The organism is Alteromonas sp. AWJ4_199 (genome assembly GCF_056159165.1).
Genome location: NZ_JBSWUR010000004.1, coordinates 115,343 through 212,022 on the forward strand (window position 1 = coordinate 115,343; position 96,680 = coordinate 212,022).

At 43.6% G+C, this 96,680-nt stretch carries 78 protein-coding genes, 3 tRNA genes and 1 pseudogene (1 of these 82 cut by a window edge); 32 read left to right on the forward strand and 50 right to left on the reverse strand.

Annotation, left to right across the window (positions count from 1 at the left end; translation table 11 throughout):
• The 5 genes from ACXAER_RS18880 to ACXAER_RS18900 all read right to left on the reverse strand — a co-directional run.
• Nucleotides 1–172 carry the 5' end (the start) of a hypothetical protein gene (locus ACXAER_RS18880; RefSeq protein ID WP_474831914.1) on the reverse strand. It extends 482 nt beyond the left edge of the window, so the window shows 172 of its 654 coding nt (coding positions 1–172); the start codon lies at nucleotides 170–172; its stop codon lies off the left edge, out of view.
• A gap of 24 nt (nucleotides 173–196) precedes the next feature.
• Complete coding sequence (locus tag ACXAER_RS18885; protein ID WP_474831917.1) at nucleotides 197–811, reverse strand: hypothetical protein; 615 nt, start codon at nucleotides 809–811, stop codon at nucleotides 197–199.
• Nucleotides 812–1,078: 267 nt separating this feature from the next.
• Nucleotides 1,079–1,399, reverse strand: a complete 321-nt coding sequence (locus tag ACXAER_RS18890) for a hypothetical protein (protein ID WP_474831919.1) — start codon at nucleotides 1,397–1,399, stop codon at nucleotides 1,079–1,081.
• Nucleotides 1,400–1,668: 269 nt separating this feature from the next.
• Nucleotides 1,669–2,994: a protein NO VEIN domain-containing protein gene (locus tag ACXAER_RS18895; RefSeq protein WP_474831921.1), complete on the reverse strand. Its 1,326-nt coding sequence runs from the start codon at nucleotides 2,992–2,994 to the stop codon at nucleotides 1,669–1,671.
• 340 nt (nucleotides 2,995–3,334) lie between these two features.
• Nucleotides 3,335–3,490: a hypothetical protein gene (locus tag ACXAER_RS18900; RefSeq protein ID WP_168463182.1), complete on the reverse strand. Its 156-nt coding sequence runs from the start codon at nucleotides 3,488–3,490 to the stop codon at nucleotides 3,335–3,337.
• A 1,205-nt stretch (nucleotides 3,491–4,695) separates the two neighbouring features.
• Here ACXAER_RS18900 and ACXAER_RS18905 point away from each other — a divergent pair.
• Nucleotides 4,696–5,670 (forward strand): hypothetical protein, encoded by a 975-nt coding sequence (locus tag ACXAER_RS18905; RefSeq protein WP_474831925.1) that lies wholly within the window; start codon nucleotides 4,696–4,698, stop codon nucleotides 5,668–5,670.
• 1,321 nt (nucleotides 5,671–6,991) lie between these two features.
• Here ACXAER_RS18905 and ACXAER_RS18910 read toward each other — a convergent pair.
• The 3 genes from ACXAER_RS18910 to ACXAER_RS18920 all read right to left on the reverse strand — a co-directional run bounded on the left by ACXAER_RS18910 (nucleotide 6,992) and on the right by ACXAER_RS18920 (nucleotide 8,812).
• The gene (locus ACXAER_RS18910; RefSeq protein WP_474831928.1) at nucleotides 6,992–7,840 is read right to left on the reverse strand and encodes a reverse transcriptase family protein; all 849 of its coding nucleotides are present in this window, start codon (nucleotides 7,838–7,840) and stop codon (nucleotides 6,992–6,994) included.
• Between the two features lie 6 nt (nucleotides 7,841–7,846).
• The gene (locus tag ACXAER_RS18915; protein ID WP_474831931.1) at nucleotides 7,847–8,308 is read right to left on the reverse strand and encodes a hypothetical protein; all 462 of its coding nucleotides are present in this window, start codon (nucleotides 8,306–8,308) and stop codon (nucleotides 7,847–7,849) included.
• A 102-nt stretch (nucleotides 8,309–8,410) separates the two neighbouring features.
• Nucleotides 8,411–8,812: a hypothetical protein gene (locus ACXAER_RS18920; RefSeq protein WP_474831933.1), complete on the reverse strand. Its 402-nt coding sequence runs from the start codon at nucleotides 8,810–8,812 to the stop codon at nucleotides 8,411–8,413.
• Nucleotides 8,813–8,906: 94 nt separating this feature from the next.
• Here ACXAER_RS18920 and ACXAER_RS18925 point away from each other — a divergent pair, with 94 nt between their 5' ends.
• Complete coding sequence (locus ACXAER_RS18925; protein ID WP_474831936.1) at nucleotides 8,907–9,062, forward strand: hypothetical protein; 156 nt, start codon at nucleotides 8,907–8,909, stop codon at nucleotides 9,060–9,062.
• Between the two features lie 345 nt (nucleotides 9,063–9,407).
• On the opposite strand, the gene ACXAER_RS18930 is transcribed toward ACXAER_RS18925, so the two are convergent.
• The gene (locus tag ACXAER_RS18930) at nucleotides 9,408–10,010 is read right to left on the reverse strand and encodes a thiamine biosynthesis protein ThiC (RefSeq protein WP_474831939.1); all 603 of its coding nucleotides are present in this window, start codon (nucleotides 10,008–10,010) and stop codon (nucleotides 9,408–9,410) included.
• A 316-nt stretch (nucleotides 10,011–10,326) separates the two neighbouring features.
• Here ACXAER_RS18930 and ACXAER_RS18935 point away from each other — a divergent pair, with 316 nt between their 5' ends.
• The 7 genes from ACXAER_RS18935 (at nucleotide 10,327) to ACXAER_RS18965 (ending at nucleotide 19,790) form a co-directional block, all read left to right on the forward strand.
• Complete coding sequence (locus ACXAER_RS18935) at nucleotides 10,327–11,049, forward strand: ABC transporter ATP-binding protein (protein WP_474831942.1); 723 nt, start codon at nucleotides 10,327–10,329, stop codon at nucleotides 11,047–11,049.
• A complete protein-coding gene (locus tag ACXAER_RS18940) occupies nucleotides 11,046–12,488 on the forward strand; it encodes an ABC transporter permease (RefSeq protein ID WP_474831945.1) in 1,443 nt (480 codons plus the stop codon). The genes ACXAER_RS18935 and ACXAER_RS18940 overlap by 4 nt, the downstream gene beginning before the upstream one ends.
• Complete coding sequence (locus ACXAER_RS18945; RefSeq protein ID WP_474831948.1) at nucleotides 12,485–13,801, forward strand: DUF3526 domain-containing protein; 1,317 nt, start codon at nucleotides 12,485–12,487, stop codon at nucleotides 13,799–13,801. Before ACXAER_RS18940 ends, ACXAER_RS18945 begins: the two co-directional genes overlap by 4 nt.
• Nucleotides 13,798–15,993, forward strand: a complete 2,196-nt coding sequence (locus tag ACXAER_RS18950) for a TonB-dependent siderophore receptor (protein WP_474831951.1) — start codon at nucleotides 13,798–13,800, stop codon at nucleotides 15,991–15,993. Before ACXAER_RS18945 ends, ACXAER_RS18950 begins: the two co-directional genes overlap by 4 nt.
• A 189-nt stretch (nucleotides 15,994–16,182) precedes the next feature.
• A complete protein-coding gene (locus ACXAER_RS18955; protein ID WP_474831953.1) occupies nucleotides 16,183–17,235 on the forward strand; it encodes a hypothetical protein in 1,053 nt (350 codons plus the stop codon).
• Between the two features lie 9 nt (nucleotides 17,236–17,244).
• Entirely contained in the window at nucleotides 17,245–17,751 is a 507-nt protein-coding gene (locus ACXAER_RS18960; protein ID WP_474831955.1) for a YfiR family protein, read from the forward strand.
• Nucleotides 17,751–19,790 (forward strand): bifunctional diguanylate cyclase/phosphodiesterase, encoded by a 2,040-nt coding sequence (locus ACXAER_RS18965; protein WP_474831958.1) that lies wholly within the window; start codon nucleotides 17,751–17,753, stop codon nucleotides 19,788–19,790. The genes ACXAER_RS18960 and ACXAER_RS18965 overlap by 1 nt, the downstream gene beginning before the upstream one ends.
• Before the next feature lie 40 nt (nucleotides 19,791–19,830).
• Here ACXAER_RS18965 and ACXAER_RS18970 read toward each other — a convergent pair whose 3' ends face one another.
• Nucleotides 19,831–20,781, reverse strand: coding sequence for a LysR family transcriptional regulator (locus ACXAER_RS18970; protein ID WP_474831961.1), 951 nt, complete (start codon nucleotides 20,779–20,781; stop codon nucleotides 19,831–19,833).
• 190 nt (nucleotides 20,782–20,971) lie between these two features.
• Between ACXAER_RS18970 and ACXAER_RS18975 the strand changes: the two genes are divergently transcribed.
• The gene (locus tag ACXAER_RS18975; RefSeq protein ID WP_474831964.1) at nucleotides 20,972–21,802 is read left to right on the forward strand and encodes a DUF4437 domain-containing protein; all 831 of its coding nucleotides are present in this window, start codon (nucleotides 20,972–20,974) and stop codon (nucleotides 21,800–21,802) included.
• A 115-nt stretch (nucleotides 21,803–21,917) separates the two neighbouring features.
• Here the strand turns inward: ACXAER_RS18975 and ACXAER_RS18980 are convergent, their stop codons facing one another.
• The gene (locus ACXAER_RS18980; protein WP_474831966.1) at nucleotides 21,918–22,724 is read right to left on the reverse strand and encodes a DUF3307 domain-containing protein; all 807 of its coding nucleotides are present in this window, start codon (nucleotides 22,722–22,724) and stop codon (nucleotides 21,918–21,920) included.
• 50 nt (nucleotides 22,725–22,774) lie between these two features.
• Nucleotides 22,775–23,521, reverse strand: a complete 747-nt coding sequence (locus ACXAER_RS18985) for a nucleotidyl cyclase domain-containing protein (protein ID WP_474831968.1) — start codon at nucleotides 23,519–23,521, stop codon at nucleotides 22,775–22,777.
• Nucleotides 23,522–23,687: 166 nt separating this feature from the next.
• Between ACXAER_RS18985 and ACXAER_RS18990 the strand changes: the two are divergent.
• Nucleotides 23,688–23,954, forward strand: a pseudogene (locus ACXAER_RS18990) (zinc-binding dehydrogenase); the annotation flags it as partial.
• A 141-nt stretch (nucleotides 23,955–24,095) separates the two neighbouring features.
• On the opposite strand, the gene ACXAER_RS18995 reads toward ACXAER_RS18990, so the two are convergent.
• The gene (locus ACXAER_RS18995; protein ID WP_474831971.1) at nucleotides 24,096–25,415 is read right to left on the reverse strand and encodes a sensor domain-containing diguanylate cyclase; all 1,320 of its coding nucleotides are present in this window, start codon (nucleotides 25,413–25,415) and stop codon (nucleotides 24,096–24,098) included.
• Nucleotides 25,416–25,754: 339 nt separating this feature from the next.
• Here ACXAER_RS18995 and ACXAER_RS19000 point away from each other — a divergent pair, with 339 nt between their 5' ends.
• Nucleotides 25,755–26,330: an exopolysaccharide biosynthesis protein gene (locus ACXAER_RS19000; RefSeq protein ID WP_474831974.1), complete on the forward strand. Its 576-nt coding sequence runs from the start codon at nucleotides 25,755–25,757 to the stop codon at nucleotides 26,328–26,330.
• A gap of 138 nt (nucleotides 26,331–26,468) precedes the next feature.
• The gene (locus ACXAER_RS19005; RefSeq protein ID WP_474831976.1) at nucleotides 26,469–27,242 is read left to right on the forward strand and encodes a DNA/RNA non-specific endonuclease; all 774 of its coding nucleotides are present in this window, start codon (nucleotides 26,469–26,471) and stop codon (nucleotides 27,240–27,242) included.
• A gap of 59 nt (nucleotides 27,243–27,301) precedes the next feature.
• On the opposite strand, the gene ACXAER_RS19010 is transcribed toward ACXAER_RS19005, so the two are convergent.
• The 8 genes from ACXAER_RS19010 to ACXAER_RS19045 form a co-directional block, all read right to left on the reverse strand.
• Entirely contained in the window at nucleotides 27,302–28,153 is an 852-nt protein-coding gene (locus ACXAER_RS19010; RefSeq protein ID WP_474831979.1) for a sterol desaturase family protein, read from the reverse strand.
• A gap of 114 nt (nucleotides 28,154–28,267) precedes the next feature.
• On the reverse strand, nucleotides 28,268–28,909 hold the full coding sequence (locus ACXAER_RS19015) for a CDP-alcohol phosphatidyltransferase family protein (protein ID WP_474831981.1): 642 nt from the start codon (nucleotides 28,907–28,909) through the stop codon (nucleotides 28,268–28,270).
• The gene (locus tag ACXAER_RS19020) at nucleotides 28,903–29,541 is read right to left on the reverse strand and encodes an ATP-binding cassette domain-containing protein (protein ID WP_474831985.1); all 639 of its coding nucleotides are present in this window, start codon (nucleotides 29,539–29,541) and stop codon (nucleotides 28,903–28,905) included. The genes ACXAER_RS19015 and ACXAER_RS19020 overlap by 7 nt, the downstream gene beginning before the upstream one ends.
• Nucleotides 29,531–31,276 (reverse strand): ABC transporter permease, encoded by a 1,746-nt coding sequence (locus ACXAER_RS19025; RefSeq protein ID WP_474831988.1) that lies wholly within the window; start codon nucleotides 31,274–31,276, stop codon nucleotides 29,531–29,533. The genes ACXAER_RS19020 and ACXAER_RS19025 overlap by 11 nt, the downstream gene beginning before the upstream one ends.
• Nucleotides 31,276–32,469: an ABC transporter substrate-binding protein gene (locus tag ACXAER_RS19030; protein WP_474832106.1), complete on the reverse strand. Its 1,194-nt coding sequence runs from the start codon at nucleotides 32,467–32,469 to the stop codon at nucleotides 31,276–31,278. Before ACXAER_RS19030 ends, ACXAER_RS19025 begins: the two co-directional genes overlap by 1 nt.
• A 121-nt stretch (nucleotides 32,470–32,590) precedes the next feature.
• Nucleotides 32,591–33,454, reverse strand: a complete 864-nt coding sequence (locus ACXAER_RS19035; protein WP_474832108.1) for a DUF547 domain-containing protein — start codon at nucleotides 33,452–33,454, stop codon at nucleotides 32,591–32,593.
• A 29-nt stretch (nucleotides 33,455–33,483) separates the two neighbouring features.
• Nucleotides 33,484–35,637, reverse strand: coding sequence for an FAD-dependent oxidoreductase (locus ACXAER_RS19040; protein ID WP_474831991.1), 2,154 nt, complete (start codon nucleotides 35,635–35,637; stop codon nucleotides 33,484–33,486).
• Nucleotides 35,638–35,652: 15 nt separating this feature from the next.
• Nucleotides 35,653–37,992 carry a TonB-dependent receptor gene (locus tag ACXAER_RS19045; protein ID WP_474831993.1) on the reverse strand — a complete coding sequence of 780 codons (2,340 nt, stop codon included), beginning with the start codon at nucleotides 37,990–37,992 and terminating at the stop codon, nucleotides 35,653–35,655.
• 156 nt (nucleotides 37,993–38,148) lie between these two features.
• On the opposite strand from ACXAER_RS19045, the gene ACXAER_RS19050 reads away from it, so the two are divergent.
• Nucleotides 38,149–38,559, forward strand: coding sequence for a hypothetical protein (locus tag ACXAER_RS19050; RefSeq protein ID WP_474831996.1), 411 nt, complete (start codon nucleotides 38,149–38,151; stop codon nucleotides 38,557–38,559).
• Nucleotides 38,560–38,713: 154 nt separating this feature from the next.
• On the opposite strand, the gene ACXAER_RS19055 is transcribed toward ACXAER_RS19050, so the two are convergent.
• On the reverse strand, nucleotides 38,714–39,178 hold the full coding sequence (locus tag ACXAER_RS19055) for an EVE domain-containing protein (protein ID WP_474832110.1): 465 nt from the start codon (nucleotides 39,176–39,178) through the stop codon (nucleotides 38,714–38,716).
• Between the two features lie 252 nt (nucleotides 39,179–39,430).
• On the opposite strand from ACXAER_RS19055, the gene ACXAER_RS19060 reads away from it, so the two are divergent.
• Nucleotides 39,431–41,785: a YgiQ family radical SAM protein gene (locus ACXAER_RS19060; protein WP_474831999.1), complete on the forward strand. Its 2,355-nt coding sequence runs from the start codon at nucleotides 39,431–39,433 to the stop codon at nucleotides 41,783–41,785.
• A 132-nt stretch (nucleotides 41,786–41,917) separates the two neighbouring features.
• Here ACXAER_RS19060 and ACXAER_RS19065 read toward each other — a convergent pair whose 3' ends face one another.
• The 3 genes from ACXAER_RS19065 to ACXAER_RS19075 all read right to left on the reverse strand — a co-directional run bounded on the left by ACXAER_RS19065 (nucleotide 41,918) and on the right by ACXAER_RS19075 (nucleotide 45,353).
• Entirely contained in the window at nucleotides 41,918–42,334 is a 417-nt protein-coding gene (locus ACXAER_RS19065; RefSeq protein ID WP_474832001.1) for a hypothetical protein, read from the reverse strand.
• Entirely contained in the window at nucleotides 42,331–43,995 is a 1,665-nt protein-coding gene (locus ACXAER_RS19070) for a S41 family peptidase (protein WP_474832003.1), read from the reverse strand. Before ACXAER_RS19070 ends, ACXAER_RS19065 begins: the two co-directional genes overlap by 4 nt.
• 215 nt (nucleotides 43,996–44,210) lie before the next feature.
• Nucleotides 44,211–45,353: a strictosidine synthase family protein gene (locus ACXAER_RS19075; protein ID WP_474832006.1), complete on the reverse strand. Its 1,143-nt coding sequence runs from the start codon at nucleotides 45,351–45,353 to the stop codon at nucleotides 44,211–44,213.
• Nucleotides 45,354–45,564: 211 nt separating this feature from the next.
• Between ACXAER_RS19075 and ACXAER_RS19080 the strand changes: the two genes are divergently transcribed.
• Both ACXAER_RS19080 and ACXAER_RS19085 read left to right on the forward strand, forming a co-directional pair.
• Nucleotides 45,565–46,143: a demethoxyubiquinone hydroxylase family protein gene (locus ACXAER_RS19080; RefSeq protein WP_474832009.1), complete on the forward strand. Its 579-nt coding sequence runs from the start codon at nucleotides 45,565–45,567 to the stop codon at nucleotides 46,141–46,143.
• Between the two features lie 82 nt (nucleotides 46,144–46,225).
• Complete coding sequence (locus ACXAER_RS19085; protein WP_474832012.1) at nucleotides 46,226–46,417, forward strand: hypothetical protein; 192 nt, start codon at nucleotides 46,226–46,228, stop codon at nucleotides 46,415–46,417.
• Between the two features lie 60 nt (nucleotides 46,418–46,477).
• Here ACXAER_RS19085 and ACXAER_RS19090 read toward each other — a convergent pair whose 3' ends face one another.
• The 4 genes from ACXAER_RS19090 to ahpC form a co-directional block, all read right to left on the reverse strand.
• A complete protein-coding gene (locus tag ACXAER_RS19090) occupies nucleotides 46,478–47,992 on the reverse strand; it encodes a PepSY-associated TM helix domain-containing protein (protein ID WP_474832015.1) in 1,515 nt (504 codons plus the stop codon).
• A gap of 10 nt (nucleotides 47,993–48,002) precedes the next feature.
• Nucleotides 48,003–48,539, reverse strand: a complete 537-nt coding sequence (locus tag ACXAER_RS19095; RefSeq protein WP_474832018.1) for a hypothetical protein — start codon at nucleotides 48,537–48,539, stop codon at nucleotides 48,003–48,005.
• A 319-nt stretch (nucleotides 48,540–48,858) separates the two neighbouring features.
• The gene (gene ahpF, locus ACXAER_RS19100) at nucleotides 48,859–50,448 is read right to left on the reverse strand and encodes an alkyl hydroperoxide reductase subunit F (RefSeq protein WP_474832021.1); all 1,590 of its coding nucleotides are present in this window, start codon (nucleotides 50,446–50,448) and stop codon (nucleotides 48,859–48,861) included.
• Between the two features lie 175 nt (nucleotides 50,449–50,623).
• Complete coding sequence (ahpC, locus tag ACXAER_RS19105; protein WP_425291745.1) at nucleotides 50,624–51,181, reverse strand: alkyl hydroperoxide reductase subunit C; 558 nt, start codon at nucleotides 51,179–51,181, stop codon at nucleotides 50,624–50,626.
• A 300-nt stretch (nucleotides 51,182–51,481) separates the two neighbouring features.
• On the opposite strand from ahpC, the gene ACXAER_RS19110 reads away from it, so the two are divergent.
• Together ACXAER_RS19110 and ACXAER_RS19115 are read left to right on the forward strand one after the other, a co-directional pair.
• Nucleotides 51,482–52,810: a DUF2252 family protein gene (locus ACXAER_RS19110; RefSeq protein WP_474832024.1), complete on the forward strand. Its 1,329-nt coding sequence runs from the start codon at nucleotides 51,482–51,484 to the stop codon at nucleotides 52,808–52,810.
• A 318-nt stretch (nucleotides 52,811–53,128) separates the two neighbouring features.
• A complete protein-coding gene (locus ACXAER_RS19115) occupies nucleotides 53,129–55,711 on the forward strand; it encodes an ExeM/NucH family extracellular endonuclease (protein WP_474832027.1) in 2,583 nt (860 codons plus the stop codon).
• A 171-nt stretch (nucleotides 55,712–55,882) separates the two neighbouring features.
• Here ACXAER_RS19115 and ACXAER_RS19120 read toward each other — a convergent pair whose 3' ends face one another.
• On the reverse strand, nucleotides 55,883–57,568 hold the full coding sequence (locus ACXAER_RS19120; RefSeq protein ID WP_474832029.1) for a response regulator: 1,686 nt from the start codon (nucleotides 57,566–57,568) through the stop codon (nucleotides 55,883–55,885).
• A 216-nt stretch (nucleotides 57,569–57,784) separates the two neighbouring features.
• Nucleotides 57,785–58,456 carry a 2OG-Fe(II) oxygenase gene (locus tag ACXAER_RS19125; RefSeq protein WP_474832031.1) on the reverse strand — a complete coding sequence of 224 codons (672 nt, stop codon included), beginning with the start codon at nucleotides 58,454–58,456 and terminating at the stop codon, nucleotides 57,785–57,787.
• Between the two features lie 506 nt (nucleotides 58,457–58,962).
• Here ACXAER_RS19125 and ACXAER_RS19130 point away from each other — a divergent pair.
• The 3 genes from ACXAER_RS19130 (at nucleotide 58,963) to rluF (ending at nucleotide 62,440) form a co-directional block, all read left to right on the forward strand.
• Entirely contained in the window at nucleotides 58,963–60,519 is a 1,557-nt protein-coding gene (locus tag ACXAER_RS19130) for a carbon-nitrogen hydrolase family protein (protein WP_118495164.1), read from the forward strand.
• A 207-nt stretch (nucleotides 60,520–60,726) separates the two neighbouring features.
• Complete coding sequence (locus tag ACXAER_RS19135) at nucleotides 60,727–61,533, forward strand: hypothetical protein (RefSeq protein WP_474832037.1); 807 nt, start codon at nucleotides 60,727–60,729, stop codon at nucleotides 61,531–61,533.
• A gap of 157 nt (nucleotides 61,534–61,690) precedes the next feature.
• The gene (gene rluF, locus ACXAER_RS19140; RefSeq protein ID WP_474832040.1) at nucleotides 61,691–62,440 is read left to right on the forward strand and encodes a 23S rRNA pseudouridine(2604) synthase RluF; all 750 of its coding nucleotides are present in this window, start codon (nucleotides 61,691–61,693) and stop codon (nucleotides 62,438–62,440) included.
• An 89-nt stretch (nucleotides 62,441–62,529) separates the two neighbouring features.
• Here the strand turns inward: rluF and rpsO are convergent, their stop codons facing one another.
• The 13 genes from rpsO to ACXAER_RS19205 form a co-directional block, all read right to left on the reverse strand.
• Entirely contained in the window at nucleotides 62,530–62,799 is a 270-nt protein-coding gene (rpsO, locus tag ACXAER_RS19145) for a 30S ribosomal protein S15 (protein ID WP_012518257.1), read from the reverse strand.
• A gap of 123 nt (nucleotides 62,800–62,922) precedes the next feature.
• A complete protein-coding gene (truB, locus tag ACXAER_RS19150; protein ID WP_474832043.1) occupies nucleotides 62,923–63,894 on the reverse strand; it encodes a tRNA pseudouridine(55) synthase TruB in 972 nt (323 codons plus the stop codon).
• Nucleotides 63,895–64,296, reverse strand: coding sequence for a 30S ribosome-binding factor RbfA (rbfA, locus tag ACXAER_RS19155; protein ID WP_118495169.1), 402 nt, complete (start codon nucleotides 64,294–64,296; stop codon nucleotides 63,895–63,897).
• Between the two features lie 113 nt (nucleotides 64,297–64,409).
• Nucleotides 64,410–67,016 carry a translation initiation factor IF-2 gene (gene infB / locus ACXAER_RS19160; RefSeq protein WP_474832047.1) on the reverse strand — a complete coding sequence of 869 codons (2,607 nt, stop codon included), beginning with the start codon at nucleotides 67,014–67,016 and terminating at the stop codon, nucleotides 64,410–64,412.
• Nucleotides 67,017–67,040: 24 nt separating this feature from the next.
• Nucleotides 67,041–68,537: a transcription termination factor NusA gene (nusA, locus tag ACXAER_RS19165; RefSeq protein WP_474807202.1), complete on the reverse strand. Its 1,497-nt coding sequence runs from the start codon at nucleotides 68,535–68,537 to the stop codon at nucleotides 67,041–67,043.
• Between the two features lie 45 nt (nucleotides 68,538–68,582).
• Nucleotides 68,583–69,041: a ribosome maturation factor RimP gene (rimP, locus tag ACXAER_RS19170; RefSeq protein WP_118495172.1), complete on the reverse strand. Its 459-nt coding sequence runs from the start codon at nucleotides 69,039–69,041 to the stop codon at nucleotides 68,583–68,585.
• 301 nt (nucleotides 69,042–69,342) lie between these two features.
• Nucleotides 69,343–70,344 (reverse strand): response regulator, encoded by a 1,002-nt coding sequence (locus ACXAER_RS19175; protein WP_474832052.1) that lies wholly within the window; start codon nucleotides 70,342–70,344, stop codon nucleotides 69,343–69,345.
• Between the two features lie 14 nt (nucleotides 70,345–70,358).
• Nucleotides 70,359–73,685 (reverse strand): MHYT domain-containing protein, encoded by a 3,327-nt coding sequence (locus tag ACXAER_RS19180; RefSeq protein ID WP_474832056.1) that lies wholly within the window; start codon nucleotides 73,683–73,685, stop codon nucleotides 70,359–70,361.
• A 189-nt stretch (nucleotides 73,686–73,874) separates the two neighbouring features.
• Nucleotides 73,875–73,951 (reverse strand) — tRNA-Met (locus ACXAER_RS19185).
• A gap of 53 nt (nucleotides 73,952–74,004) precedes the next feature.
• A tRNA-Met gene (locus ACXAER_RS19190) sits at nucleotides 74,005–74,081 on the reverse strand.
• Nucleotides 74,082–74,134: 53 nt separating this feature from the next.
• Nucleotides 74,135–74,211, reverse strand: a tRNA-Met gene (locus ACXAER_RS19195).
• A gap of 203 nt (nucleotides 74,212–74,414) precedes the next feature.
• Complete coding sequence (locus ACXAER_RS19200) at nucleotides 74,415–74,717, reverse strand: 4a-hydroxytetrahydrobiopterin dehydratase (protein ID WP_474832060.1); 303 nt, start codon at nucleotides 74,715–74,717, stop codon at nucleotides 74,415–74,417.
• A gap of 166 nt (nucleotides 74,718–74,883) precedes the next feature.
• Nucleotides 74,884–77,577 (reverse strand): TonB-dependent receptor plug domain-containing protein, encoded by a 2,694-nt coding sequence (locus ACXAER_RS19205; protein ID WP_474832063.1) that lies wholly within the window; start codon nucleotides 77,575–77,577, stop codon nucleotides 74,884–74,886.
• A 419-nt stretch (nucleotides 77,578–77,996) separates the two neighbouring features.
• On the opposite strand from ACXAER_RS19205, the gene ACXAER_RS19210 reads away from it, so the two are divergent.
• Nucleotides 77,997–78,980 (forward strand): mechanosensitive ion channel family protein, encoded by a 984-nt coding sequence (locus ACXAER_RS19210; RefSeq protein WP_474832065.1) that lies wholly within the window; start codon nucleotides 77,997–77,999, stop codon nucleotides 78,978–78,980.
• 18 nt (nucleotides 78,981–78,998) lie between these two features.
• A complete protein-coding gene (locus ACXAER_RS19215; protein WP_081765829.1) occupies nucleotides 78,999–79,163 on the forward strand; it encodes an entericidin A/B family lipoprotein in 165 nt (54 codons plus the stop codon).
• Nucleotides 79,164–79,321: 158 nt separating this feature from the next.
• Here the strand turns inward: ACXAER_RS19215 and ACXAER_RS19220 are convergent, their stop codons facing one another.
• Nucleotides 79,322–79,774 (reverse strand): MaoC family dehydratase, encoded by a 453-nt coding sequence (locus ACXAER_RS19220; RefSeq protein WP_474832069.1) that lies wholly within the window; start codon nucleotides 79,772–79,774, stop codon nucleotides 79,322–79,324.
• Between the two features lie 233 nt (nucleotides 79,775–80,007).
• Here ACXAER_RS19220 and ACXAER_RS19225 point away from each other — a divergent pair, with 233 nt between their 5' ends.
• Nucleotides 80,008–80,910, forward strand: coding sequence for a LysR family transcriptional regulator (locus ACXAER_RS19225; protein ID WP_474832071.1), 903 nt, complete (start codon nucleotides 80,008–80,010; stop codon nucleotides 80,908–80,910).
• A gap of 224 nt (nucleotides 80,911–81,134) precedes the next feature.
• Nucleotides 81,135–81,527 (forward strand): DUF3718 domain-containing protein, encoded by a 393-nt coding sequence (locus ACXAER_RS19230; protein ID WP_474832073.1) that lies wholly within the window; start codon nucleotides 81,135–81,137, stop codon nucleotides 81,525–81,527.
• Between the two features lie 149 nt (nucleotides 81,528–81,676).
• Here ACXAER_RS19230 and ACXAER_RS19235 read toward each other — a convergent pair whose 3' ends face one another.
• On the reverse strand, nucleotides 81,677–83,194 hold the full coding sequence (locus ACXAER_RS19235; RefSeq protein ID WP_474832075.1) for a mannitol dehydrogenase family protein: 1,518 nt from the start codon (nucleotides 83,192–83,194) through the stop codon (nucleotides 81,677–81,679).
• 10 nt (nucleotides 83,195–83,204) lie between these two features.
• On the reverse strand, nucleotides 83,205–84,920 hold the full coding sequence (locus ACXAER_RS19240) for a purine-cytosine permease family protein (RefSeq protein WP_474832078.1): 1,716 nt from the start codon (nucleotides 84,918–84,920) through the stop codon (nucleotides 83,205–83,207).
• A 458-nt stretch (nucleotides 84,921–85,378) separates the two neighbouring features.
• Between ACXAER_RS19240 and ACXAER_RS19245 the strand changes: the two genes are divergently transcribed.
• From ACXAER_RS19245 to ACXAER_RS19260, 4 genes are all read left to right on the forward strand, one after another.
• On the forward strand, nucleotides 85,379–86,074 hold the full coding sequence (locus ACXAER_RS19245; RefSeq protein ID WP_474832080.1) for an HAD family hydrolase: 696 nt from the start codon (nucleotides 85,379–85,381) through the stop codon (nucleotides 86,072–86,074).
• Nucleotides 86,067–87,023, forward strand: coding sequence for a sugar-binding transcriptional regulator (locus ACXAER_RS19250; RefSeq protein ID WP_474832082.1), 957 nt, complete (start codon nucleotides 86,067–86,069; stop codon nucleotides 87,021–87,023). Before ACXAER_RS19245 ends, ACXAER_RS19250 begins: the two co-directional genes overlap by 8 nt.
• A gap of 361 nt (nucleotides 87,024–87,384) precedes the next feature.
• Complete coding sequence (locus ACXAER_RS19255) at nucleotides 87,385–87,783, forward strand: DUF3718 domain-containing protein (RefSeq protein ID WP_334047976.1); 399 nt, start codon at nucleotides 87,385–87,387, stop codon at nucleotides 87,781–87,783.
• Nucleotides 87,784–88,025: 242 nt separating this feature from the next.
• Nucleotides 88,026–88,424, forward strand: coding sequence for a DUF3718 domain-containing protein (locus tag ACXAER_RS19260; protein ID WP_076012512.1), 399 nt, complete (start codon nucleotides 88,026–88,028; stop codon nucleotides 88,422–88,424).
• A 682-nt stretch (nucleotides 88,425–89,106) separates the two neighbouring features.
• On the opposite strand, the gene ACXAER_RS19265 is transcribed toward ACXAER_RS19260, so the two are convergent.
• The 3 genes from ACXAER_RS19265 to ACXAER_RS19275 all read right to left on the reverse strand — a co-directional run bounded on the left by ACXAER_RS19265 (nucleotide 89,107) and on the right by ACXAER_RS19275 (nucleotide 94,380).
• On the reverse strand, nucleotides 89,107–90,906 hold the full coding sequence (locus tag ACXAER_RS19265; RefSeq protein WP_474832087.1) for an acyl-CoA dehydrogenase C-terminal domain-containing protein: 1,800 nt from the start codon (nucleotides 90,904–90,906) through the stop codon (nucleotides 89,107–89,109).
• A 9-nt stretch (nucleotides 90,907–90,915) separates the two neighbouring features.
• A complete protein-coding gene (locus tag ACXAER_RS19270; protein ID WP_474832090.1) occupies nucleotides 90,916–92,097 on the reverse strand; it encodes an acetyl-CoA C-acyltransferase in 1,182 nt (393 codons plus the stop codon).
• Nucleotides 92,098–92,256: 159 nt separating this feature from the next.
• The gene (locus tag ACXAER_RS19275) at nucleotides 92,257–94,380 is read right to left on the reverse strand and encodes a 3-hydroxyacyl-CoA dehydrogenase NAD-binding domain-containing protein (protein ID WP_474832093.1); all 2,124 of its coding nucleotides are present in this window, start codon (nucleotides 94,378–94,380) and stop codon (nucleotides 92,257–92,259) included.
• A 245-nt stretch (nucleotides 94,381–94,625) separates the two neighbouring features.
• On the opposite strand from ACXAER_RS19275, the gene ACXAER_RS19280 reads away from it, so the two are divergent.
• Both ACXAER_RS19280 and ACXAER_RS19285 read left to right on the forward strand, forming a co-directional pair.
• Complete coding sequence (locus ACXAER_RS19280) at nucleotides 94,626–95,540, forward strand: haloalkane dehalogenase (RefSeq protein WP_474832097.1); 915 nt, start codon at nucleotides 94,626–94,628, stop codon at nucleotides 95,538–95,540.
• 46 nt (nucleotides 95,541–95,586) lie between these two features.
• Complete coding sequence (locus ACXAER_RS19285) at nucleotides 95,587–96,351, forward strand: SDR family NAD(P)-dependent oxidoreductase (protein ID WP_474832100.1); 765 nt, start codon at nucleotides 95,587–95,589, stop codon at nucleotides 96,349–96,351.
• The last annotated feature ends 329 nt before the right edge of the window (nucleotides 96,352–96,680 follow it).

Sequence of the window (96,680 nt, forward strand, 5' to 3'; positions counted from 1 at the left end):
AAATAGCGTTGAAAGCAATCCATAGAAATATAAATTTTGCATCTGGGTCATCGACGCACATCTCAGCGCGTTGTAACCAGCTTAAACCTCTGTGACTTCGAAGGGTTAAGTTATCGCAAAACGTGGCACGATGTTCACGTTGATATGTTTTTAATAGTTCGTAGCGTTCCATCGCATTACCTCTATAATTTTGGCGTTAGGCGGTTTTTAAAACTAAGCACGTCTTTGATAATACAGATAAGTCTTTGAACCAGCCAGATTTGAGTCCCGCTGCTCCAATTAAAGAAAGGGCATCATCTTCAGAGATTGAGTTCACGGATTCAAGTTGATGAATATTGTTTTTGAAATGGTTTGCCGCAATTAACGCGTCGTCGATATGCGTTTTCCCTTTTGCATCTCCGCTTACAAATGCCTCCCAGAGAAATACATTACATTCTTTGCGTTGAAATGTTTCCCAACAAAATGTTGCCGAAGGCGTTACTTTCGTAAGCTCATTAACTTTTCGCATTATCCAAAGTGCTTCGACTAATCCCGTTCCCATAGCGCTGATACCAGCACCAGAACTCCACGATCTATTACCCTCGCCTTTCCGTGCACTATTTACTTTTACAGGTTCGTCTCTTACGGGAACAAATAAGGGACACTCAAAGCCGATCGAAACTTGTGCGCTAGAGTCTAATGAATTCGAAATGCTTTCTGCTAACTCACCAATATCCGAGCCACTCTCAACCTTTTCGTTCTCTAGAGTAAGCTTAGCCCAACCGAAGTTGTTATTTTTTATTGAACCCACATCAACACAAAAAATATCCATATTTAATAACCTCCTAAAACGTAACAACAACTTTGCATCGTCACACTCTACGCTAGAGTTCAATCTAACATCAGCACCAACTATACTAAAGTAGTATAATTAGGAATAGCATTGGTATTTGTAGGATCTTAAATGCGTTTAAACAGTGGATTGTTAAAAACCTTACTATTCACTCAACCATCAGCGCGATATCGAAGATATAAAAAATACAAACTCTACATTAAATGCTTGTCACTCATTAGTATTTTATGTGGGTACTGGCGACTCCTACCAATTATTGGTGTCATTCCAGTAGTTTTGCTTTTCATCCCTAGAGTACGATAGATCCAGCCTGTGCCTATACGAAGCTGCTTCAGTCGTATCCCCTGCTCCTTCTGCAATTAGCGCAAAAGCGTGAACAAGGTGAAAATAAGCTCTTTGTGAGATATCAGCACCTAAACTAGTTTCTACATAATTGTAGTACGAAGACGATTTAGGATATTCATAAACACGCTTATGAAACTCTATTGAGAAACAATCAATTACTTTGTTTACATCTTCAATGTCCATATGTGTTTTGTCTGCAATTGAATGGATTATAGATTTCACATTTCCGCCTAAAAAATACAATTGAATATAAGGGAGCTTAACGATTTTGAAGCTTTATCGGTTTAATAGTCAACAACATAGTTCTTGAATACTCCTCGCCCAGAGAGTATTGGAGTTAAAAAACTCCCCGCATCAGAACACTATTAATGCTAAAAATACCAATTCTGGTTATCAAATTCTTATCTTAAGATCGCCACTAGCAAGCCGGAAGCTAGATAAGAGGTTATTAGTCTGAGAGCACCGAGAGATGCTCTCTTTATAATAAAGAGCTACTTAATCTCAATAATGGCGGCAGTTTTGGGCGTCTCTTTTAACACAGCATTCTTATCACCCACCACATACCAATCACCGTTCTTTTTAGAGTATTGGCACAGTGTGAGTCGGGGGTTGCTGGATAATGCTTCTGATACTATCGCAAGAACATAGCTTGGCTTACGTTGACTAAAGAAATCGTATTCATTAGGTGAGATACCTACACGCCTAGATTTTCCACTTAGGCCTTTAACTTCAATATAAAGCTTTTCCGCTTTGGAAACCGCCAAAAGATCATAACCCACGTTATCTGCTTCAACGCTTGTTATTTCAAACCCTTTCGACACATAATAGTCGGACACAAAGTCTATCGCAGCTTGCTCTACCACTTTGTTTTTTTCAGGATCACACTTTCCTTTCACGAAGCCTTTCTTGTTTTCAAAAGTATCATCGTTAGACTCAAATTCTGAAATGTAGTCTATTACTTTACTCTTAAACTGTGATCCTATAGTAGAATCCGCATACCAAATGAAGTTTTGTCCCTTTCCACCTTTACCTTTCGGTACTTCCAAAATTCTGTTTTTACTATTAATTAAGGTTGCCTGGTTTTGCTCAGTTGCGAAGTGATACTTATTTAGGGAGTTATTAACATGAGCTTTGGAAGGGTTATCTAATTTTTGGGGCATCCTATAAATTTCAGCGTTTTTATACCACCCCACAACTACCGTTTTTTTTGTCTCTTCATTTTTCGCAATCCATACAACCGTTCCGGTAACACTTTCCTGAGATTTGCTTCCTCCTAGTTTTTCAAACCCTTTAGCACTCATTCCATTACTACTGCCAAAGTTGCCATACACCTTACCTTTGTGCGATTTAAAGTTGCAGACTTCGACGCCATGCTGTCGCTCTTCCGCTATTCGCCCACCATTGATAAGCCTATCGCCCTTGTTACCTCGATATTTTTCCATCCAGCCAACAAATACAAAAATCATTGGTAAATCTTTTAATGGTTGCGCGACTTCCTCACTCCAGTACGAAAAACTTTTTTCGTTACCCCAATTTTTGTGAGTCTCGATTCCTTCAAATTTGGAATCAGCGACAAAGGTAAATAGCGCTCTATCTCCTACCATTCTGTAGCTTTTTATCACACCGCCTTTGTGACTTGGTTTTTTTTGCCCCTTGTGGATGTACAACTCACCACCAACAAGTTCTTTTGCTCGCTCTTCTGTAATTTTCCAGAAACCAGACTCCCAAGTATTTGTAGCTTTGTTTACCTCTTTTAAGTTGCTACTTTCGTCATCCTTTTTCTCGATTACATGAAGAGCTTTAAGTTTTCTTTTCATCGTTTTCCCTGTTTGGTTTCTATTTTCAATTCTTAAATTTAGCGCTAAAACAAAATATTAACAGTCGATTTTATAATTTCTGTTTGTTGTGAGCACTTTATCCGAAGAGAGCAGATATTGAGGTATAGAAGATAATACGAAAGTAAAAAACAGAAAACTCGGTACGAGTTTTAATAAAAACTTGAGCGCAGATTAACCACTTTTATCATTTGCTTGAGCAAATTTGCTGAGTATTGCAAAGCGATAATCTGCAACCTTCACAACACTGTTGTGAACACTGCGAGCGGAATATCCCACTCGACGCTTTCCCCGAGAGGAGGATGGAAAAAATAGTGGTTAATCAGCGATAGGTGACTCCGAGTGAGACTTTTGTCGCAGTCAAAAATGACATGTGGCAGAGCGGCAACAAGTCGCGAGCATTCTGCTTTATTGCAGGCATGGTGTGCATAGATATGATATCGTTTTCTGATAGCGCTTTTTTGTTCACTGAACTCATACGTACTCCGTATACAGTTCACGTGAAGGGCCAAAGACAGTTCTCCGATTGTGAATTTAGTTGATTCTCTTCAACGTGAAGAGATAGTCCTTTTGTGCGATGCTCGCGTATTCACCTTTCATTAAACGCTAGTATCAGAACACCGTCTTAATGTCACTTATACGTCCTGCAAGAGTGATTTACGAGGACATCTAACCGTAAAATCAGCTCATGATTAAAGGGTAATAATCACGCGATTTTAAACTACTATCAAAAGCAGAATCACTCTCAAAGTCAGCGATTAAAGATAAAGCTTTGCTGCAATCTCAAAAATTCTCCTAGTGTGGCCCTTTTTAAGGCCGAAGACATAAAAGGAGAAATATATGAAATGTAAGCGGCAATTTTTTATTGCATTGTTAGACGTACTAAGCGCACAACTAATGACCATAGGAGACATTCTGTTTGTGATTTTTGTTGTGCAACTAATAACTCGATTCGAAGTTGCAGAGAGCTATCCGTTTACCGGAACAAGAGGCTATATGCTAATTTTACTTATCTATTTATTTTCACTCGCTTGTCACATACAAAGTGCAAGGCTGCGAAAAAAATAGAATGTTCTTGGAGCACCCGCGGGTGCTCTTTTTATTCTAATTATTCGCCTATTACCTGCAACCACTTGCTTTTCGCTCTTATCGAAGATGCAAACAACGTAATCGATACGATTATGTAAAAATACTTGAGCAAAGCTCAACAACTGCTGCGTAGTAGATTGCTTTGTGAAACAAAGTAATCGACGGAGCCGGAGTCAGCATCGCAGATTAAGGCCAATTTTAGTTTGCCCCAGCAAACCTGGGTGAAGTTGCGTAGCAACTTATCCCTGCCTGAGCACTGCGGTGCGAATGTAGCGAGGTGTATCCGAGTAACACTTTTTCCCGACGCTACACTAGGGTAAAAATGGCCTTAATCAGCGGTAGCTGACTCCGAGTAAAACTTCTGTCGCAGCCACAACGTGGCAAGTAGCAGAGCAGCGACGAGTCGCGTCAGCTCTGCTTTGCAGAAGATTTACTTCTACGAAGTAGACAACATTTTAAGAATAAAAAATGTTGTAGCTAAGCAGTATGCTTGGCAAAGCGAAGCTTTAGCATAATGCAAGGCATTGTGCGCTCATCCGAAGATTCTCCTGAGCTTGATTCTATGTAGTTATGATTTAAAAACAGGAGAATGAAATGAACTACATAGACCGTGCAATCGAGTCTTCTATACGCAACCTATACATCACCAATAAAAGTGACCCAGCGTCAATTGGCATACAGCGAGAGAATGCCGCAATAGCAATAACAGGAATATTTGGAGTTACCTGTAAAACTGTAATTCAGCGTCATCTAGAGCTATCTAGAGAAGCAGTAAATAAGCTTGTAAATAGGCTTAAAAAGAAACAAATCGTAGCTATTCACCCTACTTTTGCTAACCAAGACAGGAACTTCATAGTTCTAACTAACCAAGGTATTCGGGAAGCCGAATTTTTACTTAACAGAGAACTACACTTGCGCTCAGATGCTAGCAGAGTGAACGAACGAAATTTGCTTCATGATCTCTCGGTACAGATTGTTCTTCTCGACTTAGTGAAGACTAAGAAAATTACGGGGTTTGCGTCTGAGCGCGATATTGCTATTCAGTTAGAAAATAGAGCAAATGACCCTCGACTCGTTGACGCGCTGGTCGTAGATGCAAATACTGGCTGTCGTATCGCTATTGAGATGGAAACATCTAATGCCAAAAATAAATCTAATGGCGACCTTCGCGCAAAGATACTTAGCAAATATCTACAGGAATTTGAAAGTGACAACGGGCTGTATGAATTTGTATACATGTATAGTCATCGCCAGCGGTTCCTCACCCAGATTGAGAAAGCGCACGCTCGTCTATTCGCTAACACCCGTTCATCTTTCACTGAAAGTCAGCAAGCGACACTAACGAGCCAAATCAAATTTCAGCACAATCAATGTGATGTCATATACGAATTAATGTTTAACAGTAAAAGACCGTTAGGAGATGACAAGTCACAGTCTATTTCCAGAGAAGCGTTTTTCACCGAACTCGCTAAGCTGGAAGCGCTCGCAAAAACCAGTAATGACAGAATAGTGGGAATAAGGTTAGAAGGTTTTCGTGACGGAGGAAGAGCTTTAGGGCTGTTGAATTAGTTGTAGACTTGACCTCAGGGAGCGATTCGCTCCCTTTTTTTATGGCTTACGATAGCTTCAAGAATTATTGAATATCGTGTTGATAGACAAAGCATCTTTAACGCACATACCTCTATGTACGTCGAGCCAGCAGGAGGATTGCACTGTCGAGGTTTACTGTGCTATCAGTAGTGTTCCCACCCGAGTTCATGAGACTCAAGCAGATTGAGTTTATGAAAGATTGCGGCTCAGCTATTACTATATAGTCTCCGATTACGAAAATTTTCAGCATAATTTACATGACAATGGAAATTTCGATTGAAGTAAACTGAATGTAGTTACCGATTAATGTGAGCGCGACGCATTAATCTGGTAACAGCTTAGACGGTACGCCATTAACCTCCCCTTTATATAACAGGAGACTAAACATGACCTAAACCTATCTGGTAGACTGGCGTTGGCTCTTGCCATAAATTAGTGGGCTAGACGATGCGGAGGCGTCTTACAACCTCGGCATATAGATAAAGTGTTTGCTTTATCCCCTAAGGCGTACCGTCCTTTTTAATATGTAGTTTGCTTTTATCGAGTCACTTCGATGTATTCCCGCGCCCTCTTAAATAGTCGAAGGTTTGTAAAATCAGCATCTCGTTTTTCTACACTGAAACTGTTGTCTTGCTGTACGGAAGGCAGCCATTGCGCAAATCAAAATAAAAAGATCCTTTTCATCTAGCAGAATTCTCATGAGCAGAACTTAGTTAATCATAGGACTAACTGAGGAATTTATTATGAGACCTAACTACGAAAGCGTTTTCGACGCTTGCATTAAACTCTCTGGAAAATGGATATCACTTGCTAATTCAGTAAGCTATGTCGCAATTATTAATACACTCTGGAACATACTGTTTCTATTGCTAGATTATCCCGACCTCATTGCTTTTGAGAAATTGTCATATAGGTTATTTTTGATTTCGTTTGGATGCGTGGGTATAGGGATTATTTTTTCAGTAGTAGCGTATTTTTGTATGCGAACATTGGAGAGTAAATAGTATTGAGCACCCCGCGAGGGGTGCTTTTTTTAAATTAAGTAATTCGGCCTCAACTTAGTGTAACTGACCTTATCATCCAAACAGGGGGAATTAAAATTCTATCGTTTGACGAACCACTAACAGCCTAGCTGTAGAGTTAAAAACGTAATTACGACAGTTCTGCGGCGAAGCCGCCCGCGCACTGAACCATTTGTCACCTTATAAAGCAGACGATACATCATGCCATTTAAAAACGTTAGTTTTCGTAAAGCAACAAGCTAATTACCAAAGTAAGGTATCATCCAAACAGGTACTATTCAACCTTGTTGAGAAATCCAGTTAACAAGTCCCAATACTGAGTTCACGTTTGATTTATGGATTGCGGCTCTTAACTTTTTCTTTATACGTCTAGTAGCTTTTATATCAAACTCACCTACCGATACTCCCGTGATAACACGTCGCCCATTGGAAGCAAATTGCAACTTAGTTTTGTTATTGAGATAAAAATCATAAGACTTTAAGATTTTCTCAACATCCCGAATAATGTTGCTACAAAACACTTTCATGTATTTGCTACTGATGCGATTAGCATCGCTAAAAGGGCATATGGCACTATCAATTTCACATGGTTCTGCAAATTTAAAACTTACCGAGATATCGTCAGCATATCGAGTGAATGAAAACTTAGTTATAATCTTAGATGCCTGATATTTAGCTAATAAATCAGTAATACTCTTATCTAACTCGACACAAGCTATATTCGATATAACTGGGCTGGTAGGAACCCCTTGAGGCAATATCCCTTCGACAAAACAAACATCTATTAATTTACTCGGTAAATACCTTTCAACATGTCGCGGAGTAATACTTTCAAAAAAATTTAAAAGATCCATACTTATAGTAACATCATAACCGATATGTGCTTCAGCATTTGAAATTGCACTTTTACCTGAAATAAAGCCATGAGCACTATCAACTAGTTTTGCTTTAAGGTGAATCTTATCTAAGTAGCCCATTAGCCCACGATAAAAAGATTTACTCTCGTCATCAGGAACAAAAATTCGCCTTATTTTACTCTGTTTTCTTATCCTTACTTTTACTAAACGAATGTCACCCGACTTTAAATTCACTCTTTTAGAGTAAGTATCACCTTTAACTTCCCACACGATTAACTACTCGATACACAGGTTTATTTTATTAAATTCGAAATCCACGGCAGAATATATGTGGACACCCCCTAAGAAATAAACCTCAGTTAAATTATAATGAGCGGCTATATCTACTCCATTTTTAGCCATCAGACATAGCTTAAGAACATTATCAATAATATTCTGGCTAACATATGTATACAGGATATGAATAATACAGATTTTAGTAGAAAACTGGACGGTAACCACCAATTCACAATTAGTGGTTTTACTCTTTGAAAAGAGCCTGAACTTTATTAGATCACTTGCTCTTGTGGAACGTATTATTCGTTTACACGTTTTCAATACTCTTAGCCGAATCTCTGAATATGCTTGATATTTTTCTATTTTAGACATTCCAGCATCTGTCCATGAGGGGTGATCCCATGGAAAATCTCCCTGAGCATTTGGTGTGAATAAACTTGGAAAATCATCTATATTTGCCATAAATATCACGTTCCTTGTTTCATACAAATCATCGAGGCTATCGACTATAACAAAACTAGCCATACTTTCTACTCAAAGAGGAGAAGGGCTGCAAAGCAGCCCTTAAAGTAAGTCGATCTGCTCACTCCATTCATCAATGGCTTCCACCGAAAAATAACGCTTTTTCGATACGCCAAACACGTTCTCAAACTCGAAATCATCCACTTCTTTGGAGTTGATGAACTCGGAGATTTGTAACTCAAAGAAAAGAAACAACAAACATCTCTCTGAAGGAGTAAAGTATTTCTTTCTCAGTTCTTCAGGAAGCTGCTGTACTAGCCCATCTGATAATACAAAGCCGTTAGTATTAAACTTCTCATCTTTGTGTTCATAGATATAGTCGAGTGTCTCTGGATTAAAGTGCCAGCAAACTCGAAACTTATCAGGCCACTCTGTTCTTGTAGCGCGTTTAAATTGATGAATAAATGTGATTTGCAGATCACGTTTTGGTGTCTTTTTTGTCATAGTTGAGTCCAATTTAGTAAACCTCATAACTAACTAGGCTTACATTTGGAGAATTATGGTAATATGACTCACACAGGAGGCACGGAGTGCAAACATGGATTGGAAATTCTTCGCTGTATTCTTCGGATTGTATTTGTTGGTGTATGAGTTTTGCCGAGTGCTTTACGAATGTTGGAGAGATAAAATGACTTTTAGCCAGTGGTGGAATGCGCCGTTGAAAAAAGAGAAGCCAACCAATTTTGAAGCATGAGGTCTAAGCCTGACAGAAATCAAAATACACAAATACTGCACAGACTTCCCTACAGACCAATAAAATAGCGACTAAGACGCGGGTTCAAATCCCGCCAGCTCCACCAATTCAATAAAAAAAGACGTCCTATGACGTCTTTTTTTATGTCTAAAACTCAGTAACTTCCTCTCATCCAGTGCTGAAATGTGTGAGCGCATACTCTGAAAACAACACTAATAATTTAGAAAAGGCGTTAGCGGCGAGCTCGGTGCACTGAACACTATGCAGCTGTTCATGCCCCCAGCGACCACTGACGCTCTTCGACGTTTTACTTGATAAAGTATCTTATTTGAAAGTTACTAAGCCTTAGTCAGCTTTGCGATTTAGGCAGATTAAGCAGAAAGCCAATAATAACGTTGCAACCATACCTGAAGCACCAGCTACGCCTGATGGTAGAAAGCCATCACGACCAAATATGATTAGTATGGCATTGGCAAACATAGCGACCATGCCTACTATAGCGGTAAGACCACCAATCGTTTTACCACCTTTTACCACGAAGAATAGGCCGAAAACGACGGCTGCTAACCCTAATAACAATTTAGCCGCGTAGTAAATCATGAAAGACAAAGACACTACACCGCCAATTAAAGGCTTAGCGCCTTCTACTGCACCAGCAACTTGGCCGAAGGTTGAAAATAACGTTAGGCCAATGCTTACCTGCACAATATTGAGAACGGCGCTAAAAGTAATAGCCGACCAGCCTAGCTGCGCGTTTTTTGCCTGCACCATAGCAGTACTAGCAAAAGCAGCTAGCACGGTAAAGATTACGGCTTCAAATCCCCAGGCATACTGCCGTGAAAAGCTAATTCCGCTGCTGTAAAGCGCTGTAAAAACAGCCTGTGTTATTGCTAGTAGTAATAATAACGACGCTGTAATTTGAATGGTGCGCTTATGTGTAAATTCCATTATGACTCTCTTTTCTGTTAGATATGTAAGTAACGTTTATTGATGTGGCTATAAGACAGGTATAGCTAATTAATAATTTCACTAAATTCGGTAAAAATTAAAAATCATCTATAAAGGGAGGAAGCTTTGTTCTCTCAAAGGCAGCCTGAACCCAGGCGGCAAGTCATCTCGTTCATATCTTCATCAGTTTTCTATTGAGCCACAGGTTTCACAACGTGATTGGTCATTCCACTCTCACTTAAGAGTAAAACGTATTCCCATCTAATTAGTTATAATATAACATTGCTCACAAATTTCTGTTACAGCACGTTATACAATGCAAACAAATTCTGTAATATGCGCAGATGCGCTGACCGTGCGCGTTGAAAACCGCACGCTTTTAGATAATCTAAACTTCAACGTTGGTAAGGGCGAAGTTTTCGCGCTTTTAGGCGGAAACGGTGCCGGTAAATCTACTACGCTTAAAACCTTTTTAGGTTTGATGAAAGCATCTAGCGGTAGCGCTACTGTGTTGGGGCACAACGCCACTACTCACCCTAACGATGTTCAAAAGTCAGTCGCTTACTTACCTGAATCTGTAACGCTTTATGGTCACCTTTCTGGCTTAGAAAATATCCGTTACTTTCTTTCGGTAGCTGGTGTAGAAAAATCAGACAACGACATATTTGCGGCACTTCGCAAAGTAGGTCTTCAAGAAGATTCATGGAATAAGGCGTTATCAAACTACTCGAAAGGTATGCGCCAGAAAACCGCAATTGCCCTTGCTTTGTTGCGTAATGCCCCTGTGCTGTTTTTAGATGAGCCCACCTCAGGCCTAGACCCTGCCGCTATTGACGAATTTAATGCGTTGGTTTCTGAGCTAGCAGCCAACGGCGCTACCATTTTTATGGTAACCCACGACGTGTATGGTGCATGCCAGGTCGCTCACCGTATTGTGCTTTTAAGTAACGGTAAGCTAACCGGCTCTTTCGAACGTGTTGGCGATACGCCTATTGATACTGAAGCGGTACACGCAGCATTTGCAGGGCGCAAAGCATGATATTTAGTGTAGCAAAAACCATTTGTGCAGATCAGTGGCGCTATTGGCTGCGCACGAAAGTCGCTGCTACGGTACTCTTGCTAGGGGCCATACTGACCCTTGCTGCATTGGTTGTGAATGCATTTCACATTGAAGAAGCCGCGCACGCTAGAGAGCACCTTCAAACTGAAGCGGAAGAACGTTTTAAAGCACAGCCTGATAAGCACCCTCACCGCATGGTGCATTATGGTCACTATGTCTTTCGTGCCCCTACTCCATTAAGCGTAATAGAACCTGGGGTAGACACCTACACGGGTAACGCTATTTTCTTAGAAGGGCATCGCCAAAATAGCGCCATGTTTGCAGAGCAGCGAGAAACAGCCGGGCTTACCCGTTTTAGCAGCTTAACCCCTAGCTTTCTGGCGCTAGTGCTTGCTCCACTGTTTATTATCCTTATTGGTTACGGCAGCGTATCGCGAGAGCGCGAAGCGGGAACACTTACCTTGTTGTTGTCACAAGGAACGACTCGCTGGCAGCTAATGTTAGGTAAGCTATTAGCGTTAATTGCAGCTAGCGGTTTGTTTTTACTCCCTCTTCTTCTGGCATGCTTGTACGTGGCTTTTTCAAGCGAAAGCGCGCTTGTAGTACTGTTATTTTGTTTAAGTTACGCCGTTTACTTTTTGCTATGGGCGACCGTTGTAACTGCTTGTTCAGCGTTATTCGAGAAAAGTAGCGTTAGCTTCACCATGCTTATTGTTATTTGGATGGCCGCATGTGTGTTACTTCCTCGTCTTGGAAGCAGCGTAGCGACAAACGCCGCCCCCTCAATGGGCAAGCTTGAAGCGGACTTTAAAGTAGAAGAAAAGCTTCGTAGTTTAGGCGATGGTCACGACGTTAACGACCCTGCATTCAAAAAGCTAAAAGAAGATTTATTAGCGAAATACAATGTCGATTCTGTTGACGACCTTCCCGTTAACTTCCGCGGTGTTGTTGCCCAATTTTCTGAAGGCCGACAGGCGCAGGTGCTTAATGAGTTTGCCGAAAGCAGAATGGCTGAAGAGTTAGAGCAAGCACATATTGCACGTCAGTTTGGCTGGCTATCCCCTACCGTCGCCGTTCGCTCTATCTCAACACTGTTAGCAGGCACCAGCCTTGAAACCCATCATCGTTTTTTACGAGAGGCAGAAGCCCTCCGTCTTGATTTCGTTCAAGGGCTTAATAAAGTGCATGTTGAAAAGCTGGATTACAAACTCGACATGAACCGCAACGCAAGCAAAGAAGCGGCTGATAAAGCGGTTGTCGGCGCAGACAATTGGGCGTTGCTTTCGGAGTTTAATTTTAAGCCAGAAGCAGCAAGTACACGCATTTCATACGCGCTTATTTACTTTTTACAACTGTTTGTTTGGGTATGCATTACCGCCTTGCTTTTAAAAGCGGCTGTTAGGAGGTTAAACCCATGATGCGTTTTACCGATCTTAAACGTGAAGCTAATTTTGTGTTTGGTCACCGCCAATTAAAGCTTACGTTATTAGTCGTTTTTCTTTTAAGCACGGTGTCATTGTGGTCGGGTCATGCAGAAATGCAGGAACAACAAGCCACGATTGAACGTTTATTAGAAAAAGACCAAGTAGAGCGTGAAGCCGTTATCACTCATCAGTCAAACTTCGGCATGGTGGCATATTACGCGTTTCACCTGACTTATGCCCCCCCTTCCCCGTTGGCTTTTGCTGCCGTAGGCGAAAGAGATGTATTTCCTTGGAAGCATCGTATACGCATGCTTGCATTAGAAGGGCAAATTTATGAGAGCGATACAGATAACCCAGAGCTTGCGTTTTTAGGGCGTTTCGATTTTGCCTTTGTGACCAGTGTTTTGCTGCCGCTATTTATCATATTGCTACTTTACGATTTAAAAGCGAAAGAACGTGAAGCTCGTCGTTTTGATTTACTCAACGTAACTGCGCGTAATTCACATGCTATATGGACGGCACGAGTGATCGTCACCTTGGTGCCTTTAGCGCTTGTTACGCTTGTTCCGTTTGTTGTGTTCGGGTTAATTAATGGTGCATCTTTGGCTTCTATATTAACCGTTTGCGCAATAGTAATAGGTAACATTGCGATATGGAGTGCCATTGTTCTTGCGATTGGCGCCGCAAAACGTTTTGCAAATTTCAGTGCAACGCATCTTGCCTCTATTATGCTTGGGGTTTGGCTTGTGACCACCGTTATTGTGCCCGTGACCGCACACACGGTAATTAATGCGATGGTTGAAACACCTGAAGGCGGCGACATTGTGCTTACCCAACGCGAAGCGGTAAATAGCGCATGGGATAAGCCTATTGAAGACACTTGGGCTCCATTCATTGCCACTCACCCGCAGTGGGCCGACTACACAGAGTTTGACCCTGAACGAGACAGCTCATTTAATTGGAAATGGTACTACGCGTTTCAACAAGTGGGCGACCAAACGGCCAGTGACTTGTCGAAAGCCTATCAGGCAGCCACACTTCAAAAAGACAATATCGCCAGTTACGTAGCCTTGCTTTCTCCTTCCTTGCTTACGCAACGTTTATTATCAAGCGCTGCTGATACTAACGTTGAAGCTATGGTGGGCTACGAAAACGACGTACGTGCTTTTCATAAGGCGCTGCGAGAATTCTATTATTACCACCTTTTTAAAGACCCTGAATTTTCTCAGGAAAGCTTTGAAGCTCTACCACAATTTACACCAAACACTAAAACCTCACACGAAAACTGCACAGGAAAAGAAGAATGAAAACTTGTTGGGTTAAATCATCACTTGCAGCCACTATATCGGCGCTGCTCAGCACATCGGCTTTAGCACAAAGCGATGACAGCCAAAATGAAGCTGATGTTGAGAAAATTACCGTACACGGTATGCATCGCGCGTATCAAGGGGCTTTTGAATATAAAGAAGTACCTGCTGCAGCACAAGATATAGACTTAGGCTTACTTAGTGATGCCGGTGCTATTAATTTGAATGACGCACTAGACCTGTCGGCATCTGTAGCACGCCAAAATAATTTTGGCGGCCTGTGGAATAGCTTTGCCATTCGTGGCTTTTCAGGTGACGAAAACTTACCTAGTGGTTTTTTGGTAAACGGTTTTAATGCAGGTCGCGGTTTCGGCGGCCCTCGTGACCTATCAGGCATCGATCACGTTGAAGTATTGAAAGGCCCGAAAGCGGCCCTGTTTGGCCGTGGTGAACCGGGTGGCGCAATTAACCTGGTAACTAAACGTCCTCAGTTTCGTGAAGGTGGTGAAGTTAAAGCCACTTACGGAAGCTGGGAGCAAATGCGTGTTGAAGCTGACGTACAAACCGTTACAGGGGCGTCTGAAAATGTTGGTGTACGCCTAGTTGGTTTTTATGAAGACGCGGAAAGTTTTCGCGATACAGTAGAAACCGAACGTTTTGGGTTTTACCCGTCGGTAACCTGGGAAGCGTCAGCAGATACGACCGTGACTTATGAGCTAGAGTACACCGAACAAAAGATTCCGTTTGATCGCGGTGTAGTCGCTATTGACGGCGAGTTGGGCCATCAGCCCATTGAAACCTTTACTGGCGATCCGAATGGCGACACTATCGATACCGAAGTTGTAGGTCATCAAATTGAGATTTCGCACAAGCTTGCTGATGACTGGAACTTACTGTTAGGTGCTGGGCTGCGCGATACTACGTTTGAAGGTAATGCGCTTGAGAATAGCTTTGGCGGCCGTCAAACGCTATTTATCGACCCAGATCAAGCCTTGTTATCGCGCTTTAAACGCTATCGTAATTTCGAGACAGATTATCTGGTTTTACGTGGCGAAATTGCTGGTGAATTTGAAACTGGCTCACTGACCCATCGCGTAATTATTGGTGCTGACTACGACAAATTTGAAAACGATCAGGTAATTCTGCGCTATCGCCCGCCGTTTTTCTCAAGTGATACTGATATTAACGATTTAGATTTAGATCAGTACCTTGTGGTCGATATATTTAACCCTGATTACACACCCCTTCCCGATGTTGAGCTTTCTGACAATCTAGACCGCTTTGAAGTTCAAAAAGCCTGGGGCGTTTATTTTCAAGATCAAATCAACATTACCGACAAACTTCAAATTCGTTTAGGTGGCCGTTTTGATAAGTTCGAGCAGGAAATTGATAATCGCTTAGCAAGTCCAGTAAGCACAACCTCGCAAGATGATACCCGTTTCTCGCCGCAAGTAGGTGCCGTTTATGTGTTTAATGACAGTACCAGCGTGTATGCCACCTACGGCGAAGGCTTCCGTCAGTTAACAGGTTCAGACTTTGCGGGTAATCCTTTCGAGCCGAACGAATCAGAATCTGCTGAAATTGGCCTTAAAACCGATTTAACGTCTATGTTCGACAGTGTGCGCGGCGACATCACGCTTTCACTATTTAATATTGAGCAAAGCAATATCCTAGTGTTTGATGACAGTGAAGAAGCATCAGATGGCTTTTTCTTAACACCAGCAGGCGAAGCGCGAAGCCGTGGTATCGAGCTAGATATTAACGCTGAATTTGAAAATGATATTTCGCTATGGCTGTCGTACACCTTTGTAGATGCAGAAAGTACAAATGATGCAGCAGATGCTAACTTTGTTGCAGCGATTGAGTCTGGCGACCCGCTCATTAACGTTCCAGAAAACCAGCTTAGTATTCAACTGAGTAAAGGTTTATCTTTGGCTGATATGCCAGTGCGCATAGGTTCTGGGCTGTTATACGTTGATGAACGCTTGGGGCAAACCGCCACGGACTTCTACCTACCTAGCTATACTACGGTACGAGCGTTTGCTGAAATAGAGCCTGTCGAAAATCTATCGGTTAAAGTAGCAGTAGATAACCTGTTTGATAGAGAGTTTTATACTAACTCTTTCGCAGATGTGTGGGTTGAACCCGGTACTCCGCAGCGTTTTAGATTAACGGCTGCCTATCGTTTCTAAGCGCCTACGACGCTTAGCTATCATCGAAACTATTTAGGGCACTGCTTTTACGCAGTGCTTTTTTTTTAAAACCAATGAATTAAAAGTATATTTTTTCTATACCTACACTACAAAAGACTAACTTATTGTCATTAAAAGTTTTCTCGAAATACACTATAATTCACATATTGTTATTCTTGTGGCTTTCAAATGAAATATACCGTTCTGTCATCATCTATTTTCCTAGCCTCTTCTGGCCTCGCCATGGCGCAGAGTACTCCTTCAGAATTTGCAGAAATGAGCTTTCAAGATTTACTTAATGTAGATATAACTGAAACAGATATCGATACCTCCCCCCGTAAATGGTCGGTGTCTTTGCAATATAAAGCAGCGGAATTTGATGGCTACATGATTGATGACAGTGATGTATCTCGAGACGAAGTACTTTTTGTACCTGGCGAAGAAGCGCGAACTGACGAAAATTTTCCTGTTCTTCCGACTGTCATAAATCAGTATGCAAAAGTTATTCAAATAGGTTATCAGCTTCAACATGATTTCAAGTTAGGGCTTCAGATTCCGCTGATACGACAAGAAACTGACCATATCAGCGTAGTGCCAGGCTACGATGAATTTCTCATTTCATCTGAAGGATTGGGAGACGTAGTAGTTACAGGTCACTATGAATACCTATCCAACGAGCAGTACAGCGTATGGATAAGTGGTGGCATCAGTTTCCCTACTGGCTCTATTGATGAGCAGGGAGACACGCCGCGCGCAGCGGGTGATCAGCAACTTCCTTACACGATGCAATTGGGGTCCGGCACTTTCGACTTACCTTTAGAAATTGGTTATCGTAATAAAGGTGATTATCCTTTCTCTGTTTCACTATCGGCGAGAATACGTACCGGTTCCAACGACCGTGATTATCGCTTAGGCAATAATTATGAACTAAATGGTAAGTACAATTTTGTTTTAAATGAAACAAGCACGCTCTTCACCGGCGCCGAGATAAGTTACGCAGATTCTATTCATGGGCAAGACGACGAAATTACCGTAGGTGGTGCTTTCCCCTACCCGGCTGGCATAACTAATCCTGATTTATACGGTGGGACAAAAGTAAGGTTATACGCTGGACTGAACTATACGGCTACTGACTGGTTACAAATTCAGATAAATGGGAGTAAACCTGTATATCAGAACCTGAATGGCCCTCAGCCTAAAGAGTTGTGGCGATTTGGCTTTCAATTATCAACGTTGTTCTAAGCTAAAAACGTGACGGCAAAATTGACTCGTTTTTTACAAAAGCTCTCGTGGTTGCTTTTATTGCAGTGTCTTCTTGTTCCCGCAGCATTAGCTGAGCTTCAAAAAGTAGACAAGTTGAAAGCTGCCTATATGTATAACTTTACTAAATTCATCACATGGCCCAAAGAAAGCGCAGTTCCAATCTCCTTTTGTATTCATAACGATCAGGAATTAATGACTTTCCTGAAAGCACTAGTGGAATCTAGAGAGCCAAATAGTAAGTCATTGCTTGTTTTAGAGAGCGTTGATGCCCAGTCTTGCGATATACTGTATTTGACTGAAAGCGATGATCTTTTAGAGCAGCACCTAAGCCATAGTGTAATCATATCTGATATTAATAACGTATTGGCGCTCCCTGTTGTCTTCAGGTTTTATGAAGAAAATCAGAAATTGCGTTTTGAAATTGATGTAGCAGAGGCTGAGCGATTAAATGTAAAAATAAGTGCCAAGCTTCTACGAGTCGCGAGGATCAAGTGATGTTTAAACGTTCCTCGTTTTTTACCAAACAACTTCTAGCCGTCCTAGTCGTTAATTTCTTTTCGTTGTGTTTGGTAGCGGGTTTGCTTTACAACAACTTCGTCGCCGATTACAAAAGTAACTTGGTAGATGTTTTAGACAACCAATCGACTCTTCTCGCCTCAGCAACAAGTACATCAGTTCTATTTAGCGATGCTGATACCACACAAGAGTTGCTAGACGCCGCATCGAAACTTCCCGCGATAAAAAGCGCAAAAGTTTATGACGACGCCGATACCGTCATTGCAAGCTACACTATGGATGACTTTCGGGATGATGTATCTCCCTCAACCGTTAAAGAAGGCGCAACTTTCGGTAAACACCTGATTTATTACCTTAAGCCCATAGAGTTCAACGATGAAGTAATTGGTTATCTCATACTTACCGCAAGCACCACTTCGCTAGAAGAGCAGCAGCAGCACGCTATGTATGTCGTATTTGGTGTGCTCACTATAAGCATGCTATTTACTTACCTCTTTCACTGGCGACTCCAAAGGTTTCTATCAAAACCCATTCAACAGCTTATTTCTCTTGTTAAGTTTGTAGGAAGCAAACGTGAATACTCTAAACGCCTTCCTGACAAGAGAGATGATGAACTCGGTGAACTGTTTGGAGGTGTTAACCACATACTGGCCACTGTAGAACGCCATCAAGCGCAGCTGAAAGCCCAGAACACAGAATTAGAGCGTGTAGTAGAACTGCGTACTAGGCAGCTATACCAAAAAGCGAATTACGATGCGTTAACCCAACTTCCAAACAGACATTTGTTTGTAGAGAAATTAGATGAAGCTGTAGCAAAAGCTAATGCTCAAAACTCTGCGCTTTCTATTTTATTTCTCGACCTTGATAGGTTCAAACTCATTAACGACACGCTAGGTCATGATATCGGCGATGAAGTCTTGATTATTGTAGCGAAAAAGCTAACAGCAATAGTTACAGAAAAAGATTGTGTCTGCCGCTGGGGCGGTGATGAGTTTGTGATAATGCTAGAGGGCGTTGCTGAACACGATGAACTTGTTGCTTTATCTTCTGAAATTATCGAGAGTCTTAGCCAACCTATGGCAATAGGTAGCAACCAGCTTCACATTTCAACCAGTATTGGTATTGCACTTCATCAAAGAAATTTAGAGACGGGAATAGAGATATTAAAACATGCCGATACAAGCATGTATCACGCAAAAGAAAAAGGACCTGGACACTATAGCTTTTTTAATATTGAAATGCTTGAAGAGTCTTTGGTACGTCTATCTTTAGAAAGTCGAATTCGACAGGCCATTAAACTTGAAGGGGCATTCTCACTAGTGTATCAGCCTCAGGTCTGTATACGCAGCGATAAAATTATCGGTCTAGAGTCGCTGATACGCTGGAATGACGAGGGCACTGAAATACCGCCGTCTCAGTTTATACCAGTTGCTGAGGAAGCAGGTCTAATTAACCCTATTACTACTTGGGTACTTTCTGAGGTGTGTAGGCAGATTCGAAACTGGCTAGATGAAGGGCTAAATTTAGTGCCAGTGGCGGTTAATTTGCCTGCAAGCTTTTTGATACAGCTAGACTGTGCAGAGCAAATCGAAGAAGTATTAAGTAAGTATCAAGTCCCACCAAATTTACTTGAAGTTGAGCTAACCGAAAATACGTTTATTAGCTCTACAGACTTTGCACTAACGTCGCTTAAAAAGCTGAAAAAAATTGGCCTTAACATTTCCATTGATGACTTTGGTACTGGCTACTCTTGCCTTAGTTACATAGGTACACTTCCTATCGACAAGCTCAAAATTGATGGCAGTTTCGTTTCTCAATTAGGGCAATCAAGCTCTAATGACGGTATTGTTAACACCATCATAATGCTTGCGAAAAGCTTAGAATTGACCACTTTGGGCGAGTGTGTAGAAACTAAAGAGCAGCAGCAGGCCCTTACTGAAATGGGCTGTGACTCGGTCCAAGGCTATTTGCACTATAAACCGCTTAAAAGCACTGAGATAGCGGGTTTGATGCGGTAATCAGGTAATCCATGCCGAGTACTAATCACCTGAAAACGATTTAATCACAGGGCCATTCACTTTCTTTAAGTAAGCCTTTTTTTATAAGCTTGCCTCGACGGTCCTCAATGGTCAATTTCAATTCATCTCTAACTAATCTTACTGCTGGGGTGATCAGATGTCGGCTGGGTAACATTATCCACATTTCAGTTAATGGAACTTGATACTGATGCAACACCCGCTTTAACTTACCGCTTAATAAATCTTCAGCCACGTCAATGGCTGACTTTTTGGCAATACCCATACCGTCAACGCACCATCGCCTAACAATGTCTCCGTCATTCACGGCGCGGTTGCTGCGCACTTTTACCTTAATTTTTTCACTTTCTTTCACCAGTTCCCATGTGTTATGGGTTTGATCGTAAAGTTTATAAAGCAAGGCATTATGCTGAATAAGGTCGTTTGCTGTTAGTGGTTCACCGCACTTTTCAATATATTCGGGCGATGCGCAAATAACATGAGGAATATTGCACACTTTAAAACCATACATTTGTGATTCTTTTACTGCTTCTTTGGTCATTGCACGAAGCGCTACATCAACACCGTCCCGATAAAAATCTACTCGGCTATCGCTTACATGTAGTCGCAAAGAAAGTTCGGGGTTCTCACCCTGTACTTTATTCAGCAGTTCTCGCATTAAATTGCGTCCCATTTCCGAAGACATCGCCATGCGAAGCTCACCATTAACACTTTGCCTTTCCTCCGTAATGAGAGATAAACCTTGCTGGAGTGTATTTAGCGCCTGTTGAGCCATAGGTAAGTATTGTTCCCCTTCATGGGACAGCCTAATTTTGCGTGTACTTCTCACAAAAAGCGCTACGCCGAGCAGCTCTTCTAAACGCTTAATGGCCATGCTTGCAGCGGATGAACTGATATCAAGTTTCTTAGCCGCTGCCGTTATCGAATTGACTTCAGCGACTTTAACAAACACAGAAAGGTCTTCGGTTTTCATTTTTTCCTCACAGGTTTAGTCCACATACGCCCTTTAAAACATATAAAGAAAAAGCAAATGGATCACCTTCATTATCCACGTTTTCGGGAAAGTCCTTGTCGATTTTGGTCGTTTATTATCCGTCAACCAACGAATAAACTGTCATTCATTCGTTAATGACGTTAGTAGTAAGGATAAACAGGAGCTTTATATGAAACATACTGCATTGCGAAAACTAACCATGGCCTCGCTAATTGTTGGCGCTTGTGCTGCTTTTATACCCAGCGCCTATGCTGAAACTAGGGTGATAACTGCAGAAAATGTTGAGTGGGGCTATTTGAATCCGGCACGGGGTGACAAAAGCCCGGGGGCGGCCGACCTGTGGGGAGATAGAACCAAAGACACAACTACCGGTATGCTAGTGCGATTTAACAATGGCTTTGAATCGCCGCCACACATTCACAATATCACCTATCGCGGTATTGTTATTGAAGGTGAAATGCATAATGACGACCCAAATGCCGCTAAAATGTGGATGCCAACAGGCTCGTTTTGGACGCAGCCTGCGGGTGAAGATCACACTACAGCAGCAAATGACAAGACTAACCTAATTTACTTGGAAATTGATGAAGGTCCGTATTTAGTTAAACCGTCAAAAGAACATTTCGACAATGGTGAACGACCTATCAATATTCATGCAGATAATATGGTATGGCTACAAAAAAGCGACCTTGTAAATATAGCGGCCGACGGTGTTTCTGTTGCCTATTTGTGGGGCGAGACAAGTAGTGTATACGGCACCCTTGTCAAGCTTCCCAAAGGATTTAAAGGTTCAATAAAATCTAATGGTGATGAATTCAAGGCAGTGGTTATCAAAGGAAGCCTCATTTACAGCCAAAACAACGCCTCCAGACAGATCGAGTTAAACGCAGGAAGTTATATCGAGTCATCAACTGCTGCACACCATTCTGTTGAAAGCGCAAACCAGAGCGCAACCATTGTGTACTTAAGAACGTCGTCAAAATTTAGCGTTACAGATTAGTACGTTTTTTCCGCTCACGTACGCGGGGCATATCCCCTATGCTTCGCGTATTTTCTAGGCATTGAGCAATCATCGTCAACAAGCCTTTGCAAAAGCAGTAAATTAAGGTGGTTTGTTAAGACTTTATGGGTAACTGCCCTAATGCCGCTGCGCATGCCAAGCCAATGGCAAACGTCATCGCCACACTGGTGAAGGTGCCCAGAAGCACATATTCAGTTAGCTTCCTGTCCTGGTGTTTAGTGAGGTCGCCAAAGCGAAATATAGATTTAGCCGCAATAAGAAAGCCTATCGCAGAAAACTGATTTAGCAATACAAAGGTAAGCATGAGTACGCGCTCTAAATAGCCAATTCGTTGACCTGCCAGTGATAAAGTTTGTTGTGCCTCTGTACTTATTGTGGGCGGATCATTGGGGTGAGAAGACGGCATTTTGTTAGCTAATACTTCATCGCTCCAAGGCGACAGCAGCTGTTTAATAATAACTGAACTGGGCTTGAGTACCGCCAAATAGGCCAAGACCACTAATAGATGTGATGTACCTACCTGCTGAAGTAGTCCCACTGCCTCGCGCCACTGATTGGTGGCATACAAAAATACGCCTAAGATCACGGCAATGTGCGCTATTTGATCGACAACAAAAGACATAGTGTTTTGCTTACAATACGATTTAATAACGTCAATTTTGAAGTGAGAAACGGCGACTACAATTGCACTAAAACCTATACTTGCGATACTTATCGTTGATGAAAACAAGAACATTGCTGCTGCCGCGAGTATACCGTGTATGATTGCGTGTAGGTATAAGGGCAAAGCTAGTGCGTGTCGTTCGTTTCTTTGCTGTACCCAGGAAAACGGTTGAAAATAAAAGTCTGCTAATAAATGTGCTAACACGAGTGCTACCAGCAGTTGAGGTTCAGCAAGCATGTCGCTCTCCTGTCACAAATATCATGATTTTTGTGTTAGCTGTCATCACGTTAGTCTTCCTTGGTCAATTGTTCCGTTTTTGATGAGGCTCCATCTTGAGTCCATAAAATGAGCACTTTCTCCATATAGTCGAGATATTCTGCTATCAGTTTATAGTTACTGGCATTGAGGATTCGACTTACATTACTGCGATTTTTATCTAGTATGGCCGCAACACTCTCATGGCTTTTATCCGTGGCTTCAAGGTACGCGAGTAAGGTTTGCGACTGGGTTTGTGTCAGTCCATTGATATGCGCGTCGGCAAAACGTGTTAAGAGCTGCGTTTTATTGTCGAGTGTTTGTTCACCGCTACAAAAAGTAAGATGGTGCGGCTTTATGTTATCTAACCCTCGCCCTGACAACACAAAAGCGTCTCCTGTGCCTGTTTTTACTTCTGAAGGGCGAAATTGCGCTTCTCCCACAGCAACACTCATTCGCACATCTACACCTGACGCGTGCGCCTTAAGTGCTAGACGCAATCCAACTGCGACTGCAATGCTATGTTGTGGTTGTTCAACAACTAGCTGGAACGCGTCTCCTCGATAAATGTCAAAGTCTCCACCGTAGTACTCGGCATAGTATGTTAAACGCTCTCTCAGCGTAGCAATTATCTCTCTGAATTCAGCATCAGAATAAGACTGAGAGTTGGAGACGTCACCGGTAATCACACCAGCGCATTTTTTTGTATTACTTGTTAAAGCACTTTTTCTAGTCATATCACTATGCGCCGCGTTGTCTTTTCTGCTTTCAATAAGCACTTTTTCCCGTTCAGACGCCCACTATGACACGCTACTATATCAAATTCAAAAACAATCACACAATACAATGTGACCATTATTAATCACAAAAGCGGATGTGATTGAATTAAGTAACAAAAAGCGAAATGTAATAGAGGACGCATTGGAGAGAGTATGATCACAGAGCCATGCCCATGCCGCAAACTCAACCATGGCAGATGAGGAGCTCGCGTCTTTTCCCTGCTCTTATTCGACTGCCGAAAACTTGCTACACCGTGCAAATGTAAAAGAAGGTGAGCAGGTATTCATTACGGGGTCATCGGGTGGCGTAGGCTCAGCGGCAGTTCAGCTAGCGAAAGCGAGAGGCGCATACGTAATAGCGGTAACAAGTGAAGAAAAACGCGTCACTCTAGAAGCATTAGGCGCCGATGAAACCGTGCTGCGCGATGGTGACTGGGCAAGATGGAACTAATAGTTAGAGAAAACATAATCTAGTACGGTAGGTTTAATTTCGCCAGCGTTATTTACATGGTAAGTGTTTTGAAGCCGGACTGGGCTAAACAAAAGTGTGAAGTAAAATGTCAGAATTTGGCCTTTATACGGAATAAAGTTTAGCGCAGTTTCTTCCGGACGCCTTAGCTTGATAAAGGGCTTTGTCTGCCTGCTGAACCAGCGATAAAGCAGTCTCTTTACTTTGCGAAGCAGCATCATGGCGTAATGGATTCAGCTCCATAGACGCCATACCGATACTTACCGTAAGTTTACCGTCATAGTCCGACGCCCGATGTGGGATATCTAGAAACTTCACGTTTCGAATAATTCGTGCAGCGATAGCGTGGAGTTCATCAAGCCGAGTATTAGGTAAAATAACGGCAAATTCTTCACCGCCATAGCGGGCAACTAGATCGTCACTACCTAAGCAGCTATTAGTTAATGTATCGGCAATTTTTTGTAATGCCGCATCGCCAGCCACGTGACCATAAGCATCGTTAAACTGCTTGAACAAATCCACGTCAATAAGCAGTAAGCTTAGCGCCAAGCCTTGTTCTTCACATCGCTCCACATCTCGCTGCAACGTACTGTCAAATAACCTTCTGTTTGCAATGCCTGTCAAGCCATCAATATTCGCTAAACGTTCTAGTTGCTTATTAGCGTCAAGCAGATCGGTTTGCGCTTTTTGAAGCGCTTTTCGGTTGCGTAGACTTTGTAATGTGTTACCAAGCATCTCGCCTATTCGGCGCAAATATTCAATATCAAATGCGTTCCATGAGTATGGGCTGCCTATAATGTCACAGCCAATGAAACCGTAAATAGTATCGTCCACCATAATACGGACACACAAAATAGAGAAAATTCTCTCTTCTTCAAAAACGAGTTTTTCCGCCGCAGCCTCTTCAGGAAGCGTCGTTACATCATCAACTTTAAACATTCCATTAGAAATATGGGAAATGAAAAAGGGTAGCGAACTCGTTGGTATGTTCTGAAGTTCATCAATAAAAGGCGTTACACCTGCGGCAACCCATTCGTGAGTATTAGACATACATTCACCATCATCGCTAAACTCAAAAAGGTAGCATCTATCTACATCACAGAACTTACCTAAGGCAGCCAAAGCTTGATCAATAATGCCGTCGAGTTCATAAACACTGGCTGTAATGAGCTTGGATGAAAAATTAGTGAGAAGCTGATTGAAGGATATATGCTTGCTTACTGCTGAACTTTTACTGTTATCGCTGAATAATGCTGTAAAGTTTGTTTTAATCTGTAACACAACCCAATCCCCTACAGGAGTGGTTACCACGCCACTTTCAACAAAACAGTTCATTGTCCTAGAACCTGTTTGAAGTCTGTAGTGCTGCGCTACTGCCTGCCCCTTTTCTGCAAGCACAAATGGCGACTTACCTGGGGAAATCATTTCTTTTGTTTCGAGGTCAAAAAAATTAAAAGAATGCGTATCAACAAAAGTAGATTGTCGTATCCCGAAATCCCGTTCAAAGCCCTTACTGACATGAATGCTGGCCGACTCTGGGCACTTGAATAAAATGCTCGAGGGCATTTGTCTCAGAATGGAAAGTATATCTGTCGAATTCAATTTGAATCTCACGAACTTCTATTCAGTAAATGTAGCAGTTAATCTTTAACTAGTGAAAAATCTATTTATCCCACGACGCGCACCGGCACTTCATTAAACTTATTTAACGAAAAAGCGTAATGATAAGTATAGCGATTATTAAATTGGAATTTGTAGGCGAATATGGGAAATTCAATTGTTGAATTAATGGATAACATGTACAGCGAGAGCGAAAACACTACGTCACTAGGTGAGGTAATAGAACGCTTCGAAGACAGGGGTTTTGGCCCCCTCTTATTGATGCCAGCCCTGATCGCTCTGCTTCCCACTGGCGCCATCCCAGGCGTACCCACGCTGTGTGGAATCACTTTATTTTTTATATGTTCACAAGTCGCCATAGGAAAAACCAGTCCGTGGCTTCCAACATTTATTAAAAATAAAGAGGTATCTACTAACAAATTAGATAGCGTAGTTGAAAAAGCCAAGCCTTATGCGCAGAAAGCTGAAAAGCTATTAAAACCTAGGCTTACCTTTCTTTCACATACCCCATCAAAGAATATTATTGCGGCATATTGCGCGATTGCATCACTTTGCATGATACCTCTGGAGGTACTGCCCTTTGCAGTAGCCTTGCCCGCTTTTGCGCTATGCGTTACCGCGCTTGGAGTAACCAACCGTGACGGCGTCTTTCTTATTATTGGTATGCTGCTTCAATTAGGAACCGGATACTTGGTGGTCAAGGCATTAGCGATGATGTAACACTGAGTACTAACTAGAGCCCCCCTACTTTAGGCGACAACCACTTGTTTTGTCGTGGTTTTTACGTACTATTCGTGAAATTAAACAACTGTATCTTGGTACAGATTATTACTTTCATTAGAATAGAGCCGAAAAATAATGAAGAGACTTATTGCCGTACTTCTTGCTGTATCATTTGTTTTCCCCGCGTTTAAAGCCTTTGCTGAAAACTGTGTATTCAGCTGCCCTATTGGACTAAGTGGGCAAACCATAACTCGCTCCATTTATACGCTGAATAATAACCCACAAACAAAGTTTGCTAATTGGGTGGCGTATCATGTTACGCCCGAGACTATTGATGGCCCTTCTAGAAGCCGTAACTGGAAAGCAGACCCTGAGTTGGATGATGAAAGCACATTAGAGCCCAATGACTATAAAGGTGCGTGGCGCGGTATAGGCACAGACAGAGGTCATCAAGTTCCTCTTGCCTCCTTTAGTAACTCACCGAATTGGCGAGAGTTGAATTACCTTTCAAATATTACGCCTCAAGACTCTGATTTGAACCAAGGTCCATGGGTTAAATTAGAAAATGCTGTACGCAGCCTAGTGAGAACAGGGCAAGATGTGTATGTGGTTTCAGGCCCACTTTACGAAACATTTTTCGCTGCGTTGCCCGGTGCCGATGAGCTGCATAGTATCCCTAGCGGTTATTTCAAAGTCATCGTGAGTGAAGTTAACGGTTTAGTGGAAGCGTCTGCGTTTATCATGCAGCAAAACGCCTCTCGCCGTGATGATTACTGCACAACACAAGTTACCATTGATGAAGTGGAAGCGAGAACCGGGTTAGATATTATGCCAGTATTACCCGATGAACGTGAGGAAACTATTGAAGGCAGGCTTGGTAAGCTAGCGATGCGACTTGGCTGTAGCTAAGCCTTTCTTGGGCATAAAAACGTGTAGCTATCATTAATAGACAGCCTTTTTGTTGGTAACTAGTTGCTTTTAAAAGGTTGCAGTAGCAAGGCGCGAATTGAAGCATTTTCTTTTGTCGCAGGTACATCCTGTTGGCCTATGGAAAGTGTTTCGTCGCTTTGCTTCGCTCTAGGGGTAAAGCTTTTAAAAAGCCTGTCCCACCAAGATACACTGAAGCCATAGTTAGAATTTGATTCTGCCTTTACTTGGCTATGATGTATGCGATGCAAACGCTGGGTAATAAGCACCCAACCCACTCTGTCGTCCCACTTTTGCGGCAATCGAATGTTAGCGTGGTTAAATAGCGCAAACCCATTTAGTGCAACTTCGAAGATAACTATAGCAATTGCTGGTATGCCTAATACCGCTACTGCCAAAGCCTTTACGCATAGGCTAATAGCAATTTCCACGGGGTGAAATCTAAGACCTGTAGTGGTATCTACATGACTATCAGCGTGATGCATTTTGTGGAAGCGCCATAGAAGAGGCACCGTATGAAACAACCGGTGCTGCCAGTAAATGAGCATATCTAGTAGCAGTACACTTGCCACCACAATAACAGCAAAGAAAGCGCTGTCGTATTGGCCATTATTCAATTGGCCAGTGGATGAAGAAGCACTGTATGATTGCTCTAGCATGAAGTTAAACAGCCCAACACCTTCTTGCTGAGCCCATATCGACACGCCTACTAAGGTTGCGGGAAGTAAAACTCTCGATACTAGTGCGCCCATCACCACCATGGAAAGGTTTCCTACCCAGCGTGTTTTTCTATTTAGTACAGCATTGCGCGCAGGAAACAAGGCTTCCAGTACCGCCATAAAGGCAAAGATACCTAGAAATACACTCAGGCGAATAACAGATGCATTATCCACTGTAGTTCTCTTTTCGTTTTAATTTCATGTTTACTTCTTAACGACTAATTACCCTTGTGCACAAAGAAGGCGGAATTGTGGCACCCTACCCTTATTACTTGTGACGCCCTAAACCTAATCAGTTGTCGAACACTGACTTTGTTCTACTTTATTTAAGGTGCTAAACCCACCCGCAATTCGAGTAACCACAGTTACGGCACAAGCAGCGGCAAAAATATATGCTAGTACAGCAAAATGTTCAGGCCAGAAGCAAAAAGCAAGAAACATAAGAATCGTTTCTGTACCCTCGGTTAACCCCTGCATATAGTAAAAACTTTTGTTAGCGAACTGGGGTCGGTCGATATTGAACTTTTCAGCTGCAATGGCAAAAGCCAAAAAGCTACTGCCCGTACCGATAAATGTGGCAAGTAGCACCATTGCTGGTATGCCCCAGTTGATGGGATCAGCAATACCAAATGCTAAGGGAATAGATGCATAAAACAAAAAATCTAGACATATATCAAGAAACCCACCAGCACTGCTGCTACTTTGCTGATATCGTGCTAACTCACCGTCAATACCATCAAACACTCTGTTAAATATAATGCAGCCAAGTGCCATTCCCCACCAGTTAAAAATAATAAAGGGGACGGCAAGAATACCTAAAATAAAGCCTGCAACGGTAACTTGATTCGGGCTGATGCTTCTTGCATCCAGTGTTGTGATCAATGGTTTTAATAGCGGTTTAATAAAGGGGGTAATTTTCGCATCTAGCATGGTGATAACTCTATTATTTGACCGCCGGCAGCAAGGGCGTCCTCTTTGTCGTGTGTTACAAGTACTGCGGGAATGTTTCGCGCTTTAAGCTGCGCAAATGTCCAGCTTCGAATTTGCTCACGAAGGGCAAAATCTAGTTTGCTAAATGGCTCATCTAGCAATACGACATCAGGTTGTGAAGCTAGCGTTCTTAGTAGAGAAACACGGGATTGCTGCCCGCCTGATAGTGAAGTGACTGCGCGCTCCCCTATGCCCGCTAAGTCGACAGCGCTTAGCATTTCATCAATAGCCTGCATTTTAGCTTTTCGGTTTGCGTAACCGTCTTTAGGCATGGCAAAGGCAATATTTTCTGCAACCGTCATGTGCTCAAATAACAAGGCGTCTTGAAACATTATGCCTACTTTACGTAGATGAGCCGCCTTGTCGCTTACCACGACCCCATTAATTTTGATGATACCGCTAAAACTAAACGGCCCATGAAGTTGGCCGGTAATTGCCTGCAGCAAAGTAGACTTTCCGGCTCCACTTGGCCCCATTACCGTTAAAATTTCTCCGTCTTTTACACATACGTTCACTTTTAATAGTGTGTTTTGTGCATGAGAAACCACTAGGTTTTCTAAACTAAGCGCCATGTAATACTGCTCTACTCTTTTTCTCTGATGTACGTAACTTGTTACGTGGTTTTACTAACGCGGCAGGTAAATACCAGGCAATCACAAAGCCAACTAAAGGCATAATCGCTTGGATAATAACGAATACCGCCGTTAAGCGCGTACTGCTTCCCGACACTGAAGCCACGGCTTCTGTAGTAATAGTGGCAATAGTGCCCCCCGAGGCCAATAACGTGGGCAAGTACTGGCTGAAACTTATAGCAAGCCCCAGCGCCCACGCCACCATAATGGCTGAAAACAGGGACGGTAATTTAATATGGTAGAACACTTGCCAAGGCGTTTTGCCTAGGCTTTGTGCAACCATTGCGTAGCGAATATCGAATTTGCGATAGGCTACCGCCATAGACAAAAACACGTAGGGCACCACATAAACCATATGAGCAATATAAGTATGAAACCAAACAGCGTCTTGCAGCACGAGCTGCTGGAACCAAACTAGGCCATATAAAAAAGCCACACCAGGGACCAATAACGGCAAAAATAACGAGATAGAAAACGCCCTTTCAGCATTTTTACCTGCGGGTTTAAGCAGCTCACTTTCCAGTGTAAATAGTACTAACCCCAATGCTGAGGTGCTTGCCAATATGCCCAGTAATAAACTGTTAGAAAGTGGCGTCGCAAGGGTTTCAAGTGCCGTTTCCCAGTGCAATAGCGTTGTACCTTCTGGCAAAAAATTGGGGTAGTACCACTGCTTAGCCATTGAGTACACAAGTACCGAATAAACCACCGCGCCAATCAAGGCAATGTATAGCGCTACAGTGCTATAGGCGGCGCCTTGCACAAGGCGATCAAAAAAACGCCGGTTCCCTTTTGCAAGCCTTTTCCTTCCCACATATATCACTACACGCTCAACGCCTAACAGCAGAAGTAACGCCAAACCACTAACGGCAACCTGAAGCACAGCAGCACTGCTTGCCAATAGGCGCATAGATAAATCGATATGATTAAACCAATGCATAATGGCTACGGCCAAAGTGCTGGGGTTATTCCCCCCTAATATAAGTGGAATTTCCACGTTAGAGGTGGCAAAGACCAACACTGCTAATATAGGTAATCTGATTTGTGTGAAGACAGTGGGCATCACAAGCTTAAAAAAGGTTGCCACGGGCGAGTAGCCAAGTGCCGTGCCCACTTTGATATAGCCAGAAAGTTTACTTTTCACTAATGGCTGCGAGATTACGCTTAACGCCATTAAAAGAATAAACGGCAGTTCTTTTAAACTTAACGCCAGCAGTACGCTTAGCCCTCCAGAGTCGTATGGGAAAAAAGCGTCGCCGGCACCAGGAATGGCAGAGTTCGTTCCAACTGCAGCTATTCGCGCAAATATGCCCGACGGGCTAAGCACAAATAACAAGGCAATGGCTGCAGCGGCGTGTGGCAAAACAAGAAACGGACTTAATAAACCTTGAATTTTGTTAAGCCAATTCGATTGATAAAACGAAGCTAATAATAAAAACGCACCAGCCATCGCCAGTAATGTAGACCCCACCCCAGTAAAAAGTGAAAGCCACACCATTTGCCAAATATCATCAAGAGCAAATAGCGTTCTAAAAACATCTAGTGAAAAGCTGTTGGCGCCTATGGCAGGAAAATAGCCTAACGCCGGAAATGCCACGCCAACTAGACCGGCTAAAACAGGAATGCACAGCAAAAGTATTAAGCACCAGCGGGCAATGCGCGTAAATTGAGCGAACATCAGTAGCGCGCTCCATAGCGTTCGTACCATGCCTCTCGCAACGCATCGGTCCAGCTTGAATGAGGCTCGGCCAACAGTATCATAGCTTGCGATTTATCTAGCGCTGACGGGTGAATATTATCTTCAGCAAAGAGCGCTTGGTCTGACGTAGAGAGGCTTTCAATATCAAGCACTGTGTCGTCTCCCCACACCTCTACCGCCTGTTTTTTAGCTTGCGCCTGCGGTGAAAGTAGAAAGTTAACCACCGTTTTGGCCGCCGCTTTGTTTTTTGAGTTATAAGTAAGGCCTACAAAGTGAACGTTTGCCAGGCTACCGTCTTGCATAACATAAGTACGAACATCGTCAGGTAAATCGAAACGCGTTACTGCCGAAGGAATTTCTGAAGCGGTAAAAGAAAAGGCCAATGAAAGCTCTCCTGTACCCACCAAACGTTGTAATTGGGAGGCTTGACGTAACATGTGCTCACCCTGTTGCCACATAGTAGGATGCAGCGCATCAAGGTACGCCCACAAACTCGGTAAAACCGTATCAAGCGATTTATCATTTGCTGGCTGATAGAAAAGGCTTAACTTATCCTTATTAAGTGCTAGCGCTGCATACTTAATAAAACTAATACCTAAATAATCGCTCGGTACTGGGTAGGTAAATCTACCTGGTGATTTTTGGCTAAATCGTAGAAGCTCTTCAATGGTTTTCGGCGCCATAAGCCCTAGCGTATTTAAGTGTGCGCTACGATAGTAAAAAACCATAGACGCTTTGCCCCAAGGCGCCTCCATTCCTAAAGTAGGCTCACCAAAGTCTGTCGTTACAGCGGGGTTTTGATCTGGATTGGTTAGGCTAAAATTGTCAAGTTCACCTACCCACGAAGTACTTAGCAAATCGTGTTTTTTCATTGCCGCGAAGTTTTCGCCGTTTATCCATATGAGATCGACACTGCCGTTTTTGTGATTCCCTGCCGCCTTTTCGGCAAGCACTCGTGACACCGCATCACTAGTGTCGGCCAGCTTCACGTGTTGAAGTTCTATGTTAAAGCGAGTTTTAACTTGCTCGGCTACCCACTGAAGGTAGCCATTGACCTGGGCGCTCCCCCCCCAGGCATGAAATCGAACAAGAGGCGGTTTTTCGCTGGCTGCTTCATCGCTGGTTTTGCCCACCGCCGGCTGGGCCTCAACAAATACCGAAAAAATAACCATGCAGGTAAAAAAGAATACCTGCATGGGGGTAAACAAGGGTCTATTTGTACTTAACTGTGCCGCAGCTTGCCACCCTGAATTCATTTGGGAAGCATTCAGAGCTCTAGCATTAGCGTTAGCGCTACTGTGCCGCATTAAGCGCCCAGTCATAGTTTAGGTATTCAATATCTGCAGTGTCATTTTTTAACGCTGAAACTTGCGCTTCAGTTAATTGCATTGCGTCTTTATACAGCAAGATAAACTCGTCGAGCGTTGACGTGTCGCGCCACTCGCCGTTTTCACCTTCAAAATCCTTACTGTACCAATCAAATATTTTTGATAGATAGAGTGTGTTATCGCTCATTCTGTTGCGAGAGGTGTCAGCCAAAAACCGCTTAGTTTGTGCCTCTAACTGCGAATCCAGTTTGTCTGCTGTGTATGCTTCTTCACGAAGCGCTGGGCAACCTACACTGGCACAATTCACCGCAAAATGAATGCGAGGCTCGTTATAGTTTTTTGTGGTTTGGTTTGTACCGCGAATAAGTTCGTGTTCAATTTCATCCAATGTGCGAGTTTCACCAAGCAGCGGGGCTATCTCTTTTTTCCAAGGCGAAGAAAAGAAACTTCCTAAATCTCGGATAGAGTCAATAGCTGGGTACTCAGTTAAAATAAGTTCGATGGTGTAGGCGTTATAAGCGTTAATAAGAAAAGCGAGCTGTTTGTCCTTATTCCATGAATCAAATGTACTTTGCTCAACCTTAGATAAGCGCGCTAAATACTCGTTAAGCGTATTCCGCTCTTTTTTAAAGCCATCGTAATTAACCTGTGTACTTGCGCCGTTAGAAATCGGCGTGACGTACTTACCTAACAAATTATCAAACGTGCTATGTAGGCCTTCTTCAGCACTAGCATAGAAACTTACGCTTGCAGCAAACAGCGCTACGCTGCCTGCTGCAATACCACGTAGCACTTTACTACTACGTGATAAACGGGCGACTTTACACATGAAAGACGATTGAGTAGTTTTCACTTCTATTACCCTCTGCGCCATGTGTGGAATTTCTCAACGTAGCTTAAAAGTTTTTCAGGAGCATTAGCGCGCTTCCAGTTCCCCGCTGCGTATTTCGCACCTTCTGCCCATGTTGGGTAGGCGTGAATAGTGCCTAGTATTTTGTTTAATCCTAGGTCGTGTTTCATGGCAATAACAAACTCAGCGAGCAAATCACCAGCGTGCTCAGAAACAATAGTAACGCCCAATATTTTGTCTTTACCCGGCGGCGTAAGCACCTTTATAAAACCCTTACGCGCACTTTCGGCAACCGCGCGATCGAGTTCGGCAAATTCGTAACGCGTTACTTCTACATCAATATCTTGTTCTGCAGCATCACGCTCACTAAGACCTACTCTCGCCACTTCAGGGTCAATAAAGGTTGTCCAAGGAATAACGCGATAATCCACTTTAAACTTTTTGAACGTGCCGAACAGTGCATTTACCGCCGCATACCATGCCTGGTGAGCGGCTACGTGGGTAAACTGATAGGGCCCTACCACATCACCAGCAGCAAAGATGTTTGGCATTAGAGTTTGCAAGTATTCATCGGTTTCTATGGTTCTATCGAACTGAATACCCAATTCTTCAAGACCAAACCCATTTAGACGCGCCTTTCGACCAACCGCCACGATCACTTCGTCATAGGCGACAGTTGATTCAACACCTTCTTTAGCAACCACTAATACTTTTTCACCGTCTTTCGTTTCAAAGCGCAATGCGTCATGAGATGTCAAAACATTCACTCCGCTTTCACGAAGTACAGATTCAGAATATTCAGCTACATCAGCATCCTCGCGGCCCATTAAACGGGGTGCACGTTCTACTTGCGTAACCTCACTACCTAGGCGAGAAAAGGCTTGTGCCAGCTCACAGCCAATAGGCCCACCACCCAACACAATTAAGCGCTTTGGCGCGTTTTCAAGGTCAGCAAACTTAGTCCATAAGGTATCAGAGGTGACATAACCGCTTTGTTCGATACCAGGCAGATCTGGAACAAAAGGCGCTGCCCCCGTGGCAACAACAATGTTCTTTGTTGTTAGCGTTTGGGTGCCGCCATCATTCTTTTTAATTTCCACCGTCCAGGGGTCGATGATCTTTGCATAGCCTTTCACTACATCCACACCTAAACTGGTGTAACGCTCTACGCTGTCATTAGGTGCAATTGCCGCAATGACTTCATGCACACGGGCCATCACTTTCTTGAACGAAATCGCTGGTGTTACCGGCTCTAAACCATAGTTATCGGCATGGCGCATTTGGTTTGCTACTTTCGCCGTTTTTATAATGGCTTTGCTCGGTACGCAGCCATAGTTAAGGCAGTCGCCCCCCATTTCCCCTGCTTCTACCAGCGTAACTTTTGCTTTCACCGCTGCAGCAATGTAACTGGTAACCAACCCACCCGCACCTGCGCCGATCACCACTAGATTACGATCAAATTTCTTTGGTTTGATGTAGCCTTTATAGACGCGACGGCGATTCACTATCGCCACAATGCCTTTAGCTATCCACGGAAATATACCTAGCAGAACAAATGAAAAGATAAGTCCAGGCGAGACAATGCCTGACAGGCTGTCTATTTGCGCAAGTTGCGTACCTGCGTTTACATAAACAGCAGTGCCAGCAAGCATGCCTATTTGGCTTACCCAGTAAAAAGTCCAGGTTTTAAGTGACGTCAGCCCCATTAACAGATTTATTAAGAAAAACGGAAATACTGGCACTAAGCGCAAAGTAAATAAGTAGAACGCACCTTGTTTTTCAATGCCTTCATCAATTTTCTTAAGCTTTTCTTTAAACTTGTTTCGTACGGTATCACGCAAGATGAAGCGCGCGACTAAAAAAGCTAACGTTGCGCCCACGCTTGAAGCGAAAGACACAATAACTAAGCCCTGCGCCAGCCCAAAAAGTGCACCTGCAGCTAAGGTCAAAATTGCTGCACCTGGAAGCGACAGAGCGGTAACGGCCACATAAATAGTAAAGAACACCCCAATGCTTAATACAGGGTTTTCTTCTATTTGCGCTTGAAACGTATCGAGTGAGTCCTTCATCCCCTGAAGGGTTAAATAGCTATTCAAATCAAAGTAGAAAAAGCTAAATATAGCGGCGGCGATAACTCCTAAAAGCGCTATTTTCTTAAACATAAAAATCCTTAGCGCTTAAAACGCGTATTGCATGGTAACTTGAGCGTGACGGGGCACGTTTGGCATAACAAGCGTCGCGCCGAAATATCCACCTTCAAACAGTGGCTGCCAATTTTCTTCATCAGTTACGTTAATTACATCTAAGCGTACACGCAGATCGTCGCTAACTTGGTAATCAGCATTTAAGTCTATGGTGTACTGGTCGCGAATATGCACGGTTTGTAAAAAGTCTAATGGGAATGACTTGGTGTATAAAGCACTCGCACCAAGTTGAACATCATCAGTTACCTGCCAGCCAGCGTTAATAGATGCTATTTGCGGTGGAATACCTTGTACTCGGCTGTTCGATGCTGGGAACGCCGCAAATGACGGCGATCCCACTCCAGTCCCCTCAATAATATCCGGGCGACTGTTATCAAAGGCGTCGATAACCTGAGCCGTGCCTTGAAACGCTGCAGAGTCATCGAAGCGAGCGTCTAAATAACTGTAGGCAGCATTGACCCATACATCGTCGCCTTGGTAAAACATTTGCAACTCAAAACCTTTAGTTTTCACGCCACTGTTGCTGCCGTCGCGATTGCGTAAGCTACGGGTTTGTTCGAACACTGCCGCTTCAGCATACCATTTGCTGTTTGGCGCGTATTTTACCCCTGCTTCGTACAGGGTATTTACGGTAGCAAAATTAAGCGGGTTAATTTCATTATTACCGCCCAATACTGTGCCACCCGCCATACTGTTTGACGTAGCATCGTTTTCGGAAAACGCAGCATATAAGTTGATGTCGCCAGTGAGCTTGTATACCGCGCTTAACTGGTAGCTAGTTAACGTATCGCTATAGCTATCAGACGCTGCCGTTACTCCCTCAGGCGCTAATGGGTCGCGGGCTTCAACATCGTAATAATCTACTCTAACGCCGGCAATGGTTGAGAACTTATCTGTCCATGTAGAGCGTTGCTGTAGTGCCACCCCTGTTTGCCACGATGTGGAATCAGTGGTGTCTGACAAGTTAAAATCGCCGTTGCCATCACCATCCAGGTCATATTGCGCGCCCGGAGATACGAATACACCCGGACGCAGCTCGACTAAACGTGCTTTTTGCGCGTCGGTAAGAGGTATCACACGGTTAGAGATAGGCCCGGTTAAATCAATCGGATTGTCGGCCTCAGTAGTAAACTGGCTATAGCCCAACACATCGTTATAGCGAAGCGCTAACCCTACGGTAGTAAGTTGGTTATCGTTCCACTGGTAATCCACTTCAGTGCGATTTTCAAACGTATCAGCGCCGTCAATAATTTCGACAAAGCTATTTTGGGCTATCTCTTCACGCTCTAAATACTGGTAATAGGTCATATTGCGAAGCGCCACGTTATCAACCACTTTGTATTCAACGTTGCTTCGAATAACCGTGGTTTCAGCACCGTTAATGTCGTCAGGATTAGTAAATACGCGGCTACGAGGAATAACCACTTCACCGGTAGGTGAAATAATGGCACCAGCCCCCGGTACTATACTGCCATTTGGTTGAGTGCCCTGCCCAGTAATATAAACACCGTTATCGATAAGGTCTTGGGTTGGGCGGTTGATACCTGCGTTGTCAGGATAGTCTGTATCATAATACTCTGCACTGATATCCCACGTCAGCACGGCGCTCGGTGTATAGCGATATGCAACAAATAGGTTTGTACTATCGCGCTCAGCAAAGTCATAGAAACTGCCATTGTCTAGGTACTCAGCACTAAAGCGAATACCGCTTTTCCCTTCGTCTATTGCAGTACCGTAATCGACTTGGGCTGAATACTGCTCCCAACGCCCGGCGCGAAGGGTAACTTTACCCTTGCTTTCTGTGGTAGGCGCGACCTTGGTTTGAAGGTTTACAAAGCCGCCATTGCGCTGCGTACTACCAAACAACACTGGCGACGGCCCTTTCACTACGTCAATTTGCTCAACGCTATTAAAAGACAATGGCAACCCAAAACCATTATTACCCGCCTGACGACGCACGCCGTCTTGAAAAAGTTCGCCTAACTGACCGCGAATACTTGGCAAGCTGGGTGTACCGAAGCCGCTTGAAGCGTAGGCATTAGGGGCTGCCTTTACGATATCGTGTAAATCATTAATGTTAAGCGCTTCTATCGCTGCTGCCGACAATGACGTTACTGCACGAGGGGTTTCTGCGGCGCTTAAACCGCTACCAAATAACCCTTTTAGCGTATTGTCGCCTGGGTTGAGCGTGTTTAAGTTTTGTTGATTGCCTGTTACCTCTACTACTTCAATATCTGATACTTGCTGGGCAGCTAACGACTGACTTATGGCAAATGCGAGTGTGCTAACGGCTAGGCCGATTATTCTTTTCATTAACGATTCCGTAATTTTATTTATTATTCGACTAGACCGATACGTTTCACAAAAAATTTCAGCACATTTAATTTTTAAAAAACATGAAATTAGTTGAAATTTTTATTTTGAACGGTCGTTCTAGTATGCTTGCACTATTATACTTTTGGAGCATGTATGCAAAACAAAACCAATATTCAAAACCGACTCGAGTGGTCACTACTTTCTCTTCGCGTAACTATTTTTATCGTTATGTTCGTATGGACACTCGATAAGTTTGTTAACCCCGCACACGGCATGGCTATTTTTGAAAAATTCTATGGCATTGGTGGCGTTCCTGAAGTCGCCGTATACGTTATGGGCGCATTACAACTAGCATTGGTTTTAGCATTTCTAGCAGGCCTTGCGAAAAAATATACCTACGCCCTTATTTTCATTCTTCACGGCGGCTCTACCCTTTCGTCTTTCCCGCAATATCTAGACGCCTTTAATCACCTGCTGTTTTTCGCCGCATGGCCTATGTGGGGTGCGTGCTTTGCGCTATTTCTATTACGCGACGCCGACACTAAATTTGCCTTTGGCAAGTAGTGACTATTCGTTGAATTAGTACGCTAGATCGACTCGCAAGACGCACGAACTAGATATACTCGCTAGATAGGCTGCCTGCTAAAAAATTAGCGCTCGAATGTTTTTCGTTATCGAATTTATAGGGCGCAAGGGCCACGCCTTTTTAGCATTAGGTTTATTTTTTGGCAGCAGCATACAGTTGCTGCCATTCGCCCTCTTGTACCGGCATTATTGATAACCTTCCGCCTTTCTTAACTAAAGGCAGCTCATTAATACCTTCCATACTCTTAATCACAGAAAGTGGTAGTACATTGGAAAATTTTTCTACAAACTTCACATCTACACGATACCAACGAGGGTTATCTTCGCTGGATTTAGGATCGTAGTATTTTGACTCAGGGTTAAACTGTGTAGTGTCTGGGTATCCGTCTTTCACCACTTCTGCAACACCTGCAATACCTACTAGTTTGCAGCTGGAATGGTAGATAAACACTTTATCGCCTAGCTCTACGCCGTCACGTAAAAAGTTACGCGCCTGGTAATTTCTTACACCATCCCACGGTTCAGTTTGGTCAGGACGGTTTGCCAAGTCATCGATAGAAAATGCATCAGGTTCTGTTTTAAATAGCCAATACGCCATGTTTTTATTCATTCTCTTAATCTTCGAACACTTACTGAAGCGTAGGTAAATAAACATACGCTGTATGCGCTCTTTTAATACCAGGCCGCATAGATAATTCAGCCATTTAACAAACACCAGTATACAAAGCACTTTTATTTAATGACAGTGCTATACCGCAGCTTGGCTAAGACTGCTATAATTGCGCACTTAATCTGAGCTTACCCTTATTTTAAGTTCAGCAATTCCCTGATTTATCTAGATGTGATTACTATGCAAGCCACCATTAAGGCCGACCGCGGTCTGTTTTCTTACCCTAAATATTGGCCACACTGCCTGGGTACCGCACCTTTTCTTCCTATGTCAAAAGAAGAAATGGATGCTCTTGGCTGGGACAGTTGTGACGTTATTTTGGTAACCGGCGATGCGTATGTCGATCACCCTAGTTTTGGTATGGCGGTTATTGGTCGTGTACTAGAAGCGCATGGTTTTCGGGTTGGCATTATTTCTCAGCCAGACTGGACTAGTAAAGACGACTTCATGAAGTTAGGTAAGCCCAACCTGTATTTCGGCGTAACAGCCGGCAATATGGACTCTATGATTAACCGTTACACGTCTGACAAAAAGCTTCGTCACGACGACGCTTACACGCCAGGCAATGTAGGCGGCAAGCGCCCAGATCGTGCGGTTACCGTATATTCACAGCGTTGCCGTGAAGCGTTTAAAGGTGTACCTGTTATTGTTGGTGGCATAGAAGCCAGCTTACGTCGTATTGCGCACTACGATTACTGGAGCGAAAAAGTACGCCGTTCAGTATTGTTCGACTCTAAAGCCGATATGCTATTTTTCGGTAACGCCGAACGCCCGCTTGTTGAAGTGACCCATCGCTTAGCGGCAGGTGAAGATATTGCCGATTTACGCGACATTCGCGGTACTGCAATTATCGTAAAAGAAGCCTTACCTGAGTGGCAAGGTGTTGACTCTACCTCTCTAGATAGACCCGGTAAAATTGACGCCATTCCAAGCCCCTATCAAATGGAGCCGGAGTGCGACTCGCAGGATAAAGATACGAAAAGCAGTGAAGCACCAGAAGCATCGCCCATTGTTATTCAGCCTGCGCAGAAAGAAAAAGAAAAGCGTAAGCCTTGGGAAAACGTGTACGTTAAGCTGCCGGCGTACGAAACAGTAAAAGACAACAAGGTTTTATACGCACATACATCGCGTATTTTGCACCAAGAGACCAACCCAGGTTGCGCTCGTGCACTGATGCAGCGCCATGGCGACAGACACATTTGGATTAACCCACCCGCCATGCCGCTTGAGACAGAAGAGATGGACGCGGTATTTGACTTACCGTATCAGCGTGTTCCTCACCCTGTATATGGCGACGCAAAAATTCCTGCGTACGATATGATCCGCTTTAGCATTAACATTATGCGGGGGTGCTACGGTGGCTGTACCTTTTGCTCTATTACCGAGCATGAAGGCCGTATCATTCAAAGTCGCTCTGAAGATTCGATTATTCGTGAAATTGAACAAATACGCGACACCGTTCCTGGCTTTACTGGCGTAATTTCAGACTTAGGCGGTCCGACAGCGAACATGTATCGCCTTCGTTGTAAAAGCCCGAAGGCAGAAGCGACTTGTCGTCGCCCTTCCTGCGTGTACCCAAGCATATGTGCACATATGGATACCGACCATAAGCCAACTATCGACTTATACCGCCGTGCTCGCGAATTGCCTGGAATTAAAAAGATTTTGATTGCTTCTGGCGTGCGTTATGACTTAGCGGTAGAAGACCCAGAATACGTGAAAGAGCTAGCCCTTCACCACGTAGGCGGTTATTTGAAGATAGCACCAGAGCACACCGAAGACGGCCCGCTTTCAAAAATGATGAAGCCGGGTATGGGAAGCTATTACCGCTTTAAAGAACTATTTGATAAATACTCACAAGAAGCGGGTAAAAAGCAGTACCTTATTCCTTACTTTATCGCATCGCACCCGGGTACCACCGACGAAGACATGTTGAGCCTTGCGATTTGGCTTAAGGAAAATAAGTTTAAGCTCGATCAGGTACAAAATTTTTATCCGTCGCCAATGGCAACGGCAACAACCATGTACCACACCGAAGTGAATTCCCTTCGTAAAGTTACTAAAGAAAGTGAAGAAGTACCGTCAGCGAAAGGCGAAATTCACCGTAGACTACATAAGGCTATGTTGCGTTATCACGACCCGAAAAACTTTGCGCAAATTCGAGAAGCACTTAAACGTATGGGTCGTGAAGACTTAATTGGCCGTGGTCCTCAGCACCTTGTGCCGCCAGAGACCGCTGACGAAAAACGCCAGAAAGCACAAAAAGGCCGTCGCGGTGAACGTGCGCTTACTAAGCACACCGGGCTTCCACCCACGTTTCAGGGTAAAAACGGGAAAGGCAAAAGCCGAGACGGTAGCGCGGTAAATAAAAGCCGTCGTAATACAAACGGTAATAAGCAAGGCAGTGGTAACAGGCAAGAGCAAGCCAGCGGTACCACCGCCAACCGAAACTCCGGTAAGGCTTCTAAGGCGAATAATGGCGGCGGAAACAATCGTGGCCGCTCTCAAAAACAGCCAAGCATGCATAAACGTTAAGATAACAAACGCTAAAAATAAAAAAGCCCGATGCTTTTCAACATCGGGCTTTTTTGTGACTTTTAGCAATAGCACTGCGCTATTTCAGTTAACTATTTGTGTATCCAACCTATATGTACCCAAGCTATACGTTTACATTCCGTCGTGATTTGGGTAGCACTCCACATTTTCAAGTTTAGCAAGCTCACCAGTTTGATCATTTCGCAGCAAGCACTGCTCGCCATCACTTAATAGCGTAAAGCTGTACACAGGGTTATCATGTCTTCCATCAAGGGATACCCCCCTGCTATCTACCTTCGCTTTCCGTTCAATTGTAATGCTTGAAGCGCTGCTAAACACATTATCAGCAACAGTGATGGATATACCGCCGAACCAGTTGCTGATGGTATTTTCAATAGTTTGCTTTTGGCTTGCACTCATGCTGTTAGTGATTGCTTTATGCAGCTCAGTCTCCTTGGTTGCAGCACAGCCAGATGCCGATGATAGCGCTATAGCAAGGGCTGCAGCTGTCAGCCCTTTGCTTATGCCTTTACCGAATAGAGCCATCATTCTTGTTCCTTGATAACAAGCTGATTGATCTTGTTGTGTAAAATAAAGTTTTCTCTGCGCTTTTCAGGCGTATCGATAGGAATAAGCTTTTCACCCACTAGCGCGCTTTGATTACTGCGCAGTATATCTACATCAGCCGTGCCGTTACCCGATACCACTTCAGGGCATGCGCCCGTAGCTGCAAATTCTAGTGCTGCAGACAACATACCTTCATTCGGGTCGCCTAAACTAGCAGTAAAGTCATCTTCAACTTCACATCCTGGCAGTTCAAAATCAAAGTTTGGAGTACTGGTTGGCATAAAGCCGTCGGCATAATCACCAAAGCCTTTATTGTTCACTCCTTGGAACTGAATACTGAAGTAAGTTTCACCACAGTTGTCCGTAGGATAGAAACCATAAGGCTTACCACATGTTGTAGAGCCAATTTGTACTACCTCTACATCTATGCCTCGAAGCGCGTTCATTACAGCTTCACTGGCTGAACAGGTTGCATCTGTTGAAATTACGTAAACACGAGTCAGCGAAAGGCTCGGTAGTAACGTATCGGTAAGCCGTCCGGCGTTGTAATCGATAACATTGCTGTAAAACGGCGTAGGGCGAATTGTCTCACCAGTAATCGGATCGGTCGTTGGGTTCTTGTCGTTAAATTGCAAAGTTTCAAACGCAGCGTTGTTCGTTTGATTTGGACCCGCTACCATATAAGAAAGCTGAGAAGCTAACGCCAAACGTCCCCCACCGTTGTAACGCAGATCCATGACTAACTCGGTTACATTCTGCTCAACAAAGGTATCAAATGCCTCGATTAACCCTTCCTGCGCGGTAACAATGAAGGTATTAAATTGGAAGTAACCTGTTTTACCGTTTTCGGTATCGAACACCTTAACGTTTTGAACCGGTGTTACGTTGATATCAGCTGAGGTTATATCTACAGACATAGTTGTACCGTCAATCAGTTCAAACTGAAAGCTTGTAGTGGTTCCGGCATCATCAGGAAACAGTCCATCGTTTAAAGCGTTTACACCTTGTTGGGTATTGTCATTAACGAAATCAACGCCGTTAATACTCACAACCTTAGCGCCTCGCGGCACATTCGCTGCAGCAGCAGGTGAACCAGGCTCTGTGAACCGCACCGTTAGCTCTCTTGGTACCGTGTTTGAGCCAAATTCCCAATCAAAACCAAAACCTGACGATATGCCAGATTGAGATAGCTCGTTATATTCAGCAGTGTCTTGTGAAAAATGAAAATTGTCTTTAGGCGTGCCGCTTGGCGTTAATTCATTGGTTTTTAACTGGTCGAAGTATGCCAATACTGAAAAGTTTTCTGGGTCGTTGTCGTCTACTTCGTCATACCATAAGTAGGTGTCGTTAGTCCAAGAACGCAGCCAAAGCTTTTCATCCATTGCGGTGCCTTGGGTATCTGGATAAGCACTTCCCGTAAAAGGGTCGATACCAGTTCTTGGCGTTTCACATTTGGCGATGAATTCAGATTGTGGCTCATAGACACCGGCTTCCCACTCAGGTTCAGACGTAACAGGAGTCGTTGGTGTAGTAGGTGTCGTTGCTACTGGCGTGTTACTGGATGAACCGCCACCTCCGCCACATCCTGTGAGAAGTGAAATCGTGACTGCAAGTGCAACTGAAGTATACGTATACGCTTTCATGATTAACTATATACCCTTTATGTATAGGTGCCGAATTTGAAAGTTCTCCGGCCTTTATGCGCTCGATAAGACTATGACGACATACGTTAGCATAATTTATAGTGCTATAGGTTTGTAAGAATAACTAGGTAACAAAAGTTTAAACATTGATTAAATGTAACTAAATTTTATTTATTTCTACGTACTAGCCGTACCTGTGTCGCCAGTTATTAGCACTATCTATCGCCACTAGTTATTTCCACTGTAAGCATCACCCCCATATCTGTCACGTCCGTTAGCGAACGCGTTTTATCAGGGGGAAGAACACCCACGGTAGGCGCTATCAGGCTACTAATAAACAAACCATATTCAGTTTCTATAGCGCCAGTTACAAAAGGGTAAGCGCCGCTTGGGTCTTGAAGAGATTGAAGTACCTTCCCACTGTCGCTAATTTTTAAAAGGTGCCCGTATGGTTCACCCTGCGGTCGCAGGAACTGTGGTAAACGTTGAATTATTTTACGAACAAAGGGGTTGTCTGATAGCCCGTCCACTGGTGCTGAACGGGGTGAAGCAAGACCTAGATAATACCCGCCGCCGGCGGCCTGGCTGATGTTGTCAGGAAAACCGGGTAAGTTATCTATCACCACCTCCACGCTTCCCTGTTGTGGACCTTTTAACCAGTAGCGCAAAACCCGGTATTTTCCTGTCTCGTTAACTAATACAGAGTCTTGGTCATGACTCATTGTTACGCCATTTGCGAAAACTAAACCGTCTATCAATACCTTGCTCGAAGAAGTTAATGGATCGTATTCAATTAGCCTGCCATTCCCTTGGTGCTCTAGAATTTCTAGCAGGCTTGCCGAAAGCGTTCCGCCGTGGTCTTTTGCGGCAAACTTGGTTGTCGCGTCGGTAAAATAAACCTTTCCATTTTTAGCTATATCAACATCATCAGCGTATACCACGGGGGTATTCTCTACCTGATTGACCAGCGTTTTTAATTCGCCTTTTTCGTTTGCAATAAGTAACCCTCGATGAGCATCAGCGATTAATAGGTTTCCCTTGTTATCGTATTCAAGACCAAGTGGGCGGCCGTTGGTATTAATCCATGAAGTAAATGACGTTTGCCCCTGTTTCATCAACAACACTGCGCCAGAGTTCGTCGCGGTGGCAATGGTTCCCGCTTTATTTATCGCAAAATCCTCCGGCCCCTCTTCTCCTTCTATGTCAATATGCGATAGATCTGCCAACCTCGAGTTTTCTGTAAACGCGTTTGTAAAGCCACCGTTTTTCGGTGCTTGCCAACTGACGGGATCGATAGGTACCGGCCATAATAATAAATAGGCAAGAATTAAAATAAGAGACCCCCATAGCATTTTCATTCACGCACTCCTTTTATACTTTTGCTTACCTTAGCAAGCGAAGTTGACCTACTCTGCTTTTACTTTTAAATAGTGCACTATTCATCAAAGCTTTAAGCGTTCCAAAAAGCTAAGCTAAATTCGCGTATTAGTACGCGCATTACAAATACGTAAGGTGGCATCCATATAAGCATGTCGCGCGTTTTCTAGTAAAACGCTGTTGGAGTACGTCATGCCATTTTACGCAAAGCTACTGGGGGCTAAATATACTAAGCTGATAGATAAGGAACTACGTGCAAGTCATGCTGGCGAAACTGGCGCCGTTTGGATATACCGTGGGGCCATGGTTGCTGAATTTATATCTAGTCTATTTCGCATTAAAAATAGCAAAGACGGTACAGAACGCTTTATAAGAGAGCACCTTAAAACAGAGCGTGCGCACCTTGCTATTTTTGAAAGTGAAATGCCGCTATTTAGGGGTAGCTTCATACTGCCACTATGGATAGCCGCGGGCTTTATAACCGGCTTCTTACCTCGCCTTTTTGGTCAGAACTGGTTTTTCTATACCATTTATTGCGTAGAGGAATTTGTTGATTTGCATTATGACGAGCAGTGTAAAAACATGTTGGCATTATCTATCCCGCCATCAAACGTGATAGAAAGGTTTAAACACTGCCAAGAAGAAGAGCAGCACCATAGAGACGAAGCGTTAGCAATGATGACACGGCAACCATCTTTACTAATGAAGTTGTGGGGGAGCGCAGTAGAAAAAGGCTCGGCGTTTGCAGTTGCTGTCGCCAAATTGATTTAGGTTGATATTTGATGTTCAGGGAATGACCTGAGAAAACAACAAAAACAGCCTCGCGGATAAAATCAGGACAGAACGCTACAACATGGGAAAGAAAAGCAGATTAAAACCATCAAAGCCATGTGGCAACTGCGGTGTAGAAGCTAACACGCAATTTCGTATTCGCCAAAGTGAGACAGACGAATGGCGTATAGTGTGTAAGGCTTGCCAACAGCTTGCGAAAACAAAGGATGGCTATATGTACGGCGGAACGTGGAAAAGAAAAAAGCGTAACTAAGGTGAATACATCAAGGGGCGAGTTAGCTGTACGTTCGCCCCTTGATAATTATTTTAAGGTTTATGCGTTAACACTCGTTCCTTGAGCTTCTTCATTTGGGTCGTCGTTATTTCTGTCGCCTCGATTTACTTCGCTAAGGCCACCGACGACATTATAGCCGCTAATTTTCTCCGCACGTTTAAATAGCACAGAAGCGCGGTATAAGCTCCAGATCACGTACACAGCCATTGGAATATTTAGCTGAAGTGATGCAATAGAAAGCGCGGCACCTTGATGTACGGCAGCATAAGTGGCTAAAAGTACAAGTACACTTAACCCAGATATCATCAACCACACTGGCTTTGTCAGCGACTTCACTGCCACGGTCACAGCCATATTGAATAACATTAGGCACCAAAATACGGCGATAAGAGAACCGGCAAAAAACATATCAACGGCTGCGGTTAAGGCCAGAGCGCTAACACTGCCCCAAACTACGGCGTACCAAAGCCTGCTCGCTAAAGGTGGGTGTGCTTTTTTAGACAGCCAAATTTCCATTCCAGAAACGCAAAGCATAGTTAGCATTACGCCAAGAATAAAAAACAACCATTTGCTGGTCATGCCGGCAAAGTCGCCGAAATGTAAACGATACATGGCCCAGAATATTTGCTTACCCCATTCTCCATCTTCGTAACCAGCGTCACCAATGTAATTGCCCGCTGTATCGAAACGGTAGCCTTCAGCGTAAATCATCCTGTTAGGCGCTTTCGCATATATCTCAATAAACTGCTCTGGCTCGCCGACCTCGTGTACCGTTAAAAAAATTGGCGACTTTTCAGGCGCGAGCGTTTCCATTTGCGCGAAGGCTTTTCCAATAGCAGGTTTACCTTCTTGTGGGGCGATGACCGGGTCTGGCGTGAAAATTTGGTTTATTACCGCATCTCTATCGCCGCCATAGTTCACGGTGGCAACTAATACTAAAATAATACCGGCCAAACCAAAATAAGTTCCTGTTATGCCAATCACTAAATGAAAGGGCGCAGCCCACAGCCCAAAGCGGTTGTGCAAATCAATCTGGGCTTGCTGGCCATTACCGCCTCTTCTCAGCTTGAATGCATCTTTGCCAATCCGTTTATGGGCAATAATCCCCGTAATAACTAAGGTACATATAATGGCACCAAGGGCACTGACTAAAATCATCCCCCAGCTATGCGGTAAGTTTAAATACAAATGCAAGTCCACCAGCATTTGCGTGAAAGACACGCTTTCTTCTTCAAGTAAATTACCTTCACTATCCGCAAAATACGCTACATGATCGTTTTCAACCACCAACCGTGGAATATCGGATGTAGGAAATACAACAAAGAGATGGTGAGACTCTTCGGTATTTTTAGCCAGGAAGCTATCCATAGCTTTTTCAATCGCCTGCGGAGAAACATTCTCCATCTCTTCAATATGAGGTTGCTCCCACCTTTCGAACTCTAGGTGGAATACGGCAACCGTTCCTGAAAGGCATACTAAAAAGAGCAGTACACTTAAAAAAACACCAACCCAAGTATGTGCGTTTAATGCATTTTGTTTTGTTATTTTATCCATCGATATTCACCTACATGGGGAAGAAGATAAGAATTGGTACACAAGCCGCAGACAAAGCCGTGTAAGCACCAATTACTTTAAATTTGTGGGCGGTGGCAAGGTAGTGATAAACGAAAAGCCCCCACAAAATTGGCAGTAGAACCGTACCAGTGGCTAACTGCCCTGCGATAGAAAATGGAAGCAGCGCGCATACACCTAGCGTTATTAAAACGCTGACCACCAATAGAACAACCAGTACCACAAAATAGTTTGCAGCATTCGCCAATACAGTACCTCTTGCAAAGTCAAAGCTTCGCGGCTGAGGTACGTTTTTAGGCTGTGGCAAAAACGTTTGATTTAATGCGATAAACGGCCAGACAAGAATTGCAGGAATGCATAACGCATATAACACGCCAAACTCCCAACCCTGTGCTATAGACCAGCATACCGCTGATGCTAGCCATACGACTAAGCCTAAATAAAGATAAGTTGACGCTTGCTCACGCCAACTTCTATAAACAACCCCTAAGGCCGCGAGTGTTAAACCACCAGCTGCAACTGAAAGCATGATCATTCCTTAAATGAATAAATAAGTGATGCGCTTCCTTCTCTTTTTTGGATAGAGCAAGGATAGTCACCACTTTATGTATAATTTAACAAACTCTCACACAAATGATAACTAGTATCATTATTATTACTTTTAATTTAAATGCAGTTTCTTATTAATTTAATAGTGAAAATTGGAATGAACTAGCGCAATAGAAGCAACTTCAGTTAAAAAATAGCCCCCAGATATAAATTAAAGTTAGCGCACACAAAAAAGCCGAACTAACTAAGTTAGTTCGGCTTTTTTACATATTTGAGTTAGATGCTACATACTAAATGTATTATGCAGCTTCGCTCTCGTCTTCAGTTTCAACCACTTCATGGCTAAGCAGGTGCTCAAAGGCGGCTAGTGATGCTTTAGCCCCCTCGCCCATGGAAATAACGATTTGCTTATAAGGCACTGTTGTTACGTCACCCGCAGCAAAGATACCAGGCTCAGAAGTATGACATTTAGTATCAATAATGATTTCACCATACTGCGTCATCTCTACCGTGTCCTTCATGAACTGACTATTCGGTACAAGGCCAATTTGAACAAATACACCGGAAAGTTCGCGTGTATGGACTTCATTTGTTGAACGGTCTTGGTATTCAATCGCGTTCACTTTGCCATTCTCGGCCGTGATTTGGCGTGTAGCCGCATTTTTAATAATGGTAATGTTATCGCGCTTTTCTGCTTGGTCGATAAGTACCTGGTCCGCTTTAAGCTCTGGCATAAATTCAAATACCGTTACTGATTTTACGATACCAGCCAAATCTAGTGCTGCTTCAATACCCGAGTTACCACCACCAATAACTGCAACATCTTTACCTTTAAAGAAAGGGCCGTCACAGTGTGGGCAGTATGCTACGCCATTACCGATGTTCTCTTTTTCGCCTGGAACACCGAGTTCTCTCCAGCGTGCGCCGGTTGCTACAATAACCGTACGGGTGCGAATTTGCTCGCCTGAAGAAAGCGTAATAGTTTTGATATTACCTTTTTCAATGCTATCGACACGTACGTGCTCTTTAAGCGTGATGTCGTAATCGCGAACGTGCTCCATTAGGTTACCTACAAGTTCAGGCCCTGTTGTTTTGGGTACAGAGATTAGGTTTTCAATACCCATAGTATCTTTAACCTGACCACCGAAAGTTTCAGCAACAATGGCTACTTTAAGGCCTTTACGTGCACTGTAAATTGCTGACGCAACACCCGCTGGGCCGCCGCCAATAACAGTAACGTCTTGAAGCGGCAGTGCGTCGCCTTTATTTGCCTCTTTAAGGCTAGGGTCGCGCTCGATAAGTTTGTTGATAAGTACTGAACCATCAACTTTACCGTTCGCGAATAGCTCGCCATTAAGGTAAACGCTAGGTACACCTTGAATGTCGCGCTCTTGAATTAAGTTTTGATACAACCCACCGTCAATCATTTCGGTCTTAATGTTAGGATTAATCAAAGCGAATTGATTAAGTGCCTGAACGACTTCTGGGCAGTTGTGACAGCTTAAGCTGATAAATACTTCAAAGTTAAGCGGCTCTTTAACGGCTTTAACCAATGTTTGAACACTATCATCTAGCTTAAGTTCAGTGCCTGCTGCGTGCAGCATAGCAAGTACAAGAGAGTTAAACTCGTGACCACCTGGGATACCAGAAAAACGAATTCCCGTATCTTCACCGTCAGCTTCTAATAGGAAGCTAATAGCGCTACGTAATTCTCCGTTAGTGTCACGCTCTTCTACGTTTATTTTTTCGCTTACTGAAGCAATGTCGGACAGAAACTTCACAAGCTCTTCGCGCTTGCTATGTTCACCGGTCTGTACGACAAAGGTTACGTTTTTTTGCATTGTCTCAGCATATGATTTCAATGCTTGTAAAATTTCTTTAGTTAACACGGTTATTCTGCCTTATTTTCGACACGCCGATCCCCGCCAACCCTTTAATAGGTCAACAACATAAGCGGAAATTGGAAATTAATATCAGGGAGTGGAGACCCACTCCCTACAAACTATCTGCCTAACACTTCAACTTACAGTTTATCCTGCTGTGCTAGGCACTAAGCGGTGCTGCTTAGATTTTGCCTACTAGGTCAAGAGAAGGTGCAAGTGTTGCTTCGCCTTCTTTCCATTTAGCTGGGCAAACTTCACCTGGGTTGTTAGCTACGTATTGAGCAGCTTTAACCTTACGTACTAAGTCATCTGCGTCACGGCCGATACCTTCAGAAGTGATTTCCATCGCTTGGATGATACCTTCTGGGTCTACAACGAATGTAGCGCGGTCAGCAAGGCCCATAGTTTCGCGCATACAATCGAAGTTACGCGTGATTTCGCCAGTAGGGTCGCCGATCATTGCAAACTTGATCTTGTTGATCGTGTCTGAAGAATCGTGCCATGCTTTGTGAGTGAAGTGTGTGTCAGTAGATACTGAGAATACTTCTACGCCACGAGACTGAAGTTCTTCGTATTTATCAGCGATGTCGCCAAGTTCAGTTGGGCAAACAAATGTGAAGTCAGCTGGGTAAAATACGAAAACTGCCCATTTACCTTTGATGTCTTCGCTGCTTACGTCTACAAACTCGCCGTCTTTAAATGCAGTCGCTTTAAAAGGTTTGATAGCAGTATTAATCAATGCCATGTTTAATTCTCCATTTGGTTTAAATTTTCCGAATGCTTAATACATACGGATACAAACTTTACGTTTATTGTGTCGACATGGTTTTGCAGTTTTGTGAAGATATTCACTTATTGCGAAATCCATGTCTCTTGAAACTGGTGATAAGAATAGCGCGCATCACTTAAAAAAACTAATTGGTAAAAATGAATCGCTTAATCAGGTTATTGAATTGAACGATGAAAATAGAATCAACTAGCCGATAGTTACGCGATACACACCTGTTTTTAGCTTTAATATGAGCAGCGTGAGGAACCTATGACAAATACCCGAATTCACCTTATTTCAGAAGAAATTAAGCGTATTGATAACCACAAACCATCGAAAAGCTTGCCAAAACATATAAAAATGGCTACCAGCCCCTTTGTATTTTATCGGGGCAGCGCTCAGTTATTCTACGCAGATATCAAAGCGGGTCTGATTAATTTCCCCAAAGACTGTGATTCTATACCACTTACCAGCGTAATGGGCGACTGTCATACTTCCAATTTTGGTTTTCTTACCGAAGAAGGCTCTCACGGAGACACAGTCATTTTTTCTCCCAACGACTTCGATGATGCTTGCGTTGGAAAAGCGCAGTGGGACGTACTTCGCTACCTTACCTCATTGCGCCTTGCTCAGCTACACTGTAGCGGTATAGTGGAAGGTAAGTATTCTGGGCAAGACATAGATACCATTAAACCCGTAGTTACTCATCAGCAAGTTATTAGCGCGCAGCACGCTTTTATTAAGCACTATGTGGAAACCTGCGACCGTGTAGTAAAGAATGCCAAAGTGCTAAACGAGGCGATAGACTACAGTCCCGCTAATGTGCCAAGTAAGCTAACAAAACTTTATAAAAAAGCAAAAGCCCGTAGTGCTGGCGGTGAAGACTTTACGATTAAAAGTGCGCTTGCTAAAGCGGTGAGTTTTAATGGCACGACGCTGGGCTTTAAACCCAACAGTGAAAAGTTCGCCCCACTAAGCGAAGACGAGTATAAAACATTACACGACGCGTTTGCTCCTTACATGGACGATTCTATCGTTGATATCGTTAAACGATTGAACGCAGGAACGGGCTCCGTGAATATGGCGCGCTATTACTTTTTAGTCGGACCGTCTAAACCGCACAATGAAAAGAGTTTCGCGCATTGCCATATTGTAGAAGTTAAACAACAGCGTGTTGCTGCACCTATTCATTATTTCCCTACCGTTAACCCTGTCAATCGTCTAAACCCCGCCCACCTCACCGCACGTTGCCAACGTCGAATGCAAAGAAAACCAGATCTTGTTCTGGATGAGGTCAAATTCGAAGGCGCTCACTATCTCATTCGCTCCAGACACCACGCTAAGGTAGGTATTGATCCTCAAGACATTGCAATGGGCAATAAGGCCCTTAACGGGGGCTTTGAATATTTTGCACAACTATGCGGTTATAGCTTGGCACTGGCGCATTGCCGTGGAGATAGAAGAAGCACAAGGTTTGCCCAATCAGCCTCTACCGCATTTTCTCAATCAAAAGACCTGCTTGTGAAAATAGCAAATCTTTATGCAGATCAAGTCGTTGACGATCATGCTCTATTCTCCCGCCATATAGAATCAAACTAAAACAAAGCTTGATGTAATAAAGCGTAATACGCGCCCACAAAATGGCTATAGCGTTATTTAAAGGTTAGGTAAGGCTACAAAAGTGATTTAACAGTATAAGTAAGTTTACTTAAACTTCCTATACTGTTGATTTACTTAAGCTATTTTAAAAACAGCTTGAATAAGATCAAGTTATTTCTATTAATCATAAACTTCCCTACGGTAGAACAAGCAATACGAAAATTGCTCGTCACAGGGTGCGCTGCTCAAGCAGACTTTACAACAAAAATACCAGTACCTGTGATTTAAAAAATAATGAAACTACAAAGGGAAAATGACGTGAGAACATCATTAACTTTACTATCTGCAGGAATAATCTCTGCACTTTCTTCTACCGCTATTCAAGCCAACGATTTAGTTATTAGTGGTGTTATTGACGGGCCATTAAGTGGCGGTGTTCCAAAAGCTGTAGAGCTTTTCGTTGTTAACGATATTGCAGACTTATCTACCTATGGTATTGGTGCAGCGAACAACGGTGGTGGAACAGATGGAGAAGAGTTCACCTTCCCAGCTGGCACGTCTGCAAGCGCTGGCTCTTACATCTACGTAGCATCAGAAATTGATGGGTTTACCGCGTTTTTCGGTTCTGCACCAGACTACGATACATCTGAATTAGGAATTAATGGTGACGATGCTATTGAGCTTTTCAAAGATGGCAGCGTTATTGATACGTTTGGTGATATCAACACCGACGGCAGCGGCACCGCATGGGAATACTTAGATGGTTGGGCATACCGTACGTCGGGCCAAACGGCTAATGGCGGCAGTTTCGAAGCGTCTAACTGGACTTACAGTGGTGTTGACGCACTTGACGGTTCGACCACAAATGCAGATGCAGCCAGCCCCTTCCCTACCGGCACCTTCACCACTGAAGGCGGTGGTGAAGTTATTGAAGAACCAGAAGAGCCTGCCATTGAGCTAGGAATGTGCGGCGATGATGCAACACTAATAAGTGCAATTCAAGGCAGCGAAAGTAGCTCTGCTGAAGTTGGCAATAGCCATATTGTCGAAGCTATCGTTACTGGCACCCGTGCTGATGGTTTCTTTATACAAGAAGAGGCATCTGATTACGACGCTGACGATGCAACCTCTGAAGGTTTGTTCGTAGACGGCAGTGTTGAAGTTGAAACTGGTAACCTAGTGCGCCTTTACGGTGAAGTAGAAGAAAACTACGGCATGACGACCCTTACCATGGATAGCGATGTTGCTGCACTTGATTGCGGCACAGCAGATGCTGTTGCGGCGATAGAGCTCGCTATGCCGTACGAACTTGACCTTGAAACGGTTGAAGGTATGGTTGTTAGCGTAACAGACGCCACAATAACAAGTACAAACAACCTATGGCGCTTTGGTGAAATCGTTGTTAGTGACGCAATTAAACGCCAACCAAGCGATGTGGCAGCGCCATTGTCAGATGCTTACACAGCCGCTGTTGAAGCAAGCGAAACAAGCCTGCTTACAATTGAAGATAACAGCAGTTCTCAGTACCCAGATGCACTTAGTTTCTTCCCTACTTTCAGCTACGCTAATGCTATTCGCATTGGTGATTCGGTTTCTGCTGCAGGTCCACTAAATTACAGCTTTGGTACTTACAGAATTAACCCTAGCGAGATTATTGAAGTCACTTCAACCCGTGAAGCGAACCCTGTTGTAACAGAAGGCAACTTATCAATTGCAACTTTCAACGTGCTTAACTACTTCAACGGTGAAGTGGACGCTAACGGCGATGTAACCTTCGATTATGACGAAAACCGTGGTGCAGATGACGCAGTAGCGTTTGAATTGCAACAAGGTCGTATCGTAGAAGCTATTGTTAACCTTAATGCTGACGTTGTTGGCCTAATGGAAATTGAAAACGATGGTTTCGGTGAAGATAGCGCTATTCAGGCACTAGTTAATGCTATTAATGCAGAGCTAGGTGAAACTGAACAGTACTCATTTATTGCCACTAGCGATGGTAGCGAAGTTGGTACAGATGCTATCACTGTAGGCCTGCTATACAAAGCTTCTGTAGTAACACCAGAAGGCAACGCTATTATTGTTGATATGCCAGTACAACAAATTGACGAAGATAGCCTTGCACAAATGCGCCCTAGCCTTCTTCAATCTTTTGTACACACTGAAAGTGAAAAGTCGTTCCTAGTTTCAGTGAACCACTTTAAGTCTAAGGGTTCGCAGTGCGCTGAAGACATTGCCGAAGAGCCGTCTGAAATTACTACAATTCAGGGTAGCTGTAACGCGTTTCGCGTATCGGCAGCCGTCACATTAGGTAATGCCTTAAGCGATGAAAATCTGCCAGAGCGTAAGATAATCTTAGGCGACTTGAACGCGTACAGTGCTGAAGATCCTGTGGCTGTACTTACCGACTATACACCTGAAGATCGCGGCTACACCATCGCTACTGCGGTAAATACAGAAATGGACGAGGGCGCTTCTGTTGAAGTTGAATCCAGCTTCGGCTATCACAATTTAGCTGAAGAATTTGATGCAGAAGGCTTTTCGTATTGGTTCTATGGTACAGAGCAAGTAGGTAGTTTAGACCACGTACTAGCAAGTGAAGCCATGCTTGAAGACGCTATTGATGGCGCTCACTGGAACATTAATTCAGTTGAAGCCTACCAGCTACAGTACGACCAAGCGCTTCGCTATTATGCTGATGAAGACGGCTATGCGTTCACTGATGTGGGTCCATTCAGAAGTTCAGACCATGACCCGTTTGTTGCAACTTTCGATCTGCAAGCGGATGTTGTCGACGATGAAGAAGACGATAACGACAGCTCAGGTGGCTCAATGGGAGGAATTCTTGCTCTGTTAGCCGCAGCAATTGGCTTTCGCCGTCGTGCTACTGTTGCTAAAAAATAACAGAAGAAAGGATTAAACCCTTCTTAAATTAAAAAAGCTGCCTTGAAATTCAAGGCAGCTTTTTTTTATGTTTTCACTTTGCCGTTGTGTATACATGATTAGCGGCGTTTAAACTTTTATCTAGCCCTTTATAGTAGCTTCGCAAGCTTTAAAAACGGACAACATTGTAAATTACGCTTTAGCGACAACCACGCCAACTAAATCAGCGGCATTAGTATCATCAACCTCAATACCAATTCGAGCGATATACTGGTCCCGTTTTTCCGCTTGGGTCGCCGATAACTCTTCAGCACAGAGTAATTTAGCAGCACGCTGCGCAGAGTTCATTTGTTCTTCACTAAGACCACTGTCTAAATGCATTTGAGTAATGACTTTAAGCAGGCTTAACGCGATTTGTTTGTCTTTTGGTGACAAGGTCAACGCCTGCTGCAAGTTGTTATATGCAGGGATAAGGCGGTTTTCTTTGTAGTTCACAGCCGCCATTTGTTTAAGTTCTTTTGTGGTAAACTGAATTTCGGTACGTTCTATTGATTCTTGGTTAAGGTACTCATTTACTACTTGTGAAGTAAAAGTATCACCTTCTATCTGCTTTCTCAGTTTATCTAAAATGCTGACACAGTGTTCACGCATGCCCAGCTCATGGAAAGCTTTCATCTTATCTAAACTATCTTCCATTGACAGTCCATCGGTAGACGCTGAGCGATCCTTCATTAACTTTTCAGCCTCGCGTTTCTCGTCTCTAAGACAAAGTACTCGGGACTTAACCACATCCATTTGCTCAGCAAGCTGATTCTGCATGCCTTTCTGCTGCCTAAGCTCATCGAGCTCACTTTCGGCGCGTTTAAGGTACTTGTCACCTTCAGCGTTTCCTAAGCTTGTAGCCAAATCAATGGTAGAGCGAATAACATTAAGTGTGAGTTGAGGCGAATCATGAATAGAATTTTTAGCAAACTTTGCCATATTCTGCACGGCGGAAAGCTGGCCAGCTTTATCATGGTTGAGCCTGGCTAGGTCCCACAAGCGTTTGTTTCGCTCGATATTACGGGGCGCAAGCCGACTTGCCTCTTTCATTTGCTCGTAAGCAATATCAAACTGCTCTTTTTCAATGAAGTATTGTGCAAGCAAATCGAAGGTCAAGAAGCGTGTATCAGGCCGCTGGAGTAGATCATCAACCAATAACTGTGCTTCTTCTAGTTCATCTTGGCGCAATAACGAACGGGTGAGACCAATGTGAACCCACGCGTGGTCCATACTCTGAAGTAGCGTTCTAAAGTAGTCTTCTGCAGTTTCATAGTCCCGTAACTGCAGTAGGCAGTCACCAATAAGGCGTTTTATTCTGGTGTGGTACTCTGAAAGCGAGGGATCTTTGAGCTGTCGCTCAGCATAATACATCGCCGTTGAATAGTCGCCAGCATGCATGCAATGCAGCATTTTATGCAGTTTCAAGCGAACTTGTATTAGGTATTCTAAGCGCGCCTCAATCTTATTGCGCTGTAATGGTTTAACCCAGAAATCATCCGGCTGCAGTTCTACAATACAATTAACAAGTTCAGGCGATGTCTCGGCACTGAGAAAAATGACCGTTGTGGTATCGTTAATGTGGTTAAGGTGCTTAAGTTCTTCAAAAAGATGAAAACCATCTTTATCGTGACTTACGTTAAACGCTAGTAATACAAAGTCATACTGTTTTGCTTCACACAATCTCTTAGCATGGAACGCGTTGAATGCACTACTAACGTTTTTGATCCCTATTTCCTGTAATGCTGATGCAACAACATCGTGAACTAGCCCCTGGTTATCGATAACCAGCACATGTAGCTCTTCTCTTGGGGTGGGGGCAGGTATTTTTTCCAGCATTAGCCAATCACTTCTTACATCTTTTCCCTAAGCGGCACAATGGCGTTGGGACAGCCTATCGTGGACAACACTATGCTATCTTCGTGAAGTTGCCATCAAATACAAAGCCTGTTTACTTATCACTAAGCTTTACGGTCTACTTGTATTTCAGGTATGACTTTATCACAACAGATATATAGCAAATTCATATTATACATAAGTATGAGTTTTTGGATACTAGCGCGGTGGGTCGATGCTGTCATTAACACTACCGTTTACTCTGTACCACCCTGCAACGGAATGGCGTGTTCTTACTGCTGGCAAAACTTCATGAGGGAACGCTTCACTAAGAAATACAACGAATGTTCCTTTTGCTGGTAAGACTTTTGTTCCTATTTGGTCATTGTCATCCGAATACAGCACTAATTCACCGCCATCAGTCTCCTGCCAGCTTTCGTTTAGATAAGCAACAAGTGATAGCACCCTATTGTCCTGACCTTTAAACGCATCTACATGGCGCTTGTAAAATTTACCCGGTTCATAACAAGCAAAATGACTTTCAAACGAAAAAAGCCCCATAAAAAGCGAACGGTTTATATATTGCTGCATAGCTTCACACCATGACAGCCACAGGGCGCCTTCCTCAGAAGAACCGGTAATCCAGCAAATTTCGTCCCCTCTCACTTTTTCAGCCTTGTGATAATTCTCTGCGCGACCAATGCCCGCTTTTCTATATTCAGCTTCGGAGATTTTACGCTGGCAAGTCAAAAGTGCTTGTGTAATAAAATCAGGTAAACCATTCTTTTGAATAGAAAAGCCTGTAGTGACTAAGTCGTCAACGATGTTTTCAAATATGGCTTCATCAAAAACGTGTAGAGGCTGATACGACGCAAGTTGTTCTCTATTCATCAAACTATTTTTACCTATAGGTAGTTAACTAATTGTGTAGTTATTAGGAAATTGTGGACGCAAAAAAAAGTAGCGAACTTATACGCGGCGTTGAGCCTTGTGGCAATTGCATGACCACACATTCTTCGCGCTATTTTTTTATCGATAAAAGAAAAATTATTTATCGTTTGTGTGGCTAAAGAATTCGCACGTTTCTTGCTAGTTTCTTGTGAACTATTCTTTAATTAGTCTTTGACCAGAGCGCGAGCAAGCTCTGCTAGACATAGACTGAATCAATTACTAAAGAGAAATTTAAATAAATAAGATTAATTAGTAAGCCAAGGTATGTATTTTAATGGTGTTGCTTGAAACCAAGCCCCTTTTTACTTGTTATCTTCGCCTTTAGGGTAAGAACACGAGGGCTACATTTAACAGTTGAAAAAAACATTACTAGGCGTTTAAGTAGAAATATACATACAGTACGTATTAGAAGTATTTATCAAAAGTATTAGCAAAAAGAGTACCCTATGAGTCAAGACCAAACACAAATAGAAGAAACGGAACATCATTTAGACTTAAGAAATTTGAGACTGGACGACTATAACGATGTAAAAGGGTTGATGGACAAGGTATACGCAAACGTCGGCGGCGCGTGGCCCTACTCTAATTACAAAGCACAAGTTACCACGTTTCCTGAAGGACAGATATGTATTGAAGATAAAGGCAAAGTGGTTGCCTTCGCCATTTCAGTCATTGTCGATTACGACCAGTTTGGTGATAAGCATAGTTACGATGAAATAACCGGTGATGCCTATCTCACAACTCACGATCCAAACGGTGATGTGCTTTACGGCGTAGAAGTTATTGTTTGCCCAGAATACCGCGGTCTTCGTTTGGGTAGACGGCTATACGAAGCACGAAAAGAGTTGTGTAGAAACTTAAATTTAAAATCAATTATGGCTGGGGGTCGCATACCCAATTATAGAAACTATGCGAATGAATTGTCGCCTTATGAGTACATCGAGCAAGTAAAGCTCAAGGATATTTACGACCCGATTTTAACGTTTCAACTATCAAACGGCTTTGAAGTAAAGCAAGTAATGACCGCATACCTCCCGGAAGATGAAGCATCAAAGGGTTATGCCACATTACTTCAATGGCATAACATTTACTACGAGCCGGGCACGCCTTCGTTAATCGCCAGCAGAAAATCGAGTGCGCGCATAGGATGTATTCAGTGGCAGATGCGCTATTTCAACAATGTAGAAGAGTTGCTTCAGCAGGTTGAATACTTCGTTGACGCACTTTCTGACTATTCATGCGATGTGGCCTTATTCCCTGAGTTTTTCAATGCGCCGCTTATGGGCCTTAGCCCATCGGATTCATCAATTGACGCTATTTGGCATTTAGCCACTTATACCGATGAAATTTTAACTGCCGTCTCTCATTTAGCCGTATCGTACAATATTACGATTATTGCCGGATCTATGCCTGTGGTAGAAGAGGAACAGTTGTATAACGTTAGCTACATATGTAAGCGAGACGGAACAATTGAAAGCCAATACAAACTTCATCCAACCCCTCATGAAAAAGAAGACTGGATTATGAAGGGCGGAAATAGTCTCAAGACTTTTGATACCGATTTCGGGAAAATCGGCGTTCTAATTTGTTACGACGTGGAGTTTCCAGAACTAGCGCGAATTCTTTCCGACCAAGAGATGCAGATTTTGTTTGTGCCATTTTGGACAGACACAAAAAATGGTTATTTACGCGTTCGCCGCTGTGCACAGGCAAGAGCTATAGAAAATGAATGCTACGTGGCTATTGCAGGCAGTGTTGGTAATCTGCCCAAAGTAGATAATGTCGATATTCAGTATGGGCAGACTGCTGTGTTTTCACCCAGTGATTTTGCGTTCCCCCACGATGCCATTGTGTCAGAAACAACACCAAATACAGAGATGACGCTTATCGTTGATTTAGACCTCGACAAACTCACCAAACTGCAAAATGAAGGCTCGGTGCGAAATTACCTGGACCGACGCCGTGACCTTTATCGAGTCGAATGGATTGGCGATAAAAATTAACCAGATTTCTACCATCAAAAAATGCTGTGGTTAGACAAATTCCAGCTTCTTTGGCTTATGGAAAGTTAGCATTCTACATAAGCCATAGAATTTCCTTCGATTTAGCGATAACATGAAACTGCGCGCAAAGAATAATGGGCTCTTTTTAAGATAAAAACGTTTTGACGTCTTAAAGAGAGCGCTACATAAAGAGATTATTAATTTACTATGGCAAATAATTCGAAAAACGATGAGTTTCCAACCATTAGATTGGATGAAGAAGACCGTCGAGATTATCAGACTAAGAGGCAAGCGGCCCCGACAAAGGCGACCACGCCCTCACCTTCCCCTTCAGCCAACCACCAGCCTTCAAATAGTGGTAGCGGTAACGGAGTCTGGGTTGTTTTAGTTGCCTTGATCGCCTTAGCGGCATGTGGTGGTTGTTACTACTTGTACACTATGCTTGAGCAACAAAAGGCTGTGGCTGAGCAAGCTGAAAAGCGCATTATGCAGCTAGAAAGCAAGCTTTCTGCGACAGGCGAGGAAATTGGTGAATCTACGGTAGCTTTACAAGTCAAAGTTACTGAGTTGTCTAATAAAACCAATGAACTTTGGGAGCAAATGGACAAACTTTGGGCTTCGGCATGGCGTCGTAATCAAAAAGAAATCGCTGACCTTGGTGATCGTGTTGGCAATGTTCAAACTGCACTGAATAAAAATGTCAGCGCCGTTTCTGATGATGTAAAAAGCCAAGCTGCAGCAATTGGCTCTGTTAAAAATCAGTTGGCATCACTAGCCGATGAACTCCTTGCTGTTAACGTGCAACTAGAACAAGCCACAAGCGATAAACAAAGTGCCCAGCAACGTGTGCGTAATCTTACCGATAAACTATCAGTATTGGAGCAGCGCAACACGACGTTATCTGGACGCATTACCAGTCTAGAAAACGAGATTCGCGACATCGCCACAAAAGTAGTATCAAGTGGCAGTGCCAGTGGTGGTGCGGGCTCACCTCCCTCACCTGCTGGCAGTTAAATTACCTACCACCGGCTGGCTTGTTGTTTTCAAAACGAACAGCAATATATAGCTACGCCAGATAAATACAGAAAAAAGAAAGGGGTTAATCGCCCCTTTCTTTTTTGTCGTGATACCATTATCGCCTTCGACGAAATAAGACAGGACATACTGCGCAATGAGTGACCAAGCGCCTAAACGTTTAAATAAATATATTAGTGACACAGGCCTATGTTCGCGCCGAGAAGCGGATAAACTCATTGAGCAAAAGCGCGTTACGGTAAATAACAAACCACCAGAACTTGGTACCAAAATTGGTGCCGGCGATATTGTCAAAGTTGATGGCAAGGTGGTAGGTGCGGTAGCGAAGGACAAATCAGATAGGGTCTATATTGTATACAACAAACCTATAGGCATAACCTGTACTACCGAGCGCCATGTTAAAGGCAATATTATTGACGCTATCGGTCATAAAGCACGTATATTTCCCGTAGGTAGGCTTGATAAGCCTTCTGAAGGGCTCATCATACTCACCAGCGATGGTGATATCGTCAATAAAATATTGCGCGCTGAAAATGCGCACGACAAAGAGTATGAAGTAACGGTTAACCAGCCTATTAGTGAACGGTTTGTAAAGCGTATGGCGCGCGGCGTGCCCATATTAGGCACAGTCACAAAGCCTTGTGTTGTCAAACCAACCGGCAAAAACAAATTCACTATTATTCTTACCCAGGGACTCAATCGCCAAATACGCAGAATGTGCGAGTTTTTAGGCTACGAGGTCACCAAGCTTAAGCGAACGCGTATTATGCATTTGGAACTTAGCAATTTAAGGCCAGGTCAGTGGCGAAACTTAACTGAGCGTGAGCTGAAAATAATGCAAAATGCAGTTCGTTCTTCCACTAAAACTGCAGAAAAAGGCGATTAGAGTCATCACACTTCTTGCGCAATGAATTACCAAGGCCAAAAACAGACGAAAAAAAAGCGCCCAATGGGCGCTTTTCTTGAAACCTAGTCTTAACGACGTAGACCTAGACGCTTGATAAGGTCAAGGTAACGCTCAGCGTTCTTGCCTTTAAGGTAGTCTAGAAGCTTACGACGTTGGCTAACCATACGTAGAAGACCACGACGAGAGTGGTGATCTTTCTTATGATCAGCAAAGTGACCTTGAAGCTTGTTGATGTTGTGAGTAAGCAAAGCTACTTGAACTTCTGGTGAACCAGTGTCGCCTTCTTTAACGCCGTACTCAGCAATAATTTTCGCGGTTTCTGCTTTAGTTAGTGACATATCATTCTCCTAATATTAATGCTTCGCCGATCACTAATTCAGCAAAGCGGAATGAGCGCAGTATTATAATGACGTTTACATACTTAGCAAGCCATAAACCATCTTTATTTACAGTCGCAGTTTCTATTGATAAACAACCCGGCGCTTCGGGTTAACAAACACTTCTTGTTTAGGTATGCCTTGATCTTTTGGGTCAAGCACCCCTTCCCCAACGCCTAAGAAAATACCACTGGTATCAGCACCGTGATAGACGCGATAAGATGTTCCCTCTTCAAGCGCTTCACTGCACATGCCTTTAACCGATTGGCCATTGTCAAAACGATTTCTTTCGGCGTCGTTAATGGTCACAAAAGGTAGACGACTTACAGCGGTATCCATAGGAATAAGCAAGTCATCAAGCGCTTTAAAGTCACCTTCTTCCAGTGATTCCTGAATTTCAATTAACTTATCCAGTGACACCATTTTATCGGTAGGATAGTCAGCAACTTCAGTTCGATGTAAGCGGGTCACATAAGCACCACAACCAAGGTTCTGTCCTAGGTCGTCTACGATAGAGCGAATATAAGTACCTTTACTGCACTTGATGCGCATATCGACATAAGGCAGCTCGATTCGCAGTACGTCCAGTTCATACACTTCAATATCACGGGGTTCACGTTCAATCTCTATGCCTTGACGCGCATAATGATAAAGCGGCTTACCTTGATGTTTAAGCGCAGAAAACATAGACGGGATCTGCTTACTTTTACCTAAAAAAGCTAAGCAAGCATTGCGTACTTGCTCTTCCGTGACTTCAACGGGCTTCTCTTCTACCACTTCACCGTCGGCGTCAGACGTGGTTGTGCGCACGCCAAGTTGTGCCGTAACCTCGTAGGTTTTTTCTGCATCCAAAAGAAATTGCGAGAATTTGGTAGCTTCGCCCAAACACAGCGGCAGCATACCGCTAGCTAGCGGGTCAAGCGCGCCTGTGTGGCCCGCTTTGGCCGCTTTATACAGCCAGCGTACTTTCTGTAATAGTTGGTTTGATGAGCCACCCAGTGGTTTATCAAGTAATACTATGCCGTTAATGTCACGGCCCTTACGACGTCTTGCCATCTACTCCTGCTCTTGTGAATCGTCTTCATCGCGCTTCGACTCATCTTTAGCGATAGTCTGTGACACAAGATTAGAAATGCGCATGCCTTCAACAATCGATTTATCTTCAAAGAAGTGAAGATCAGGCACTGAACGCATGCGAATGCGCTTGGCAAGAATACTGCGAATGAACTTTTTGTATTCGGCTAGCTGCTTAATTTGCGCTTTGCCTTCTTCTTCAGTGCTGTTGTAGATAGTCACGAAGATTTTAGCGTGAGCTAGGTCGCGCGATACATCTACATCAGAAACCGTGATCAAAGGCATATCGCCTACGCGGTGTTTGTATTCGTTTTGCAGAATGCTCGCTACTTCTTTATGAACTTGCTGAGCCACTCTGTCGGTACGTGAAAATTCACGAGCCATTGTTCTCTCCTTTCCTTATTTAACCAGCGGCATGCTTGAGGCTGTTTGCTTTATATAGACAAAAACGGGAGCACTCGGCCCCCGTTTTTCACATGCCGAATTAACTAAGGCAATTAAATTTCGCGCTTAACCTCAACGATTTCGAAGACCTCAATTTGGTCGCCTACTTTAACATCGTTGTAGTTCTTAACGCCGATACCACATTCCATACCGTTACGTACTTCTTGTACGTCGTCTTTAAAGCGACGTAGTGATTCTAATTCACCTTCGTAAATTACTACGTTTTCACGAAGTACACGGATTGGGTTGCTACGCTTAACATTACCTTCTGTAACCATACAGCCTGCAATTGCGCCCAGTTTCGGTGACTTGAATACATCACGTACTTCGGCAAGACCAATGATTTCCTGCTTGAACTCTGGTGCAAGCATACCGCTCATGGCCGCTTTCACTTCGTCAATTAGGTGGTAAATAACGCTGTAGTAACGTAGGTCAATTTCTTCAGCTTCTAGTACGCGACGTGCTGTTGCATCGGCACGAACGTTAAAGCCTAGTACGATAGCGCCTGATGCAGCCGCAAGGGTCGCGTCAGTTTCGGTGATTCCACCTACACCACTACCTACAATATTAACTTTAACTTCAGAAGTAGAAAGCTTAACCAGTGACTCAGAAATCGCTTCTACAGAGCCCTGTACGTCAGCCTTAAGTACGATGTTAAGTTCGCTAACGTCGCCTGATTCCATGTTCGCAAACATGTTTTCAAGTTTTGCTTTTTGCTGACGAGCAAGTTTAAGTTCGCGTTTCTTCTGATGGCGCTTCGCTGCTACTTCACGAGCTTTACGTTCGTCTTTAACAACTGCGGCATCTTCACCCGCTACAGGAACACCTGAAAGACCAAGTACTTCTACCGGCGTTGAAGGTCCTGCAACTTTAATCTCTTTACCGTTTTCGTCGCGCATTGCACGAACACGGCCGTACTCTTCACCACAAAGTAGAATGTCACCCGCAAGTAGTTGACCTTCCTGAACGAGTACTGACGCTACCGGACCACGACCTTTATCAAGACGAGATTCGATAACAATACCGCGACCAGAGCCTTCAGCTACCGCTTTAAGGTCAAGTAGTTCTGCTTGAAGGACGATAGCATCTAGAAGTTCATCGACGCCCATACCCGTTTTCGCAGAAACGTTACAGAACTGGTGTTCTCCGCCCCACTCTTCTGAGATAACTTCTAGTTGAGATAGCTCAGTTTTAACGCGGTCTGGATCAGCTGTTTCTTTATCCATCTTGTTCACTGCAACGATAAGAGGTACACCAGCAGCACGGGCGTGCTGTACCGCTTCTTTCGTTTGCGGCATTACGCCGTCATCTGCAGCAACAACAAGAATAACGATATCCGTCGCAGTAGCACCACGAGCACGCATTGCAGTAAACGCGGCGTGTCCAGGCGTATCTAGGAAGGTGATTTCACCGTTATCTGTTTGTACTTTGTAAGCACCGATATGCTGGGTAATACCACCCGCTTCACCATCTGCTACTTTCGCACGGCGAATGTAGTCAAGCAGTGATGTTTTACCGTGGTCAACGTGACCCATGATAGTAACAACAGGAGCACGTGTCGATTTCTCGCCATCTGTGGCGTCTGCTAGCAACTCATCTTCAAGTGCATTGTCATTTACAAGCTCGTACTTGTGACCCATCTCTTCGATAACAAGTACCGCAGTATCTTGGTCTAGTACTTGGTTAATGGTTGCCATCTCGCCCATCTTCATCATCGTTTTGATAACTTCGTTAGACTTAATAGCAAGTTTACTTGCCAGCTCACCAACTGTAATAGTTGCGCCAAGCTTAACAACGCGCTCTACTGGTGCTGCAGGCTTGTTAAAGCCTTGCTTAAGATGCTCACCAGCATTTTTCTTAGACTTGCGACGACGACGTGAAGAACGCTCAACCTGCATGTCTTCTTCGTCTTCTGCTTCTTGAGCGTAGCGGTTAGAGTGCAAGTGAACTTCTTCAGCTTCTGCTTTCTTACGACGCTCTTCTTCTTCTTTCCAGCGACGCTCGTTTTCTTCAGCAAGTTTACGCGCTTCTTCCGCCGCCTTTTTCGCGTCTTCTTCAAGTTTCTTTTGCGCTTCTTCTTCCTGTGCTTTACGCAGGCGCTCTTCTTCCTGACGTGCAGCTTCTGCTTCCGCTTTCTCAGCTTCAGTTAGTTCAGGCTCGTCTGCTTTACGGGCTTCAGCTTCTTTCTTAGCTTGCTCCGCACGACGTGCACGCTCTTCATCAGCAGCTTTCTTAGCTTCTTCTGCTTTACGCGCTTTTTCTTCAGCGGCTTTCTTCGCTTCAGCAGCTGCTTTCTCTTCTGCTTCGCGCTTCAAACGCGCCTCTTCTTCAAGACGCTTCGCTTCTTCTTCCGCTTGACGCTGCTGTTCTTCAACGTCGCTGCGCTTAACGTATGTGCGCTTCTTGCGTACTTCCACTTTCACTTCTTTAGACTTACCAACACTTAATGTGCTAGTTGTCTTACGCTTAAGTGTCATACGCGTTGGTTCAGCTGCGCTGCCGTGTTGCTTACTTAAATGATCCAATAGTTTCTGTTTCTCGTCTTCGTTTACCTGATCGCCGGCACTCTTAGAGATACCCGCGTCTTTAAACTGGCCAACCAATCGGTCAACGGTCGTACCAATGTCGCTGGCGAGCTTTTCAATAGATACATCTGCCATTACGTAATTTTCCCCCTGTTGACCTTACTCTTCTTCACTGAACCATACGATATTACGAGCCGCCATGATTAACGCACCGGCTTTCTCTTCGTCTAGTTCATCGATATCACTGATATCATCGGTACCTTGTTCTGCTAATTCTTCCAGGTCAGTAACACCGCGACTGGCCAACACATAAGCCACGTGTTTACTCATACCTTCAAGATTTAATAAGGCTTCTGTAGGCTCTGCACCTTCAAGCGATTCTTCGTTCGCCAGTGCACGCGTGGTTAAGAAAGCACGCGCTCTGTTGCGCAGCTCTTCAACCATTTCTTCATCTAACCCTTCAACCGCTAGAAGTTCACTTGCTGGCACGTATGCCACTTCTTCTAGCGTTGTAAAGCCTTCATCTACCAACACAGACGCAAACTCTTCGTCAATGTCCAAACCAGCAGTAAATAGATCAAGTACCTTCGCGTTTTCTTCTTCGTGTTTCTTGTTGAGGTCTTCAACCGTCATCACGTTAAGTTCCCAGCCTGTTAGCTGGCTAGCTAGGCGAACGTTTTGACCACTACGGCCAATTGCCTGAGCTAGGTTGTCTGCTTCAACCGCTACGTCCATGCTGTTGCTGTCTTCGTCAACAACAATTGACGCAACTTCAGCGGGAGCCATTGCGTTAATAACGAATTGCGCTGGGTTCTCGTCCCATAGCACGATATCAACACGTTCACCGCCAAGCTCACCAGATACGGCTTGTACACGTGAACCACGCATACCCACGCACGCACCCACTGGGTCTAAGCGCTTGTCGTTAGTTTTAACGGCAATCTTCGCACGTGAACCTGGATCGCGAGCCGCAGATTTAATTTCTAGCGTCTCTTCCGCAATTTCTGGAACTTCTAAGCGGAACAGTTCAACTAGCATGTCTGGGTGCGTACGGCTGATAAACAACTGTGCTCCACGCGCTTCCGGACGGATAACGTATAGAAGACCACGTACACGGTCACCTGGACGGAAAGTTTCACGAGGAAGCATATCATCGCGGTAAATAACGCCTTCAGCGTTATTACCCAAATCGATGATGATATTATCGCGGTTTACTTTTTTAACCGTACCCGTAACAAGCTCACCCACTTTGTCTTCGTATTCAGCAATCATTTGCTGACGCTCAGCTTCACGTACTTTTTGTACGATCACTTGCTTTGCGGTTTGCGTAGTTATGCGGTCGAATTTGATAGATTCAATTTGTTCTTCCACATAATCGCCAAGTTGTATCTCTGGCTCGTCGATTTGCGCCGCAGAAAACGTAATTTCAGCAAATGGATTTTCTTGCTCTTGGTCATCTGGGATAACCAACCAGCGACGGAATGTATCAAAGTCACCAGACGTTCTGTCGATGCTTACACGAACTTCAATTTCGCCTTCGTTTTTCTTTTTGGTTGCGCTAGCAATTGCAAACTCTAGCGCTTCAAAAATTTTCTCTCTAGGCACTTGTTTTTCATTTGAAACGGCTTCCGCCACTAACAAAATTTCTTTATTCATTTTCGCCTCTCTTATGCTTTCGTCGATGAAAGCAGAGCTGTTCCGTTAATCGAACGTGGGAACAACGTTACCTTTTTCGATATTCGCCACAGCTAACTGGAACTGCTGGCCATCCACTTCAATACTTACGATGCCGTTTTCACACGCAAGTACTTTGCCTTTAAAATTACGTCTGTCGTCCATTGGCATAGACAAACGAACTTGAACCACTTCACCCACAGCCTCAATGTAATGCTTTTCTTTGAAAAGCGGTCTGTCCATACCTGGTGATGACACTTCAAGGTTATATTCAGTGCTAATCGGATCTTCAACGTCCAAAATTGCGCTAACCTGATGACTTACATCTGCACAATCATCTACGGTAATACCGTTTTCATGATCAATAAAAACGCGAAGAATTGAATGCTTCCCCGCTCGTACAAACTCGATACCAACCAATTCAAAGCCCAGTGCTTCTACACCTGGCTCTAGCATTTCGGTTAGTTTCTCTTCAAGTTTTGCCAATGCAAACCTCCAAAAACGAAAAAAGGGCCTAAAGCCCACCTGTCATCACCCGGCTCAGCGAGGCTGACTCCAGGTTTTAATACAACAAAAAGCCCCGGACTAGCGGGGCTTTTATTAAAATTCTGAACCCATACCTGCCAATGTAGGCAGTTGCAAACTTATGGGTAAAACCACCGATAGGTGATAGCTTGCTAATGATAAGTGCGTTACTTTCCTTTAATGAGGGAGCCCGCTCTCATCACTTAATGCGCACATTATACGTATAGGCGGCGCATTAAGCAACAGCGAAAAGACGTAGCGGTTAGTCCTCATCTTTAAACTTGGCTTTTATATCGAGTATTTTAGGCATAATTTCTATCATTAATTCGACCAGTCTTGGCTCAAAATGATTACCCTTCTGACTTTCCATAAAATCGATGGTTTTTTCAATACTCCACGCGTCTTTATACGGGCGTTTGCTTGTGAGCGCATCGAATACATCAGCGATTGCACAGATACGGCCTTCAATTGGAATATCTTCGCCCGCCAGTCCTTTGGGATAGCCAGAACCATCCCACTTTTCATGGTGTGTCAGTGACACTGATTTCGCTACCTGCAACAACAGAGAATTGCCGCAATCACCAATGATTTCGGCACCAATTTCTGGGTGATGCTTCATGGTGGCAAATTCTTCGTCAGTTAACTTGCCCGGCTTTAGCATTATGCTATCGGCAATACCTATTTTGCCGATATCGTGCATCGGCGCCGCGTGAAGTAAAATTTCCGCCTGTTTGTCAGTGAGTCCATAAGCAAGCGCTAACTCTTTAGCATAATGGCTCATGCGCATAACATGCATGCCCGTCTCATTGTCTTTGTATTCTGCCGCCTTTCCCAAACGCTGGACAACTTGCAAGCGGCTGTCCAACAGTTCGTCTGCTTGTACCAAACTAAGGTGAGTTTTAACCCGAGCTTTTACAATGGCCGGAGATATTGGCTTTGTGATGTAGTCCACTGCCCCCGCCTCGAAGCCTTCCGTTTCTTCGTGTTCATCGTTTAAGGCGGTTACGAATATAACAGGGATGTGCCTTGTATCTGCTTGCTGTTTAAGCTGGCGGCATACTTCAAACCCCGTTAACCCAGGCATCATAACGTCTAGAAGTATTAAATTAGGCTGTCTTGTTTGTGCTAGCTTCAGTGCTTCCTCACCATTTCTGGCAAAAATTAATTGGTAATCACTGGCAAGAAGTTGCTTTAAAACCCGCAGGTTTACAGGCTCATCGTCAACGAGGAGTAAAGTAGGTTTTGTTATTTCAATTTCTAACATGCCATATCTCTGGGCTATTCTAATTCTTGTATTAATGAAGAAATGTGCTCGTGCGCCAATTCAAACTCAAAGTCATCTATATCTAAGAGAATTTGACCAATTTGCTCGTTGTGATTAGAGCACCCTATTTCTTTTAAAAATGACAGCTCCGCTTCATCTACCATATTCTGCTCTACACTATTGAGCATAGCTTTCAGGTGACTAAGGAGCAAAGCATTATCTATACTTTCATTAATTGCATTTTCTGCATATAAAGGCGATTCGCTAAGCATCAACTCTATCTTCTCTAAAGCGCCGCGAAGCTGATTAACTTGTTCAATATCGATGATCGATTTCAGCGCCTGCGCCTCTATCTCTTTAGTGATACGGAAGAAAGTAGTTAGACATAGGTTACCCGACGTTCCTTTTAAGCCATGAGAAAGCGATGCTACCGCTTTATAGTCTTCTCTAATAGCTGCGTTCATCAACTCATCGACCTTTTCTCTACTTGTTGAAGTGAATTTGTCTACTTCCTGCAATACCGTCTCTTCGCTTCCCCACAGACCAACAGCTTTCTTTAAATCTAAGGTAGCTTTATCGGCTTTAAACGCTGATTCTGAGTCATTTTCTATAGGTGTTTCGGCGGCATCAAAGGTATCGAGTTTAAGAACCCGCGCCACTTCTTCCATAAGTAAGCCAAAATCCACAGGCTTGTTAGCGAACCCTTCCATGCCGGCTTGTTGCGCCGCATGCTTGTCCTGCACTAAAACACTTGCAGTTAACGCAATAATAGGTGTTGGAAGTAACTGGTGTTCTCTCTCAAACTTACGGCGTTGCTTTGCGGCCTCTAATCCGTCTAAATTAGGCATTTGCAAGTCCATTAAAACGACGTCAAATGAAGCTGACTCCATTTTTTCTAACGCCTGAACACCGTCAGTAGCAGTATCTATCTGATGCCCTGCTCGAGTAAGGAGCAATGACAAAAGCTCTACATTTTGTTGTACATCATCAACCACTAATACATTTAACGTTGATTGAAGTTGGGTTGAAGTCGATTCTAAAGTATCAGGTGCATAGTCACTGACTTCAACCGCTTCTAGCGGCAACCTAAAAGTAAAGGTACTTCCTTTGCCTTTTTCACTGGTAACACAGATGTTTCCGCCCATAAGTTCAACAAGCTGTTTAGAAATAGTGGTTCCCAGGCCAGTACCGCCATATTTCCTACTCATTGACGCGTCCGCTTGCGAGAACGGGTCGAAAACGCGCTCCACTTGTTCTTGCGTCATACCAATACCGGTATCTGACACGCTAAAATAGACGAACTTATCGTCACCTCTTACGTTAATCGACACTTCTCCTTCATGAGTGAATTTAACGGCATTGCCAATAAGATTATTAAGGACTTGGCGCATTCGCTCTGGCACACCTCTGTAACCAGCGGCCACCGAAGAATCAACATTTAGGACTAGCCCAACCTTTTTACGCTTAGCTTCTAACCAAAATGTAGAAACGACCAAATCTAATTCTTCCCGAATAAGAAAGTCGCGGTAATCTAAGTCAAGCTTCCCCTTATCTAACTTTGCGCTATCCAGTATGTCGTTGAGAAGGTGCAGCAGTGAACGGGCAGAACGGTTTATCGTGGTTAGGTGAGATTTCTGCTCTTCACGCAAGGACTCTCCTAACATTAAGTCGCTAAAACCAATAATCGCGTTCATAGGCGTACGAATTTCGTGACTCATATTAGCAAGGAATGCAGTACGTGCGGCAGCCGCTTGTTCAGCTTTGTCTTTCGCAGCCTTTAACTCATCTTCCATTACCCGCCTTTGGGTTATATCTGATATAAAACCGTCGACATACAGGATATTGCCATCATCGTCTTTTACGTGAGTACCATGCTCTGTTACCCACTTTACTTCCCCTGATTTAGCTATAATGCGATATTCATAAGAAAATACATCTTGTTCAGTATTGATTTTAGAGAGTCGTTCAACGTCATCAGGGTGATAAAGGTCTATAAACGAACGTTTCGGCTCTGGTAAAACAAAGTCGCTCGCCGGATAACCGGTAACTTCTAGCACAGCATCACTTACGAAAACCATCGGCCAGCCTGGCATATTCAAACATCGATAGGCCATACCCGGGATATTCGAGATTAAACTTCTAAACTTAGCCTCACTTTCACGTAGCGCATCTTCCATTTCTCTTCGTTTTCGAAGGTCTGAAGCAAAAAAAACAAATACGGGCTTACCTTCTATTTTTGTGTAGCCAACGCCTAGACGTGCCGGAATTCGTTCCCCGCCCTTACGGATTATCTCAACTTCCCTTCCGGTACCGATAATTTGTTCAGTTGGCACAACGCGTTGGCTAAAAAAGTCATCGCTATATACATGCCGTCTTTCAGGCGGAACCATATCAATGGCTTTCATTCCTACAATTTCTCGCTGGGTATAACCATAAATTTGCTCTACAGCAGGGTTCGCTGTTTTAACAATTCCTTTATCATCTACGGTCAGGATGGCATCGACAGCATTATCAGTGATGGCGCTTTGAATTCGTTCACTTTCTATTGCGCGCAACATTACATCGCGATATTTAAATAAAAGGCTAATCCCCAATACCATGGTAATAAGCACCAGTGTTACGATAGCAATAGAAATAGCTAGATAGACGGCGATATTTGACGACTGGCCGGACGTTTCCATACCCGGTGGTAAAACAAATCTTGCCGCAGCCATACCAGTATAGTGCATACCCGCAATAGCCAACCCCATAACAGTGCTTGCGAGCACAGCGTGCTTACCCAATAACTTTCTACTTTTGGTTGCGGCAGTAATCCCAAACTTAATCCATAGCGACAGCATAGCTAAACAAACAGCAACTACGATAGAAAGCACAAATACACCAAGGTCATAGCGAAGAAGCGGCGCCATCTCCATTGCAGCCATACCACTATAATGCATGGTTCCTATCCCAGCTCCCATCAATACGCCACCTAAAATTACTTCAGCAACGCTTATACGGGTTTTGATCAAAAGATTCAGCGCTACCCAAGCTGCAGCTACGCCTGGAATTGCCGAAAGTGCAGTTATCAAGGGGTCGTAATCGATAGGTAAACACAAGTCAAAGGCGGTCATGCCTAAAAAGTGCATTGACCAAATACCGCCCCCTAGGGCTATGCTACCTGTACTAAGTAAAATATTGCGTCTTAGCTTGTCATCAGTGACGGCTGCTTGCCCTGCAACGTTAAACGCCATGAATGAAGCAAAAATAGCGACTAATAAAGACAGGACAACAAGGGGAAAGTGATAAGCGCCTTCAATTAACGCGGCGTGTTCATCAAACGTAAAAAAGCGAGCAATCATGGCGCGGCCAAACTACCTATAAGTTTAATTATTCAATGGTGGCATAACTTTAACTTAGCATACATAGGCTATGTTGTGCGGAAATTATTTCTTTGAAACTACCTTAATTACCGCCAGTTAAATCGAGGGAATGTTTACGGACTGCACAATCAGAAAAGAAAAAACCCAGCAAAAGCTGGGTTCTAAAAGTGGTTGCGGGAGCAGGATTTGAACCTACGACCTTCGGGTTATGAGCCCGACGAGCTACCAGACTGCTCCATCCCGCGACTGTACGGTACATATTGCTTGCGCAATATTATTTAGTTCTGATTTTACAAATTGGTTGCGGGAGCAGGATTTGAACCTACGACCTTCGGGTTATGAGCCCGACGAGCTACCAGACTGCTCCATCCCGCGATTGTACGGTAAAGCCTGCATTTGCAGTGCCTTGAAATCCTGGTTTTTTTCTGTGGTTGCGGGAGCAGGATTTGAACCTACGACCTTCGGGTTATGAGCCCGACGAGCTACCAGACTGCTCCATCCCGCGCCAGAAAATTAACGTTGTAACCGCTGCGTTTTGTGCCTCGCTTCAACGTGGGGCGTATTATACATAGAGACTTAATCAACACAAGTGCTTAGCAGCGAAATATTTCATTTTTCTGACTGTTAGCGGCTTAATTAACCAACATGCTTAAAGTTAATACAAATTAACGGTAAAACAAGCTCATTTAAAACAGTCAACTGCCCAAACTATTTAAATTTTTCCATTTTTTCAGCAAGTGAAAAATCGAGATCCGTTAGCCCATCAGCATCATGAGTGGTCAGGGTAACTTCTACTTTGTTGTATACATTAAACCATTCAGGATGATGTTTCAGTTTTTCCGCCCAAATCGCGATTTGCGACATCCACCCAAATGCACGGATAAAGCTTTTAAATGTAAATGTTTTTTTGATGCAATCACCGCTTCGCTCCCAATGCGTGCCGTCTGTAACTAAATCATTAAGTGCAGCCAGTTTAATCGTAATAGTATCTTCCGATAGCTTTGTCGGCATTATTATCTCCCAGTAGGTTTCTATAAGTCTTTACTTACTCTAAATAATGAGAGTTAGATTAGAAAAGGGATATGCATAAAACTTGAAAAAATGTGTGGAGTTTTTAGTTTACAAAAAGCCGGCTTTGGAAGCCGGCTCTAACTTTCTGCAATCTTCAGCAATAACCTTAAAACTCTATTGCTAGCCTCGCGTAAATTTGTCGACCACGAGGATCATGTACTTTCGAGTCGAAACCGCTGTTTGTGAATACCTGTGGTGGTTCTTCGTCAAATAGATTGACTCCACCTAAGGTTAATACATAACTTTGATCAGTGTCGAAAACGCTACCTAAGTCAATGTTGTACTGAGCGTCAACCGTTAACATGCTGTCGATTTCATAAAAACCATTTGCACATCCAGCGGTATTACTTGTTCCATCTGCACAGTTTTGATCATCGTCATATGATGATATGTATCTTAGGAACAGGTTTGCTGCGTGTACATCATGTTGCCAATTAAGGCCAATATTCATACGTAACTCTGGCGATGACACACCTATGTTATTGAAGTTACGTCGACCAGCACCATCTATATTCCCTGCTTGCGGGTCGCTCAAGTCATACTTAGTAATATAAGTTGCTTGTATTGTAGGTGTAAAGTTGCCAAGCTCAGTCTCTATTTTATAGCTGGAAACAAAGTCTATCCCCGATGTTTCCAGTGAACTTGCATTAACATAAGTATTGTTAATCTGTAAGACTGGCCCCGTTAAAGGGTCACCTGCTCGTACGATCCGCGATGTGTCAGTAGGGTCTGCGTTCAAAAGCGCCTGCGCATTCTCTTGAATGATCAAATCTTCAAATTCAAAGTTCCAATAATCTACCTCAATTGATAGGTCTCTGAACGGCTCGTAAGAAAAGCCTATGTTGTACGCTGTAGATTCCTCAGGTTTTAAGTCCTCATTACCCGATGTACGCACAGCGACAAAAGCTTGCGCACCCTGCACAGGGTCGACAACTTGTTGTAGTGAAGTAGCTCCCCCCTGAGCAAGGAAAACGGTTGGCGCCCTAAATGACGTCGAGATCGAGCCTCGTAACGAAAACTCGTCTGTCGCGCGCCATGATATAGCCAGCTTAGGATCAACGGTACTACCAATGCTACCGCCGTAATCTTCATAACGAAGAGCTAACTGCACGTCAAGTTCGTCACTAACAGGTAATGCTAATTCCCCAAAAGCCGCCCAAACATCTTGGCTTCCATCTAAATCAGGATTACCGATAACAAAAGTGAAGCTGTCTTGATTAGATAATTCATCGTAGTCCTGTCTCAGGCTGTTTTCACGATACTGAACCCCGAGTGCAAGCGCCGCGTAACCGCCACCCATTTCGAAGGTATCAAAAGAGGTAAACGCTTCGAACACTTCTAAATCAGCTTTCGAGTCGATGACCTGCTTACCTGTAAATGAACTAAGTACATAGTCTGAGTTAGGCGCACTTGTATATGACGTTGCGAATGGATTGAAAAATTCGCAGCTACCTTCTCCTGGCGTTCCCAAAACTGGATTACAATTTGAACCGCCGAAACCTAACAGTGCGAGTTGAAATTCAGTATTCAATACATCAGGTACTGAAAATACAAAGTCATTTACTGCCCTTGTATAACTTATTTCCCAAAAACCACTATCAGTAACACCTTGTAAATTTGTGCTAAAGCGGAAAGTATCTGACTCTGTATTTGCAGCATCACCGGGCTGCCCATTGCCTTCAGCACGACCAAAAAACGAAACCGCACGCCCAAATGGATTTTGTGGGTGATAGTCTGGAACCACTGGTGCAGTCAGGATAGGAAAGCTTGGTGCACCACCACGTTCGGCTCGGTTCCGTGCCATGCCAATTTCAGTTGTCCAAGTGATGTCGTCTGTAAATTCGTACTCGGCACGTGTATATGCATTAATGCGGCTTTCATCCGGTACATAAGAATAGTAGGGCCCGAAATCGAAACCGCAAAGGCCAACATCTAGCCCAGGCACTGTGCCCTCCGGCGCTAATATCTGTGGAAAACCGCCGAATTCTTCACACCCAAACGGGTCGATAACTGGAACACCTGGCGCAATGAAAAAACTCGCTGGATTCCCCAAGGCACTAGTATCGTCTTGTGGGCGACTCAATCGTCTGTCGTTGATAAAAAGCGGAGAGCGATTTGTATAACTAATAGCGGCAATAACATTACCTTTATCGCCCGTCGCTCCCCAAAGGCCCTGAAGGACATATTCTTTGTTATCGCCATGTGCACCGTCTTGATAATCGACGCTCACCATCGCACCATCGTAATTACGCTTTGTAATAAAGTTAACTACACCCGCCACGGCGTCTGAACCGTATAAGGCAGAAGCACCGTCTTTTACCACTTCCATTCTATCGATGGCTATCATGGGTACAAGTGAGCTAGTGTCGACGAAATTCAAGCCCTCGTTGGTAGGCTGCGCAGTAACAACTTGACGTTTGTTATTAAGAAGAACCAAGGTTGATGCCACGCCTAAACCACGTAGGTTGATATTAGAGGTTCCCGCGGTTGCATTTTGCGTGAAGGCATCGGGGTTGTTTTCTGCACCTGTATTAATTGTTAACGTTTGTGTGATGTCCGCGATATTTTTAGCGCCGATCGAATCAATTGCAACGCTGTCTACTACCGCTAGCGGCGACGGAGATTCAAAGTTTTCGCTTCTGCGAACAAAACTTCCGGTAACGAGAATAAGTTCAACGTCTTTCTTGGCATCTTGCTCAGATTCAACGTCAGACTCTTGGGCTGATGCGATGTAAGAAGAGCAAAATAACGCAGTACCGACCATAGCGGCAACTGCTGTCTTACGCGTTTTTAATTTCATAGTGTGATTCCAAATCTGGGCTTATCACTACCGGCACTACTACCCACACTTTCCGCTAGCAACAGGCTATTCGATTTTGTTTTGTTATTGTTTGAGATCAACAGAATATTGACCTACACCACTGATACTATGCCTGAATTTTATTTTTGTAAATTTATTGTGAATAATATGTTTACATTAATTTTACACATGGTCTAACCACTTAATCTAAAGGCTAGTTGCCAGGAATCATTTGATAGCGAAAGTGAAAGATTAATGAGAAGAACTTGCGCTAAGTGCGTAATTTATTCACTAATTTATTTTTGTTAGAAAGACAGAAAACTCATTTTTGAATAAATTTCATAGAGTTACAAAAAATTAGTAACAGGAACAGTTCTTGAATCACTGTAGAGCATGATTCGAAAACGGTAACGGGATTTATGGAGTTTCCTGAGATAGATGAAATATATAAGCTTCTAACTGAAAAGCTTGAAAGCTGGGTAGAAGGTGCAATTACTTTATTGCCTAACATTGTCGTTGCATTTGTCATCGCGATTGTTTTTGGTCTTATCGCTAAAATGGTAGGAAACGTTGCAGGCAAACTGATGCGACGCACCTTCGAGTCTCGTCAGATCGCCGGTCTTCTCACATCTATAATTAAGGCTCTAGTTCTTGTCGCTGGTATATTTATCGCGCTAGATTTTGTTGGCCTGAAAGGTACAGTCACATCCCTTCTTGCTGGTGCAGGTATTGTTGGCCTTGCTATCGGTTTTGCTTTCCAAGATATGACTGAAAATTTCATCGCTGGCATAGCAATGGGTATTAGAAAACCCTTTGAAATAGGTGATGTTATAGAAGCAGAAGGGGTTTTTGGAAATGTTAAAGAGATAAATCTTCGAAATACTCTTGTTGAGACCTTCTATGGCCAACTTGAAGTCATCCCTAACAAGATTTTATTCCGCAATATACTGACAAATTACTCTAGCTTAGGATATCGAAGAATAGAAATCCCTGTTGGAATTTCTTACGCTGACGATATCGAAACAGCCGCCAACGTTATAACTGATGCTATGAACGATAAAGACTACGTTATCAATAAAGATGAAACTGCTGTTTACGCGGAATCATTTGGCGACTCAAGTATAAATCTATTGCTGTGGTTTTGGATCCGTTATCCCGGAGAGCCAGGGTTCATGGTAGTGCGTCATGACGCCATTAATACAGTCAAAACCGTGCTTGAAGACAATGATATTCTCATCCCATTCCCTATCAGAACATTAGATTTTAATGCAAAAGGTGGTGATAAGCTTAACGCCATGCTTAAGCAGCGCGATGAGCGAAGTCCATCGAATGATGATTCATCGTCACAAACAAACGGTGACGAAAACGCGGCTGATAATTCAAATCATGCCGATGATGAGTAAAACCTAAGGAGAAACAAAATGGAAATGTTAAATTCAACAACACGTAAACATACGTTTTTAGCACTGATTTTTGCAGCGAGTATTGGAAGCTTGGGCGGTTGCGCGACTATAGAGGGCGCTGGTGAAGATATTCAAAGTGCAGGCGAAGCTGTTGAAGAAGGTGCACAAGAAGCGTCAAATTAAGCCGGTTATCGTGCTACCTGATAAGGTCAGACAAGGCCGTTCCTTATCTGACCTTTTTTGATCACTAACTGTTAATTAGCTGAGCGTAAGATATGTAACACCCTTTTCCTTCGATTTTAAGCGCTAGAATCTCGCGGCTCATCACCATGGCTCGGTTACTATTGTGGTTTCATGACCGCTAACATTAAAAAGCTTCCTACGAGTGCAGGGTTACCGCTCGACTTCAATACACAGCTAGCCTCTACCTTATAGAGCTTACCCTGGGGCTTATCGCTTACATCAACAAGTTTAAATTGGTATTTTAACCCGTCATTGCATTTGACTGGTTCAAGGAATCGAAGTTTATCTATGCCATAATTTATCATTGAGGCAATTTTGTCGCTTGGAGCGAGTACCTCACCAAAAGCTTTGGGCATAAGACTGGCACTTAAAAAACCGTGCGCAATGGTTGTTTTAAATGGGCTCTCTTTTTCGCAGCGATCTGTGTCTAGATGAATCCATTGATGATCACCTGTGGCATCAGCAAATTGATTAATCATGTCTTGAGTTACAGTTAAAAAATCAGCTTGTTCAAGCACATCCCCAACCGATAAATCTAAAAGTGTCTTCATAACTAAGTCCAATCTCCATTTATTTACGATGAAACTACTATTATTCAGTTGAATGTTTCAATTAACTTTTAATAATAGGTATTTATAAATATTCTTGTTACACTAACGTAAATTATTCGTAGACGCTATGTAGCAACAGTCTCTATAGTTGCTCGTTTTTCGCTGTGAAAACAACAGCGGTTCTTCATTTGTTGGCTTTTTTTATGAGGGTAGTCGCCCGTAAAGGACTAGTTATGAATCTCAATAGAATTGATTTAAACCTGTTTGCCGTATTCGACGCTATTTATACGGCTGGTAGTTTAACCAAGGCTGCTGATGTCTTGTGTATCACCCAACCCGCGGTTAGTAACTCGTTAGCCAGATTAAGAGAAATGTTGAACGATCCACTTTTCGTGCGCACAGGTCACAGTATGACGCCGACACCCGTAGCACAGAACATTATTGTGCCAGCCCGGCAGGCGCTTGCATTGTTACGCAAGAGCGTCCAAGAAAGCCACACGTTTGACCCACTCACTGCCGAGAAGTCATTTAACTTTGCCAGCCGAGATTTGTTAGAGGCCAGTATCATGCCTCGCCTAGTGTCTCGTTTACAGAATTTAGCGCCTAATATCGCCTTAACGAATTATGAGATCCCTCGAAGCCAAGTAGTATCAGCAATGGCTGCAGGTACGCTAGATTTCTTCGCCGATGCGTCTACGTTTACTGACCCACACCTATGTAAAGAGAAAATAGCGCAAGACCGATTTGTGGTACTCGCTCGCAAAAACCACCCTGCTCTTAAAAACGGTTTGGATTTAGATACATTCTTGCGTTTGGGGCATATCAACGTATCTCAGCGTAAATCTGGTGCGGGTCCTATTGATATTGCACTCGACAAAATGGGCAAACGAAGAAAAGAAGTTATGCGTGGGCAGCACTTCTTAACCGTGCCTAGTACTATCGTAAAAACGGACTTAATAGCCTGTTTACCGTTTCATTTAGCCAAACACTACGACCTTGCCATCTATGAAATGCCGTTCGATCTTCCAGCAGTAGAATATTATTTATATTGGCACGTCAGTGCAGACCACGACTATGCGCATATGTGGATGCGTGAGCAAATTATGGAAGTTGCAAGCAACTTTAAGCCTCACTAATTTTAAACGCTTTTGACACGCATTGAAAAACGCCCTGCTCCCGCGGGGCGTTTTATTATTCGACTCAAGCGCGCAGAACGAGTTTGCATTACAGATAAAACTTTCCCCCCCATTTGATATAAAGATATATACCCAAGTATTGGCTAGAGTATTTTTATTCATTCAGCTTTGTCGTTTAATTCTCTCAACAAGACAACGACTAAGATTTACTTGAGGAATTAGCCATGTTGAAAATAGTTAAAGCTTCTCTAGTTATTGCTGGAACTTTCGGTGTGTCATCTATAGCACACGCAGACGTAAGCGAAGCGTTAGCAAACATATGCACCATCGTTCAGGCGGACGACAAAGGCGAACTAAGAAAGAAGATGCGCGCCGTTCAGTCTGACTATCGAATGAAACTAAAAGATTACTATTCGGGTGTTAGCTGCAGTGGTAATAGCCTAATTCGTACTGCGATGCTTAATAATGCTGTGGAAGCCGGGGAGTTGTTGGTTAAAAAGATGCCAAAAAGCGACTTGCAAGCCCCCGAAGCAGACGGCAAAACCTTACAAGCTTGGGTTGCGGAAAACGGCTTACAAGATAGCCCTATCGCTGCGGTGCTCAACGAGCGACTGTAGAACAATTTCACGCCATGTGAACCAGTTCAACATGGTTGCAGAGAAATCTGCACTTTAAGAAGCGACCTCCGGGTCGCTTTTTTCTTTTCAACATAAAAAAGGAGAGTTAATGTTTACTCTCCTTTTGTTTATTTACGAGTAACTAATACCTAACTGGCTTTAGCCACCGCTAGCTTTTCTTCAGAAATTGCTTCGCTTATCGAAAGTACAGGCTCATTTTGATAGACACGCTCAAGGAATACCTTGTAGACATCAGCAAATTTTTCTTGCTGAGCAAGCTCACCAAACACTTCTTCTACCTTCAAGAAACTTAAGCTGTCCGTTTCGTTTTGTTGAGCAGCTTGATGAAGTGTATCAGACAATACATCGTTAATTTCTAGCGGCTTTCCATCTTGAGACGCGTGTTTATCTGAATAATACGACCAACACGCAACGACGAAGGCACTAATACTTATATCGCGACCTGCTACTAAATTGTCGCGTACCGTAGGCAGCAAGAATACTGGCAGTTTGGCTGAACTTTCTAAGCAAATACGCGCCAGGGTATCCTTAATAAACGGATTTGAAAAACGAGAGATTAACGTGTCGCGATAATCAAATACATCAATGCCTTCAACTTGGTCTAAAGTTGGCACCACCTCTTTTTCCATAAAGATAGACAATAGCTGCTTTAACTGCTCAGCTTCTACACTCTCATGGATAGTATCAAGACCGGCAACTGAACCCACTAGCCCTAGTACTGAATGCCCGGCGTTTAGCATGCGTAGCTTCAACTTTTCATAAGGGGCTACATCGCTAACAAACTGTGCGCCCACTTCGTCAAACTGTGGCTTAGTGTTGCAAAAATCATCTTCAATAACCCACTGTTCGAAAGGCTCACATACTACCGGCCAGCTATCTTCAATACCCTGCGCTTTTAACGAAACAATATCTTCGTTTGTCGTAGCAGGGGTAATTCTGTCTACCATAGAGTTAGGGAAGCTAACATTTTCGTTAACCCATTGGGCTAACGCTTGGTCAAATAACTCGATGTAAGCGAGCAACATTTTTTTCAGCACATGACCATTGTGCTGAATGTTGTCGCACGACATAACAGTAAATGGCTTAACATTGTTTTCTTTACGCTTTTTAATAGCAGCAACCAAATAACCAAACACTAGTTTTGGATTTTTGGGGTTTTCAATGTCATGAATAACGTCTGGGTTAGTGGTAATAAACTCCCCTGTAGACGCATCAAAGTTATAACCACCTTCTGTGATAGTTAAAGAAACAATGCGCACTTCAGGCTCAGACATTTTATCAATGACAGCTTGCGGATTATCCGTTGCCATCATAAACCCTGTCATTACACCTATAACAGACGCAACGCGTGAGCCGTCATTATGTTTTTCAACTAAGGTGTACAGGTTATCTTGCTCATCGAACACTTTTTTCATTGCGCGGTCGTTCTCGCGAAGACCCACGCCACAAATGCCCCAAGACAAATCGCCGGTTTTAGCCATCAGCCTGTCTACGTACATAGCTTCATGTGCACGATGAAAGCCGCCTACCCCAATGTGGACGATACCTGTTTGAACATTCTCCACATCGTAGGCTGGGCGCTGAATACCTGCCGGCAACGACGGTAAATTAGCTTTGTTTAATAAAATAGACGTTTGAGATTGCATAAAAACCTTATTAGCTTTGAAGCGCTTTTTGGCGACGCATCGCCCAATACGCAGTAACGAAATAGATAACGGTGCACGCGAACCCAATATTGAAAAATAGATCTCGGTTCGATTCGTACACGGCAAGCGTGTCACTAAGAGAAAAAGTTTTAATTGCTAGTGCGATGGACACAAGTAGGCTAGCTACAGAAGTAAGGCGCAATAGCTTGGTTACAGCGCTGATATCTTCAACGTGGTCGTTTTCTAACGCGGCTTCTTGTTGTTGATGCGCTTCAACGCGTGCATCGAAAGCCTCTACCTGCGCTTCCTGCTCTGGGTATGACTGTTTTGCGCCGTACTTGGCTGCAAGCGCAGTATAAACCGCAATAGTAAAGAACCAGGTTGGTATAAACAGGTAATAGAATGAAATTACATTTAAAGCATTTAAACCAAAGCCGAACACAAGTCCTAAGCCCCAGCTTGCAACAGCTGGCGTGCTATGGGTAAGACTTTGATAATGTGCCCAGTAGCGTGTATACCCAATTCGAGGGAAAATCATATGCTCAGCGAATACTATTGCACCCACAGGAACAACAAGTAGCCCAGCATAAGTTAGCAGCGGTAGTAACTTGGTAAATACAAATGGGAAGCATGCAATGCCCACCGTAACCATACCAACAACGGCAGTGGTTTTGGTACGTGATTTATCTTTGAAAATGGCTTGTGCAGCAAGCCCGGCACGATAAAGGTTAGCATTTGCGGTAGTCCAACCTGCCACGATAACAATAACAAGACCTGATAAACCTAGCGCGTGGAAGGCAACATCGCCTGGGTCAAGTTCAACTATCGATTTTTGAACGATAACCGCAGTTCCAGCGCCCATAATACCCGCTGAAATCCATGCGATATAATGACCGAACAACATGCCTGCTGATGTACAAAGGCCGTAGCGCTTTCGCTTTGCAAATCGAAGTAGCGCCATATCAATAAGACCAAAATGCGTAATGGTATTTGCTGCCCAAGAGAAGCCAATAACTTCTAATAAGCCAATTCCTGGTTCACCGCTTTGTGTTAACCCCGTCCATACCGACGTACTGCCGATATGCATAAAGTCGTTCCACGACGTTAAAAACGTTTGCCCTATTACAGATTCTGCCAGTGCAGGCATAAGAATAAGTGGACCACAGATGAACATAGTGAACAGCCAAGGTGCACAAATGCGGGAGAAGTCAGATACGGCGTTAAACCCATACATGGCAACAAACACAACGATAACCCCTACCGCTAGAACTACAGCGACAAAGGCTAAATTAGTTGGGTACCAGTTCAACTGTGCAGGAATATTTAACGCAAAGCGCACCGCCGTTGCCGATACTGTGATCATCGCAGCTGATATTACAGTGAATATGATCACATTCGCCCAGTTATAGAGCTTTGTCATTGAATCGCCCGCTATCTTCTGAAGATAGGAGTACAAGCTTAAACGGGTTTCAACAGCTATAGGTGTAGTGATAAGTGTCCAGCTTAAAACCGCCAGTAGGTTACCGATAAGTAAGCCTAACAAGATGTCGGTCATGGTGGCGCCTAGGGCGACAAACGTTGCACCGAAAACAAATTCTGTTGCGGCAACATGTTCACCGGCATACAAGCCCATGAAATGCTTCCATCCCTTTAATTTATGTTTAGCGACAGGGAGTTGCTCATCGCTTACCTGTGAAATATCAATATCGCTCGACGTTGACTTCATCTTTAAATCTCTTGTTGTAGGTGGCCGTCCCTTATTAAAAATCACTTTTGAGCATTCGCTCATTACATGGGACATATCTCATTTCGGTAGATATTTGCACATGGAAATGGAATTGTAAATACCTATTAACAAAACAAAGTGCGATGTAAGTACAAATTTAACACAATATAATTTGCTATTTTTTCGTCAATAAAGCGCTATTAATAAGCTAATCCTTTGAACTTACGGGATATTGGCGAAGCAACAATTGTTAATGAATTGAATATTAAAGATGGGCTTGCGACATGCTTATTACTAAAGTGTTTTAAAAGGTAGAAAGCAAAGCACCAATTACTTTACACTTAGGCAAATGTACACGCTGTTTTATTATGTCATTACCAACCTGATGGTATGTTCTTTTCCTTTTGGTAGTGAAATCTTCGTATAACTGGTGTTTTTGATATGAGGAAAAGTAACCTTTGCAAACAACTACCGTAAAGTTAGTGATCTTTGATTGTGACGGTGTACTCATTGATAGCGAAGTGCTGTCTATGGAAGCTTGGCAGGAAATTCTAGCGGACTATAACATTTCTTTATCGAAGCAGTTCTTTATCGCTCACTTTCTTGGTAAAAGCGTAGAACACGTAGAAAAGATACTAAAAACCGACTTTTTCTTTGAGTTAACTGACGTGGTTAAAGAGGACTTTCACGCTTTGCTCTATGAAAAGTTTGAGCACTCGTTGCGAAGGACACCAGGCATCAATAACGTATTAACAAACCTTGATGCCCGCCACATTCCCTATTGTGTTGCCACAAGCAGTTCTCCCGAAAGAACGACTAAAGCGTTAAAAAGTACCGGCCTTTTCGCTTATTTTGAGGGACGTATTTTCACGCGCTCTATGGTAAAGAATGGTAAACCAGCACCCGACCTGTTTTTACATGCTGCCGCAACCATGGGTATAAAACCTGAAAACTGCTTAGTTATTGAAGACTCTCAGCCTGGTTTAGCCGCAGCAGTAGCCGCCAATATGCCCTGCCTTCATTTTACCGGTGGTGCACATTTACATAACGATATAAAAGCTGATATTCCAAATAACAGTAAATCACTCAATTCATGGGACGAATTTCATTCTCTTCTCCCTGACATTTTCGACGCGAGAAAAATAAATGAGTAAGAAAGCACAAAACGAACTCAACAAACTAGACGAAGCCGCAAGAGCAGGATGGATGTATTACGTTGGGGGCAAAACACAAGACGAAATTGCAAAGACCCTTAATACATCACGTCAGAGCGCTCAGCGTCTTGTGGCATTATCTATGTCAGAAGGCTTGGTTAAGGTGCGTTTGGAGCATCCTATAGCCAGATGCATGGAGTTGGCGCAAGGCATTAAAGAAAAATTCGGGCTTACATTTTGCGAAGTGGTACCCAACGTTGACGACGATCCTAACTCCACACAGGGACTCGGCCAAGCAGGCGCTGCCGCTATAGAGCGTGCCCTTAAATTTGATACGCCACAAACTATTGCTTTTGGCACAGGGCGCGTTCTTCGAGCGTGTGCAGATGAACTATCTATTCTTCATTGTCCCCAGCATAAAATAGTGTCGCTAGTAGGCAATATTGCAGATAACGGCGAAGCTACACGATATGATGTTGCCGTTCACGTTGCTGATAGGGTAAAAGCGCAGCATTACCCCATGCCGACACCAGTTATAGCCTCAAGTAAGTCAGAACGCGAAGTGTGGCAGCAACAACAGCATATTTCACGCATTCACGCGCTTGCTGAGCAGGCGGATATTAGTTTTGTCGGTATCGGCAATTTAGGTAGCGTGTCACCGCTTTACAAAGACGGCTTTATCGGCGATGACGAATTAGGCGTATTGTCTGACTCTGGCGCATGTGGCGAAATCATAAGTTGGATCTTTAATGAAGAAGGTGCACTCATAAAATGCGATATTAATGAAAGAGTAACGAGCTTTAAATTGAAAGCTACGCCAGAAAAGCCTGTTATTGGCGTGGCGGCGGGCGATAGTAAATTTAAAGCAATTAGGGGCGCACTTCGCTCTAAGTTTTTAAATGGCCTTATCACAACGGAGCGGACGGCATCAGCGTTACTCGGCGTCTAGGACTGTGTTCCACCGAGTAAACAACCAATCTTGATGTACTTTTGCGCCCACTCACCATGGCAAAATGTTCGCAACTTCGTCTTTCAACCTTATCAAAATGCAAAAAAAACAGCATAAACGCTGTTTTTTTGCACTTTATTTGATCGTTTTTCATCCGCCAACTCGAGTGTGCGTTAATCTCGCAAGCCCTTTAATACTAAAGGCTATAACTAAGCTTACGCCTTCTACGCCTTTAGTATAAGGTATCAAGTGACATACATGGTTATTTGAGTGAATGTTTTTTAATCATCACGGTTGTCTTTTAATGAAAGCCGAACAAACAATCTCTCTAAATAATTAAATATACGAAGGAAATTTAACCATGTTGAAAATCGTTAAAACTTCTCTAATCATCGCCACATCAACACTTGCTTTTTCAAACACAGCGCAAGCGAATGACATAAACGAAGCACTTGCAAACATTTGTACTATCGTTCAGGCAGACGATAAGGGCGAGCTTCGCAAAAAGATGCGTAGCGTTCAGTCAGACTTTAAATTAAAGCTTCGCGATTACTACTCAGGTATTTCATGCGGCGGGCAAAGCTTAATCCGCACCGCGCTTAGCAGTAATGCGGTTGAAGTAGGTACGCTACTTGTTAAGAAAATGCCGAGCAAAGATCTTGCTAAACCAGAATCAGACGGTAAAACATTACAAGCTTGGATTGCTGAGCAAGGACTGCAGAGCTCTCCAATATCAGCTGAGCTTAACGACAGAATTTAGGTATCATATCACATCACCATGTGAATCGATTCAACATGGTTGCAGCGAATGCTGCACTCGAAGGCCCCACTGCTACGGGGCCTTTTTTATTGGTGCGCTACCTACGCTAAGACTGACTATCGCTTAAAGTATACTTTCGTATACCCTGTTATTTTACAGCATGTTTTTCAATTAGTTAGATTAGGGTTTAATACATCTCAACGAACAAACATTAACTAAACAATAACCGAAGGAATTTAACCATGTTGAAAATCGTTAAAACTTCTCTAGTAATTGCGGCATCTACTTTAGCTTTTTCTAACGCAGCACAAGCGAATGATATCAACGAAGCACTAGCAAATATCTGCACAATTGTTCAAGCAGACGATAAAGGTGAACTTCGTAAAAAAATGCGTAGCGTACAGTCAGACTACAAGTTAAAACTTCGCGACTACTATTCAGGTATTTCTTGCAACGGCCAAAGCCTCATTCGTACAGCGATTACTAACAATGCTGTTGAGGTAGGTACGTTACTTGTCAAGAAGATGCCTAGCAAAGACTTGGCTGAACCTGAGTCAGATGGCAAGACGTTGCAAGCTTGGATTGCTGAACAAGGTCTTCAGAGCTCACCAATTTCAGCTGAACTTAACGGCAGAATCTAATATAAAAATTTAGTCACACCATGTGATGTAACGCTTCAACATGGTAGCGGCGGGACGCCGCACTAGAGGCCCCTTCTTGGGGCCTCACCCTTTTCTAGGCCTCAAAATATTCTGCTATTTTTTCGCACATCTCAAATGCTCTGTTTTTTGAAAGTTAAGTAACGATAACTCACGCAAATATATGTTAAGTGGTGTTATACCTTTTCGAATAGATAAGTGCCCACACAGTTAGAAAGCATCAATCTACGTTCCCATAACATTAAAATCAGAGAGTGAATAAAGATGAACAGGTATGCGCTTAATAATCTTTTTCTTGTTCAAGAAGATTACACAAATCATAACTTAAGTGATGTTAGCAAGGAGAGTCAGGCCCAATCACATAGCTATGAGAAAGTTATCAATAATGGAGCCATTTATCGTAGCAGCTCTGTCAGGCAACCTGTGGTGCAAAGTAATAGAGAAGTGTCTGCCATTATCCTCTCACGGAGGTATACAGTGAGTCAGCCGTCTATATCAAAATTGTGTAGCAACTTTCACGTTGCACACTTTCTTGTAGTTTTAAAAACAAAAAGACCGAACCAAATGGCGTATCCAATTATAAATTGGTTACCCCATTCGCTCGGCCTTATATGCGTATCTTTAGCTACGCGCGTATTTTATAGCTCGTTTTACTACTATGCCATTACTCGACAGCAAACATACTCTCTGGCATAGACATCAAGTTATCTGCACCTGATTGCATTGCAGAAACCAGTGAGCGAGTACGTGTCAACAATCGGTCAAAGTAAAAGCCCGTTGTTAAAATTTTACTCTTATAAAACTCGGTTTCTGTACTACCTGCGTCAAGCTGCTCTTGCGCTTTTACTGCCATTTTGAGCCAGAAATAAGCCACCGATACATAGCCTGAATACATTAAGTAATCGACTGACGCAGCACCAATTTCATCTGGATTAGACGCAGCAGCTTTACCAATATCCATAGTAATTTGCTGCCACTCGTCAAGGTGTGAGCTAAGCGCGTTAGTCCAAGCACTAAACTGGGCGTTGTCACGTAGAGAGTTGCAGTAGTCGCGCACTTCTTGAACAAATACGTTAAGCAGCTCACCATTAGAACCCATCACTTTACGGCCTAATAGATCAACCGCTTGGATACCCGTAGTACCTTCATACATGGTACAAATACGTGTATCACGGGCTAGCTGTTCCATGCCCCATTCTTTAATAAAGCCATGACCGCCGTAAACCTGCATGCCATAGCTAGTTGCTTCTTGGGCTGTTTCAGTCAGAAACGCTTTCACGATAGGTGTTAAGAAAGCCAGTTTAGCTTCGGCTACTTGTTTTTCTGCAGCGTCATCACCGTATAACGTAACGTCTACTAGTTGCATGCAGTAGGCAGCAAGCGCGCGATTACCTTCCGCGAAGGCTTTTTGCGTCAACAACATACGGCGTACATCTGGGTGCACGATAATAGGGTCAGCAGGGCCATCAGGGTTTTTACGCCCAGTTAGTGAGCGAAACTGAATACGATCTTTCGCGTAGCGCAGAGCGCCCTGGAAAGCGGCTTCAGATGCAGCTAAGCCCTCAAGGCCAGTGCCTATACGCGCGGTGTTCATAAAGGTGAACATGCAGTTCAGACCACGGTTAGGTGGGCCAATCAAAAAGCCTTTAGCACCGTCAAAGTTGATAACACAAGTTGCGCTGGCTTTAATACCCATTTTATGTTCAATACTGCCGCAACTTACTGCATTTCTATCCTGTTTTTCACCGTCTTCAGATACGTTGAATTTAGGCACAACGAACAAAGAGATACCCTTAGTGCCTTCCGGTGCGTCTGGTAAACGAGCCAACACGATGTGTACAATATTCTCAGACATATCGTGCTCACCAGCAGAGATAAAAATCTTGGTGCCCGTTAAGCTGTAGCTTCCGTCTTCCTGAGGTTCAGCACGGCATTTAAGCATACCTAAGTCTGAACCACAGTGTGCTTCAGTTAGGCACATTGTTCCCGTCCACTCACCGCTAACTAGTTTCTCTAGAAACATTTTTTGCTGCAGTTCCGTGCCGTGAGCTTTAAGCGTTTCCATACAGCCCTGACTTAAACCTGGATACATAGCCCAAGAATGGTTAGCACCAGAGAACCACTCTGCGATAATAGAAGACAACGAATAAGGTAGCGCTTGACCACCGAACTCTTCTGGGTGAGACATACTTGGCCAACCGCCCTCTACGTATGTTTGGTAAGCTTCTTTAAACCCTTTTGGCGTAGTAACTTCACCGTCTACCCATTTACACCCTTCTTCATCGCCCGACGCGTTGATAGGCGCAAGCGTGTTTTCAGAGAATTTGGCCGCTTCAGCAAAAATCGCCGACACCAGGTCTTCAGAGGCTTCTTCAAAGCCCAGTTTCTGATAGTGATTTTGATAATCTAATAGCTCATGTGTTACAAACATGGCGTCACGTTGTGGAGCTTTATAACCTTCCATACCCAATACCTATAGAACTTCAAATAAACCAGCAGCGCCCATGCCGCCACCGATACACATGGTACAAACTACATACTTTGCACCGCGTCGTTTACCTTCGATGAGTGCGTGACCCACCATGCGAGCACCGCTCATGCCGTACGGGTGACCAATAGAAATGGCACCGCCGTTTACATTTAATAATTCGTCTGGAATGCCCAACTTATCGCGACAATACAGAACCTGTACTGCGAAAGCTTCGTTAAGCTCCCATAGACCGATATCGTCCATGGTTAATCCATGCTGCTTTAATAGCTTAGGAATGGCGAATACTGGGCCAATTCCCATTTCATCTGGCTCACAGCCTGCCACTGCAATCCCGCGATAGATACCAAGTGGCTGGGCACTCCCCTTCGCCGCTGACTGCTCATCCATAATAACGGTAGCGCTAGCGCCGTCAGAGAGCTGACTTGCGTTACCTGCGGTAATGCAGCCACCTTCGATAACAGGGTTAAGTGCCTTTAGGCCTTCTAACGTGGTCTCTGGACGATTACCTTCATCTTTTGACAAGGTAACTTCACGCTCTGATGTTTCACCCGTTTCTTTGTTAAAAACCGCCTGAACTGCGGTAATTGGTACAATTTCATCATCAAACTTACCCGCTTCTTGTGCCGCTGCGGTTCGCATTTGACTTTGATAACCGTATTCGTCTTGATCGTCGCGGCTGATTTTGTAGCGCTTACCTACTACTTCCGCAGTTTGAAGCATTGGCATATAAATATCTTTGTGCTTAGCAACCAGTGCAGGGTCTACTGCACGAAACATATTCATATTTTTGTTTTGCACTAAAGAGATAGAATCTAAGCCACCCGCAACCATTATGTTGGTATCGCCTGTACGAATTGAATTCGCTGCGGTAGCAATGGCATACATGCCAGAACTACATTGGCGGTCGAGTGTCATACCCGCTACGGTGACCGGTAAACCACCAGCCAACCCAGCCAAGCGGCCAATATTCATGCCGCCACTGCCTTGGGTTAGCGCTGCGCCCATTACCACGTCGTCGACACTGGCAGGGTCTATGCCCGCACGTGCTACTGCGTTTTGAATGGCATGACCACCTAATGAAGGGGCTGGCAAATTGTTTAGCGCACCTTTATAGGCGCGGCCTATTGGCGTACGTGCTGTACTTACGATAACTGCATCACGCATGTTATGTTCCTTTCTGTTGGGCTGAAAATTCAGCCAAAGTTTAGCTAGGCTTATTTGCTACTTATCAAAAATACCTAGCTTTACCAAATTCGGATGTCGGGTAACGAAAGCTATCGCTAGCTCTCACCGTCGATTAATTCTCGCTAACAAGAGCTATGTCTACTTCGCTTTATAGCTTTTAAACGTGCCGCCGCTATGGGCCAATTTCACCAACAAATCACTTGGTTCAAGCCACATTTTTCCGTAATCACCCAATTGATCACGATAGGTAGTCAGCTTATCTAAGATAGTGCCTAGCCCTACTTCGTCAGCATATTGCATAGGGCCGCCGCGATACACAGGGAAGCCATAACCGTAAACATAAATTACATCGATATCGCTAGATTTAGCTGCAATGCCTTCTTCTAAGATGGCAGCACCTTCGTTGATCAATGAGTACATGACGCGAACCAGAATTTCCTCATCGCTAATGTCTGAACGCTGAACCACGCCTAAACGTTCTGCTTCTTGCTTGGCAATTTCTAGTACTTCTGCATCTGGGACAGGAACTCGACTGCCAGGTTCATAGTTGTAAGCTCCGCGTCCGGTTTTAAGTCCGTTACGCCCCTTTTCTACCAAGCGATCTGCCACTGCACCGTAAGCGGGGTCGTGTGCAATGTGCTCTTGTCGAGACTGTCGTACATAGTAGCCAATATCTAATCCAGCCATATCACCCATAGTGAACGGCCCCATTGGCATGCCAAACTCGGTTAAAACCCGATCAACTTGCTCAGGTGTTGCTCCTTCTAGCAATAATCGATTCGCTTCACGGCCGTAAGGCTCAATCATACGATTGCCCACAAACCCGAAACATACGCCAACCAAAACAGCGACTTTTCTGATTTTCTTGGCCATCTTCATACAAGTTTTAATAACTTCAGCAGATGTCTTTTCAGCTTTAACCACTTCAAGTAGCTTCATTACATTCGCTGGCGAGAAGAAGTGAAGACCAATCACGTCTTCAGGACGTGATGTGGCAGTAGCAATTTCATCAATATCCAACGTCGATGTGTTCGAAGCCAAAATAGCGCCCGGCTTACACACTTTATCTAGCGTCGAGAATACGGTTTTCTTTACTTCCATCTTTTCGAAAACCGCTTCTATGACAAGATCAACATCAGCTAAATCGTCATACGACGTAGTACCTGAAAGCAGTGCCATGCGGCTCTCTACCTGCTCTTGAGTTAACTTGCCTTTTTTCGCTGAATTTTCGTAATTCTTTCTAATAAGTGCCAATCCCTTCTCTAGCGCTTCTTCTTTGAGCTCGAGCATGGTAACTGGAATGCCAGCATTGGCAAAGTTCATAGCGATACCACCGCCCATTGTTCCCGCGCCGATAATGGCAACTTTCTCAATGCTGCGCTCAGGGGTATTTTTGTCGAAATCACTCACATGGCCTGCTGCGCGTTCAGCAAAAAAGAAATGCTGCTGAGCACGTGCCTGTGGCGTATTCATACACTCCATGAAAAGCTTGCCTTCATTTTTAAGGCCATCTTCAAAAGCGAGTGTGTAAGCACCGCGTACCGCTTCAATACATTTTAATGGAGCAAAGAAACCACGGGTCGCTTTTTTAGTTTGTGCAGTTACTGCATCAAACACCGCCTGCGTTTCGTCAGACATGGATAGCGTGATGTCACTGGTGCGTTTAATCGCTTTATCTGGCGTTAATGCTTGTAAATACGCTTTTGTATCTTCAAGTAAATGCTCAGGCTTATCAGAAATTTTGTCGAAGACACTTGGAAGTTTGACCACCGACGTTGGTTTGCCGGTTACTATCATTTCTAGCGCCGTTTGCGCGTCGGCTAAGCGAGGAAGTCGTTGGGTGCCACCTGCTCCAGGCAGAATACCTAAGTTAACTTCAGGTAGGCCTACTTTGTTCTCAGCAAAGGTGATGCGATGATGGCAAGCTAACGCCACTTCTAGGCCACCGCCGAATGCTGGACCAGGGAGAACAGCAACAACTGGCTTAGACGCATTTTCAATCTTGTCTAGTACCTCAGGCAGCATGGGAGACAAATCGCCACCAGAGAATTCGCTGATGTCAGCTCCACCCGAAAAAATAGGTAGTGAAGAAGTAATAACAATGGCACTTACGCTGTCGTCATTTAGTGCATTGTTTATGCCTTCTATCAACCCTACTCTGATAGCGCGTGACAGCGCGTTAACGGGTGCACTTTGCATTGTCAGCGTGGCAACACCCTGTTGTACTGCATATTCTACGGCTTTATTTTCCATCTCAGTCATAACCATGTCCTGTTTATCACATTAATTGGATGTTATTGCAGTGTTGTTAATCATCCAAGTTTATTGGTGTTATAGACATTTATCATAATTTTTAATAATCACCGCTAGCCCCTTTGCTGTTTCATTTCTTGATGTAGAGCTCGTCCTACCTTGCTTAAGGTTTATTTGACAGAAAATAAAACCAGTGTTTTTGTTAATTGAGCAACACTTGTTATTACATTTTATTTACAAAAGGATAATTGGCTATGCAAGTGCTTAAAACACCGGAAAGCGCCTTCAACAAGATTACAGACTTTCCCTACTCTCCATGCTTCACTGAAATAACAGACACAGTCAGCAGTGAAATGACAATGGCCCATTATCAATGCGGACCAGAAGATGGACACACAGTCCTTTTAATGCACGGTGAACCTACATGGGCATATTTATACCGTAAAATGATGCCTATATTAGCCGAAGCGGGATTCAACGTCATAGCACCGGATCTCATTGGTTTTGGGCGTTCAGATAAACCTATTAGAAAAGAAGATTATTCCTACGCTCGACATCTGATATGGATAAAGGATTGGTTTACGCAGGTTGTGAAAGGGCCTACCACCTTGTTCTGCCAAGACTGGGGAGGGTTGTTAGGGCTGCGACTCGTTGCTGACATGCCAGATTACTTTTCAGGTGTGATGGTTTCGAATACCGGATTACCAACCGGTGACCATTTGCCAAGCGAGGCGTTCATTAAATGGCGTCGCTTTTCACAAGATGTGCCGATATTTCCCACTTCAACAATTATTCAAAATGGGACGACAACAGAATTAGATGAAGCAACACTTGCTGCTTACGACGCTCCCTTCCCTGACGAGCAATACAAAGCAGGGGCGCGGATGTTTCCCTTACTTGTCCCTACAAGCCCAGACAGTGCAGAAGCACAGGCTAATAAGCAAGCATGGGATAAATTAAAGCAATTCAAAAAACCATTTATAACGGCTTTCGGCGATAGCGACCCAATAACGAAAGGCAGCGATAAATTATTTCAAAAACTTATCCCCGGCTGTAAAGGCATGGCTCATAGGTTAGTAGAAAACGGTGGTCACTTTATTCAGGAAGACCAGGGGGAACTGCTAGCTAACTTGCTTATTCAGTTTATTAAGAAAACCCAACTTAAGTAAGCAGGTTTTCAACAGACACTAAACCATTAACCATTAGGAGATAACCATGGACGCTTTACTCGACTTTTCAGGACAAGTTGTATTAATTACCGGCGCAGGCAGTGGTTTTGGCCGCCTGTTATCGCTAGGTCTTGCCAACCGAGGGGCGAAACTCGTTCTTTCAGACATCAATGAAACCGCACTTGAGGAAACGAAAAAAGATGTAAAAGCACTCACTGACGTCGTGGTACTAGCCGGCAATATAGCAAGCGAGTCACTAAATAAGGCGCTGGTTGAAAAAGCCATGGAAACCTTTGGCAAACTAGACATTGCCGTAAATAATGCAGGTATAGCGCATAACCCAGCGCCAATTCATCAAATGACAGAGGAAATCATGGATTCGCAGTTTGCGGTGAATGTGAAAGGCGTTATGTTTGGAATGAAGTACCAAATACCCGTTATGCTTGCACAAAAGCAAGGGCATGTTTTAAATGTAAGCTCACTAGCGGGACTAGGTGGAGCCCCTAAAGGCGGTGCTTATGCTGCAGCAAAGCATGCGGTGTCAGGAATAACCCGTACAGCAGCTGTGGAGTATGGCCGTAAAAATGTTCGCGTTAATGCCATATGCCCCTTTTACAGCCCAACTAATATTTTAAACGTAGATGGTTACAACACCCCTGAGGCTCGAGAACAGCTTGGCATGGGCAGCCCAATGAAACGTTTGGGCGAGCCTCAAGAAATCGTAAACACAATGATGCTGATGCTTTCCCCTGGCAACTCTTACATGAACGGACAAACCATAGCAGTAGACGGAGGCGTTACCGCATGGTGATGTATTGCTTGAGTATTAGGCACAAAGGTATATAAAAAAATACCCTTGTATAACACCTAATGTTTCGATTCCATTCCACATTCGGTGTAATGAAAGTGAACAAACAAAGCCGATGAATGAGGTGGGTGCAACCACCTCAGCCATCAATATCGAATTAAGTAGTATTTAATCAGTTTGTCTAGCGTTTACGTTGAACAAAAAAGAGAAAAAATGTGATGATAAGGCCAAATATAAACAGTTTTTTAGCTATCGCACTTTTTCTAGCACATTCGTTGATGAATTGCAGTTTCGCGCAAGAAGCCCAACCTGCGCTTGTAAATATGAAGGAA

Excerpts from the sequence above, each read along its gene's own strand:
- ACXAER_RS18945 (WP_474831948.1), top strand. The coding sequence starts at position 12,485 with ATGATGCGTTTTACCGATCTTAAACGTGAAGCTAATTTTGTGTTTGGT.
- ACXAER_RS19125 (WP_474832031.1), bottom strand. The coding sequence starts at position 58,456 with ATGAATAGAGAACAACTTGCGTCGTATCAGCCTCTACACGTTTTTGAT.
- ACXAER_RS19220 (WP_474832069.1), bottom strand. The coding sequence starts at position 79,774 with ATGAAGACACTTTTAGATTTATCGGTTGGGGATGTGCTTGAACAAGCT.
- ACXAER_RS18995 (WP_474831971.1), bottom strand. The coding sequence starts at position 25,415 with ATGATTTCCCCAGGTAAGTCGCCATTTGTGCTTGCAGAAAAGGGGCAG.
- ACXAER_RS19130 (WP_118495164.1), top strand. The coding sequence starts at position 58,963 with ATGAGTCAAGACCAAACACAAATAGAAGAAACGGAACATCATTTAGAC.
- ACXAER_RS19275 (WP_474832093.1), bottom strand. The coding sequence starts at position 94,380 with ATGACTGAGATGGAAAATAAAGCCGTAGAATATGCAGTACAACAGGGT.
- ACXAER_RS19060 (WP_474831999.1), top strand. The coding sequence starts at position 39,431 with ATGCAAGCCACCATTAAGGCCGACCGCGGTCTGTTTTCTTACCCTAAA.
- ACXAER_RS18925 (WP_474831936.1), top strand. The coding sequence starts at position 8,907 with ATGGATTGGAAATTCTTCGCTGTATTCTTCGGATTGTATTTGTTGGTG.
- ACXAER_RS18970 (WP_474831961.1), bottom strand. The coding sequence starts at position 20,781 with ATGAAAACCGAAGACCTTTCTGTGTTTGTTAAAGTCGCTGAAGTCAAT.
- ACXAER_RS18955 (WP_474831953.1), top strand. The coding sequence starts at position 16,183 with ATGAAATATACCGTTCTGTCATCATCTATTTTCCTAGCCTCTTCTGGC.
- ACXAER_RS19090 (WP_474832015.1), bottom strand. The coding sequence starts at position 47,992 with ATGGATAAAATAACAAAACAAAATGCATTAAACGCACATACTTGGGTT.
- ACXAER_RS18950 (WP_474831951.1), top strand. The coding sequence starts at position 13,798 with ATGAAAACTTGTTGGGTTAAATCATCACTTGCAGCCACTATATCGGCG.
- ACXAER_RS19045 (WP_474831993.1), bottom strand. The coding sequence starts at position 37,992 with ATGAAAAGAATAATCGGCCTAGCCGTTAGCACACTCGCATTTGCCATA.
- ACXAER_RS19065 (WP_474832001.1), bottom strand. The coding sequence starts at position 42,334 with ATGATGGCTCTATTCGGTAAAGGCATAAGCAAAGGGCTGACAGCTGCA.
- ACXAER_RS18885 (WP_474831917.1), bottom strand. The coding sequence starts at position 811 with ATGGATATTTTTTGTGTTGATGTGGGTTCAATAAAAAATAACAACTTC.
- ACXAER_RS18915 (WP_474831931.1), bottom strand. The coding sequence starts at position 8,308 with ATGGCAAATATAGATGATTTTCCAAGTTTATTCACACCAAATGCTCAG.
- ACXAER_RS19050 (WP_474831996.1), top strand. The coding sequence starts at position 38,149 with ATGCAAAACAAAACCAATATTCAAAACCGACTCGAGTGGTCACTACTT.
- ACXAER_RS18940 (WP_474831945.1), top strand. The coding sequence starts at position 11,046 with ATGATATTTAGTGTAGCAAAAACCATTTGTGCAGATCAGTGGCGCTAT.
- ACXAER_RS19250 (WP_474832082.1), top strand. The coding sequence starts at position 86,067 with ATGAGTAAGAAAGCACAAAACGAACTCAACAAACTAGACGAAGCCGCA.
- ACXAER_RS18965 (WP_474831958.1), top strand. The coding sequence starts at position 17,751 with ATGTTTAAACGTTCCTCGTTTTTTACCAAACAACTTCTAGCCGTCCTA.
- rpsO (WP_012518257.1), bottom strand. The coding sequence starts at position 62,799 with ATGTCACTAACTAAAGCAGAAACCGCGAAAATTATTGCTGAGTACGGC.
- ACXAER_RS19035 (WP_474832108.1), bottom strand. The coding sequence starts at position 33,454 with ATGTGTAAAGTCGCCCGTTTATCACGTAGTAGTAAAGTGCTACGTGGT.
- ACXAER_RS19180 (WP_474832056.1), bottom strand. The coding sequence starts at position 73,685 with ATGATTGCTCGCTTTTTTACGTTTGATGAACACGCCGCGTTAATTGAA.
- ACXAER_RS19075 (WP_474832006.1), bottom strand. The coding sequence starts at position 45,353 with ATGAAAATGCTATGGGGGTCTCTTATTTTAATTCTTGCCTATTTATTA.
- ACXAER_RS19080 (WP_474832009.1), top strand. The coding sequence starts at position 45,565 with ATGCCATTTTACGCAAAGCTACTGGGGGCTAAATATACTAAGCTGATA.
- ACXAER_RS19205 (WP_474832063.1), bottom strand. The coding sequence starts at position 77,577 with ATGAAATTAAAAACGCGTAAGACAGCAGTTGCCGCTATGGTCGGTACT.
- ACXAER_RS19055 (WP_474832110.1), bottom strand. The coding sequence starts at position 39,178 with ATGGCGTATTGGCTATTTAAAACAGAACCTGATGCATTTTCTATCGAT.
- ACXAER_RS19030 (WP_474832106.1), bottom strand. The coding sequence starts at position 32,469 with ATGGTTATTTTTTCGGTATTTGTTGAGGCCCAGCCGGCGGTGGGCAAA.
- ACXAER_RS19120 (WP_474832029.1), bottom strand. The coding sequence starts at position 57,568 with ATGCTGGAAAAAATACCTGCCCCCACCCCAAGAGAAGAGCTACATGTG.
- ACXAER_RS19215 (WP_081765829.1), top strand. The coding sequence starts at position 78,999 with ATGGAAATGTTAAATTCAACAACACGTAAACATACGTTTTTAGCACTG.
- ACXAER_RS19025 (WP_474831988.1), bottom strand. The coding sequence starts at position 31,276 with ATGTTCGCTCAATTTACGCGCATTGCCCGCTGGTGCTTAATACTTTTG.
- ACXAER_RS18920 (WP_474831933.1), bottom strand. The coding sequence starts at position 8,812 with ATGACAAAAAAGACACCAAAACGTGATCTGCAAATCACATTTATTCAT.
- ACXAER_RS19270 (WP_474832090.1), bottom strand. The coding sequence starts at position 92,097 with ATGCGTGATGCAGTTATCGTAAGTACAGCACGTACGCCAATAGGCCGC.
- ACXAER_RS19000 (WP_474831974.1), top strand. The coding sequence starts at position 25,755 with ATGGGAAATTCAATTGTTGAATTAATGGATAACATGTACAGCGAGAGC.
- ACXAER_RS19175 (WP_474832052.1), bottom strand. The coding sequence starts at position 70,344 with ATGTTAGAAATTGAAATAACAAAACCTACTTTACTCCTCGTTGACGAT.
- ACXAER_RS19135 (WP_474832037.1), top strand. The coding sequence starts at position 60,727 with ATGGCAAATAATTCGAAAAACGATGAGTTTCCAACCATTAGATTGGAT.
- ACXAER_RS19225 (WP_474832071.1), top strand. The coding sequence starts at position 80,008 with ATGAATCTCAATAGAATTGATTTAAACCTGTTTGCCGTATTCGACGCT.
- ACXAER_RS18930 (WP_474831939.1), bottom strand. The coding sequence starts at position 10,010 with ATGGAATTTACACATAAGCGCACCATTCAAATTACAGCGTCGTTATTA.
- ACXAER_RS19020 (WP_474831985.1), bottom strand. The coding sequence starts at position 29,541 with ATGGCGCTTAGTTTAGAAAACCTAGTGGTTTCTCATGCACAAAACACA.
- rluF (WP_474832040.1), top strand. The coding sequence starts at position 61,691 with ATGAGTGACCAAGCGCCTAAACGTTTAAATAAATATATTAGTGACACA.
- truB (WP_474832043.1), bottom strand. The coding sequence starts at position 63,894 with ATGGCAAGACGTCGTAAGGGCCGTGACATTAACGGCATAGTATTACTT.
- ACXAER_RS19240 (WP_474832078.1), bottom strand. The coding sequence starts at position 84,920 with ATGAAGTCAACGTCGAGCGATATTGATATTTCACAGGTAAGCGATGAG.
- rbfA (WP_118495169.1), bottom strand. The coding sequence starts at position 64,296 with ATGGCTCGTGAATTTTCACGTACCGACAGAGTGGCTCAGCAAGTTCAT.
- ACXAER_RS19235 (WP_474832075.1), bottom strand. The coding sequence starts at position 83,194 with ATGCAATCTCAAACGTCTATTTTATTAAACAAAGCTAATTTACCGTCG.
- ACXAER_RS18975 (WP_474831964.1), top strand. The coding sequence starts at position 20,972 with ATGAAACATACTGCATTGCGAAAACTAACCATGGCCTCGCTAATTGTT.
- nusA (WP_474807202.1), bottom strand. The coding sequence starts at position 68,537 with ATGAATAAAGAAATTTTGTTAGTGGCGGAAGCCGTTTCAAATGAAAAA.
- ACXAER_RS19210 (WP_474832065.1), top strand. The coding sequence starts at position 77,997 with ATGGAGTTTCCTGAGATAGATGAAATATATAAGCTTCTAACTGAAAAG.
- ACXAER_RS19085 (WP_474832012.1), top strand. The coding sequence starts at position 46,226 with ATGGGAAAGAAAAGCAGATTAAAACCATCAAAGCCATGTGGCAACTGC.
- ACXAER_RS19260 (WP_076012512.1), top strand. The coding sequence starts at position 88,026 with ATGTTGAAAATCGTTAAAACTTCTCTAGTAATTGCGGCATCTACTTTA.
- ACXAER_RS19255 (WP_334047976.1), top strand. The coding sequence starts at position 87,385 with ATGTTGAAAATCGTTAAAACTTCTCTAATCATCGCCACATCAACACTT.
- ACXAER_RS18895 (WP_474831921.1), bottom strand. The coding sequence starts at position 2,994 with ATGAAAAGAAAACTTAAAGCTCTTCATGTAATCGAGAAAAAGGATGAC.
- ACXAER_RS18935 (WP_474831942.1), top strand. The coding sequence starts at position 10,327 with ATGCAAACAAATTCTGTAATATGCGCAGATGCGCTGACCGTGCGCGTT.
- ACXAER_RS18905 (WP_474831925.1), top strand. The coding sequence starts at position 4,696 with ATGAACTACATAGACCGTGCAATCGAGTCTTCTATACGCAACCTATAC.
- ACXAER_RS19285 (WP_474832100.1), top strand. The coding sequence starts at position 95,587 with ATGGACGCTTTACTCGACTTTTCAGGACAAGTTGTATTAATTACCGGC.
- ACXAER_RS19230 (WP_474832073.1), top strand. The coding sequence starts at position 81,135 with ATGTTGAAAATAGTTAAAGCTTCTCTAGTTATTGCTGGAACTTTCGGT.
- ACXAER_RS19265 (WP_474832087.1), bottom strand. The coding sequence starts at position 90,906 with ATGGAAGGTTATAAAGCTCCACAACGTGACGCCATGTTTGTAACACAT.
- infB (WP_474832047.1), bottom strand. The coding sequence starts at position 67,016 with ATGGCAGATGTATCTATTGAAAAGCTCGCCAGCGACATTGGTACGACC.
- ACXAER_RS19040 (WP_474831991.1), bottom strand. The coding sequence starts at position 35,637 with ATGTTTAAGAAAATAGCGCTTTTAGGAGTTATCGCCGCCGCTATATTT.
- ACXAER_RS18900 (WP_168463182.1), bottom strand. The coding sequence starts at position 3,490 with ATGAGTTCAGTGAACAAAAAAGCGCTATCAGAAAACGATATCATATCT.
- ACXAER_RS19005 (WP_474831976.1), top strand. The coding sequence starts at position 26,469 with ATGAAGAGACTTATTGCCGTACTTCTTGCTGTATCATTTGTTTTCCCC.
- ACXAER_RS19200 (WP_474832060.1), bottom strand. The coding sequence starts at position 74,717 with ATGCCGACAAAGCTATCGGAAGATACTATTACGATTAAACTGGCTGCA.
- ACXAER_RS19110 (WP_474832024.1), top strand. The coding sequence starts at position 51,482 with ATGACAAATACCCGAATTCACCTTATTTCAGAAGAAATTAAGCGTATT.
- ACXAER_RS19070 (WP_474832003.1), bottom strand. The coding sequence starts at position 43,995 with ATGAAAGCGTATACGTATACTTCAGTTGCACTTGCAGTCACGATTTCA.
- ACXAER_RS19095 (WP_474832018.1), bottom strand. The coding sequence starts at position 48,539 with ATGCTTTCAGTTGCAGCTGGTGGTTTAACACTCGCGGCCTTAGGGGTT.
- ACXAER_RS18980 (WP_474831966.1), bottom strand. The coding sequence starts at position 22,724 with ATGCTTGCTGAACCTCAACTGCTGGTAGCACTCGTGTTAGCACATTTA.
- ACXAER_RS19280 (WP_474832097.1), top strand. The coding sequence starts at position 94,626 with ATGCAAGTGCTTAAAACACCGGAAAGCGCCTTCAACAAGATTACAGAC.
- ACXAER_RS19015 (WP_474831981.1), bottom strand. The coding sequence starts at position 28,909 with ATGCTAGATGCGAAAATTACCCCCTTTATTAAACCGCTATTAAAACCA.